Below are 99,872 nucleotides of genomic sequence, written 5' to 3'. Positions count from 1 at the left end.
TTTCCCTTTCCGGCGAGTCCGACTCTATCAGATCCTTTCGGGCCTGATTCCCAGTCAGCGGGGCTTGTCATCCCGGCTGTTGGGCCGTTCCGACGCTCAAACTCTAGCGGGTTTCCTCCGCGGCTCATAATCGAGCCTTCGAATTGAATTTCGGCATGCCGAAATTCTCCCCGGCGGGAGATCGTGCTGAGTTTGGTTGCCGCATTCGCGGCGGGATCGGCTGCCTCGGGACCGTTCCGGCTCCGTGGCAACTCGGAGAACCTTACGGATCAGGGAAGGGCGTGTCAACCCCTCCCCTGGGAGCCCGTCGGACCCATCAGTCCAGGTCGGTGAGCCGGCCGCCCGCGTCCGGCTGGGCGTGCTCCACGCGGCGCAGGAGGCGGATCAGCATCTCGCCCAGGACCCCGCGCTCGTCACCCGAGAGGTCCTGGAGAAGGTCCTCCTCGAAGTCGGTGGCCATGCGCATCGCCTCGAGCCACTTCGTACGGCCCTCGTCGGTCAGCTCGACGATGACGCGCACCCTGTTGTTCTCGTCCCTGTCCCGGGTGACCAGTCCTTCGCCGGCCATCCGGTCGATGCGGTGGGTCATCGCGGCCGGGGTGAGCCCGAGGCGCTTCGCCAGCTCGCCGGGGCCCAGCCGGTACGGTGCGCCGGCCAGGACCAGGGTCTTGAGGACCTCCCACTCGGCGTTGCTGATGCCGAGGGCGGCGACCTGCCTGCCGTAGGCGACGTTCATCCGGCGGTTCAGCCGGCCCAGCGCGGAGACGACCTGCTCGACCTGCGGGTCGAGGTCGCGGAATTCGCGCTGGTAGGCCGCGATCTGCTCGTCGAGGCTCGGCTCCTGGAGCTCGGGCTGCTCGGGGGTGTCAGACATGGCGGGCAGTATCGCACGCTCTCCATGGCCATCGAAGTCCTTCTATGTGTAGCGTTAAGGTTCTAATTTTAGTGCTAAAGTCTACGAGTCTGTGTTCTTCAAGGTTCTTCGAAGTCTGAGGTAGGTGAGTGTGACCAGGGAGATGGGTGCAGCGCTGCGGCGGATCCAGGTGGGGAGCGCGCTGAGCGCGTTCGGCCTCGGGTTCACCGTTCCGTATCTGTACGTCTACGTGGCGCAGGTCCGGGATCTTGGTGCCGGTACGGCAGGTGTCGTACTGGCTGTCTTCGCCATGGCAGCGCTGGGGGTTCTGCCGTTCACGGGGCGGGCCATCGACCGCCGCGGGCCGCTGCCCGTACTGATCGTCGCCGCCGGCCTGGCGGCCGTGGGCGCTGCCGCGCTGGGTGTGGCGGGCAATGTGACGACGGCCGTGCTGTCGGCTGCCGTCCTCGGAGCCGGTACGGCGGTCATGCAGCCTGCACTCGCCACGATGCTGGTGTGGTGCTCGAGCACGGCCACCCGTACCCGCGCCTTCGCCACACAGTTCTTCCTGCAGAACCTGGGCCTCGGTATCGGCGGGCTGGTCGGCGGGCAGATCGTCGACGTCGGCGAGCCGTCGAGCTTCACCCTGCTCTTCCTGATCGAGGCGGTCATGTTCGTCGTGCTCGCGGTGGTCGCGGCCACCGTGCGCATGCCCCGTACCCCGTCCATCTCCGGTGCCCGGCCCACCGACGGCTCCGCGCCCGGGGCCGGACTGCGGGTGCTGCTCTCCCACAAGGCCATGGTCCAGCTGTGTGTCCTCGGCTTCGTGCTCTTCTTCGCCTGCTACGGACAGTTCGAGTCCGGGCTGGCGGCCTACGGCACCGAGGCGGCCGGGATCGATCCGTCGACCCTGGGTATCGCGCTGGCCGCCAACACGGCCGTCATCGTCGTCGCACAGTTCGTCGTGCTCCGTCTCGTGGAGCGCCGGCGGCGCAGCCGGGTCATCGCGTGGGTCGGTCTGATCTGGGCGTTCGCATGGATCGTGGCCGGCTACGCGGGCCTGGGGCACGGCAGCCAGACCATGGCCACGGCCGCGATGATCTCGACGTACGCGCTGTTCGGGCTCGGTGAGTCGATGCTGTCGCCGACGGTGGCCCCGCTCGTCGCCGACCTGGCACCCGAGGCGATGGTCGGTCAGTACAACTCGGCGTTCGCCCTGGTGAAGCAGCTGGCCCTGGCGGTCGGACCGGCCGTGGGCGGGCCCATGGGGGCGACGCTGCACGGGCTGTACATCGTGACGTTCGTGCTGTTCTCGCTGGGCATCACTGTGCTGGCCCTGAGACTGGGCCGGCAGCTCACTCCCGTACAGGACAAGCCGTCGCTCGTGGCGGTGCCGTCGCGGGTGGTGGCGGTGTCACTTCCGGAGGGCGGGCCGGTGCCCGCTCCCGCCACCGTTCACTGAGGTAGCGCGAATTCGCACCAGACCGCTTTGCCGCCGCCCGGTGTGCGGCGGCTGCCCCAGGACGAGGCGATGCTCGCGACGATGGAGATGCCGCGTCCCGCCTCGTCCGCGGGTTCGGCCCTGCGGCGCCGCGGCAGGTGGTCGTCGCCGTCCGTCACCTCGATGATCAGGCGGCGGTCGGTGCGGCGCAGGCCCAGACGCATGGGCGGGGTGCCGTGCTGGAGCGAGTTCGCGACGAGTTCGCTCGCGGCGAGCACGCCCAGGTCGCAGAGTTCGACGGGGAACCGCCAGGAGGCCAGGACCCCGGTGGCGAAGGCGCGGGCCCGGGGCGCCGCTTCGATGCCGCCGAGCAGATCGAGCGAGGCGTTGTGGAACAGCTCCGCGTTCGTCCCCGTCCGGGCAGGGTGCTGCACCACCAGGACCGCCACGTCGTCGTCGTGCTCGGCGGTCACCCCCAAGGAGCGGATCAGCCGGTCGCAGACCACCTGAGGTGATCCCTTGGCACCGGACAGCGCGCGCTCCAGGGACGCGACGCCCTCGTCGATGTCCTCGCTGCGGCGCTCGACCAGGCCGTCGGTGTACAGCACGGCGGTGGAGCCGGGCGGCAGTGCGATCGTCCCGGAGGTGTGGACCCAGCCGCCGGTGCCGAGCGGCGGTCCGGTCGGGTCCTCGGCGCGATGCACCGTGCCGTCCTCGTCGCACACGAGGATCGGGAGGTGGCCGGCCGAGGCGTAGACGAGATGCCCCTCGTTGGGATCGTGGACCGCGTAGACGCACGTGGCGATCTGGCTGGCGTCGATCTCGGCCGCGATGACGTCGAGGAGCTGGAGCACCTCGTGGGGCGGCAGGTCCAGGCGGGCGTAGGCACGGACCGCGGTGCGCAGCTGGCCCATGACGGCGGCGGCGCGGACGCCGCGCCCCATCACGTCGCCGATCACGAGAGCGGTGCGGCCCGCGCCGAGGGTGATGACGTCGTACCAGTCGCCGCCGACCGCCGCGTCCGTGCCACCGGGCTGGTAGGTCGCGGCGATCCGCAGGTCGTCGGGCTGTTCCAGGTCCTGCGGGAGCAGGGAGCGCTGGAGGGTCACAGCGGTTTCGCGGTGGCGGCGTTCGCTGGCGCGGAGCCGTTCCGCCGCCTCGGCGTGGTCGGTGACATCGGTGGCGTAGACGAGTACGCCCTCCTCACCCGGGGCGCTCTTCGTGAGCTCGGGATCGCCGGCGGCCACAGGGGTGCAGGTCACGGTGTACGAGTTGCCGCCCTGGACCTTGCGGGACTTCACCGTGCGGGGCGTGCCGCTGCGCAGGACCTGGTCCATCAGGGGCAGCAGGCTGAGCTCGGTGAGTTCGGGCATGGCGTCCACGGCGCGCACGCCGTAGGGGCGGGGGCCGAACGCCGCCGTATAGGCGTCGTTGACGTACGTGATGCGGTGCTCGGGGCCGTGCAGCAGCGCTACCGGGGCGGGGAGCCTGCCGAGGATGTCCCGGGCCGAGAGGGTTTCGTGAGCGGCGCCCGGGGGCGTGGCAGCGGGCGTTTCCGGTGTGGTGTCCGGCGGCGTGGGTGCGCTCTTCGGCCGGGCGGACTCGGCGCGGGCGGCGGGTACGGAACTGTGGTCGTCCCGCGCGGCGGTTCTACGCTGCGTTCCGGGAAGGCGGGCGCTCCAGCGCGTGAAGTTCACGGAATTTCTGGCCTCGTGTGTCGGTCTGGTCCGCTCGGGCGAGCTGCTTCTTCTGCCGGTGTCTGTGCCGGATTCTGTGCCGGTTTCTGTGCCGGTTCTCCTGCCGGTGCAGGGGCGTCCGGGGCCGGACCCCCGGGAAGGCGCAGCCGGGCCTCTTCGTGCTGTCGATCGTCGCTTTCGGTCACTGTAGGTGACTGTCGGTCGGGTCACTCTGTGCAGGTGTGGGCCCACCTATGGTCACACGCCCAGTGTGACCGACCGTACTGACAGTTGTGGTTCGGCTGTCCGTCCGGTGGCTGAACTGCGGCCGTCGCACGGCAGGAGAACCGCTGTCCGCAGCGGTCGGAGGGCGCGGACCCGGGGGCCCGGAGATCAACCGGATGTCTTCGGCGGACTGTCGTCCTTCGGCGGGTTGTCCTCGGGACGTGGCCGGTGTCCCTCGCTTCCGGGGTGCCCCGGGTGGGCGTGGCCGCCCGCCGCGAGGGCGAACTCGGCGCGTGGGTGTTCGAGCGAGCCGAGGGAGACGATCTCGCGTTTGAAGAGTCCGGCCAGGGTCCATTCGGCAAGGACGCGCGCCTTCCGGTTGAACGTGGGCACCCGGCTGAGGTGGTACGTGCGGTGCATCAGCCAGGCCGGGTAGCCCTTGAGCTTGCGGCCGTAGACGTGGGCGACGCCTTTGTGCAGCCCCAGCGAGGCGACGGACCCGGCGTAGGAGTGCCGGTAGTCCTTGACCGGTTGTCCGGCGAGCGTGGCAACGATGTTCTCGGCGAGGACCTTGGCCTGCCGTACCGCGTGCTGGGCGTTCGGCGCGGTCTCCCTGTCAGGTTCGGAGGAGGTGAGGTCGGGTACGGCGGCAGCGTCACCGGCGGCCCAGGCGTGCTCGACGCCCTCGACGGAGAGTGCGGCGGTACAGCGGAGCCGGCCGCGCTCGGTGAGGGGCAGGTCCGTGGCGGCGAGGAGCGGTGCGGGCTTGACGCCTGCCGTCCACACGAGTGTGCGGGTCGGGAAGCGGGAGCCGTCGCTGAGCACCGCGATCCTGCCCTCGCAGCTGTCGAGGCGGGTGTCAAGGCGTACGTCGATGTTGCGGCCCCGCAGTTCCCGGACGGCGTACTTCCCCATCGCCTCGCCGACCTCGGGCAGGATGCGGCCGGTGGCCTCGACCAGGATCCATTTCAGGTCCGCGGGCTTGATGTTGTGGTAGTACCGCGAGGTGTAGCGGGCCATGTCCTCGAGCTCGGCGAGCGCCTCGACGCCTGCGTAGCCGCCTCCGACGAAGACGAACGTGAGGGCGGCGTCGCGGATGGCGGGGTCACGGGTGGCGGAGGCGATGTCCATCTGCTCGATGACGTGGTTGCGCAGGCCGATGGCCTCCTCGACGGTCTTGAAGCCGATACCGAAGTCGGCGAGGCCGGGGACCGGCAGGGTGCGCGAGACGGATCCGGGCGCGACGACGATCTCGTCGTACGGGATCTCGACCGCGCCCGTGCCGTCCTCACCGGTGGCGAGGGTCGTGACGGTCGCGGTGCGCTTGGCGTGGTCGATGCGCTCCGCCTCACCGATGACGATCGTGCAGTCCTTGAGGACCCTGCGGAGCGGTACGACGACGTGCCGGGGTGAGATCGAGCCGGCCGCCGCCTCGGGCAGGAACGGCTGGTACGTCATGTAGGGCTCCGGCGTGACCACCACGATTTCGGCGTCGCCGCTCTTCAGTCTCTGCCGCAGCTTCCGCTGGAGACGCAGCGCCGTGTACATCCCGACGTAGCCACCGCCTACGACGAGAATGCGCACACTTGGCCGGGTGCCGGGGATCGTCCGCCGGGAATCTGGAGCCATCACCATCCCATGACGCAACGGAGTCCGGTGTTTGTCCACAGGCCCGACAAATTGTGTGACCGGAGCTCTTCGATCACCGCGTGGCGCCCGCGCACCGCGTAATTCGACAGCTGTGCAGGTCAGGCATGGCGGGAGAGCCTGGGAAGAGGGGGCGAATCAGGGGCCAACCGGTCCTTGCTCCGATCGGGGGGCGCTCCGTGCGGAACTACCCCCTTCTGAATTGACCCGGGCTCAACTATGTTCGTACCCCGTCGGGGTGTCGGATTCGGACGATGATCCGCACACCGACTGACACGGCGGGAAGTCTCCGGGGGGAGACGTCATAACCGGGGGAAGTTATGCACATTCAGGATTTGCATGGGCAGACCGCTGTCGCCTCTTCTTCGGAGGGCCACGGGCGGCTGACTGCGGTAGGAGCGGTAGGAACGGTCGCGGCAGCGGGGAACACACCCCGCTCGGCGCCGCTCCGCGTGGACGCACAGCGCAATCTGGAACACGTCCTGCGCGCCGCGCGTGAGGTGTTCGGCGAGCTGGGTTACGGCGCGCCGATGGAGGACGTGGCGCGGCGCGCCAGGGTCGGGGTCGGCACGGTCTACCGCCGCTTCCCGAGCAAGGACGTGCTGGTACGACGGATAGCCGAGGAGGAGACCTCCCGGCTGACCGATCAGGCGCGGACGGCTCTGGGGCAGGAGGAGGAGCCATGGTCGGCTCTCTCCCGTTTCCTGCGGACCTCCGTGGCATCGGGTGCGGGCCGGCTGCTGCCTCCGCAGGTCCTGCGTGTCGGGGCCGACGCGGACGAGCCGGGCGCGGCCGAGGGCCAGGGCGAGTCGCGGGTCCCGCACCAGCGGCAGGGAGTGGGCCAGGCCGATCTCCGGGTGGTTCCACCGCGCCCGTCGGTCGACGAGGAGTTCGACGACGACTCGGGTGCGGCAGAGCTGCTCGAGGTCGTGGGCCGGCTGGTCGACCGGGCGCGTGAGTCCGGTGAGCTGCGGGGCGATGTGACGGTGGCCGATGTGCTGCTGGTGATCGCCACGGCGGCTCCGGCCCTGCCTGATCCCGCTCAGCAGGCTGCGGCTTCGGCACGGCTGCTGGACATCCTGCTGGAGGGTCTCCGCTCCCGCCCCGCGTAGGCACACGGCCGGTGTCCGTCCAGCGCTCCGTCCAGCGCCGGACGGACACCGGTAATCCCGTATCCGCACCCGAGGACCGGGGGCAGGAGCCGTCGGCTTCCCCATGGGGCGATGCCGACGGCCCTTATACAGCAAGACACCCCGGACGAGTGGTTGACGGGGCTGAAGGGTTCGCCGCGACGGCGCTCTGTGGCACGCTTGCCCGGTATTCGGGTCCGAAGTGCATACGGGGGCTTCCGCGATGAGCGGTGACGGGCAGCAGGAAGAACCGTTGGACGATATCGCTGCCGCAGGCGGTGGCACGGACACCGGTGTGCCGTCCGGTCACGTGCCGGGCCAGGCAGGCTCCGGAAACGGCGAGCACAGGGAAGAACGCGCCGAGGGCGGCACCGTCCTGCCCGGCCCCTGGCCGGCAGCGCCCGATACCGCTGCCGTCCCCGGGACAGATCCTTCGACAGGACACGGAACGGACCACGCGGCGGAACGCGAAACGGATACCGGTACGGAGACCGACGCGGCGTTCGTCGTGCCCCTGCAGCGTGAGGGCCGGGGCAGTTCCGCCGAACTCGCTCCTTCGGACGCCCAGTTGATCCTGGGCATGCGCGCCGGCGACGACCGGGCGTACGAGGAGCTGTTCCGTCGGCACTCAGGGGCCGTACGCCGCTACGCCCGCAGCTGCTGCCGCGACGCGCACACCGCCGACGACCTGACGGCCGAAGTGTTCGCACGGACACTTCAGGCGGTGCGCGGCGGGAAGGGGCCGGAGGAAGCGGTCCGGGCGTACCTCATGACCGCTGTCCGCCACGTCGCCGCCGCCTGGACGAAGAGCGCGAAGCGCGAGCATCTCGTCGACGACTTCGCGGTGTTCGCCGCGCAGGCCACGCGTTCCTCCGAGCTCTCGGATGCCGACACCCTCGACCTCGGCGCCGATGTGATGGCCATGCACGAGGCGGACCGGTCGATGGCGATGCAGGCGTTCCGCAGCCTGCCGGAGCGCTGGCAGGCCGTGCTGTGGCACACCACCGTCGAGGAGGAGTCACCGAGCGAGATCGCCCCGCTGTTCGGGCTGTCGGCCAATGCCACGGCGGTTCTGGCCGTCAGGGCACGCGAGGGACTCAAGCAGGCCTATCTGCAGGCGCACGTGAGCGAGACCCTGACGTCCGGGGGCGACTGCGCGCAGTACGCCGACCGGCTCGGCGCCCATGCCCGCGGCGGACTGCGGACCCGGGCCGAACGAGGACTGCGCAAGCATCTCGACGAGTGCGCGAAGTGCCGTGTCGCCGCCGGTGAACTGGCCCATGTGAACGCGGGGATTCCGGCACTGCTCCCGGTCGCCGTCATCGGCTGGTTCGCCGCCGGCTACGCGGTCAAGGCCGCGGGCATCGTGGCGGGCGGGGCAGCCGGTGCGGCCGGTGCCGGAGCAGCCGCGGCGGCGACGGGCGGCACGGCGTCCGGCGGCGCGGCCGGCGGTGCCGCGGCCGAAGGGCTCGGCGCGCCGGCGAAGGCCGGAATCGCGGCGGCGGTCGCCGTGGCGGCCGCGGCCGGACTGGTGTGGGCGCTCGTCGGTGACGACGGGCCCGCGCCGGAGGCCGCGCCGGTGGCGAAACCGCCGGTGGTCGCCCCGGCGGTGCCCGCGCCCGCTCCCCCGCAGAAGCCGACGCCGCCGGCCCCGGCCGCACCGGCACCCGAACCTCCGCCGGAGCCGACGCCCACACCCACTCCCACGCCCACGCCCACACCTGAGCCCACACCCACGCCTGAGCCGCCGCCCGCTCCGAAGCCGACGCCCACTCCCGAGCCCGCCCCGCCGAAGCCGCCGGCACCGGAGCCTCCCCCGGCACCGGCTCCCGAGGTCTACCAGGTCAGCCAGTTGAAGTACTCCGTCGTCGGCGACCACAGCGAGCCGGAGATCTCGCTGAGCGAGAGCCGGGGGGCGGTCTGGCAGCGTTCCGGGCTGTCGATCGGCTCCACGACGTACGCCCACGGGGTGACCGTCCACCCGCGCTCGTCGTTCACCGTCCGGCTGAACCGCGACTGCACCACGTACGAGGCGATGGCCGGGGTCGACGATCTGACCAAGTGGACCGGCGCGATGCGCTTCTCCGTGTTCAACGGGGACGGTGCGCGGCTGTGGCAGTCGCCGGTGATGCGCGGCGGTGACCCCGCCGTCGCCATGCGCGTCGGTATCGGCGGCCAGCGGACGATCCGGCTCGTCGTGGAGCCCACGGAGCCGTTCGGCGCGGCGGCACTGGCCGACTGGGCGAACTCGAGGATCAGCTGCCGCTGAGCTCCTCGGTGATGCCGGTCAGGAGGTCCACGGCCTCGTGCGGGGTCAGGGCGCTGCCCGCGGCGCGCTCCGCGTCGTACAGGAGGGGCCCCAGCTTCTCGCGGAGCTCCGCCAGTGCCTCGGCCACCTCCGCCTCCTCCAGCACCGACCGCGGGCCGCTGCCGCGCCAGGTGTCGGAGGCCGCCAGGATGCGGGCCGCCGCCCCGTACCGTCCCAGCAGCGGCAGCGTGATCCCCGCCGCCTCCGCCAGGTAGGCGGTGAACACGTCCGCGCAGCGGGCTTCGACGGCCATGCGGAGGCCGTCGGTGATGCCGCGCAGTCCGGTGGCGGGCCCGCCAGAGGGTTCGTACACGCTGATGCGCGCCGAGAGGCACAGGAGGCCTGCCGCGAACTGCGGGGGCGGGCCGTAGACCTGCGCGCCGCGCGCCGCGTCGGCGAACCGCCTCGCCGCCGGGATCTCCCCGGCCGTCAGCGCGATCGAGGCCCGCAGGTAGTTCACATAGGCGTGGGCGTCCAGCACGTGCTGCCGCTCGGCCTCGGCCTCCGCCTCGTCCAGTCCCTTCCTGGCCGCGTCCAGGTCACCGGCCCGGTAGTCGAGTTCGGCGAGGCGGCCGAGCAGGAACGGGGCCTCGGCGTGGGCACCGACCTCCCGTGCCAGCCCCAGTGCCTCCTGGTAGGCGCCTCGCGACTCGTCGTACCTCCCCCGCATCATTCCGGCCTCCGCGGCGGCGCTCGCGACCTGGGCGCGCAGGTAGCGGTCGCCGATGCGTCGGCTCAGTGTGCGCAGCTCGGCGAGGTCCTCGTCGATGCCGGTCATGCCGTGCGGTGTGTCGACGAGCATGTGGGTACGGAACATCAGGGTGACGCCGTACTCCCAGTCGCCACCGTTCTCGCGGGCGTTGGCGACGGTCGCGTCGAAGTGCCCGCGCACGTCCTGGGTGAACTCGCCGCGCATGTACGAGGTCAGCGGCCAGAACAGTCCCGGGAAGCGGGCGGCCTGCGGGCCGCCGGATCCGAAGGCCTCGGTCACACAGCTCACCAGTGCCTGGATCTCCTCGTCCCCCTGGGCGTCCGCGACAGCCCTGGTCTCCATCGTGAGGAAGAACCGCAGCATGTGCAGGTGCTTGCGGGGCCAGTAGCGGGGGTCCGCCGGATCGTCCGGGTCCTCGCCGAGGCCGGCGGCCCGGTCGGCCCAGGCCACACCCTCGTTACGGAAGTTGCGCAGCCACCAGAACCAGCCCATGCCCAGGACGAGGCGCAGCGCGTCCCGCTCGGAGGGTTCGGTGACGACCGTGCGGTGCAGGGCGGCGCGGATGTTGTCGAGGTCCGCCTCCAGCCGGCTGATCCACGGGAGCTGTTCGCCGGAACGGAGCAGGGGGTCGGCCTCCTCGGCCAGTGCGGCGAAGCAGTCGGTGTGTGCCGCCGCCGCTGCGGCCCGTACGTCAGGTGTCTCGGCGGCGCGCTCGGAGGCGTACTCGTGGATGGTCTCCAGGAGGCGGTAGCGCATCTCGCCGGCGTCGGTGGGGGTCGCCACGACGAGGGACTTGTCGACGAGCGCCCCGAGCAGGGACGCGGCGTCCGGGCTTCGGGTCACCGCCTCGGCGGCGGCCAGGTCCCAGCCGCCCGCGAAGACGGAGATCTGCCGCAGGACGGTGCGCTCGTCCTCCGAGAGGAGGTCCCACGACCAGTCCACGACCGCCCGGAGGGTCTGCTGACGGGGCAGAACGGTGCGGCTGCCGCTGGACAGCAGACGGAAGCGGTCGTCCAGGCGGTCCGCGATCTGGCGCGGCGTGAGCAACCTCAGCCGGGCGGCCGCAAGTTCGATGGCGAGCGGAAGCCCGTCGAGCCGCCGGCAGATCTCGGCAATGACCTGGGCGTCCTCGGTGTCCTTTCCTTGCGTCTCCTCGTCGGGGCGGAAGTCCGGCCGCACCGCGCGGGCACGTTCGGCGAAGAGGCGGTGGGCGGGGTGGGGCGGCAGCGGACCCACGGGGCGCACGGCCTCGCCGGGCACGCCGAGGGGCTCGCGGCTGGTGGCGAGGATGCGCAGCCGCGGGCAGTGGGTGAGGAGGGTCTCCGCGAGTGCCGCCGCCGCGTCGATGACGTGCTCGCAGTTGTCGAGCACGAGGAGGAACGGACGGTTCCGCGACCGGTGGGAGAGGTGCTCGACGAGCCGTTCGGTGGGGTCCGCGGCCGCGGCGGGACGGTCGTGGGTGCTGTCCCGCAGGAGGGTCGTCTCCCGCAGGCCGAGGGCGGAGAGTACGGCTCCGGGTACGGCGGAGGGGTCGTCCAGCGGGGCGAGTTCGGCGATCCAGGCGCCCTGGCCCGCCGCGGACTCCTCGGCCAGCCTGGTCTTCCCCGAGCCGCCGGGACCGGTGAGGGTGACGAGGCGGGCGCGGGTCAGGTCGGCGCGGATCGCCTGGAGTTCGGGCTCCCGGCCGACGAAGGAGGTGAGCCTGGGGCGGAGGTTGCCTTCCGGGGGGTGCGGGTCGGCCGGGGTTCCCGGGGCCGAGGGTCCCGCGTGGTCGAGGAGCTCTCGGTGGAGGGCGGTGAGTTCCGGTCCCGGGTCGGCGCCGAGGCCGTCCGCCAGGGCCCGGCGTGCCTCCTCGTACGCGACGAGTGCGTCGGCCTGTCTTCCTTCGGCGCGCAGGGCACGGAGCAGCTGCGCGTGCAGGGGCTCGTTGTAGGGGTGGGCGGCCGTGAGCTCCCTGAGCTCGGGTACGAGGCCCCGCGGAGCCCCGCGCCGGAGGTCGGCCTCGATGCGCTGCTGGATCGCCGCCGTCCGGTCGGCCTCGGCCCGTATCCCGTGGTCGCGCTCGCGGAGGTCGGCGAGCGCGGGCCCGCGCCACAGGGCGAGTGCGGCGCGCAGGGTGCGGGCGGCGGACTCGGGGTCGCCGGAGTCGAGTTCGGCGGCTCCCCGGCGGGCCAGCCGCTCGAAGACGTACAGATCGACGTCGTCGCGGTCGGCTTCGAGTCGATAACCGCCGGGCGTGCCGGTGACCGCCTCCCGGCCCAGGGCACGGCGCAGCCTGCCGACGAGGGCCTGGAGGGCGGCCGGCGCGTCGTTCGGGGGATCACCGGCCCATACGTCGTCGACGAGCGCGGCGACGGACACGGGGCGCCCTGCGCGCAGGGCGAGTGCGGCGAGGAGGGCGCGCAGCCGCGTACCGCCCACGGGCAGCGGGCCGCCTTGCTCGTCTCGCGCCTCGGTGGCGCCCAGGATCAGGTACTGCACCGGCCCATTGTGTCCGGTGCGGGGCCTCCTGAGCGCGGGGCTTTGTCCTGTCGCGCGGCGCCTCGGTCGTCGGCGTTACGGCTGGAGCGTCCTGCGGGCCGGGACCACGCCGCCGGCGACTGCCCGTTGGCGCGGGGCCGCCGTGCCCGTCCAGCAGGTGCCCCGGCGGGTGACCAGGCGACGGAGCCAGAGTTCCGTGGAAGCGAGGTCGGCCAGGCCGTCCAGGGGAAGCGGTTCGCCTTCGGACGCCGCGCGCAGCGCCTTCCGTACGACGCGGGCCTCGATCAGGCCCGCGTCCGCGAGCAGGGGCGCGTCGAAGAGCGCGATCAGCTCCGGGAGAGCGGCGCGCAGACCGAGCCGGCCCGCCGCGGCCGAGGTGGCCTGGGACGGGGTGCCCCAGCCGGGCGGCAGGTCGTGGATGCCCGCGCCCGCGAGGACCCGGCGCAGGATCGCGGCCCGGGCTCCCGGCTGGACGCGCAGCGATTCGGGGAGCGCCCTGGCCGCCCGTACGACCTGGTTGTCGAGGAACGGGGCGTGCAGCCGCTGGCTGCGGATCTCCGCGGCCTGTTCCAGGATCCGGTGGTCGGCCGCGTGCCGGGCCAGTGCCGCGCGGGCGCGGGCCTCTCCCGGCCGCTGCACCGACGTGGGCCGGATCGCCGCCTCCTGCAGCCGGACGGCCACTTCCGCGAGCGCCTCCCCGGTGAGCCAGCGTGCGGCCGGGCCCGGACGGGACCAGGCGAGGGAGGCGAGCGAGGCCTCTGCGGGGGTGTCGAGGTCGGGCGCGTAGCGGTTGGCGTCCGGCAGCAGGTCCGCCGCTGCCTCCAGGCCGGTGCGGTACGAGGTACGGGCGAGCCGACGGGCCGCGCGGTAGACGGCCAGCGGGACGAACAGGGAGTGCGCGGAGGTTTTCTCGGCCTTGGCGAGGGCGGCGACGGGGCGCAGCAGATGGCGTCTGCGCCGGTCCATGAGCAGGTCGGCCAGGCGGGCGGGGTGGGCATCGAGCACCTGCCGGGCGCCGTGGCCGACGAAGTGGTCGGCGCTGCCCGCGGCCAGGCGGCGGCGGTGGCGCTCGGCGACGACGAGGGAGGGGGCGGGTTCGTCGGTGAGGGGGCCGCTGTCCAGTGCCGCGTAGGGCAGGGCCTCTTCGCCGGCTGCGACGACCACGTGGTGCAGGCGGGGGTTGGCGGCGATGACGCGGGCGCGTTCCAGTTCGTCCTCGCGGCCCTTCGCGGAAAGGTCGTTGAACGTGACCGCGAGCAGGCGCTCGCCCGCCCCGGTGCCGTGGCCGAGGACGGTGCCGGGCAGCCCGGGGAGTCCGGCGGCCAGCAGGGCGAGGGTGGCGGAGGCACTGCCTCCGGAGAGGTCGGAGCCGATGCCGGGTACGGGCGCCCCGCGGGCGGCGCGGCGTTCGGCGGGGCCCATGCCGGGGACGGGCCCGGGGTCGGGCGGCAGGGTCTCCGGGGCGTGGCGCGGGGCGGTCAGCCGGGCGCGTACGGCTTCGACGAGCGCGTCCCGTACGCCCTCGACGGCTCTGACCGGGTCGACCTGGGGCGCCGCCACGGCGAGGGACGCCACCGCTTCGTAGCCCGTGATCTCCCGGGAGCCCTCCCGGAGGATGAGCGCGTGGCCCGGCGGGACCCGCTTCACCCCGGCGTACGGCGTGCCGTTGCCCAACGCCTCCGGTGTCTCCGGGCAGGCGAGCAGCGCGGCCAGGTGGCCGATGTCCAGCTGGGCCTCGATGAGGTCCGCCAGCGGAAGGGCGGCAGTGGCGTACGCGGTTCCGTTGGCCCAGGGCGTGTGGAAGACGGGGCGGGCTCCTGCGATGTCACCGGCGACGGTGATGCGGCGGCCGATCTGGACGACGGCCGTGTAGCTGCCGGGCCAGGCGGTGAGATGACGCAGCGCCCCGCCGCGGGCGGCGAGCAGTCCGACGCGGAGCTGTTCGTCGGTGGCACCGCAGCAGCCGAGGACCGCGAGACGGGTGGTGGGGGCGCCCTCCTGGGTCGCGACCTTGATGATGCGGATCTCGTCGGGGCGCCAGTCGCCGACGGCCCAGAGCGGATCCGGGTCACCCCACAGGAGTTGGGAACCCACGGGGTGGACGGTGCGTCCCTCGCCGTGGTTGCCGACCGCACCTACGGTGCCGAAGCTCGCGGCGATACTGCTCCACCCCACCAACCAACGCATCGCCGCCTCCACAGGCTGTGGACGAAGCGGCACCAGGACACGCGAACGCCGCTGCGGGACATGCTGCCACGACAAAGGCGCCCGGGAGGGGGTACGGGCAGCGCACACCGGATGTGCATGCGCCCCTGGCAAAGGCCCGGCGGAGCCCGCACCAACAGAACCGGCGCTTCCGGGAGTTGTGGTGCCGCGCTCCGGATGGGGGTGGTGCCCCGGCCGCTCCGCGGCACCGTTGGAATCCGGCCATAGCCGGACCGTTCCCCAACGTGTGAGCCGACCGGCGTTATTCAGCCAATCTCTGATCGCGATGCAACCGCGCGTTTCGCCTCCGGGGGCTTCGCGGACGGCCAGGGACCACATCGGCCGGCGCATCCCCCCGGTGCGCCGGCCGACCTGTCCCGCCCCCCACCGGCTGCCGTACAACACACAGTCCGGGAGGTGTTCGCCACCTCCCGGACCGGTTCGCCGCCCGCGGGGATTGGGGCGGCGGTCTCCCCCAGCCCGCTGAGTCCAGTGCAGCGGGCCGACCCACGCAGCACCAATGGAAGCGCTCCCGTACCGGCCGGACCAGAGCGCACGGCCGGGCGCACGGCCACACACCAGGAGCACGCGGGACACGCCCCCGGCCGCACCCCGGGCCCGCGCGGCCCGCCGCCCGCTCCCCGGGCGCACATCCGGCGCCGCACCGGACAAGGACCGCACAGTCCGCCCGCACGCACAACATTCCCGCCATACGGACGTCTGCCCCTTAACGGTAGGGATGCGGCGAACTACGCTGGGTTTACTGATGTTCTCGGCAGGGCGGCATATTCCACGGGGCTCGGCCAAATGCGTGTGCGGCCGGAGTGCCCGGGACCGTACCTGGGGAGAACACGGTACGAATGCCGCGCGCCTCACGGTGACGCGGCTGCCGTCTGTGTGTCGAGGGGTGGCGCATGTCCAGGGAGCAACGCGGGCCGAACGAGAAGCTCGGCACGGTTCTCGCCCTCGCGGGAATCAGTAACGCCGGGCTCGCCCGGCGGGTCAACGACCTCGGAGCGCAGCGCGGTCTGACTCTTCGCTACGACAAGACCTCGGTGGCCCGCTGGGTCGCCAAGGGCATGGTGCCGCAGGGTGCCGCGCCCCATCTCATCGCCGCGGCGATAGGGGCCAAACTCGGCCGCCCGGTGCCGCTGCACGAGATCGGGCTCGCGGACGCCGACCCGGCGCCGGAGGTCGGTCTGGCCTTCCCGCGCGATGTGGGCGAGGCGGTGCGGTCGGCGACGGATCTGTACCGGCTGGATCCGGCCGGGCGCAGGGGCGGCGGAATCTGGCAGTCGCTGGCGGGTTCCTTCGCCGTGAGCGCGTACGCGACGCCCGCGTCCCGTTGGCTGATAACCCCCGCCGATCCGTCGGTCGCGCGGGACCCGACGGCGGCCGAGGCCGCGATCCTCGGCGCCCCGGGCGCACCCGGGGCGCAGGGCGGCGTGCCCGTCCAGCCCGGTCCGGACGCGTCGTCCGACGTGTCGCCGCTGCGCGTCGGCCACAGTGATGTGGCCAAGCTGCGCGAGGCAGCCCAGGACGCCCGCCGCTGGGACTCCAAGTACGGCGGAGGGGACTGGCGTTCCTCCATGGTCCCGGAGTGCTTACGGGTCGACGCCGCACCTCTGCTCCTCGGTTCGTACAGCGACGAGGTGGGCCGGGCCCTCTTCGGTGCGTCCGCCGAGCTGACCCGGCTCGCCGGGTGGATGGCGTTCGACACCGGCCAGCAGGAGGCCGCGCAGCGCTACTACATCCAGGCGCTGCGGCTCGCCCGGGCCGCCGCCGACGTACCGCTGGGCGGATACGTACTGGCGTCGATGTCCCTGCAGGCCACCTACCGCGGCTTCGCCGACGAGGGCGTGGACCTGGCCCAGGCGGCGGTCGAACGCAACCGCGGTCTGGCCACCGCACGGACCATGAGCTTCTTCCGTCTCGTGGAGGCCCGCGCCCACGCGAAGGCGGGCGACGCACCGGCCGCGGGGGCCGCGCTCAAGGCTGCGGAGAGCTGGCTGGAGCGTTCCCGGGCCGGCGATGCCGACCCGTCGTGGCTCGGCTTCTACTCGTACGACAGATTCGCCGCCGACGCCGCCGAGTGCTACCGGGACCTGAAGGCCCCGCGGCAGGTGCGGCGCTTCACCGAGCAGGCCCTGTCCAAGCCGACGGAGGAGTTCGTCCGCTCCCACGGACTGCGGCTCGTCGTGTCGGCGGTCGCGGAGCTGGAGTCGGGCAACCTGGACGCGGCGTGCGCGGCCGGGACGCGTGCGGTCGAGGTGGCCGGACGCATCTCCTCGGCGCGCACCACGGAGTACGTACGCGATCTGCTGCACCGCCTCGAACCGTACGGGGACGAGCCCCGCGTGGCCGAGCTCCGGGAACGGGCCCGGCCGCTCCTGGTGGCCCCGGCGTAGGCGGAACGCCGTAACGCCCCGGTATGCCCCGACCCGGGGGACGGCTGCGGGACCACGACTCGCCACGCCCCCGCCTCCCCTGGTTTGAGCCCGTTGTCAGTGGGTCAGTGCACTATCGGGGTGGGAGGTGGCGTGATGACGCACGCGGCGTACGACTGCGATGTGCTGGTGATCGGCGGCGGGATCGTCGGTCTGTCGACCGCGTACGCGCTCACGCGCACCGCGCCAGGCACCCGGGTCACGGTGCTGGAGAAGGAGTGGGGGCCCGCGCGCCACCAGACGGGGCGCAACAGCGGGGTGATCCACAGCGGCATCTACTACCCCCCTGGCTCCCTCAAGGCGCGCTACGCCGTGCGCGGCGCCGCGGAGATGGTCGACTTCTGTGCGCGTCACGGGATCACGCACGCCGTGACCGGCAAGCTGATCGTCGCGACCGAAAGCGACGAGCTGCCCCGCCTGCACGGCCTGGTCCAGCGGGGGCGGGAGCACGGACTGCCGGTACGGGAGCTCGGCCCCGCCCAGATCGCGGAGTACGAGCCGCAGGTCCGCGGCCTCGCGGCGATCCGGGTCGGGACGACCGGGGTGTGCGACTTCGGGGCGGTGGCCGCACAGCTCGCGGCCGAGGTGAGCGGGGCGGGCGGGCAGATCCGGTTCGGCGCGGAGGTCGTCGCTGTCGACCGGCGCCCCTGGGGTGTCGCCGTGCGAACGGCCGACGGGCAGGTGGTCCGCGCCCGGGTGCTGGTCAACTGCGCGGGGCTGCACAGCGACCGGGTGGCACGGCTCGCGGGTGACGACCCAGGGGTGCGGATCGTGCCGTTCCGCGGGGAGTACTACGAGCTGGCGAGGCCGGAGCTGGTGCGCGGCCTGGTCTACCCGGTGCCGGACCCGGCGTTCCCGTTCCTCGGGGTCCATCTGACCCGGGGCGCCGACGGCACGGTCCACGTCGGTCCGAACGCGGTGCCGGCGCTGGCCCGTGAGGGATACGGCTGGCCCGTCGTCCGCCCCCGTGAGCTGGCGTCCACCCTGAGCTGGCCCGGGTCCTGGCGGATCGCCCGGCAGCACTGGCGGTACGGGGCGGGCGAGGTGCACAGATCCCTGTCGAGGAAGGCGTTCACCCGGGCCGTCCAACGGCTGCTGCCCGAGGTGACCGAGGACGATCTTCGCCCGTCCCCGGCCGGGGTCAGGGCCCAGGCGGTGCTGCGGGACGGCACGCTGGTGGACGACTTCCTGTTCCGCGAGGCCCCGCACACCGTGCACGTACTGAACGCGCCGTCGCCCGCCGCCACGGCTTCGCTGCCCATCGGGAGGGAGGTGGCGCGACGGGCCCTGCTGCGGGCACGCGCGTCGGGGTGGAAGCCACCCGCCGTAGAATCCGGTCATTGTGTCTGAGCCTGTGAACCCCACCCCCGAAACGCCCGGCACCCCCGCGGACGCGGATGCCGAGGCCCGGCGCGCAGCATCGTTCGAGCGGCAGCGCAGACTCCGCCAGGAGCCCCGCTTCCCCGGCGGACCCGCTGCCGACCCGGCAGGATCGCACCACGAGCGCCGGATCCGCAGCTTCCAGCCGCGCCGCAGCCGGGTCACCGCCGGCCAGGAGGACGCCCTCCAGCGGCTGTGGCCGAAGTGGGGCCTGGACATCGACGGCCTCCGCGTCCTCGATCTGCCCGAGCTGTTCGACGGCCTCCCGGTGGTCCTGGAGATCGGCTTCGGCATGGGCGAGGCCACCGCGCAGATGGCGGCCGACGACCCCGGCACCGGCATTCTGGCCGTCGATGTGCACACTCCGGGCCAGGGCAATCTGCTCGGTCTCGCCGACCGGGCAGGGCTGTCCAACATCCGGGTCGCCAACGGTGACGCGATCATCCTGCTGCGCGAGATGCTGGAGCCGCAGGCGCTGGACGGGCTCCGGGTGTACTTCCCCGACCCCTGGCCCAAGAAGCGGCACCACAAGCGCCGGCTGATCCAGCCCGAGTTCCTCGACCTGGTGGCGCAGCGGACGAAGCCGGGCGCGGTGATCCACTGCGCGACGGACTGGGAGCCGTACGCGGAGCAGATGCTCGAGGTGCTGACGGCGCACCCCCTGTTCGAGAACACGCAGGCGGACGGCGGCTACGCGCCGCGGCCCGCGTTCCGGCCGCTGACCCGCTTCGAGGGGCAGGGCCTGGACAAGGGGCACGTCGTGCAGGACGTTCTGTTCACCCGTCGGTGAGCCGGCGCGCGCAGGACGTGCTCCCGGCCGCCCCCGGCCGCCCCCCGGTCGGCGCCAGTCGCTGCCGGGGGTCGCTGATCAGCCACTGAACGGTGCCCGGCGCTGCGCACCATGGCCAGGTGTCAGTCCCTCTCGTTAGGGTCATCGGGTGTCCGAGGGGTACGAGCAGCACCAGCAGCCGGCCGTCCCGGTTCTCGAGGAGCAGCGGCTCGACGAGTTCCTGGGCGCCGTCCCGGAGCGCGGCCAGTGGCGTTACCGGCCGCGCCGCGTCGGCATGGTGTGGCGCAGCAAGGCGTTCCGCGCCGGTGCGGTGATCGTCGTCCTCGCTCTGTGCGGCCTGCTGATCCTGTCCATGGTCCGCGAACAGACCGGCACCGAGGGTTTCCTGGTCGGGCTGGGGCTGGCCGTCCTGCCCGTGCCGCTGCTGATGGCCGCGTTCCGCTGGCTGGACCGGGTCGAGCCGGGCCCCTGGCGCAATCTGCTGTTCGCCTTCGCCTGGGGAGCGTGCGCCGCCGCACTGGTGGCGATCATCGCGAACACGTTCGCGACCCGGTGGATCGCCACGGCCACCGCCGACCCTGCGAGCGCCGACACCCTGGGGGCCACGGTGATAGCCCCGGTCGTCGAGGAGAGCGCCAAGGCCGCCGCCGTCCTGTTGATATTCCTGTTCCGCAGACGGGAGTTCAGCGGTGTCGTGGACGGGATCGTGGTCGGCGGATTCACCGCGACCGGCTTCGCCTTCACCGAGAACATCCTCTACCTGGGCAACGCCTTCGGCGAGGACCAGGAGCTGGGCACGACGGGCCTCGCGTCGGTGACGGCGGGGACCTTCTTCGTACGGGTGGTGATGTCGCCGTTCGCGCACCCCCTGTTCACGGTGCTCACCGGCATCGGATTCGGGGTCGCGGCCGTGGCCGGGCGGCACCACCGGGTGCGCAGGATCCTGCTGCCGGTCCTCGGCCTGCTCCTGGCCATGGGCATGCACGCCCTGTGGAACGGCTCGTCGGCCTTCGGTCCGTACGGCTTCTACGCGGTGTACGGGGTGTTCATGATGCCGGCCTTCGGCCTGGTGACCTGGCTGGCCATCTGGACGCGCCAGCGCGAACTGCGCACCCTGGCCACCGAGCTGCCCGTCTACGCGGCGGCCGGCTGGCTGACTCCCGCCGAACCGCTGTCCCTCGCCTCGATGCGGGCCAGGGGCATGGCACGCGACATGGCACGGCACTGGCACGGAACCTCCGACCGGGCCCGGGGCAAGGCCGCGGCACAGGCGGTCGCGGAGTACGAGGCGTTCGCGACCTCCTTGGCGGTGCTGCGCAGGAGAGCCCGCCGCGACACCCCCGGTCCGGACTTCGCCGAGCGCGAGCAGGAGCTGCTGCACCACCTGTGGCAGCGCCGGGAGGTCGCCGGGCCCGCCCTGACGTACGCGGCCCATGCGACGGGCCGGTTCCGCGCCACGCGCGGCACGGCCCCCATGGGCCCGGCCGCGGTCCCGTCCCCCCGCAGGTTCCCGCAGCCGGCCCCGTACCCGCAGCAGCCCGCCCCGTATCCGCAGCAGCAGCTCCCCGCGCCGCACCGGCACTACGGCGGGTACAACCCGTATCTGCACGACGGTCACCAGCAGGACAGCCGCCCACCCGCCTAGCCGGGGGAGGTGTCAGGCGGACGCTTCGGTGAGGTCCGCCAGGTCCTTGTCGGTCAGCCGCAGGTCAGCCACCGCCACCAGTGCGGGCAGCTGCCCGACCGTGCGGGCGGACGCGATCGGCGCGGCGACGGTCGGCCGGGCGGCCAGCCAGGCGAGCGCGACCGTGGCGATCTCCGCGTCGTGCTCCTGGGCCACCCTGTCGAGTGCGGCGAGCACCTTGCGGCCGCGTTCCGACTCCAGGTGCCTGGCCGCGCCGTCGGCCCGTGCGCTGTCGACCGTCGTGCCGGGCCGGTACTTTCCGGTGAGGAAGCCCGAGGCCAGCGCGAAGTACGGGACGGCGGCGAGGCCCGCATCGGCCGCCGTGTCCTGGAGCTCGCCCTCGTAGGTGTCGCGCGAGACGAGGTTGTAGTGCGGCTGCAGCGCGACATAGCGGGCGAGGCCCTCGCGCTCGGAGAATTCCAGGGAGGCCCGGAGGCGCTCGGGGCTGATGTTGGAGGCGGCGATCTCGCGCACCTTGCCGTCCTTCACCAACTGGTCGAGCGCGGTGACGATCTCCTCCACGGGGACGGTCTCGTCGTCGAAGTGCGTGTAGTAGAGGTCGATGTGATCGGTGCCGAGCCGGCGCAGCGAGGCCTCGGCGGCGCCCTTGATGGTCGCGCCGGCGAGCCCCTTGAACTCGGGGTGGGCGCCGACCTTGGTGGCGACGACGATGTCGGAGCGGTTGGAGCGCGACGCCAGCCACTTGCCGACGAGCGTCTCTGACTCGCCGCCCTCGTTGCCCGGGGCCCAGGCGGAGTACGAGTCGGCCGTGTCGATGAAGTTGCCGCCGGCCGCGGCGTACGCGTCCAGGACGGCGAAGGACCCGTCCTCATCGGCCGTCCAGCCGAAGACGTTGCCGCCGAGAGCGAGCGGGAAGACCTGGAGGCTCGAGGAACCGAGTGTGCGGAGTGAAGTCATACCTGGAACAAACCAGTCCGCTCAGGCGACTATTCCGATGGAGGCGGTCCACGGGCAGACCGGCAGCCCTGACGTCGGGGGGGTGCGCCAGGGCCGCCGGAGTTCAGGGGGCGTCCGCCGGGGTTCGGATGGGCCGTCCGCCGGCGCGAACGCTCGGCTCAGGAACGGCGAAGGCTCGACGGCAGCACCGCGGAGCACCGGCGAGGGCTCGGCGGCAGTGCCGCGGAGCCCTCGGACCGGGAGACCTCAGATGGAGAGACCCTTGCTGCGCAGCCAGCTCATCGGGTCGATGCCCGAGCCGTCCGCGGTGTGGACCTCCAGGTGGAGGTGAGGGCCGGTCACATTGCCGGTGGCACCGACGCGGCCGATGGTCTCACCGGTGGTGACCCGCTGGCCGGCGGTGACGTCCATCGAGGACTGGTGGCTGTACGAGATCTCCGTACCGTCGTCGAGCTCGATGACGGTGTGGTAGCCGTACGAACCCGACCAGCCCGCCGACTTCACCGTGCCGCCGTGCACGGCCTTGATCGGGGTGCCGGTCGGCGCCGCGAAGTCGAGACCGGTGTGGTAGCCGGAGGACCACATCGAACCGGCCTGGCCGAAGGTCGAGGTGATCGTGTACGAGGACGTCGGGAGGGCGTAGCTGGCGGCGAGCTTGGCGAGGCGCTCGGCCTCGGCCTTCTTCTTCGCCGCGGCTTCCGCCGCCTTCTTCTCCGCGGCGGCCTTCGCCTCGGCCTCGCTCTGCTGCTCCGCGGCTGCGGCTGCGGCCGCCTCGGCCGCCGCCTTCTCCTCCGCTGCCTTGGCCTCGGCCTCGGCTCCGGCCTGCTGCTGCTCGGCCTGCTGGAGGATGCGGGCGCGCAGCGCCTCACCGGCGTTGCTCGTGCCCTGCTCGGCCTCGGCGGCCGTGATGCCGGCGGTGGTGAGCGGGGAGGACGCGGCGACCGTGCCGTTGTCCGCCGAGTCGTCCGACATGAACGCGCTCACGCCGGGCAGGGACTTGGCGTCGGGGAGATTGTCCGCGATGGAATCGGGAAGAGAAATAGAGACCGGCGGCTTGCTCTGCGCAGTGGCCATGCCACCCGCGCCGACGGCCGCGATGACGCCGACACCGAGGACGGTGGAGCTACGGGCGAGGCCGCGCTGCTTGGCTACACGGTGCCTGCCGCGTACGGGACGGATGGACTCCTCGGTGGGGTTCCATTCCTCCCACGTCCTGCCCTCGTCACCGAAGCTGTCGGACCTGAAGGCTGACGGGGCCTCGGGGGCAGGCTGATTGGACGCCACGTGGGCGCACTCCTTTCCTTCCTTCTCGCCTACCGGGTTAGCTGACGGGTTCGGAGCAGGAAGGTCTCCTACGGGCATCTCCGTCTCTTACGAGACACAGGTGTCCGATTCACCCCATGTAGGTGGTTCCCCGGTTTCCTTGCGGAATTCGGCGCTCGCGCACGGTGCCGCCTCTTGCGACGACTGGGACAACCGCGCTGCGTTATCGAACGTTAATAGACACCCGGGTCCGATTCCAAGCTGTTCCCGTTGATCATTCACGGCTTCGGCATGGACTTTCAGGGGATTAACGGTCCGAAACGGGCGAGTTGAGTATTCCCGGTAAGGGCACCAGTTTCTGACGTTGCGTCAAATGTTATGCGGAGCGGTGCCCTTCGACTACGCACCGTGGTAACCACTCATCCATCGCCCCGCCCCACGATCTTCACAGTCGTCCGCCGCTCCGGCTGCCCCCGGGCGGGCCGGCCGATCGCGAGGAGCGCCATGTCGTCCACGGCACGGCCCTTCGTGTGCAGCCGTACGTCGTCGGTGAGCGCCGAGAGCAGTTCGTCGGGCCCCGGGAAGATACGGCCGCGCAGCCGGGCCGCCGGGTCGTAGAAGACCCCGTCCGCGTCCCGCGCCTCGGAGAGGCCGTCCGTGAACACCAGGAGCGTCGCCCCGGCAGGCAGCTCCCACTCGTCCGACCGGTCCGGCCACGCCCCCAGGCCCATCCCGATCGGCAGCGCGGGCACGGTCGGCGCCAGCACATCGAGCGCCCCGTCCGCGTGCAGCAGGATCGGCTCGGGGTGGCCGCGGTTGACGATCCGCAACCTGCCCGACCCCGCCGGGATCTCGGCGAGCACGGCAGTGACGAACCCCTCCATGGAGTCGAGCCCGCCGCGCCGCGTCCCCTCCCGCGCCAGCGCCCGCTCCAGCCGCTGCGCCACACCCTCCAGCGACAGCTCCTGCTCGGCGGCCTCCCGGAACGCCCCGATCACCACGGCCACCGCCTCCACGGCGGCCAGCCCCTTGCCCCGTACGTCCCCGACGACCAGCCGCACCCCGTGCGGGGTGTCCGCGACGGCGAACAGGTCACCGCCGACGAACTCGTCCGCCTGCGCCGCCTCGTAACGCGCCGCGACCAGCAGCCCGCCGATCCGGTCGTCCGGCGTCGGGAGCACCGCGCGCATCGCGGTCTCCGCGATGACCCGGGCAGAGGCCAGCTGGTCGTTGCTCCGCCGGACGACACCGTTGATGACGAGGGCGAGCACGGAAACGGTGAACAGGGTGATCAGCTCGGTGACCGGGGCGACGTCCGAGATCGTGTCGTCGTACAACCGGATGGCCAGGACCGTCAGGATGGCGGCCGCAGCCGTACGGATCGTGCTCGCCAGCGAGAAGAACGGTGCGGCGATCAGCGGAGCCGCCGCGAACAGGGGGACGGCACTGACCTCGGGCGGGGTAGAGAGGTCGAAGACCAGCCCGGCCGCGATCATCAGGGCGGGCAGCAGACGTACGAACCGCCGGGTACGGGCACCTCCAGCAGCTCCGCGCCGCCGCCTCTCCCGCTTCCCCACCTGTGCACTCCTGCCCGGTCCGTCCACGGCTGCGGACGGTACCGCGCTCCACCCAGGCTGGCCGGAGCCGCGCCGTGCGGCGACTCGTCGTCGGCCAAAGGGAGGAGCGCCCGAGCGCCGCGCCCCGATGGTCAGTCGGAGAGCCTGCGCTGCGCGTAGATCGTCAGTGCATCCCGTACGAAGACGGCGGTGCCGTCCCCGTACCGATCGTAGTTCTTCCCGAAGCGGGGATCGGCGACGTACATCTCGCCGAGGCCGATCACGTGCGACCGGGTGGGCGTCGCGGTCACCGACAGCCACTCGCAGTGCCGCCGCGCGATGTCCTGCACCGGCTCGCTGCCCGGGTCCATGCCCGCGGCCCTGGCCTGCCCGTAGTCACGGGCGATGGCCTCGTGCGCGGCCTGGAAACTGTCACGCTCCGCCCGGCTCAGCGAACGCCACCACCGGTCGCCCTTCTCGTACGCGTCCCGGCCCCAGCGCTCGGTGACCTCCTGCTCGTACACCGTGTGATCGAAGCCGTCGAACACTTCCTCGGCCATGAGCTCTCTTCCCTCCTCGGTCTTGTGGAGAGTGGTCCGCACCGAGGCGATCTGCCGCCCGATGCGCTCCCGCTCCTGCTCCAGCAGTCGCAGATGGGCCCGGAGCGCCACCGACGTGTCCCGCTGCCCCTCGAGTACGTCCTTGATGGCGGGCAGCGAGAGACCCAGCTCCCGCAGCAGCAGAATGCGCTGCAGCCGGACGAGGGCGTCCTGGTCGTAGTAGCGGTAGCCGTTGGACCCGATCCGGCTCGGCGCGAGGAGACCGAGATCTCCGTAGTGCCGGAGCGTGCGGCTCGTGGTGCCGGCTCTTCTGGCGATTTCCTGGATGGACCACTCCATGCCGAGAACGCTAGATCTTTACGTTGCGTCAAGGTCAAGCACGGCAGCCGTGGCGGACGCGGGCATACGACAGAGGCCCGGATCCTCGAAAGGATCCGGGCCTCTGTCTTTCAGTAGCGGGGACAGGATTTGAACCTGCGACCTCTGGGTTATGAGCCCAGCGAGCTACCGAGCTGCTCCACCCCGCGTCGTTGTGAGTGCAACACTACGCCATCCGGGACGAGCTCCTGACCATTTACCGCCGCGACCCCCCGCCACCGGCTCCGGCACCGCCCGGACTGCCGGTGCCCGCGGCCCCCACGGAACACGCGGCCCATCGGCGGGAGGGTGCGTATGCCCCCGTGGGCACGGGCGGGCCGGAGTGCGCGGCTCCGTCAGCGGCGGGACGCTGGACCTATCAGTCCTGCGGTGTCCGCTTCCGTCAGCGACCGAGGTTGCCGGAGCGCCGGCGCACACCCGCACCGAAGGCCCGGCACAGGCGGACCGGGCGGGTACGGCACACGCTTCGGCAAGGAGACGGTCATGGACGGCACCACACTCGAAACGATGCGGACCGAACTGCGCGGCCCCGTCATCGGCCCGGACGACCCGGAGTACACACAGGCCCGCACGATCTACAACGCCATGATCGACCGGAGACCTGCGGCCGTGGTCCGGTGCCATGACACCGCCGACGTCATGGCAGCCGTCGACTTCGTGCGCACGCACGGACTCGAAGTGGCGGTGATGGGCGGCGGACACAGCGGCCCCGGTCTCTGCCTCGTCGACGACGCCGTCACGATCGACCTGTCGCCGATGCGCGGCGTGCGCGTCGACCCGGCCACCCAGACCGCGCAGGTCGACGGCGGGGCGAAGCTCGGCGACCTCGACCACGCCGCCCACGCGTTCGGCCTCGGCACCCCGGCGGGCATCATGTCCACCACGGGCGTCGGGGGCCTCACCCTCGGCGGCGGACACGGCTACCTCACCCGCAAGTACGGCCTCACGGCGGACAATCTGGTGTCCGCCGACGTAGTCCTGGCCGACGGCGGCTTCGTCACGACGAACGCCAGCGAGAACGCCGACCTGTTCTGGGCACTGCGCGGCGGCGGCGGGAACTTCGGCATCGTGACGTCGTTCGACTTCGAGCTGCACCCCGTGGACACGGTGGGTGTCGGCATCACCGTGTGGCCGCTGGACCTCCTCCCCGACGTACTGCGGTGGTACCGCGAGTTCCTTCCGCAGGCGCCCGACGACCTGTACGGCTTCTTCGCGTCGATGACCGTCCCGCCCGCGCCCCCGTTCCCGGAGGAGCTCCACGGCCAGAAGGTGTGCGGCGTCGTCTGGTCCTCGACGGCGGACCCGGACGCCCTGGACGAGACCCTCGCGGCCGTGAACGAACCGGGCAAACCCGCCTTCCACTTCACGGCGCCGATGCCCTACCCGGCGCTGCAGGCCATGTTCGACGAACTGATCCCCACGGGCCTCCAGTGGTACTGGCGCGGCGCCTTCTTCGACCGGATCACGGACGACGCCGTCGACGTACACGCCAGGTACGCGGAGGCACTCCCCACCGGTCTGTCGACCATGCACCTGTACCCCGTCGACGGGGCCGCGGGCCGGGTCGGGGCCGACGACACGGCCTGGGCCTACCGCGACGCCGTATGGTCCGGCGTCATCGCCGGCATCGACCCCGACCCGGACAACGCGGAGGCGCTGCGGCAGTGGGCCGTGGACTACTGGGACGCGCTGCACCCGCATTCCATGGGCGGCTCGTACGTGAACTTCATCGGCGCGGGCGAGTCCCCGGACCGGGTCCGGGCCACCTACCGCGGCCACTACGACAGGCTCGCGGAGGTCAAGCAGGCCTACGACCCGCACAACCTCTTCCACGCAAACCAGAACATCGAGCCCAACCCGGGTCACTGACCCTCACGCCGACCACGGCAATACAGAGGGAAAGCCGTGCTCCGAGGGTTACAGTCTGCATGCACCGCATGATGATCCGGCCGCCCCCGGAGCGGCGCGACACCGGAAGCGGCACATCGTCGTCGTACCGGTCGGGACCAGTCCGGCATCACACCATCGGCTCGGTCACGGGGCTCTCACCGCACACCTACGTACAGGACACTCCATGACCGACATGCCCGCACGCACGACGCAGCGGCACTCCAACGGCACGGCCGCGGACACGGGCGCGCAGCTCGCCGCCCCGGGCACGGCTGCTCCCCTTCCCTCTCCGCAGTACGCGGGCCTGTTCATCGAGCCCGATCTGCCGCCGCTCCTCGACGAACCCGAGTGAGCGACGGGCCGGGCGGCCCAAGGGGCCGGACGAGCGTCGGGGCCCGGTGAGCGACGGGGCCGGCTGATCGGCAGGGCCCCGTGGGCAACGGGCCCGAGTGACCGGCCGGACCGCACGGTCGTTGGAAGACCATGCGCATCCGAATCGCCGTCGTCGCCCTCGGAGCGGCCCTCCTGCTCGCCGCGTACCTCTCGAACATCCCGTCCGAGGCCGAGACCGAAGCGGCCTGTCAGCGTGCCCTCGACAACACGTCGACCGCCACCCTCCGGCCCGACATCTGCCTGGACGTGTCCGCCGACACCTACCGGACCTTCCTCCTGATGTACGCACTGCGGGCGGAAGGCCTCGACTAGGACCGGCCCACGCGCACCGCCAGGAAGTCCTCCCACGTCCGCGTGCCCGTATCGGCCCCTTCGAGGGACAGGTTCTCGCCGGCACGGTAGGCGCGGCCCGCCTTTCCGGGCATCCGGACGGTCACCGTCATCCGGCGCTTGCCCCGCGCCCGCAGATAGCCGCGGATCAGGGCGGACATGTCGTACACCGTGGGCCCCGTCAGGTCGGGCACCCGGCCGGCCGGAGCGCCGAGTGCCAGTTCTACGAGCCGGGCAGCCACGTCGCGCGGATCGACGGGCTGGAGCCTGAGCCCGCCGGGGACGGGAACCACGGGCAGCATTCCCGTCTTCCGCACGACGGTCAGGGTCAGGTCGTGGAACTGGGCGGCACGCAGCACCGTCCACGGCAGACCGGACGGCTCGTCGCGGTGCTGGACCCCGATGTCGTCCTGCGGTCCGACGGCGGAGGCGCCCAGGCCCGCCACACGGCCGTCCTCACCGGGGCGCACACCGTGGCCTCGCAGGCACTCACCTTCGGACAGCTGTCCCCGTTCGCCCGGCCCGCGCTGGTCAACGGAGCGGCAGGGGTCGTGGTCGCCGCGCACGGGAAGCCGCTGTCGGTCATGGGCTTCACCGTCACGGACGGCCGGATCGCCGCCATCGACGTACTCTCCGACCCACAAAGGCTGCGCGCCCTCGACCTGACGGTCCTGGACGACTGACGGGAACGACGGCGCCCCGCTCACCCTCGTGGCGGGGCGCCCTGCCGTGGCCGGTGGCCGGGCGTCAACTGCCCTGCTGCTGCTTCCACTCCGCCTGGGCCTCGTCGAGCCGCTCGGCCAGGGAGCCCAGGAACTCCTCGGCGCTCATCTTGCCGAGCAGCACCTTCTGGAAGTTCGGCTCGCTGTCCGCCTTGGACAGGGTGTTCCAGTCGGGCAGGTAGTACGGCAGCTGGACGATCTTCGTGTTGCCGGAGAACAGCGCCTCGGCGCCGAGCTTCGTGGTCTCGGACGTGTCGATCCAGGGGTCCTTGGCGGCTTCCTCGTTGGCGGGTATCAGGCCCGCCGACTCGCTGAACTTGGAGTTCGCCGCGTGGGAGGCGGCGTACTCGATGAACTTCCAGGCCGCCGCCTTGTTCTCGGACGACTTGAACAGGGCCAGGCCGGAGACCGGGTTGGAGACCATCACCCGGGTTCCGTCGGCCAGTTCGGGCTGCGGGATGCCGCGGAACCTGTCGGCGCCCAGCGTGCTCACATGGTCCTGGTAGGAGCCCAGGTTGTGGTTGAGCATGCCGATGTCGCCGGAGTCGAACTGGGCGACCATCTTGGTGAAGTCGTTGTTGAGGTCGGCCTCGGGAGTGGCCTTCCTGTACAGGCCGACGTACTTCTCCAGCGCCGCGACGTTCTTCGGGTCGTCGACCGTGGTCTTCTCCCCGGCCGCGTCCCAGAAGGAGTCGATGCCGGACTGCCCGTACATCGCGTCCAGCGCCTGGGCGATGGAGCCGGGGCCGCCGCGGATCGTGTACCCGAAGACGTTCTTCTTCTTGTCCGTCAGTTTCGCGGCGGCCTTGTAGAACTCGTCCCAGGTGCCGGGCTCGCCCAGGCCCGCCTTCTTGAACAGGTCGGTGCGGTAGTAGAGGACGCCGTTGGTGGCGGAGATCGGCACCGTGTACATCGCGTCCCGGCCACCTGCGGCCTTCACGTTCTCGATCATCGCCTCGTTGAGCTTGCCGCTGAGGCTGCTCTTCCCCAGCCGCTCGTCCAGCGGCTCCAGCGCGTCCTGCGCCGCGATGCCTGCGACCATCGCCGCCCCCACACCACCGACGTCCGGCAGACCGCCGCCCTGGATGGCGGTGTCGTACTTGGACTGCGCCTCGGTGGAGGCAAGGCCCACATACTCCACGTCGAGCCCCGGGTTGGCCTTCTCGAAGTCGGCGATGATCTCCTTCCAGACCGCCGTACGGACCCCTCCGTTCTCGTCCCAGAAGACGATGTGTCCGGTGCCCTTGCCTTCGCTTCCCGTCGCTCCGGTCATTCCGCTGCCGTCGTCACCGCAGGCAGTGGCGGTCAGGGCCAAGGCGGAAACCAGGGAGATCGCGGAGGCGAGGCGGCGGCTGCGGGACTTGCTCATGGGTCGGCTCTCTTCTCTGAGTGCTCACTGTCAGGGATCCCCGGGGCGAGCGGGTCCGCCGCGGGCCGAAGCCGTACGGGACGCGCTCGGGGCGCCGTCGGGGAAATCGGAGGGGCGGTCTGTCGCGGGTCTCAGATCTCCTGTATCGCGTCTCATATATGACATACGAAGAACAACGCGATGAAGGTAAGTCGGCCCGGTGCCGCCGTCAATGCACTGGACAAAAGAAGTTCCCGCAGGCCCGACGGAGGTGCGGGCTTGCGGGAACGTCGGGCGAGGCGCCGGGAAGGACGAAGCGCCCCGACCGGCCGAAGCCGATCGGGGCGCTGAGGAGCAGGCCTTGCGGGAACAGCTACTTGAGGTAGACGAGGCCGTCAGTGGTGACGGCCGGGCGACCGCTCGTGCCGACGACGACGATCTTGATCGTGTGTTTGGCGCTTGTGGTCCACGTCTTGGTCCAGATCGCGTCGCGGTACTTGGTGGTGGAGGACTTCAGGTCGACGGTGGCGGTCTTGACGCCGTCGACGTAGACGTACGCCTGGCCGGAGGTGGAGGCACGGGAGACCACCCAGGCCGCCGACTTGCCGGTGAAGGTCCAGGTCAGGCTCGCGTTCCTGGTGGAGCTGGAGTAGGACCTGCCGCCGAGGTAGCTGGTGGAGGACTTGGTGGCCCAGGTGCCGGACCTGGCTGCGGAGGACTCCTGCAGGATCACCGGGGTGCCCGTGACGGAGGCGGAGGCGGTGTTTCCGGCTCGGTCGTAGGCCGTCATCCTCCAGGCGGTGGCCGCTGCGGACTTCGCGGTGTGGGCGGCGCTGTAGGTGGTCGGGCCGTACGTCCTGGCCACGGGGGCGGTCAGCCGGACCTCCTTCAGCGCGGCGCCGTCGGTTGCCTTCCAGCTCAGGGCGAGCGGGACGGCGGTGGTACCGACGGTGCCGGTGCGCAGGGAGAGGGAGGGCTTGGCGGTGAACGTGGGGACGGTGGCATCCGCCACGACGGTCGCGGCCGCTGTCGTGGCGGTCGTGCCCGACTGGTGGACCGCGCGGACGGTGACCTTGTGGCTGCCCACGGCGAGGGTCGCCTTTGCGGAGGTCGCGGTACCGGCCGCGGTGGCCGCCACCTTGCCGTCGACGAGCAGCTCGAACTTCGAGATCAGCGAAGCCGGCGTGGTGGCCGACCAGTTCACGGTGACCGCGGCCTTGGCGTAGTACGTCGTCCCGGACAGAACCGAACCGGTGACGGACTTGATCGCCAGACCCGTGACCGGGCCGGCCGCCCAGGAGCGGATGGTGCTGAGCTGGGTGTAGAGGGCGTTGCCGGGGCACTGAGTGTTGTAGCCGTCCCGATGACCGTGGATGACCGGGAAGGCCAGCTGGTCGCCCTTGGCCCAGGACTTGCCGAAGTAGTTACGGCCGCTGTCGCCCGCGGTGAGTGTCGTCGTACCGGCGGGGTTCACGCCGTACTGGCCGAGCTTCCACGCCGCGATACGGGCCACCGAGACCATCGCGGCCTGCGGCGGAGCGGCATCGGTGTAGGTGCCGAGTACGGAGATACCGGTCGTCTCGGCGTTGAATCCGTAGGCGTGCGCGCCCATCACGGGCCTGTCGATGCCGCCCTTGCGCCCCTCGTAGATCTGGCCGCACTTGTCGACGAGGAAGTTGTATCCGAGGTCTTTCCAGCCGAGTTGCTTCACGTGGTAGGCGTAGATGCCGCGCACGACCGCCGGACCCTGCTCGCAGGTGTAGGTGTTGGACTCGGCGGTGTGGTGCACCACGACAGCCTTGACCTTCTCACCGGGCAGGTAGCCCGGGTCCTCCGGGCTGATCGACTCGTCCGCACCCCAGCCGGCACGGGAGGTGACCGGCGGCTGCGGCGCGGTGGAGGGCGGCGCGGGCGGCACCGTCACCGTCGGCGTGGGGCTCACGGTTTCGGAAGCCGGGACGGACGGCGACGGTGAGTCGCTGGGGGTTTCCGAAGCTGCCGGCGGCTCGCTCACGGAAGGTTCGGTGGGCGGCTCGCTGCTCGCCGGAGCGGAGGGCTCGGTCGTGCTCTGCGTCGGCTCACCGGAGTCCGACGGCGAGTCGGTGGGCAAGGGCTCATCGGTCTCCTCGACGGCGAACGCCGCAGGTTCCATGCCCGTGACCTTGCCGCTGCCAGGGTCGACCATGTCCAGACGCAGGCCCGCGGGGAGCTCCGAAGTCGACCCGCCCGAACGCACGCGGGCCTCGACACCGTCGGAGGGGCCCACCCATACCGGCTCGGTGCCGCCGCGTGCAGCACCGTTTTCGCCCTGACCGCTGTCGCCGTCCAGGCGCAGCCAGCGCGACCACTGCCCCGACCCGACCGACCGCGTACGCACCTCTACCGCACCAGGGACGTGCGCTGCCGGATCGGTCCACGTCACCCCCAGCATGCTGAACGGCTCCGCGTCCCGCTGCTCCAGGGTGGCGGACCGGCCGTCGCCGCTCGTCGCCAACTGCTCCGTGTTGGCCCGGGCCTTGACGGGGCCCGGTGTTCCATCCGGCTGGACACCATTGCCCGTGCTGCCGGTGACTCCTTGGAAGACAAGCACTCCGGCCAGCCCCGCAACGGCCGTAGCCGCCGTCACCCATATCCGACGCCGCTTCACGCAGCCCCACCCCCCGACTCTCCCCAGACCGCATCGATCTTCACAACCCGGCCCCTCGAGACCCGAGCCGGATGGAACCTACCGGTAGCGGACCACATCGAGCTTTAGCTATGAGTGGGACATTGATGCCATCTCGGGAGATGTAAGGAGATTCGCCCCTTGGCGAGAGGAGGTCAATTCGCCAATGATTGGCACTTTCAGGGCAATCCATTGACGAGAATATGAGCAAGATCACTCGATTGCTGCCGGGTACGGGGCGTCGATCCCGCAACCCTTGCCGCAGTCGTGGCTCCTCTCCTCCTCGTCACGTTCGCCGCAACACCGCACATGCGGTGTCTCTGTGAAGGCGTAGGAGTGGCGCTTCGGGAGGTCGCCTTCGACTTCGACAGCCGGCCGGACCTCTGGGCCACTCCGAGGCCCGCTCCGGCAGCGTGGACGAGTGGTCGAGTGGTCGAGAAACACGAGGCGCCCCGACCGGCCGAAGCCGGTCGAGGCGCTGAGCTGCAGTCCAGAGGGGGCTTCCCCTCCCTGCGTCGCGTAGGCCGTGTGGGACTCGAACCCACAACCAACGGATTAAAAGTCCGCTGCTCTGACCAATTGAGCTAACGGCCCCTGAGCGATCACCCCCCGAGCATAGCCCGCCCGGGCCCGGCAGCCGATCGGGTATCGGGTGCCGGGCCCTGTCGCGCCGGGGCCTGGGGAATCAGCCTTCCGTTTCGTCCTTGATCGTGGCCTTGTGGTCGGGATCGGGCTGTTTGAGGAACCAGTGGCGGGCCGACACCAGCCACCAGGTGGCTGCGAAGCCGAGCACCACCAGGACGGCCAGCGGGGCGTAGTTGAAGGTCTCCCAGGTGACGGGGGACACCTGGGGCAGCATGAACAGCACCGTGATCACGGCGACCCAGGCCACCGCGACGATGCCGATGGGGCGGGACCAGCGGCCAAGGTGCCAGGGGCCCCGGATGAAGTCGTCGCCGCGCAGCAGGCGGAGCAGCGTGGGGATGACGTAGGCGATGTAGAGGCCGATGACCGCGATGGACGTCACCGCGGCGTACGCGGTGACGTTGATCAGGTACGGGAGCCCTAGCGCCAGCGCGCCGAGCGCCGCCAGCCAGACCGCCGCGACGGGGGTGCGGGTACGGGGGCTGACCGTGTGCCAGACACGGGAGAAGGGCAGGGCGCCGTCGCGCGAGAACGCGTAGATCATGCGGCTGTTGGCGGTGACCGAGGCCATGCCGCAGAACAGTTGGGCGCCGATGACGACGAGCAGCAGGAGTTTTCCGGTGGTGGCGCCGAGCGCGTCCAGGAGGATCTGGGCGGGCGGGGCCCCGGTCGGGGAGCTCAGGGCGCCGTCGTACGACTGGATGGCGAAGGTGAAACCGAGCAGCAGCACGAAGCCGGCGATCCAGGAGGTCCAGATGGACTGCACGATGCCGCGCGGGCCCGCCACGGCCGCGTCGTGGGTCTCCTCCGTCATATGGGCGGAGGCGTCGTACCCGGTGAAGGTGTACTGGGCCATCAGCAGGCCGATCATCACCACGTAGAAGCCGCTGCCCCAGCCGGTGTTGTTGACGAACTCGGTGAAGACGAACGACGTCGACTGGTGCGAGTCCGGTACGAAGGTGAGAGCGCCGACGATGACGGCGACACCGACGACGTGCCACCAGACGCTGATGTTGTTCAGGACGGCGACGATCCCGACGCCGAAGGTGTTCAGCAGTCCGTGCAGGACGAGGATCGCGGCGAACAGCAGGATCGTGCGTCCGGGCGTGATCTCGAAGCCGAACTGGAGGTTCAGGTACGCCCCGAGGAAGGACGCCGCCCCGAAGTCGATCCCTGCGGTGACGGCGACCTGGCCGAGCACGTTGAACCAGCCTGCGAACCACGCCCATGCCGCCGCCGAGCGCGGTGGGGCGAGGCGGTGGGCCCAGAAGTACAGGCCCGCGGACGTCGGGTACGCCGAACAGATCTCCGCCATCGCCAGGCCGACGAACAGCGTCATCAGGCCGACGCCGACCCAGCCCCAGGTGATGACGGCCGGGCCGCCGGTGTTCATGCCGAACAGGTACAGCGTCAGGCAGCCGGAGAGCACGGAGATGATCGTGAACGAGACGGCGTAGTTGGAGAAGGCGGACATCCGGCGCGCGAGCACCTGGGTGTAGCCCAGCTGGGCCAGCCGCTCCTCGTCCGTGGTGGGGGCGGAGGGACCCGATGAGACATCGGGCGGGGGCTTCGTGACTGCTGCTTCGTCGTTTGTCATGCCCCCAGCGATGCCCTCACCGGGGGCACAGCATGCACCCCTCACCCCACCCGTTGCCCGCTAGAAGATCGCGGAGTAGGTGTTCCAGCCCGGCCCCACCTTGGCCCGCGCCGTGAACGAGCCCGTCCCCGTGCCGTTGTACCGCCAGAGCACCCCGGCCTTGTCCCTGGCGAGCAGGTCGTTCCTGCCGTCGCCCGTGATGTCACCGACGGCCGCGAGCGCGTTGTACGCCTGCCAGCCGGGGCCGATCCGCACCTTGGGCGCGACCCTGCCCGTGCCCGTTCCGGCATAGCGCCACAGCACCCCGGCGCTGTCGCGTACGAGCAGGTCGCCGAAGCCGTCACCGGTGAGATCGCCGGCTCCCACGACCGTGAGCCCCTTCCAGCCGACCCCGATCTGGGTACGGGCCTTCAGCCTGCCCTTGCCGTCGCCCGGGTACAGGAAGAGGTAGCCGGTGGACTGCTGGCGGGCCAGCAGGTCCGGGATCCGGTCGCCGTTGATGTCACCGGGGGCGAACATGTCGTACGTCTTCCAGCCGACACCGATCTGCACGGGCTCGTCGTCGACACGGTCGTCACATGCGCCGTCGGTCCGCACCAGGGTGCCGTCGTCCCTCGCGGCCAGGTAGTCGTTGCACCCGTCACCGACGAGATCGCCCATCGGAAGGACTCGGTTCCCGGCCTGGCCGTCGCTCCACCACATGCCGGTGAGCGGGCCGACCGTGCCGGGCAGCTTTCCGTCGCGGAACCCGAGCATGCCTTCGTCCTTGACGACGAATAGATCGCCGAGTCCGTCCCGGCCGTAGTCCCGCCAGGCCGCGGCGCCCTGAGTCAGGGCGATCCCACCGCTACGGACCAGCGCCGCACCGTGGCCGTCGGCCGGCTGGACGGTCAGCGTCCAGCTGTAGGGGCCGTTGACGGCGAGCGGGCCTGCATCGGTCCGGCCGTCCCACACCCCGTAGAGGTCGCCCCGCACCTCGCCGCCCGTGACGGTGCGGACGGTCTTCCCGGTCCGCCGGTCCGTGAAGACCGCTTTCCACGACGAGGCGGGCTTGGAGAGCTTCCCGTTGTACGTCCAGGGGCCCGAGAAGACGCCGGGCTGCCCCGTCCACGACTCGTTCTGGGCAGACAGTGGCTGGGTCGGCACCCCGGTCGGCACGATGTGCACCTGCTGCCCCGCATCCACGTGGGCGAGGTGCCCGCCGTACTTGTCGACCGTCCACTCCACCCGCCGCTGCGGATTCGCGGTCGCGGGCAGGTCCGCGACGACGCGGCTCCTGGCGGACCCGGCCGCCACCGAGGACACCAGATCGGTCAGCTCCAGCTTTCCGGCCGCCTTGTCGTGGCGTACGAGATAGCCGTCCCCCAGCAGCGCTTCTCCGACAGGTACGGCCAGCGACTTCCCCGTCGTACGGTCGAGGACCCCGGCGCCGCCGGAAGGTCCGCACGTCCAGTACAACCAGCGACCCAGTGCCTGGAGTTCGCTGGGTGCGCAGCCCGATCCGAGGTCGACCGTCGCCGTCGTCCGGCGCGTCGCCAGGTCGTACGAGGTCACCGTGCCCGGCTTCGTACCCGCGCTCCACAACGTGCCGGCCCACAGGGCGGACGCCACGGGGCTCCGGGTCAGGATCTTCTGACCGCCCAACCGGTAGACGATCTGCTGGTTCGACGCGGCATGCGTATAGACGGCGTAGTCGCCGTCGGTGTCCGTGAGCGTTCCACCGGACAGCCCTGTGCGGACCGAACTCCCGCGTTCCCGTATCTCGTCGCCGGCGCCCGACTCCAGCCGGATCAGTACCACCGGCTTGCCGTCGCCGGTGCCGTGGATGGCGTGACAGTCGGGATCCTCGGGTCCGCATTCGCTCACGAACGAGATGGACGACCCGGACGCGGGTCCGTAGGAGGGGGTTCCCTGGACCGCGAGCTCTCGCTCCGTGCCATTACGGAGCGTTGTCGGACGGGTCACGGCGGTCAGCCTGCCCGCCGACAGGCCGATTCCCTCCAGGTCCATCGGCAGTGCGGCAAGGTCGATCACACGGGTCGGCTCGGGCACCCCGTCCTGACCCTCGACGATGCGGTACACCCCCCACGTGGTGTCCGACGCATAGCCGGTGGCTCCGCCGACGACCACGGCGGAACCGTCCTGGGCAGCCGCGATCTCCGTCCTGGCCTTAGCGAGCAGCTGACGTGAGGGACCGCCGTCGAGCGGTGTGGCCATCAAGGAGACGCTCCCCTTGTTGTGCAGCAGCCAGTCGCCGACGACAGCGAGGTGGTAGCCGCTGCGCTCGGTGGGCGCCGGTGCGGTGAGGACCCTCGGAGTGGCACCGATGTCGGACCGGGGAACCACGCTGATCGTCGAGTCGGCGCCGTACGAGTACCAGACCACGTACCGGGGTGTCAGGAGGTAACCGGGCGCGGTCCCCTGTATGCGGGCGGAGCTGCCGGCCATGTGCGCGGTTCCGAAGTCGACCATCGCCATCTTGGCGACCCCGTCGTGCACGTAGCGCAGCAGGACGCCGCTCTCGTCGCCTGTCGCGGCTGTCTGGGCCGCCCCCGCGTATCTGGCGCCCTCGGGGAGGCCGGTGACCGTACGGTCCCGCGTCGTCCCGTCGGCCCGTATGTCGAGGAGGTGTGCCTCGGTGGCCGTCGTGCTGGTCGTCCCGTCGGCTTCCGTGGTCACCAGCTTCACGGCAACGACCGTGTGCCCGTAGACGCCGGCGAAGGTGAGCCCCTCGGGAATCGGCACGAACGTCGTGGTGCCCGCCACCATGTCGCGCAGCTCGACCTCGTCCGCCCACTGATAGGCGATCGTGTCGGTACCGGTCCCGTACACCTTCATGAGGATGCCACTGCCCGTCGGGCCCGCCGAAACGTGGGCACCGTCGGAGAAACGCGTCCAGCGGTAGCCGGAATTGGCGGACGGGCGGTTGAAGACGCCCAGTTCACCGACGGCGTCGGCCTCACGGGCACCGCCGGTGGAGACGAGGTTGAAGGACTGCACGGTGCTGCGCAGCGTGGCCGGCACCACCACGGGGTCGGCCGCTGCGGCCGTCGCGGCCGGGACGGCGTTCTGTACCGCCCGCGGCGTGGCCGCGGCCGGCGTCGGCAGGCCCGCGGTGACGGACAGTACGAGCGATGCGGCGATGACGCCGGAGCTGAGGGCACGGTGGGCCACTCGGGTTCCTCCCCTGGACTGATGAGCACGCAGGCATGGAGGAGGAAGGAAAAGCTGTCACTGGAACTGGACGGCTTCCGGGCGCACTTGGACGCTCGGGCCTGCCCCCCGGCACGTAGCCCCCCACGCGAGTGGACGGATCCTAACAGGATCTTCACAGAAATCGAGAGGATTTTCGAACCCGTTCAACACCGCAGGGCCCGTACGACACCGGAGTGTCGTACGGGCCCTGCGGATGGATCAGTCGGTCAGCGACGGTCAGCCGTTGCGCTTCCAGCGCGGCTTGTCGTCGCGGCGGCCGAAGGTACCGGTGCCGGTACCCGTGCCGGTGCCACCGCGGTGGCCGGCCGGACGGTCGCCGCCACCGGAGCGGAAGCCGCTCGAGGGACGGTCGTCGCGGCGGTCACGGTTGACCGGACGGTCGCTGCTGCCGGAGCGGAAGCCACCCGAGGGGCGGTCGTCACGACGGTCGCGGTTGAACGCCGGGCGGTCGTTGTCGCGGTTGAACGCCGGGCGGTCGTTGTCACGACGCTCGAAAGAACGGCCGCCACGGTCGTCACGACGGTCGCCGCCACCGGAGCGGAAGCCGCCCGAGGGACGCTCGTCACGACGGTCACGGTTGAACGCCGGGCGGTCGTTGTCACGACGCTCGAAGGAACGGCCGCCACGGTCGTCACGACGGTCGCCGCCACCGGAGCGGAAGCCGCCGCCCACGGGACGGTCCTCACGACGGTCGTTGCTTCCGCGGAAGGACGGACGGTCGCTGCTGCCGCGGTAGCCGTTCGCACCGGACGGACGGCCACTGCGCTCGCCGACACGGTCGTTGCTGCCGCGGTACCCACCGCGGTCGCCACCACGGTCGTCACGACGGCCGTAGTTGCCGCGGTCGTCACGACGGTCCTCGCGGGGAGCGGACTGCTCCGGCACGGCCGCGGCGGCCAGCAGAGCGGCCTCGGCCTCGGCGGCGACCTCGGCCACCGCTGCCTCGGGGTCGTCCCCGCGCTCACGGGCGGCACGGGCGACCAGGCGGTCGGCCTCCTCGCGCAGCTCGACGGCACGGCGCTGGATGCGCTCCAGCTGCTTGGTGAGGTCGGCTGCCTCGCGCTCGGCCTGCTTGGCCGCGTTGTTCGCGGAGTCGGCCTGGACCTCGGTCAGCGAACGGGCACCGGTGATCTCGGCGACCTCCGGCTCGAAGACGCCCGCGCCCTGCACGATGTGACGCGAGGCGTCGACGCCCGCGTCCTCCATGAGGCGGAAGATCTGGCGACGCTGGTGCGGCAGCGCCAGCGAGACGACGACACCGGACTTGCCGGCACGGGCGGTACGGCCCGAGCGGTGCAGGTAGTCCTTGTGGTCGCCGGCCGGGTCCACGTTCAGGACCAGGTCGATGCCGTCGACGTGGATGCCGCGGGCGGCGACGTCGGTGGCGACCAGGGCGTTGACGAGGCCCTTCTTGAAGTCCTCGAGCACACGGGTACGGGCACCCTGCGTCATACCGCCGTGCAGCGCGTCCGCCTTCACGCCGGACTCGATGAGCTGCTCGGCGATACGGTCGGCGCCCAGCTGGGTGCGGACGAAGATGATCGTGCGGCCCTTACGGGCGGCGATCGCGGAGGTGACCGGCGCCTTGTCCTTCGGCTTCACGACGAGGACGTGGTGCGACATGGTCGAGACGTTGCCCTGGGCGCTGTCGACCTCGTGGGTGACCGGGTTGCTCAGGTAGCGCTTGACGAGCGTGCCGATCTCGTTCTCCATGGTGGCGGAGAAGAGCATGCGCTGGCCGCCGCCGGGGATCTGGTCGAGCAGCTCGGTGACCTCGGGCAGGAAGCCCAGGTCCGACATCTGGTCGGCCTCGTCGAGGACGGCGACCTGGACGTTGGCGAGCGAGCAGGCGCCGCGGTTGATGATGTCGCGCAGACGGCCCGGGGTGGCGACGAGGACGTCGACACCGCGCTCCAGCGCGTAGATCTGGTTGCTCATCGACGTACCGCCGCAGACGACCTTCATCTTCAGGCCGAGGACGTCGCCGTAGGGCTGCAGTGCGTCGGCGACCTGCATCGCGAGCTCACGGGTCGGCGTGAGGATGATCGCGCGGGGCTTCTTCTTCTCGGTGTGACCGCCGGCCAGCGAGGCCAGGGTCGGCAGACCGAAGGAGAGCGTCTTGCCGGAGCCGGTACGGCCGCGGCCGAGGATGTCCTTGCCGGCCAGGGCGTCCGGGATGGTCGCCGCCTGGATCGGGAAGGGGGCGGTCACACCGTTCTGCGCGAGCTTGCGGACGATGCCGTCGGGCAGTCCGAGCGAGGCGAACGTGATGGTCGGCTCGGCGTCGGCGGCGTCCTCGACGGCCTCTGCGGCCTCGTCGGAGAGCTCGGCGTCGTCGGCCGGGGCCTGGACCTCGGCGGGAGCGTCCACGACGGCCACAGCGGCCTCGGGAGCCGCGGCCACTACGGCCTCGGCGAGCTCCACGAGCTCGTTGTTCTCGACGTTCTCGGGCATGACGGTGTGGTCAGAACTGGAAATTGACATGCGAAATGCGAAACCTTCCGGAGTCTCGGCACGCGCCCGTAACTCCGTGTTTTCGCAATTTCGACCGCCTCAATGCGGTCCAGCCACGGCAAGGGAGAGTACGCGCCACACGGCGCTCTTCTGTGTCGGCGCCGGGCAATGGGATCAAACGATCTACTACCATACGCACCCTCCCCCACATTGCGCAAACCGAGCCCCCTCACACCGGCGCGACCTGCGGTGATACCTCCGGAGTGGGCCACACCTCCACCCGGTCGCGCGCACCCGTCGCATCGTTTCGGGAGTGCGCGGCGGGCGAGGCGGAGGGCTGCTCCGGGGGCTGTGAGGGCTCCGGATCGGGAGCGGGCGGAGGGTCCTCCGGAACCACCGGCGGGGGCGGCGGTTCGCCGGGTCCCGGGGCGCTGGGCTCCGGGGTGGGCAGGTGCCCGCCCCCGGACGGCGCGGGGGTACCGGGGCCGGGTACCGGACGGGAATCCCCCGGCGTCGCCGACGGGGCTGCGCCGGAGGCACCCGGGGACGCCTTGCGGGCGGCGTCCCGCTCGGACTGCGCCCCGGCGTGGCCTCCGCCGCCGAAGCCGGCCCTGCCCGAGCCGGGCGCGGTGTCACCGCCCGGTTCGGCCGACGCCCCCTTCTGGCCTGCCGGGCGGGACGGAGCCGGCTTCCCGGCGTCCTCACCGACGCTCATACAGCCTGTGGACGCGGCGATCGTCAGCGCGGTGACGGCTGCCCAACGGACAGGGGCGGACAACTGGCGCACGGGGTGGCACCTCCGGGGCGGGAGACTGCGGAGCAGGGACAGGTCGGGGGGCGCTGTGTCCAACTCCCCCGACCCCGCCGGGGACACGCACGGACACAACACCCGCACACCGCCCCCGGGCGCTCCCGGGTCAGCCGCCGAAGCCCCCCGCGCCCGCGAAGCCCGCGGAGCCCCCGGCGAGTTCCGCCCCCAGGAACACGGCCCCGAGGCCCACCAGCAGGGACGCCACCACATTGGCCGCCGCCAGAAAGCCCCGGCCGGTCTCGGCCAGCCGCAGCGTCTCGTACGAGAACGTCGAGTACGTCGTCAGCGCCCCGCACAGCCCCGTACCCAGCAGGGCGTACGTATGTGCGGATACTGCGGCCCCCGTCAGCACCCCGAGCAGCAGGCTGCCCGCCGCGTTGACGGTGAAGGTCCCCCACGGGAACACATACGGCAGCCCCGCCCCGTGCCGGGCCTGCACCGCACGGTCCGTCAGATAGCGCAACGGCGCGCCGACGGCACCCCCGATGACGACCAGCAGCCAGTTCACGAGGCCCGCCCCCGCCCGTCCACCAGGACCCGCGTGAGCGCCGCCGCCCCCCACACCGCTCCGAGCGCCGCCACGACCGTCGACAGCGCGTACGCCATCGCCACGAGCACCTCCTGACGCACCAGCAGCTTCGACACGTCGGCGGCGTACGTCGAGAAGGTGGTGAATCCGCCGAGCACCCCGACCCCCAGGAACGGCCGCACCAGCGGATGCGTGACCGTCCCCCGTTCGGCGACCAGCACCATCAGCACCCCGATCAGGGCACAGCCCGTCACATTGACGACGAAGACCGCCCAGGGGAACGCCCCCTCGGCAGCCGGCCAGGCCAAGGACGCCGCGTACCGGGCGGTGGCGCCCAGCGCGCCTCCTGCCGCGATCACCGCGGGGACCTGCCACCGGCCGGCCCCCGCGGTCTCGTGACGCTGCGCGGGTACGGAGAGGTCGACGTCCGGGTCGATGATCGGCCGGCGACCGGGTTCCTGTGCGCTCACCCGTAGCCCAGCGCGTGCAGCCGCTCGTCGTCGATGCCGAAGTGGTGGGCGATCTCGTGGACCACCGTGATCTCCGTCTCGGCGACGACGTCCTCGCGCGACTCGCACATCCGCAGGGTCGGCCCGCGATAGATGGTGATCCGGTCCGGCAGCACCCCGGCGTACCACTCACCCCGATCGGTGAGCGGCGTCCCCTCGTAGAGCCCCAGCAGATCGGGATCCCCGGGCTCCGGTTCGTCCTCGACGAACACCGCGACGTTGTCCATCAGCCGCATCAGCTCCGGCGGGACCCGGTCAAGAGCCAGACTCACCAGCTCTTCGAACTCCTCGCGCGTCATCTCCAGCACCCCGCCATTGTCACGTACGACCGGCCGTGGCGGGCGGGCCGCACCGGACCGGACCGGGCAGCCCTCACCGGACGGACAGCCACCCGCCCGGCCCACCCCTCCCGACCGGTCCGCATGTACGGCGCCCGATCGGGGCATACGGGCCCAATGGCCCGCGACCCGTTCCGCGCCGCAGTCGTCCGCATCCGGCACCACTACCGCGCCCGCTCCACCGCCCCCGTCAGCACGCTCGCCGCCGCCCCGCACCCGTACACGCGTGTGCTCGGACTGCTCGCCGTCGTCGTGCTGGGGGCCTGGCTGGGGCTGCTGATCGTCGGCAGCGTGCGTACGCCGGTGGGCCCCATGGACACGACCATGACCCTGCGCCCCTCACTCAGCGGCGGCACCAAGATCAACGTGTCGCCGCTCGGCGCCCTGGAGCTGAACTCCCACATCGCCCCGGTCCGCCTCGACGTCGATGTCGACCAGCTGGATCCGGAGCGCTCCCAGGCCCTGGTCAAGCACCCCGAACGCCTCTCCGGCCTCCAGGACGAGGTCACCGAGGACGTCGCCACCGGCACCCGGGAGCTCGCCGTCCGCTCCTGCGTGGCCGTCGTCTCCGGAGCCACCGCGCTCGGCCTCGCCGTCTACCGCCGGCCGCGCCGCGCACTGGCCGCCGGAGGGCTCGCCCTGGCGCTCCTGGCCGCGTCGGGCGTCAGCGCGTACGCCACCTGGAATCCGAAGTCCGTCCTGGAGCCCAAGTTCTCCGGGCTGCTCTCCAGCGCCCCCTCGGTCGTCGGTGACGCCCGCTCGATCGTCACCGAATTCGACGTCTACCAGCAGGAACTGGCCCGGCTCGTCACCAACGTGACCAAGCTGTACGACGCCACGTCCACGCTCCCGGTGTACTCGCCGGACCCCGCCACCATCAGAGTCCTGCACGTCTCCGACGTGCATCTCAACCCCGCCTCCTGGCACATCATCGGCTCGCTGGTCGAGCAGTACGAGATCGACGTGATCATCGACTCGGGCGACACGATGGACCACGGCACCGCAGCCGAGAACGGCTTCCTGGACCCCATCCGCGACCTCGGCGCGCCCTACGTGTGGGTGCGGGGCAACCACGACTCCGCCGTCACCCAGGCCTATATGAAGAACCTCAAGAACGTGCACGTCCTCGACGAGGGCAGCGCCGTGGACGTCGCCGGCCTGCGGATCGCGGGCACCGGCGATCCCCAGTTCACCCCCGACCGCTCACGCCCCACCGGCGGAAGGGCGGCCGAGGAGCTGGCGGGGATGCGGCTCGCCTCCGCGCTGCGCGACCAGCAGCGGGCGGGCACCCCGGCCGACATCGCGGTGGCCCACGACCCGAACGCGGCGCGGCAGACCGACGGCACGGTTCCGCTCGTCCTGGCCGGCCATGTGCACCACCGGGTGAACGAACTGCTGAAGCTCGGTACGCGGCTGAAGGTCGAGGGCTCCACGGGCGGCGGCGGGCTGCGCGCCGTGCAGAACGAGAAGCCGGAGAAGGTGCGCGCCTCGGTGCTCTACCTGGACCGCGCCACGCGGCACCTGCAGGCCTGGGACGAGATCACCCTGGGCGGCCTGGGCCTGACGACGGCCGAGGTCAGCCGCCATCTCCCCGAGGAGAACCTGGCCGGTCCCTCGCCCTCCCCGACCGTCTCCCCCACCTCCCCGTAAACCGTTTTGGCGTTACCTCCCCGCATCCCATATGCTTCTCACGTCCCCGACGCGCTGGAAAGCGCGCAGGTGGGCCCTTAGCCCTCATCGTCTAGTGGCCCAGGACGCCGCCCTTTCAAGGCGGTAGCACGGGTTCGAATCCCGTTGGGGGCACGCTTTACTGTGTGCGAGACTTGTCTCGCACATTGCTTGGTCCTGTGGAGCAGTTTGGAGTGCTCGCCACCCTGTCAAGGTGGAGGCCGCGGGTTCAAATCCCGTCAGGACCGCTGCAGCCCGTATGAGCTGCGTGGCTGGGTAGCTCAGTTGGTACGAGCGATCGCCTGAAAAGCGATAGGTCGCCGGTTCGATCCCGGCCCCAGCCACCACCCGAAGGCCCCGTCCGATGGACGGGGCCTTCGCCGTTGTCAGGCCACTTCCTCTTCCTTCCGTCCGTTGCGCCGCCGCCACGCCTGCGCCCCGAGGAACAGCAGCGCCACCGACGCCACGGCTCCCAACGCCACTGCGTCCGGTACCCGTCGGCCGATGTTCCGGGCCCACTGCTCGACGGCGAACGAGTCGTCGACGTCCAGCAGTCCGGGCAGCGCGGTCGTCCCGTCGTACATGAGGAAGAGCGCCCCGAGCCCGATGAAGAACAGGCCGGAGAGCAGGGACGTGCTGTGCAGTTCGAAGCGGCCGGCGCGCAGGGTCCGGCCGCGCAGCCAGGCCCGGCGGCCGAGGTCGAAGCGTTCCCAGAGCAGTGCGAGCACGAACAGCGGAACGGCCATGCCCAGCGCGTAGACGGCGAGCAGCAGTCCGCCGTACACGGGGCTGCCGCTGACGGCCGCCACGGTGAGGACGCTGCCCAGGATCGGGCCCGCGCAGAAGCCGGCCAGCCCGTAGACCGCGCCGAGGGCGTAGACGGACAGCGCGGTCGTGGGACGGATCCGGCCGCTGAGGGCGGCGATCCGACGGGAGGCGAAGCCCAGGCCCACGATCTGCGCGAGGCCGAGGCCGATGATCAGCCAGCCCGCGCCGAGGACCAGGGCGTCGCGGTGCCCGTAGAAGAGCCGTCCGGCGTACGAGCCGGCGGCACCGAGCGGTACCAGGGTGGTGGCGAGGCCGGCGTAGAAGATGCCGGTGCGTGCCAGGAGCCGTGAGGCGGAGTCGAGGGAGTAGGCGAAGAAGGCGGGGAGCAGCAGGGCGCTGCACGGGCTGACCAGGGCGAGCAGCCCGCCGAGCAGGGCCGCGAAGTATCCGATGCCCGGGGTCACTTCGCGGGGTCCCCGGCGCTGCCCACGTTGGCGGCCTCGGCCGCTGCCGCTTCGATGGCCTGGGTGAAGACGGCCATCGGCTGGGCTCCGGCCACGGGGCGGCCGTTGATGAGGAAGGACGGGGTGGACGTGGCGCCGATCCCGTACGCCTGTTCCTGGTCCTTGCCGACCGCGTCCGCGGCGGCCTTGCTGTCGGTGTCGCGTACGAAGCGGTCGATGTCCTTGACCCCGGCCTGCTGGGCGAGGGCCCTGAGCCGGTCCTTGCCGAAGCCCTTCTCCTTGGCGCCCTCGGCGTACGCGGCCCGGTGGAAGGCCCAGAAACGGTCCTGCTGGCCGGCCGCCCAGGAGGCGCGTGCGGCGGCCTCCGACTCCTTGCCGAAGATCGGGAAGTTGCGCCACTCGATGCGCAGGGTGCCGTCGGCGACGTACTTCTTGATCAGTACGGGTTCCGTGTCACGGGCGAACTTTCCGCAGTAGCCGCACTTGAAGTCGGCGTACTCGATGAGGACGACGGGGGCGTCGGTGCGGCCCTGGGCCAGCTTGTCGCCCGCGTCGCGCCGGGCGAGTTCCGCCAGCTCCGCGTACATGTCGGCGTCCGGCTCCGAGGTCGTGCTGACGGCGGTGGTGCCGGAGGGGGTGCCGTCGGGGGCGGTGGCCCGGTAGGAGACGAAGCCGAGCAGCCCTGCGGCGAGGACGACGGCGGCGCCGAAGGCGAGCGGCTTCTTGGATGTCGGGCGGGTGGGCGTGGGCATGCGGCACTCCGTGCTGGTGCGTGGGGGTTCTGCGGGAGAGGAAGAAAAGGGGGAGGCGGGTCCGCCTACACCCTCAGCACGGAGAGCTCGACGGGTGTGGGTGTGGCGGGACGAGGACCGCGTACGGCGAGCCGCACCGGCAGCGGGGCCCGGGCCCGGTCGGTGGCGGCGGGCAGGCCCACTGCGGCGGGGCCGGGCGCCTGGTCGTGCGGGGCGCGGGTCCGGGCGGGGAGGACGGGGTCGGTGCCGTCGTGGTCGCCGTTCCGGTCGCAGCCCGGTATGCCCGTGTTCCCGGCGGCGGCCACGGCCTGAACGGTGCCGGTGCCCGTGCCGGCCGCCATCGCCGCGGGTGCGCAGAGCAGCCCCAGTACGACCGCGAGCACTGCCGTCAGGCAGCACCACCGCGCACGGGACATGGGACCGCCTCGGTCGAGGTACGGATGATCAGTTGCCCGAAATGGTACGTGCTGTGATCCGGCGCGCCCTCCCGGTCACCGGCGCGGTACGCGATCGTCCACCGCCGCGTGCCGGAATCCGGGTGGGAGCCCGCCCCGTGGAGCCCGCCGACCGGAGCCCAGGAGATGCGCTCGCGTGAAATGCGTTCGCCACTCTTCGCGCCCGGGTGAGATCCTGGGGTCCGTATGTCTACTTCCTTTGCCGATCTCCAGTCCCAGCTCGGGCAGCTCTCGCTCCGCGACGCGCACCGGCTCGGCCGTCGTCTCGAGGGTGCCCGCCGCATCCGTAAGCCCGAGGACCGACAGTCCGTGCTGGACGAGATCGCGGCCGAGGCCGGAAAAGCAGCCGGGCGGCTCGCAGGACGCGCCGCCCGGATGCCGGCCTTGTCGTACCCGGAACAGCTCCCGGTCAGCCAGAAAAAAGACGAGATCCTGGAGGCGATACGCGACCACCAGGTCGTGATCGTCGCGGGTGAGACCGGCTCCGGCAAGACCACGCAGATCCCCAAGATCTGCATGGAGCTGGGGCGCGGCGTCCGGGGCATGATCGGGCACACCCAGCCCCGAAGGATCGCTGCCCGCACCGTCGCCGAGCGGATCGCCGACGAGCTGAAGACCCCGCTCGGCGAGGCCGTCGGCTGGAAGGTGCGCTTCACCGACCAGGTGAACCCGGACGCGACCTTCGTGAAGCTGATGACGGACGGCATCCTGCTGGCCGAGATCCAGACGGACCGCGAGCTCCTCGCGTACGACACGATCATCATCGACGAGGCCCACGAGCGGTCGCTGAACATCGACTTCCTGCTGGGCTACCTCGCCCGGCTGCTGCCCAAGCGCCCCGATCTGAAGGTCGTCATCACCTCGGCGACCATCGACCCGGAGCGCTTCGCCAAGCACTTCGGCGCGGCGCCGATCGTGGAGGTCAGCGGGCGTACGTATCCGGTCGAGGTGCGCTACCGGCCCCTCCTGGAAGAGGACAGCGAGGACTCGGACCGCGACCAGATCACCGCGATCTGCGACGCCGTCGACGAGCTCCAGTCCGAGGCACCCGGCGACGTCCTGGTCTTCCTCTCCGGCGAGCGGGAGATCCGTGACACCGCGGACGCGCTGAACAAGAGGAATCTCAGACAGACCGAGGTGCTCCCGCTCTACGCGCGCCTGTCGCACGCCGAGCAGCACCGCGTGTTCCAGCGCCACACCGGCCGCAGGATCGTTCTGGCAACGAACGTCGCGGAGACGTCGCTGACCGTTCCCGGCATCAAGTACGTGATCGACCCGGGCAACGCCCGGATCTCCCGCTACAGCCACCGCACCAAGGTCCAGCGGCTGCCGATCGAGCGGGTCTCGCAGGCCAGCGCCAACCAGCGCAAGGGCCGCTGCGGCCGTACCTCGGACGGCATCTGCATCCGGCTGTACTCCGAGGACGACTTCCTGACCCGTCCGGAGTTCACCGATCCGGAGATCCTGCGCACCAACCTCGCCTCCGTCATCCTCCAGATGACCGCGGCCGGTCTGGGCGACATCGAGAAGTTCCCCTTCATCGACCCGCCGGACCACCGCAACATCCGGGACGGCATCCAGCTGCTCCAGGAACTGGGCGCGCTGGATCCGGAGGAGAAGGATCCGAAGAAGCGGCTCACCCCGCTGGGGCGCAAGCTCTCCCAGCTGCCGGTGGACCCGCGGCTGGCCCGGATGGTCATCGAGGCCGACACGAACGGCTGTGCCCGCGAGGTCATGGTGATCGCCGCGGCGCTCTCCATCCAGGACCCGCGCGAACGGCCCTCGGAGAAGCAGACGCAGGCCGACCAGCAGCACGCCCGCTTCAAGGACGAGACGTCGGACTTCCTGGCGTTCCTGAACCTGTGGCGCTACATCCGGGAGCAGCAGAAGGAGCGGGGCTCCTCCAGCTTCCGCCGGATGTGCAAGCAGGAGTACCTGAACTTCCTGCGCATCCGTGAGTGGCAGGACATCTACGCGCAGCTGCGTACGGTCGCCAAGCAGATGGGCGTCCAGATCAACGAGGAGGACGCGCCGGAGCAGTCGGTGCACACCTCGCTGCTGGCCGGCCTGCTGTCGCACATCGGGCTGAAGGACACCGAGAAGAACGAGTACCTCGGTGCCCGCAGCGCCAAGTTCGCGATCTTCCCGGGCTCGGCCCTCTTCAAGAAGCAGCCGCGCTTCGTGATGTCGGCGGAGCTGGTCGAGACGTCCCGGCTCTGGGCGCGGGTCAACGCGAAGGTCGAGCCGGAGTGGATCGAACCGCTCGCCCAGCACCTGCTGAAGCGCACCTACAGCGAGCCGCACTGGGAGAAGGACCAGGCGGCGGTGATGGCGTACGAGCGGGTCACGCTGTACGGAGTGCCGATCGTCGCCCAGCGCAAGGTCAATTTCGGCCGCATCGACCAGGAGGCGTCCCGCGATCTGTTCATCCGGAACGCCCTGGTCGAGGGCGACTGGCGTACGCACCACCAGTTCTTCCATGACAATCGCAAACTGCTCGGCGAGGTCGAGGAGTTGGAGCACCGCGCCCGGCGCCGCGACATTCTCGTGGACGACGAGACGCTCTTCGATTTCTACGATCAGCGGATCCCGGAGCACATCGTCTCGGGGGCGCACTTCGACTCCTGGTGGAAGCACAAGCGCCGGGACGAGCCGGACGCCCTGGACTTCGAGCGTTCGATGCTCATCAACGAGAAGGCCGGGACCGTCACCAAGGACGACTACCCGGACTCCTGGCGGCAGGGCAAGCTCAAGTTCCGGGTGACGTACCAGTTCGAGCCGGGTGCGGACGCCGACGGCGTGACCGTCCACATCCCGCTCCAGGTGCTCAACCAGGTCACCTCCGAGGGCTTCGACTGGCAGATCCCGGGGCTGCGGGAGGAAGTGGTCACCGAGCTGATCCGCTCGCTGCCCAAGCCGATCCGCCGGCACTACGTGCCCGCCCCGAACTACGCGGACGCCTTCCTGGACCGGGCCGTGCCCCTGCAGGAGCCGCTGCCGTTCACCCTGGCCCGCGAGCTCCAGCGCATGGTCGGCGTCCCGGTCACGGCCGACGACTTCGACCTGTCGCGCATCCCGGACCATCTGAAGATCACCTTCCGGATCGTCGACGAACGACGCCGCAAGGTCGCGGAGGACAAGGACCTGGAGGCGCTGAGGGTCCAGCTGCGCCCCAAGGCCCGCCAGGCCCTCTCCAAGGCCGCCGCGGCGACCGCGGGGCCCTCAGGCGAGTCCATCGAGCGTTCGGGCCTCACGGACTGGACGATCGGCACCCTGAACCGCACCTTCGAGACCCGGCGGGCCGGCCAGCCGGTCAAGGCGTACCCGGCGCTGGTCGACCAGGGCGCGACCGTCGCCGTACGCCTCTTCGACACCGAGGCCGAGCAGCAGCAGGCGATGTGGCGCGGCACCCGGCGGCTGATCCTGCTGAACATCCCGGTGAACCCCGCGAAGTTCGCCTCGGACACGCTCACCAACCAGCAGAAGCTCGCCCTGTCCCGCAATCCGCACGGCTCGATCCAGGCGCTCTTCGACGACTGCGCGACCGCTGCCGCCGACCGGCTGATCGCCGCGCACGGCGGCCCGGCCTGGGACGAGGCGTCCTTCCGGAAGCTGTACGACAAGGTGCGCGCCGACCTCGTGGACCTGACCGTGCGCACGATCAAGCAGGTGCAGCAGATCCTCGCGGCCTGGCAGGCCTGCGAGCGCCGTCTGAAGGCCACGAACAGCCTGGTCCTGATCAACAACGTCACGGACGTACGGGACCACCTCGCCCGCCTCGTACCGCCCGGGTTCGTCACCATGACCGGGCTGCGCAGGCTGCCCGACCTGATGCGCTACCTGGTCGCCGAGGACCGCCGGCTGCAGCAGATGCCGACGAACGTCCAGCGCGACACCACGCGCATGGAGAAGGTCCACGAGATGCAGGACGAGTACGCCTGGCTGCTCGAACAGCTGCCGCAGGGACGGCCCGTGCCGCAGGACGTCCTGGACATCCGCTGGATGATCGAGGAGCTGCGGGTGAGCTACTTCGCGCACGCCCTGGGCACGGCACAGCCCGTCTCGGACAAGCGGATCGTGAAGGCGATCGACGCGGCGGCACCGTGAATCCGCCCGCCTCCGTGCCGTAACGGATCCGCCACCACGGGTGAGTTCGACCTGGCCCTCGGACCTCCTGTACAGTCTGGTTTCGCAGCCAGCCGCAAGGCAGCCGCGAAAACCTGGTCCTGTGGAGCAGTTTGGAGTGCTCGCCACCCTGTCAAGGTGGAGGCCGCGGGTTCAAATCCCGTCAGGACCGCACATGACGAAAGCCCGGATCCTCTGGATCCGGGCTTTCGTGCGTCTTGACGTCGGCATCTGCCGCGGGTACCCCCATAGAACAGAGACTGCCCCTGTTTCCCTCGGCGCGGGGCAGTCCGGTCCACCGGGAGGTCGCACGCATGTCTGCGCCCGCGGCACGGCACGAGACCCGCGCGCTGCTGCGCGCCCATCTGGCGGCCGCATCCGGCTACCGGCACGTCACCCGCCACTGTCCGATCTGCCATCGTCTGCTGCGGCTCGCCATGGAGCCCGTGACGGCCCCACAGGCGCCGTACGCGGACCCGGGGCACGGCAATGCCCCCGAACCGACCGGCACGTCCGAAAACGCCGCCGAAGCCCCCGGAAGGGGCACCGGCCCGGCACCCCAGCCCCCGGACCCGGCGCCGCCCGACGAGGACGCTCCGGGGGGCCCGGCGGGGGTCCGGCGGGGGAACGAGGCCGGAAGCGATGGCGAAGGACCCCACGCAGCCTGACCGTCGGCCCCGCCCGTCCGCCTCCGGGCCGTGAAAGGCCTTTAGTTGGCCGGGCGCACGGTTGCAAGACAGGGCCGGTGTGACGGGAGTCACCGAACGAGTTTTGAGAAGTGGGGACTTTACTCCCTTCCTACAACTAGCGAATTTAATATGTGCAATTGCACTGCGCATGAGGCACATCCCGGACCGTTCCGTCCGAGCTGCCCCACGACGTCCGGGACCCACCCGAACAGGCCCGAACAGGCTCGCCCACACTCGTACGCCGGCCCCCTCGGAAACCGACTCGTCGGCCCGTTCGGACAGCCACGGGGAGTCGGGCGGACAGATGGGCACAGGAGGCGGACAGAGGGCGGACAGGCGGGCGTACGGCCGGGCACCGGGGCGCGTAGAGGCAGGCGGGGCGGGCTTCGGGGGCCTGCGGGCATAAAAAGATCGCGCTGGACCCGGCGGAGTCCAGCGCGATCGAACGACGCACCCTTATTGCGTAGGTATGACGCCCGTTGGGGCAGGCGTCCGTCGTGTGGAGCTATAGGCGGGCACTGTGGGTTGGGGGACCCGGCAGTAGCCCTGTTATGGCTGCGGCGGCAGGGGTGTATCAGGCCTCGCTGCGCTGCTGCGGAATACCCGCAAGCAGTGCGCGGACCTCTGCCTCGCGGTACCGGCGATGCCCACCGAGCGTGCGGATGGACGTGAGCTTGCCAGCCTTTGCCCACCGCGTGACCGTCTTCGGGTCCACGCGGAACATCGTGGCAACCTCAGCCGGGGTCAGCAGCGGCTCGGCATCAGGGGTGCGAGCGGTCATGAGCGGCCTCCTCGGGAGAACCGAACCATCTCGGTTCTTTCCTCTAAATTCTGCACCTTGACCCGCGTTGCCCGAAATGGCGGACGCGGGCCGAGTCGGTTATAGGACGAACGGCTTGTCCTCGGCACTACAACTACACCATCCGTCCAGCCACGTCGGCCAAACCGATGGAATTGCCCTCCCAGGTGTTCATCAGCGACGGAAGCCGATGGACCATGCCATAGCGGACAGTCACGCCCCAGTAACGATCAGTCACAGGACGATCAGGAGTCATCAGAAGTCGTCAGACCCCCCATAGCGTGCAATGCCAAGCATTCCGCCCATAGTTGGGCGAACAGAGTCCTCCCCGGACTCCTTGTCCTATTTTGGCATGAGGAGTAGGGAAGGGCGCAAGGGCCCCGTAAGTGCTATCCGTCACCCTTGAGGCAAAGGCCCGGTTCGGGACGTAGGTCCTGGGCCCTGCGGAGTGGCCTCCCGCCTCGTGTGTCACACGCGTCACACAGGCCGCGGGTTCACGGCTCGTCAGTTCCCGTCAGGGCATCCCCGTTCACCTCCGTCCGGCCTCTCGGCATCCGCCTATGCCGGACACCTCACGGGATGTCTCTTCCCTTCCGATCACACCGCTATGCGACGGTTCGTGGGATTTCACACAACTTCGGAGTCGTCAGTTGGCGGACTGCCGGTCCCGGACCGCACGCCACCGCTCGGCGAGACGCCCGTACGCGACACCCGCCGCGTCGCTGTCGCCGGCCTTCAGCGCCGCGATGCCCTCCGCCACATCCGCCGCCGACCGGTCGCCGGCGAGCTGCTCGCGGGGCAGCGCGTGCACCAGGCCGCCGTAGTCCAGTTCCACCAGGGCGCGCGGATGGAACTCCTCGAGCCAGCGGCCCACATCCACCAGGCCCTCGGTCAGCGGCCCCTCGTCGACCGTCTCGCGCAGCGTCCTGAGCGCCCGCGCCAGCCGCCGCCGCGCCTGCACCATCGGCGTCCGGTAGCGCAGCAGGGGCTGGGCCCCGTCGGCGTCCGCCTCGACGTACTCGCGCTCCTCGTCGTCGAACAGGACGAACCAGCGCACCGGGACGTGCCACACCGTGGTCCGGATCCAAGGACGGGCGTCCGGGTTCCGCTCCGCCCACCGCTCGTAGTCCGCGATCGCCTGCCCCCGCACCACCGGGGGCAGCACCGCGTCCAGCACCGTGGCCGGAAACAGCCCCCCGAGTTCCTCCAGCGCCAGCCAGCCGCGCATCCGGGTCCGCCACGGACAGACGCACACCGCCCCGTCCAGCTCCGCGACGAAGGCGTCCCCGCTCTCGTGCACGGGCACCCCCACCGGCGGGGTGGGCACCAAGTCCGCCAGCGAGCGACGCAGTTCGTCCTGCGCCGTGGGGAGGACGGAACGCTGCGCGTAGCGCGCCCAATGGCTGCGTTCGGGCTCCCGGAAGGCGGCGAGCGGCTCGTACACCCGCAGGTAGGACGTGTAAGGGACGAGCACTGAAGACACCACCGACATGCAGCAAATCGTGTCACGCCGGTACTCCGCCAGGGGGTGATCCTCGGCACTGGAACAGATCTGCGTGTCCCGAGGACTTACGCTCTTGCCCAGTCGGACCGACCGTGCCGGTCGGTCCGGGGCCCTCCCCACCTTCAGGAGGGTCTTCCGCCGCTTCGTACTTGGGAGTCACCACAGTGACCAATCTGACCGACGGCGTCCTGCACACCCTGTTCCACTCGGATCAGGGAGGCCACGAACAAGTCGTGATCTGCCAGGACCGTGACAGCGGCCTCAAGGCCGTCATCGCCCTCCACTCCACCGCCCTGGGCCCCGCCCTCGGCGGCACCCGCTTCTATCCGTACGCCTCCGAGGAGGAGGCCGTCGCGGATGCGCTGAACCTGTCGCGCGGCATGTCGTACAAGAACGCCATGGCCGGCCTGGACCACGGTGGCGGCAAGGCCGTCATCATCGGCGACCCGGACACCGTCAAGTCCGAGGAACTGCTCCTGGCCTACGGCCGTTTCGTGGCCTCGCTCGGCGGGCGCTACGTGACCGCCTGTGACGTCGGCACGTACGTCGCCGACATGGACGTCGTCGCCCGGGAGTGCCGCTGGACCACCGGCCGCTCCCCCGAGAACGGCGGCGCGGGAGACTCCTCCGTCCTCACCGCGTTCGGCGTCTTCCAGGGCATGCGCGCCTCCGCCCAGCACCTGTGGGGCGACCCCACGCTGCGCGGCCGCAAGGTGGGTGTCGCGGGCGTCGGCAAGGTGGGTCACCACCTGGTCGAGCACCTGCTCAGCGACGGTGCCGAGGTCGTCATCACCGATGTGCGCGAGGAGTCGGTACGCCGGATCACCGACCTGCACCCCGAGGTCGCCGTGGCCGCGGACACCGCCGCGCTGATCCGTACCGAGGGACTCGACATCTACGCCCCGTGCGCACTCGGCGGAGCGCTGAACGACGACACCGTGCCCGTCCTCACCGCCAAGGTGGTGTGCGGCGCGGCCAACAACCAGCTCGCGCACCCGGGTGTCGAGAAGGACCTCGCCGACCGCGCGATCCTGTACGCACCCGACTACGTGGTGAACGCCGGTGGCGTGATCCAGGTCGCCGATGAGCTCCACGGTTTCGACTTCGACCGGTGCAAGGCGAAGGCTGCAAAGATCTTCGACACCACGCTGGCCATATTCGCACGTGCGAAGGAGGACGGGATTCCGCCGGCCGCCGCGGCCGACAGGATCGCCGAGCAGCGCATGGCCGAGGCCCGTCGCCGCTGACGCTTCGCCCGATTCACCCAGCGGCCATCGGCCCGTCATCGGACTGTGCAGTGCCGGTGACGGGCCGGTGGCGGCCCGGTGCCCGGCCGGTTCAGCCGGGCAGGGAGACAAGGCTCACGCCGGTCGGCGGGTCGGCCGTCCGCAAGAGGTTAAAATCGCGGTTGACCAGCGAGGACGGGCTCCTCGGTGGTCCTGTACCGAGGCACGTGATGCGGGCGGCGTACCGTATGGCCGAGGAAGCAGGTACCGTTAAAGCCACGGGCGCGGTCTCTCAGCCGAGAGTCCGTCCTGAAACATGAACGCGTGTCAAGACTCTGGGGCCGTCGAGCCCCGTCACCGAGGGGGTCGAGCCATGGGGCGCGGCCGGGCAAAGGCCAAGCAGACTAAGGTCGCCCGTCAGCTGAAGTACAGCAGCGGCGGGACTGACCTGTCGCGTCTGGCCAATGAGCTGGGCGCATCACCTTCGAGTCAGCCACCGAACGCTGAGCCGTTCGAGGACGACGACGAGGAAGATGACCCGTACGCACAGTACGCGGATCAGTACAACGACGACGAGGACGCGGACGAGGACGAGCAGTCCGGTCCGTCGTCACAGCGCCGCGGCGCTTGACCTCGCGCTGACACATCAACCCGGTCCGGGCCTGCCCGGACCGGGTTCTGTGCTGTCCCGGTGCGGACGGGTGGAGCTGCTCCGCCTCACGCCGGTCCGGAGTGTGCCGGACCGGCGTTCGTGGCGTTCTACCGTGCGTAGCTGCCGGTCAGTTCGGCGCCCGTGGTGTGCGCACCGCGGTCCGTGATCTCACCCGCGACCCAGGAGTCGACACCCCGGTCGGCCAGGGTCGTGAGCGCGGCGTCCACCGAGTCGGCGGGAACGATCGCGATCATGCCGACACCCATGTTGAGCGTCTTCTCGAGCTCCAGCTGCTCGACCTGTCCGGCCTTGCCGACCAGGTCGAAGACGGCGCCGGGCGTCCAGGTCGAACGGTCGACCGTGGCGTGCAGCGAGTCCGGGACGACCCGGGCCAGGTTGTTGGCCAGTCCGCCGCCGGTGACGTGGCTGAAGCCGTGCACCTCGGTCGTACGGGTCAGCGCCAGACAGTCCAGGGAGTAGATCCTGGTGGGCTCCAGGAGCTCCTCGCCGAGCGTCCGGCCGAACTCCTCGATCTCCCGGTCCAGGGCCCAGCCGGCCCGGTCGAAGACCACGTGGCGCACGAGCGAGTACCCGTTGGAGTGAAGACCGGACGACGCCATGGCGATCACGGCGTCACCCTTACGGATACGGTCCGGGCCCAGCAGCCGGTCGGCCTCCACCACGCCCGTTCCCGCGCCCGCGACATCGAAGTCGTCGGGGCCGAGCAGACCCGGGTGCTCCGCCGTCTCGCCGCCGATCAGCGCGCAGCCTGCCAGGACACAGCCTTCGGCGATGCCCTTCACAATGGCCGCGACACGCTCGGGATGCACCTTGCCGACACAGATGTAGTCGGTCATGAAGAGCGGTTCGGCGCCGCAGACGACGAGGTCGTCCACGACCATGCCGACGAGGTCGTGGCCGATCGTGTCGTACACGCCCATCTGCCGGGCCAGATCGACCTTCGTGCCCACGCCGTCGGTGGCGGAGGCGAGCAGCGGGCGCTCGTAGCGCTTGAGTGCCGAGGCGTCGAAGAGGCCGGCGAATCCGCCGATGCCCCCCAGGACCTCGGGGCGCTTCGTCTTCTTCACCCACTCCTTCATCAGCTCGACGGCGCGGTCACCGGCTTCGATGTCGACGCCCGCCGCCGCGTAGGAAGCACCTGTTGTCTCAGACATTGCCTGGGATCTTTCGTGTGGGAATACGGGGCTGGTGGGGAGGGAGCCGGTCGGTCCGGATCACGGACGACGCAGCGCGTCGGCCGCCGCGGTCGCGGCGGGGCCGGCCGCCAGCTCGGTCTCCAGCAGCTGCTTGCCGAGCAGCTCCGGGTCCGGGAGCTCCATCGGGTATTCACCGTCGAAGCAGGCGCGGCACAGGTTCGGCTTGTCGATCGTCGTCGCCTCGATCATCGCGTCGAGCGAGATGTACGAGAGCGAGTCGGCACCCATCGAGGTGGCGATCTCGTCGACGGACATGCCGTTGGCAATCAGCTCGGCGCGGGTCGCGAAGTCGATGCCGAAGAAGCAGGGCCACTTCACGGGCGGGGAGGAGATCCGGATGTGGATCTCGGCGGCGCCCGCCTCGCGGAGCATCCGGACGAGAGCGCGCTGGGTGTTGCCGCGGACGATCGAGTCGTCGACGACCACCAGGCGCTTGCCCTTGATGACTTCCTTGAGCGGATTCAGCTTGAGACGGATGCCCAGCTGGCGAATGGTCTGGGACGGCTGGATGAAGGTCCGGCCGACGTAGGCGTTCTTGACCAGTCCGGCACCGAACGGAATTCCGCTCGCCTCGGCGTAGCCGATGGCCGCGGGAGTGCCCGACTCCGGCGTCGCTATGACCAGATCGGCCTCGACAGGAGCCTCGGCCGCCAGCCTCCGGCCCATCTCGACCCGGGAGAGGTAGACGTTGCGCCCGGCGATGTCGGTGTCGGGGCGGGCCAGGTACACGTACTCGAAGACACAGCCCTTGGGCTTCGCTTCTGCGAAGCGGGAGGTGCGCAGGCCGTTCTCGTCGATGGCGACGAGCTCGCCCGGCTCGATCTCGCGAACGTAGCTGGCACCGCAGATGTCGAGGGCGGCGGACTCGGAGGCCACCACCCAGCCACGCTCCAGCCGGCCGAGTACCAGAGGGCGGATGCCCTGCGGGTCACGGGCGGCGTAGAGGGTGTGCTCGTCCATGAAGACGAGCGAGAAGGCGCCCTTGACCTCGGGGAGCACCTTTGCGGCGGCCTCCTCGATGGTGAGCGGCTTGTCGTCCTCATCCGTCTGGCCGGCGAGCAGCGCCGTCACCAGGTCGGTGTCGTTGGTCGCCGCCACCTGGGTGGCACGGCCGTCCTTGCGGGGAAGGTCGGCGACCATCTCGGCGAGCTGGGCCGTATTGACCAGGTTGCCGTTGTGACCCAGGGCGATCGAGCCGTGCGCGGTGGCACGGAATGTCGGCTGCGCGTTCTCCCACACCGAGGCACCGGTGGTGGAGTAGCGGGCATGACCGACCGCGATATGGCCCTGGAGGGAACCCAGAGACGTTTCGTCGAAGACCTGCGAGACCAGTCCCATGTCCTTGAAGACCAGGATCTGGGACCCGTTGCTCACTGCGATGCCCGCGGACTCCTGTCCACGGTGCTGCAGGGCATACAGTCCGAAATAGGTGAGCTTGGCGACCTCTTCGCCCGGAGCCCAGACACCGAAGACGCCGCAAGCGTCCTGGGGGCCTTTCTCTCCGGGGAGCAGGTCGTGGTTGAGTCGTCCATCACCACGAGGCACGGCACCGAGTGTAGGCGAGATCGACCACCGGTCCGAATTGGGGAAGCGCCGTGCACGGCCTGCGGGAGCACCGCGGACGGGGCCGGGAGGGGCCTCTGCGGGCCGTTCCGGGTGACACCAAGTGATCACTCGGAGTGATGGCGACCGGTTCGCCGGAGGGCCTTTCGACGGGTGCGGGGCAGTCGGCGCCCGGAGGAGCGGCTGGTTACCGGTCGGTTCGGGCCGGCCGTCGGGTGGGCGGCGAACGGCACTCTCGTGGCACTCGGTGAGCCGGGGCACGGGGCCGGAGGGACGTAGGCCGCACACTCGTTTCGTGGTGAGCCTCACACTCGGGGGCGCGGCCCAGGGGGCCGCCGGGCGACCCGAGGACCCGCGAGCGGAGCCGGACGAGGGCCAAGGGTGACTTCCCGAGTCCACGCGGTCCACGCGGTCCACGCGGTCCACGCGGTCACGCGCTGCCCGGGCGACGGCGGGCGCGCGGCATCCCGAGGTTCACGTGGCGACCCGGGCAACGGCCGGGGGGTCGTTTCCGGAGATCCACGTGCCGGTTCGGGCGTACCAACGCCCCTGTCCGCAGTACGAGACCTGTGTCCGCAGTACGAGACCGGCGTTGACAGGCTCATGGCCCGTTGGCAGGCTCCTGCCTCATGCAGCCCTCCGGTGATCTTTCGGTCCTGCTTGTAGCGCGCCGCCACGTCGATCTGGGACGTGTCGCGAGCGCCATCTGTCGCTGCGTCTGAGCCTGCCGCGCTCGCGGGGCCTCGGAGCCCGGGTCCCGGACTTCCGGGGCGCATGAGCCGATCCCGCCCCTTTCTCCCGCTTCTCCCTTTCTGCCCGCTCATGGCCGGGTGCGTTCCCGTGCGCCCCCGCCCCTGACGGGCCCCCTCACGTTCATCCACCTCGTGCGCCCGTCCCGACCGGCGCCCGGGGCCCTCCCTGGAGACCTCATGCCCTCTCATGATTCGAATGCCAGTTCCCCTCAGCGATCCGGCTCACCGCTGAGCAGGCGCGCCTTCACCACCGCGGTGGGCGCGACCGCAGCCACCGCAGCCGTCGGGGTACAGGCCGCCTCACCGGCCGCGGCGGCTTCCGGGCCGGCTTCCGACGACGCGGTGCGGGAGCAGCCGTTCCGCGCCGCCCGCGGCAAGCACTCCAGGCGGCCCAACATCCTGTTCATCCTCGGTGACGACCTCGGCTGGGCGGACCTCTCCTCGTACGGGGCCCCGCACATCCGGACCCCCAACCTGGACAGACTCGGCCGCCAGGGCGTGCGGTTCACGGATGCGTACGCGGGGTCCGCCACCTGCTCCCCCACCCGGTTCAGCCTCTACACGGGGCGCTATCCGGGGCGTACGAAGGGCGGGCTCGCCGAACCCATCGCGGACAGGTCCGTGGGCCTCGAACCGACGCACCCGACGCTCGCCTCGCTTCTGCGCGGCGCCGGCTACTCCACCGCGCTGATCGGCAAGTGGCACTGCGGCTATCTGCCCGACTACAGCCCGACCAGGTCCGGCTGGGACGAGTTCTTCGGCAACTTCGGCGGGGCGCTCGAGTACTACTCCAAGCTGGGGCTCGGCGGTGAGTACGACCTGTACGAGGGCGACGCCGAGTACAAGGACCTGCGCTACTACACCCGGATCCTGACGGAGCGCGCGAGCGAGTACGTCCAGCGGGACCACGACGCGCCCTGGCTCCTCAACCTGAACTTCACCACTCCGCACTGGCCGTGGATCGCGGACGGCGACACCGAGGAGAGCGCCGAGATCGTCCGGCGCATCAAGGCGGGCGACGCAAGCGCGCTGTGGAACGCCGACGGCGGCTCGGTCCAGAAGTACACCGAGATGGTCGAGGACCTGGACCGCTCCGTCGGCGAGGTGCTGAAGGCCCTGAAGCGGTCCGGCCAGGAGGAGGACACCCTGGTCTTCTTCGCCAGTGACAACGGCGGCGAGCGCTTCTCCTACAACTGGCCGCTGTCCGGCAACAAGAGCTCACTCCAGGAGGGCGGCATCCGCGTCCCCGCGGTGCTGCGCTGGCCCGCCCGGATCGACGGTCACCAGGTCAGCGACCTCCCGGTGTTCTCGCCCGACTGGACCGCGACGCTCCTGGAGCTCGGCGGCGCCCGGCCGGACCCCGCCTATCCCCTGGACGGCATCAGCCTCGCCGGATACCTGCTGCGCGACGAGGAGCCGAAGGAGCGCGACCTGTTCTGGCGGGTGCGCGGGGAGCGGGCGCTGCGCCGCGGTGACTGGAAGTACTACCGGGGGAAGGCCGGCACCGACCAGCTGTTCAAGCTGGCCGACGACCAGCGGGAACAGGCGAACCGGGCGGCGGCCGAGCCGGAGCTGCTGGCCGAGCTGCGGGCGTCGTGGGAGAGGACGAACGCCGGTCTGCTCCCGTATCCGACGGGTTCCTGATCCCGCGGTTCGTTCGGGATCAGCCCTTGGCCGCCGGGGCCGACGCGCCGAGTCCCTTGCCGTTCTCCGCGGTGAGGGACAAGGAGCGGTGCCCGATCGTGTACGTCGTCTTCCCCTTGAGGACGCCGAGCAGCGCGCGCTCCAGCTCCATCTCGGGCCCCGGGCACATCTTCCGCGTCGAGGCGAGCGGGCCGAAGGTGATCGTGGAACCGGCGACCTTCGCCCTGCCGTGGAAGGAGTTGCAGCCGAGGCTGCCTTCCACGGAGCCGTCCTTGCCGAAGGTCAGGTGCGCCCTGCCCTCCGTACCCGCGGGCAGGGAGGTGGCGGTTTCCCCGGATACCAGCCCGGTGACCTTCCAGGCGGTGCCGGTCAGCGGCGCGGGGGGCTGCTCGGTGAGGGCGATGGAGTCGCCCTCGGCCGTGGTCAGGGTCAGGGCCCTGTCGGCACCCCGGCCCGTGACGGCCGCCTTGAGCTTGCCGCTGAAGGCGCGGCCCATCGCTTTCTCGAACTGCTGGAGATCCTCCTCGCAGCCCATCTCGGTGGTGGTGCCCTGCCCGACGGTGACCGTGTCGCCGTCGATGCGGACGTCCGCCGTGAAGCGGTTGCAGCCCAGATTGCCGCTCGCCCTGCCCTGGGAGTCGATCTCGACGTGGGCACCGGCCGGAGCGGCGGTCTTCTTCCCGTCGACGGTGAGGGAGGAGACGCTCCAGTGGACACCGGTGACGGGCAGTTCGGTCCGTACGGTTCCGCTGCCGTCTCCGGATCCTGCTCCGGAGCCCGACTCCGTACCGCAGGCGGCAAGGGTGAGGAGGGCCAGGACGCTGACAGCCATACGTTGTTTGTGCATGGTCATGGGACGGATCGAGTAGCCGATCCGGTTCCCCTCAGCCCATCAGCGGGAGCAGATGAGCCAGGTCGGCCCGCTCACCACTGGCGCCGACCTGCGCGTCGTCGAGCGCCCGCGCCCACTGGGTACGGCCGGTGGCGAGCCGGATCCAGGTGAGCGGATCCGTCTCCACGACATTGGGCGGGGTACCGCGGGTGTGCTTGGGGCCACCGATGCACTGCACGACCGCGAAGGGCGGGACGCGCACCTCGACGGACCCGCCGGGCGCCTTGTCGGCGAGTGTGTCGGCGAGCAGCCGCGTGCACGCGGCGAGCGCCTGACGGTCGTACGGGATGTCGAGGCCGGTCGCCCGGTGGAGGTCGTCCGTGTGCACGACGAGCTCGACGGTACGGGTGACCAGGAAGTCGCCCAGGCGCATGGTGCCCGCCCGGGTCGTCACGAGCCGGTCGCCGGCCGCGGCGGGCACGAGCTCCCCGAACCTGGTGGCGGTCACTTCGTACAGCGCGTCGAGGTCGGGCCATTCCTCGGCCAGTGCCCGGGTGGCGTCGGCGATCCCTTCGGCACGCCCGGCCGTGGAGGGCGGCCACTCCAGCAGGGTGAGTCCGGGCTTCGGTCCGCCGGCCGGTTCCGGCAGCTCCAGGCTGTCGTTGACCCGCCCGAGGGCCATCGTCATGTGCGCGGCAAGGTCCCGTACGGTCCAGTCGCCCAACCGGGCCGGCAGGGCGAGCTGTTCGGGCGTGAGGCTGCGAACGGCTTCCCGCACGTGGCCGAACTGGGCCAGGACCGCGGTCAGGGTCCTGGAGTAGTCGTACGCGCGCATGCGCTTCTTGGCCGGTGGCATAGGAGCGAGACTAACCGGCGCCTGAGACAACGCCGGCTGGTCCCCCTTCGCTCAACTCCCGGCGAAGTCGGCCTTCTCGGGGAAGGTGACGCCGGTGCAGCCACGGCGTTCGGCCGCGTCGTCGACGTATGCACGGAACAGTGCTTCCAGCCGGTCGGCGACTATTCGGTCGTACGGATAGGCCAGCCACATCACGTGCACGGCGGGCCGGCCCCCGCAGACGGAGGACGCCCACCAGATGCCGCTGGAGTCCGTTCCCGCGGTACCCGGGGCGAGCTCGGCCGGCCCGAGAGTCTCGTTGCTCAGGAGTCCCCGCGTCCCGTCGCCGACGTACGTCTCGGTCTTCACCCACCAGGGGGAGTACTTGAGCACGTCCTGAAGTCTCTGGGGGTGCTCCGCGGTCTTCGCGTAACCGGGGAAGATCCTTCGGGTCTCCTTCTCCCCGACCGCGAGCACGCAGGCGTCGTGGTCGCTGGCCCTGCCCGCAGGAGCGGCGAGCGCCCGGTCGGGGAGCTGTCCCCGGCCCTCCGTGGTCAGGAAGCGCCGGTACCAGGCGCAGGTGCCGCCCGTGCTCGCCGGGGCGCCGAGCTCCAGCTTCGGCTCGGCCAGTGTGGCGGGAAGCTCCGGGAGTTCCGCCTTGCACCCCGTCCGCCCGGCAGCCCGGTCCGCCGCCTGACGCGCCAGGCCGGCGAGCGTGCGGCGGTCCTCGGACGTGACGGGCTCGTCGTACTGGGCGACGGCGGTCGCCTCTATGGAGGAGACCGCACCCCCCTTCTCGCACAAAGCCCGGGCCGTCACCTTGTATTCGTCGTAGTCGCCCAGCCGGCCGTCTCCGAGCGGGTGGGGGAGCGCGTGGCGCACCACGACGGCCGGCTCGTCGTCCGTGTACGGGGAGCGGAAGGGACGGTCGGACTCCTGGTCGATCTCGGTCTCGTCCTCCTCGGTCTCCTCGGCGTCCGGGTCCGCCGCGTGCCGGACGAGGGCCAGCGAGAAGTGCCCGTACGTCGTCCCCGGATCGCCGACGCGGTAGACGAGACAGCCGCTGGACCGCTCGTCGGTGTCGGCCTCGTGTTCGTCGGAGAGCTCGACCCGGTTGACACCGCCGCCGTTGAGCCCGAGGACGGGGTCGGGGTCGATGAGGCCGCCGCACGCCGCTGTGATGCGTTCACGGCTCTCGGACCGGTCGCGGAGGTCGATGAGCTCCAGGGCGAAGGCCCAGACACTGAGCCCGATGCCGGCGACGGCGAGCACGCACAGCAGCTTGTTGAAGGAGTTGCCCCAGGGCCCGCGGTCGGGCCATTCCCTTGCGGTGCCGTCCTGTTGTGCAGTTCCTCGATCGTCCACCGTCGTCCCCCCGAACATCACACCGTGTAACGATCGCCAAGCTATCAGCCGCTGCTGACAGCCTCGTCGGCGACGAACGCCTCGCCGTTGGCCGGGATGCCCAGGCCCCGCCAGGTGAAGGGAACCCCACGGCCCACATCGAGGTCCGGGTGGTCCATCAGCTGGAAGTGCACATGCGGTTCGGTGGAGTTGCCCGAATTCCCGCACAGGGCCAGCCGCTGTCCCTCCCGTACGGTGTCCCCCGCCCTCACCTGGAGCGAGCCGCGCCGGAGATGGGCGTACACGGCGTACGTACCGTCGCCGAGGTCGAGCACGATGTGGTTGCCGACGATCCTGCCCGCGCCGGCCATGTCGCGCACGGACGCCTCGACCAGCATCAGGTAGGCGAGCGCCGGGCCGGAGTTCCGGCTGAGGTGGTCGCGCTGCCCGTCGCTCGCGTGCACGACGGTGCCGTCCGCCACCGCGAGCAGCGGGGCGCCGAACGCGGGGAAGTCCTCGTTGCGGCGGACGACGGGCCACAGCCACCGGAACGGCGGGCGTACGGGGACGCCGTCACCCTCCGGTTCGGCGACGATGTCGATCGCGTACGTCTGCCCGTAGCCGTGCGTGCCGTGGCTCGGCACCTTGTCCGCCGGGCTGTTGAGCGCGGTCCAGCGGCCCGTCACCGGCGGACCGACCTCCACCGGCGGCCCCGCCTTCGCCAGGTCCGTACGGCTGCGGCGGCCCACGGTGAGACCGATGACGATCGCCAGGCCCGCGGGCACGAACGTCAGCCCGTAGGGGACGAGCGGATCCGCGAGGACGCTCACGAGCACCAGGGCGATGAAGACGATCCAGCAGCAGCGGTAGAGGATCATGACGGCTTTTCGAACGGGCATGACGCTTCCCCTCATCAGGTGTGGTGCGGGTGCCGGTCAGGGCCGGGCGGCCGTGAGGACCACCAGCAGCGGCACCACCCGGGCCGCCGGCACCTCGTAGCGCCCGCGTCCCGTCGTGTGCAGCCAGCCCGCGCCGGTCAGCAGGCGCAGGTGGTGGTAGATCTGACCGGTCGTGCCTGTCTCGTCCAGCTCGGCCAGCTCGGCGGCGGTACGCCGGCCGCCGAGGATCTCCCGGAGCAGCCGCAGCCGTACCGGATGGCCGAGCGCGGCCAGCGGTTCGGCGGCTTCCGCCCAGTCGGGGCGGTCCTCGTCCGAACCCAGGAGCCCTGCGGTGAGTGCGCCGAACTGCCACTCGTACCGCTCACCGGCCGGCAGCCGTACCGCGCCCGTGAACAGCACCCCGCCGTCGGCGGCGGCGTCCCCGAGTCGGCCGAGCTGGTCCTTCAGCCCGGCCAGCGCCCAGAAGTCGCCGTCGCCCAGGCTCGGCGTCCCGCCGCTGTCCGCCGCCTGCTCCAGCGCCGCCAGTCGGCGCTCCAGCTCGGCGACACGCTCCTCAAGCTCCACAACACACACCTTACGTAATTACGTAATAATCATCAACAGGTATCGGGCGGGAACACCGAAGCCCCCGTCCGGTCGACCCGGACGGGGGCTTCGGTACAGGCGGAACTCAGGCGAACAGACCCTCCAGGGTCCCCTCGTGCGCCGTACGCAGCTCGCTCAGCGAAATGCTGAACTCGCCCTGGACCTCGATCTCCTCGCCGTCCACGACACCGATCCGGGCCACGGGCAGACCCCGCGCACCGCACATGTCGTTGAACCGGAGCTCCTCGCTGCGCGGAATCGAGACGACCGCGCGCCCCGCCGACTCCGAGAACAGGAAGGTGAACGCGTCCAGACCGTCCGGCACGACCAGCCGGGCACCCTTCCCGCCGCGCAGGCAGGACTCGGTGACCGCCTGGATCAGACCGCCGTCGGAGAGGTCGTGCGCCGCGTCGATCATGCCGTCGCGGGAGGCCGAGATCAGGATCTCGCCGAGCAGCTTCTCGCGGCCCAGGTCGACCTTGGGCGGCATGCCGCCGAGGTGCTGGTGGATGACCTCGGACCAGGCCGAGCCGCCGAACTCCTCGGCCGTGTCGCCCAGCAGGTAGAGCAGCTGGCCCTCTTCGGCGAAGGCGACCGGCGTGCGCCGGGTGACATCGTCGATCACACCGAGCACGGCCACGACCGGCGTCGGGTGGATCGCCGTCTCACCGGTCTGGTTGTACAGCGACACGTTGCCGCCGGTGACCGGGGTGCCCAGCTCCAGGCAGCCGTCCGCGAGACCACGGGTGGCCTCGGCGAACTGCCACATGACGTCCGGGTCCTCGGGGGAACCGAAGTTCAGGCAGTCCGAGATGGCGAGCGGCTTGGCACCGGACGCGGCGACGTTGCGGTACGACTCCGCCAGCGCGAGCTGTGCGCCCGTGTAGGGGTCGAGCTTCGCGTACCGGCCGTTGCCGTCGGTCGCCATGGCCACGCCCAGGTTCGACTCCTCGTCGATCCGGACCATGCCGGCGTCCTCGGGCATCGCGAGCACGGTGTTGCCCTGCACGAAGCGGTCGTACTGGTCCGTGATCCAGGACTTGGAGGCCTGGTTCGGGGAGCCGACCAGCTTGAGGACCTGCTCCCGCAGCTCCGCACCGTTCGCCGGACGGGCCAGCTTGCCGGCGTCGTCCGCCTGCAGCGCGTCCTGCCAGGAGGGGCGGGCGAACGGCCGGTGGTACGTCGGACCCTCGTGGGCCACGGACCGCGGCGGTACGTCCACGATCTGCTCGCCGTGCCAGAAGATCTCCAGCTGCGAGCCCTCGGTCACCTCACCGATGACGGTGGCGATGACGTCCCACTTCTCGCAGATCTCCATGAAGCGGTCCACGTGCTGCGGCTCGACGATCGCGCACATGCGCTCCTGCGACTCGCTCATGAGGATTTCCTCGGGCGAGAGGGAGGAGTCGCGCAGCGGCACGGTGTCCAGCTCGACGCGCATACCGCCGGAGCCCGCGGAGGCCAGCTCGCTCGTGGCGCAGGAGAGCCCGGCGCCGCCGAGGTCCTGGATGCCCGCGACGAGCTTCTCCTTGAAGATCTCCAGGGTGCACTCGATGAGGAGCTTCTCCTGGAACGGGTCGCCGACCTGGACGGCGGGCCGCTTCGTGGGCTTGGTGTCGTCGAAGGTCTCCGAAGCGAGCACGGAGACGCCGCCGATGCCGTCACCGCCGGTGCGGGCGCCGTAAAGGATCACCTTGTTACCGGGGCCGGAGGCCTGGGCCAGGTGGATGTCCTCGTGCTTCATCACGCCGATGCAGCCGGCGTTGACGAGCGGGTTGCCCTGGTAGCAGGCGTCGAAGACGACCTCGCCGCCGATGTTCGGCAGGCCGAGACAGTTCCCGTAGCCGCCGATGCCCGCGACGATGCCCGGCAGGACGCGCCGGGTGTCGGGGTGGTCGGCCGCACCGAAGCGCAGCGGGTCGACGACCGCGATCGGACGGGCGCCCATGGCGAGGATGTCGCGGACGATGCCGCCGACGCCGGTGGCCGCGCCCTGGTAGGGCTCGATGTACGAGGGGTGGTTGTGCGACTCGACCTTGAAGGTGACCGCGTAGCCCTGACCGACGTCGACCACACCGGCGTTCTCGCCGATGCCGACGAGCATCGCGTCGTTCTCGGGGACCTTCTCGCCGAACTGCTTGAGGTGCACCTTGCTGCTCTTGTAGGAGCAGTGCTCGGACCACATCACGGAGTACATGGCGAGCTCGGCGCCGGTGGGACGGCGGTCCAGGATCTCGCGGATCCGGGCGTACTCGTCCTCCTTGAGGCCGAGCTCCTTCCAGGGCTGCTCGGCGTCCGGGGTTTCGGCCGCGTGCTTGACCGTGTCCAGGCTCATGCGTTGACCAGCTTCTTGATGATCGAGGTGAAGAAACCGAGGCCGTCGGTGCCGCCGGTGCCGATCAGCGGCTCCACGGCGTGCTCCGGGTGCGGCATCAGACCGACGACATTGCCCGCGGCGTTGGTGATGCCGGCGATGTCGCGCAGCGAGCCGTTCGGGTTCAGGTCGGCGTAGCGGAACGCGACGCGGCCCTCGGCCTCCAGCTCGTCGAGCGTGTGCTCGTCGGCGGTGTACCGGCCGTCCACGTTCTTCAGGGGTACGGAGATCTCCTGGCCGACGGTGTAGTCCGATGTCCAGGCGGTCTCCGCGTTCTCCACCCGCAGCTTCTGGTCGCGGCAGATGAAGTGGAGGTGGTTGTTGCGCAGCATCGCGCCGGGCAGCAGGTGCGCCTCGGTCAGGATCTGGAAGCCGTTGCAGATACCGAGGACCGGCATGCCGGCCTTCGCCTGCTCGATGACGGTCTCCATCACCGGCGAGAAGCGCGAGATGGCTCCCGCCCGCAGATAGTCGCCGTAACTGAATCCGCCCGCCAGGATGACCGCGTCGACCTGGTGGAGGTCCTTGTCGCGGTGCCAGAGCGAAACGGGTTCGGCGCCCGCGATCCGGACGGCCCGCAGGCTGTCCCGGTCATCGAGCGTGCCGGGGAAAGTGACGACTCCGATACGAGCAGTCACTTCGGCTCCTCGGCCTTCTCGTCCGCCTCGATCTTGACGGTGAAGTCCTCGATGACGGTGTTGGCGAGGAAGGTCTCGGCCATCTCGTTAATGCGGGCGAGGGCGGCATCGTCGACCGGCCCCTCCACCTCGAGCTCGAAACGCTTTCCCTGACGTACGTCCGCGATTCCTTCGAAGCCGAGACGGGGCAGTGCGCGCTGCACAGCCTGTCCCTGCGGGTCGAGGATCTCCGGCTTGAGCATGACGTCGACTACGACGCGTGCCACTGGCACTCCCGGTGGTGTGGTGCGGCTGTGTCTCCGAGGGGTTCCCCAGATCCCCGCGGGTCCACTCAGCGTACCTGGCCAGAAATTCTACGCGGGTAGATATCGGACGGCCAGATCACGCCGAGATATCGGCCGCGACAACATGCAGGGAAAGTCCTGGGAAAAAATCTTCACCCGGATTGCACGTGGACACGCGGATGTAATTGGCTGGGCTTCACAATGCTGCTCCCACCGCTGTACAAATGATTACGGGGGAAAGCACCATTGCCCCGGAACAGTCGACACCAGTCGATCCGCATCCGCCTAGCAGCCGGAAGGCCCGGCATCAGCGCATGTCAGACGCGCCGATGCCGTAGGAAAGGACCGATATCCGTGGCTCAGCGCGTAGTGGTCACGCTCTCCGACGACATCGACGGGGGAGAAGCGGCGGAAACGGTCACCTTCGCCCTGGACGGGAAGTCGTACGAGATCGACCTCAATCCCGTCAACGCAAAAAAGCTGCGGAAGGCGCTGGCCCCGTACATGACGGCCGGCCGAAAGCAGACAAATGCCAGTAAGCACGGCAAGACCCCGGTGTCGTACCACCACACGTCCCTCGCGCCCGACCCGGCGGCCGTGCGCGCCTGGGCCCGCTCGCACCGGATGGAGGTGCCGGCCCGCGGCCGGATCCCCAAGAAGGTCTACGAGGCGTTCCAGGCCGCCAGTTGAGAGGTTCTTCCGGAACATCCCGTTCCGGAACGATCTCCCCGGCTCCCCGGCGGAACACCCCGGGGAGCCGACTTGCACAACACCCCTGCAGGTCGGCTAGAGTCTGAAGCACGCCGAAGGGCAAGGCCGAAAGGCCGGGCCTCACGCAGCGTGCGGGTGTAGTTCAGTAGTAGAACATCCCCCTTCCAGGGGGAAGGCGCAGTGTGCAATTCCTGTCACCCGCTCTTCACTGCCTTGCCGGACCACTCCTGTGGATCAGGTACAGTAGTGACCGCTCCACCGGTGAAAGCCGAGTGGTAGCAATGCGGACGTAGCTCAGTTGGTAGAGCGCAACCTTGCCAAGGTTGAGGTCGCCAGTTCGAACCTGGTCGTCCGCTCTTGTTCAAAGGCCCCGGTCGATATCGACCGGGGCCTTTGTCGTACCCCTTATCGACCCATGACGTTTGTCATGAGCAGTGATGACAGCGCGCACTGCTCACCGCCCGGATCCGGCGGAAGTCTTGGGTCATGACCAGCGACGACTTTCTCCTCCCCGGCGCGGCCGTCGAAGCGCGCGAGGTCCGGCGGTGTTACGCCGGCGGCTTCGAGGCCGTGAGCGGGATCTCCTTCTCCGTGGCGCGGGGCGAGCTGTTCGCCCTGCTCGGGACCAACGGCGCGGGCAAGACCTCCACCGTCGAGCTGCTGGAGGGACTGGCCCGCCCGGACAGCGGCACCGTGCGCGTACTCGGCCACGATCCGTACGGCGAGCGCGCGGCCGTACGGCCCCGGACCGGAGTGATGCTCCAGGAGGGTGGCTTCCCGTCCGACCTGACGGTCACCGAGACCCTGCGGATGTGGGCGGGCTGCACCAGCGGGGCCGGCTCGCCCCGCGAGGTACTGGGCACGGTGGGCCTCGGTGACCGGGCCGGCGTCCGGGTCAAGCAGCTCTCCGGCGGGGAACGCCGCCGCCTCGACCTGGCACTGGCCCTGCTCGGACGCCCGGAGGTCCTCTTCCTGGACGAGCCGACGACGGGGCTCGACGCCGAGGGCCGGCGCGACACCTGGCGGCTGGTGCGGGAGCTGCGGGACGGCGGCACGACCGTCCTGCTGACCACGCACCACCTGGAGGAGGCCGAGGCGCTCGCCGACCGGCTGGCGATCATGCACCAGGGGCGGATCGTCGCCTCGGGGACGATCGCCGAGGTGACGGCCGGGCGTCCCGCACGGATCCGCTTCGAGCTCCCCGAGGGGGTGACAGCGGCACAGCTCCCGCTGACGCTGCGGGCCGCGGCCGACGGCCGGCGCATCGACATCCGAACCCACGGCCTCCAGGAGTCCCTCCACGAACTGCTGCTCTGGGCCCGGGAGTCGGGCGTGCGGTTGCACGGGCTCGATGCCCGTTCCGCCTCGCTCGAAGAGGCGTTCCTGGATATCGCGAACACGCACGCACGGACGGAGAGGGTGGCGGCGGCATGACGGGCACCACGACGACGGGGCGGCTGGGCGCCCTCGGACGAGCCGAACTGACCCTGCTCGTACGCAACAGGACGGCGGTGTTCGTCGCCCTGCTGATGCCCCTGATGATGATCTTCGCGATGAAGTCCTCGCTGGACCGGATCGACCTCGGCGGGACCGGGCTGACCGTCGCCGGAGCGGCCCTGACCGGGGGCCTCGGCATGGTGCTGCTGCAGGTCGTCTACATGAACCTGGTCGCCACCTACGTCGCCCGTCGCGAGGAACTCGTCCTGAAGCGGCTGCGCACGGGGGAGGTCTCCGACCGCGAGATCCTCACCGGTACGGCGCTCCCGGCGGTGTCGCTGGCCCTAATCCAGTGCGTCCTGATGATCGCCGTGGGAGGGCTCGCCTTCGGCCTCGGTGCACCGCAGCGGCCCGGACTGCTGGTCCTGGGGCTGCTCCTGGGGCTGCTGCTTCTGTCGGCGCTGGCGGCGGTCACGTCCGCGACGACGCGCACGGTGCAGACCGCCCAGCTCACCACGCTGCCGGTGTTCTTCGTGTCGATACTGGGCTCCGGACTCTTCGTACCGCTGGAGGTCCTCCCGGACCGTGCCGCTTCGCTGTGCGAACTGCTTCCGATGACAGGTGTGATGACGCTCCTGCGGGCCGGCTGGCTCGGCGGCGGGGAGGGCTACGACCTGCTCGGGGCGGGGCTGACCGCACTGGCCTGGACGGTGTGCGGGGTGTTTGCTGTGCAGCGCTGGTTCCGCTGGGACCCACGACGATGAGCAGGCCGCCGGACAGCGGGACACAGGCAGCTAAACACGAGGACGGGAGCACCATGACCAGGGAGAAGGCGGGCGGGGACCCACTGTGGGCACGGCTGTTCGGACGGCGGGCGCTGCGGTCCGCCAGGACCGACACCGCGAAGGTCGAGCTCTACACGCGCTTCACGTTCCACGCGATGGCCGGCGCCGAAGCCGGTGCGCTCGCCTTTCCGCAGCTGTTCGCCGAACGGCAGCCCGCGGGTGCGTGGCTGTTCCTGCTCCTGCTCGCGCATTCGGTGGTGTGTGCCGTCCTCTCCTCCAGGGCCCTCGACTGGCGGCTGGGCCGCAGGGAGCGTCCCGTACCGCTGATGGCGGCCACCGCCGCGCTGTCCGGTGCGGGCGTCCTGGCCCTTCTCCTGCTGCTCGACACCGGGGCGATCACCAAGGAGGACGACTTCGGGCTGCTGCTGATGGGAATCCCCGCCTTCGGCGTGGCGACGCTGGTGCTCGGTCTGCGGACGACAAAAGCGCGCGTGTACACGGTGCTCGCCGCCCCGACAGCGACAGCCGTCGCCACGGCCGTGCTGGGGCTGGGCCTGCGGCAGACCTGGCTGAACTTCGTCGGGGTCGCCGCCGCCGGTTCGCTGCTCGCCCTCACGTACGTCTTCTCGGCCTGGCTCGTCGGCGTCGTCCGGGAACTGGACGCCTCGCACGAACTCCGGACCCGCCTCGCGGTCGCGGAGGAACGGCTTCGGTTCGGGCGGGACATGCACGATGTGATGGGGCGCAATCTCGCCGTGATGGCCCTGAAGAGCGAGCTGGCGGTCCAACTGGCCGAGCGCGGAAGGCCGGAGGCCGTCTCGCAGATGGCCGAGGTGCAGCGGATCGCCCAGGAGTCGCAGCGCGAGGTCCGCGACGTCGTACGCGGCTACCGGGAGGCGGACCTGCGTGTCGAACTGGAGGGGGCGCTGGGCGTGCTGAAGGCCGCGGGGATCGACTGCGTGGTCCATGGGCTCGACGACGGTCCGATGCCCCTCCCGCCGGACCTCCAGTCCGCACTGGGGTGGGTGGTACGGGAGGCGACGACGAACGTGCTGCGGCACGGCGATCCCCGGCGGTGCACGATCCGGCTCGCCACGACGGAGCCGTCCGGGGGGAGCGGGTCGCCGGGAGGCCCGCGGCCTCCTCGACAGGGAGAGGTGGTGCTGACGGTGCAGAACGACGGCGTGCCCGAGCCGGCAGGCGTCCCGGGCGAAGGTGCGGACGAGGACCGGACCGGGGCCGGTACGAGCACCGGCTCCCGACCGTTGCCGCCCCGGACCGCGGCCGGTTCGGCGGCCGGCTCCGGCCTGGTGGGCCTGCAGGAGAGGCTCGCCGCCCACGGCGGGACGCTGGAAGCGGGCCCGACCCCGGGCGACGGCTGCTTCCGGCTGACCGCGCGGGTGCCCCTGCCCGCTCCGCGTACGGACCACGACCGGGGCTCCTGTGCCCCCGCCGGCTCCTCCGGTCCGGATGAGGTGGCCGCGTGATGCCCGGACAACCACCGGCCCCCATCCGGGTCCTGCTGGCCGAGGACGAGCACCTGATCCGCGGCGCACTCGCCGCACTGCTCGCCCTCGAGGACGACATCCTCCTGGTCGCCGAGGCGGCGACCGGACCCGAGGCGCTCGCGATGGCCATGGCGCACCGGCCGGACGTCGCGGTCCTGGACCTGGAGATGCCGGGCGCGGACGGTGTGAAGGTCGCCACATCCCTGCGCACCGGACTGCCCGGCTGCCGCACCATGATCGTGACGAGCCACGGCAGACCCGGGCACCTGAAGCGGGCACTCGCGGCAGGCGTCCGCGCCTTCGTTCCGAAGACGGTCAGTGCCCGTCGGCTGGCCGAGATCATTCGTACGGTGCACGCGGGAAACCGCTATGTGGACCCCGAGTTGGCCGCCGACGCGATCTCCGCGGGGGACTCCCCGCTGACCGCGCGCGAGGCCGAGGTGCTGGAACTCGCGGCGGACGGTGCGCCGGTCGCGGAGATCGCGGAGCGGGCGTCGCTGTCCCAGGGGACCGTCCGCAACTACCTGTCCTCGGCCGCGTCCAAAGTCGGTGCCGAGAACCGTCATACGGCAGTGCGTCTCGCACGGGAGCGGGGTTGGGTATAGTTAGCAGCGCGCTTCGGCGCATGCGAACGTAGCTCAGCTGGTAGAGCGCAACCTTGCCAAGGTTGAGGTCGCGAGTTCGAACCTCGTCGTTCGCTCCATGCAAGAAGGCCCCGGTCCTCGTGACCGGGGCCTTCTGCTGTTACGACCAGCGGGTGCCGGTCAGGAGCTCGTACGCGTCCAGGTACTTCGCCCGGGTCGCGTCGACGATCGCCTGCGGCAGCGCGGGCGGCGGCTGCTCACTGTGGCGGTCCCAGCCGGAAGCCGCCGAGGTCAGCCAGTCACGCACGAACTGCTTGTCGTACGAGGGCTGCGCCTTGCCCGGCTTCCAGGTCGCGGCGGGCCAGAAGCGCGAGGAGTCCGGGGTCAGCACCTCGTCCGCGATGATCAGCTCCTCGCCGCCGTCCGCGGTGGGCGCGAAGCCGAACTCGAACTTCGTGTCGGCGAGGATGATCCCGCGCTCACGCGCGATGTCCCGTGCACGGCCGTACACGGCGAGCGTCGTCTGGCGCAGCGCGGCAGCCGTCTCGGCACCGACCTCGCCGACGACCTCCTCGTACGACACGTTCTCGTCGTGGTCCCCGACCGCGGCCTTGGTGGCGGGCGTGAAGATCGGCGCCGGGAGTTCGGAGCCGTCGACGAGGCCCTCGGGAAGCGCGAGCCCGCAGACCGTACGCGTCGCGTTGTACTCGATCAGTCCGGACCCCGTCAGATAGCCACGGGCGACGCACTCGACCGGGACCATCCGCAGCGACCTGCAGATCAGCGTGCGGCCCGCCCAGTCGGCGGGAGCTCCGGCGGGGAGCTCCGAGGACAGGACGTGGTTCGGCACGAGATCGGCGAACTGGTCGAACCACCACAGCGACAGCTGGGTGAGCACCCGCCCCTTGTCCGGGATCTCGGTGGGCAGGACCCAGTCGTACGCGGACATACGGTCGCTGGCGACCATGACGAGGTCGCCCGCCTCGTTCCGGTACAGGTCGCGCACCTTGCCGGTGTGCAGGTGGGTGAGCCCCGGCACCTGCACGGGCTCGGGCTTTTCTACGAAACCGGACACGCTGCCTCCGCGTAGGTTGATCCAGGAGTCGCTCCGATTGTCCCGCATGCGGACGGGCCACGACGCCACGGGTCCGCCTCGGTCGGTGGCGCGGGCGGGAGGCCGCTCAGTCGCGCTTGCAGATCCGGTCGAGCAGGTTGGCCGTGGCCCGCTGGATGCGGGTGTCGACATGGCCCGGGCGGTCCAGCGCCGGTGACCAGGCGAAGGTGCCCGACGCGAAGACCAGCGCGCCGGACGGGGCCCGGTACAGCGAGGTCTCCTGATGCCGCGTGGCCCCGTCGCCGTCCCGGTAGGGGGAGTGCGCGAGCAGTATGCGGTTCTCGTGCTCCGGCAGCGACGTACGCGGGAAGTAGCGGTCGGCCTCGCCGGCGACCAGCCCGTCGATCTCGTCGCCCTCGGCCGCTCCGGTGGCCTCCCAGAGCCAGTGCTCGGCGTTGCGGACGACCAGGGGGTGGGCTTCGGGGACCCGGCCCGCGTACTGGATGCCGAGCAGCTGCTGTTCAGCACGGTCGACCTCGCGCCACAGCGCGGACTTGCCCGGCCCGCTGCGCTTGCGGCAGGTCAGCAGGCGGTCGGGAACGCCCGACGGGGACGGTGAGAGGCCGACCTGCCAGTACATGGTGTTCGCGGAGAGGAAGACGAGCGAGGTGCCGGTGTCGCGGGCACGCTCCGCGGTACGGCGCATCGGCACCGACCAGTACTCGTCGTGGCCGGGGAAGACCAGGCCGCGGTAGCGGCTGGTGTCGACACGGCCGGCGTGCAGATCGCGGGCGTCGGCGTACGCGAGGTCGTAGCCGTAGCGCTCGGCCCAGCGGATGAAGTCGTAGGCATGGCCGACGTGCAGGGGCAGTCCCGCGCCCGCGTAGGGGCGGTCGAAGGAGATCGTGACGGCGGCGTCCTCCTCGCCCAGCAGCCGGCCCTGTTCGTCCCAGGCGTGATAGAGGCTGGCGCCGGTGCGGCCGTCCTCCGGGTAGAGGTTGTACGCCTGCCAGGTGATGTCCGGGAGCAGGAGCAGCAGATCCGCGGGGTGGTCGTCGCGGACCGTGAAGGGGATGTGGGAGCGGTAGCCGTCGGCGGTGGTGAGGACCGCGACGTACGCGCCGACCGACCAGTAACTGGGGATCTGCAGACGCCAGGAGAGCCACCAGTGGTGGCAGGAGACCGTACGGTCTGCGGCGAGCGGGGCGGGCTGGACGATGCCGGACAGCCGCGGGCTCGTGGTGATCTTGGCGGCGCCGTCGCCCGCGTAGTGGCCGATGCGGTAGATGTCGACGGAGAACTGCTGGGGCGGGTCCACGGTGATGTGGAAGTCGATCGCTTCGCCGGGTGCCGCGGCGCCGGGTGACACGAAGCCCTTGATCTGGCGGTGCACATCGTCGGCCGTACGCGTGCCGCCACCGGCACCGCCACGGCCCAGGTCGGGATCGGCGTACCAGGGGACGACCTGGCCGGTGTCGTCGAAGTAGTTCTCGCTGCCCCGGAGCCACGGCAGCGGGCCCTGCCCGAAGGGGTCGCTCACCGCGTGCGCGAGGGCACCTGATTCCCACCGCCGGATCTGCTCGGCCCCCATGTCGCTCCCCTCCTTCATCCCCCGGACCACACTGGTGCGCCGGATGTCAGCGCCGGTCCCCAGCACATCACATAACGCATGCACTCCGTCACCGTTCGTCGCGAATTGACGTGAACGGAACGGAATCTTCCGGATGTTGGAGACGTGGGGGACGCAGGAGACGCATGGGTGTACTGGGAGACCGAGGCGTATACAGGCGGCGCGGGTACCGCTCGGGGCAGCCGTTCACACCAGCCGTACGGGCTTGTCGGTGCGGACGCCCACGCCGGAGAGCCAGGAACGCAGAGGCTCCGCGTCGCCGTCCTCGACGAGGCTGAGAACGGGAGCTCCCAGGTCCGACCTGCGTCCGCCGTCGACCAGCAGCGCAGGCCCGTCGAGCCAGTCGAGGCCGGGCGCCGCCCCCGCCGTGTCCACGGCCGCGCAGCAGACCATCGCCACGACGTGATCGGCCAGCAGCTCCGCACCCGTGCGCGGTGGCTGGAGGGGGAACAGCGGGAGCGGCACGGGGCCCCAGAGGTCGAGGGGGTCCGGGTCCGCTCCGGCCTGCGCACCGTCCGCCGGACCGCCGCCCCGGGGCGGTGGTGCCGCCCCCGCCTCGTCGCGGGCCACGGCGGCACCGATCCCGGCGGCGAGCTCCTCGGCGTTTCCGCCGGGTGCCGCCAGGTGGTCGATGACACGGGCCAGCGTCGGCACCGCGGTGCCGGCGGGCTCGGCGGCCGGGGCGCGGTGCACGCCCGCGGACACTCCCAAGGAGTCGAGCACACGGTGGAGCCGGGCCGCCTCCGTACGCCACTTCCTGTCGACGACCTCTTCCGGATACTGCTGCCAGTCGACCGGGGACCAGTCGGGGCCGCTCTCCGCGGGGCCACCGTGGAAGAGCCGCGCGGCCAGCAGCGAAGCCGCTTCGTCGGCCACGCCCGGCTCCTCCAGAAGATCGCAGGCAGGGCGCTCCCCGAGCCGGGAGGTGAAGCCCTCCGCCAGCCGGTCGCGCCGGGAGAGCTCGGTGAGCGCGGAAACGACACCGGCGTCGAGCCGGGAGGGCCAGCGGCCCATCCGCCAGGCGGGCAGCGCGACCCGGGTCAGCAACCGGTCCCAGCCCGCGTAGGCGAGGCCGACCTGCTCCTGGGCGACGATCCGCAGTCCGTAGTCCACCCCCTGGGCGCGCACCGAGGCGGCGGCGGCGACGCAGCGTTCCATCTCGGCGGCATGACCGCGACAACCGCGCAGCAGCATCCTGGCGATCCAGCCGACGAACGCGGCCGGCACCCTGCGCACGGCCCCCTGGCCGGGTACGGAGGCATCGGCGACCGCGGCATCGAGTCCCCGTACGAAACGGCGGGCCGCGGCTATGTCCGGGTGCGCGGACGGACCGGTCCCCGCGACGACCGGAGCCAGCACCGCCCGCAGCTCGGCGACCCGCATCCACCAAAGGAAGGGCGAGCCGATCACCAGCACGGGCGCGGCGGGCACCCGTCGGCCGCGCCGGTCGCCCGACAGCCCCTTGGCCAGGTCCGTCGCCCTCTGCTGGGCGGCGGGGTGCGTACGGTCCTCGAGCCAGCTGTCGCAGTCCGGCGTCAGAGCTATGGCGGAGGGCGCCGGGACGTCGAGCCGGTCGGCCAGATCGCGGACCAGCCGGTAGAGATCGGGGGCCGCCTCCTCGGTGAGCGGCACGGTCGGACTGACCGCGGGCCGCGCCCGCGCCACCGCGGCGGCCACCGCGACGGCGAGCAGCAGCACGACGACGGCGCAGGCCGTCACCCCCCAGCGGACCGCGTCCCACGCACCGCCGCCGATGTGGCCCTGTGCGCCCGCGACGAGCAGCACGACGGCCGCAGCCGCGGGCAGGATCGCCACAGCCACGGCTCTGCTGCGGATACGCAGCAGTGCCAGGGCACGGGCACGCGCTGATAGCGCCCCCAGCTCCTCAACCGAACCGGTACCGGACACGGCCTGACGTCACCCCCTCTGCCCCCGCGACGGTGTTGGTCACTCCCCCACTGTGGCACCCACCACCGACATCGCAATGCCGGTGGGCCAAGTGCCGGAACGCTTGCGCCGCACCCTAGTTGGGGCCTCGGCGGACGTCATCCGGATGGCCCAGTCGTCACCCGATGGAATGGCTTTGGGCAAAGCTGCTGACGCGCCGGTGCACAAGGGTCCGCTGTTACGGGTGACGCTCTGCCGGGCCCCGTGCCGGTGCTTCCCGGAGGAGCCATTACCCGCCCGTACACACCCGTACCCGCACACACCGGTGCCCGCACACACTCGTGCCCGGCCACTCCGGGAAGTGGCCGGGCACGGGTGTGCGCAAGAACGGACCGGGGACCGGGACCGGGCTGAGACGGCCGGGGCCGTCGGGCCTCGGGCCTCAGGCCTCCTCGGCAGCCTTGCGGGCGATGTCCGTACGGTGCTGGGAGCCGTCGAGGCGGATCCGGCCGAGGGCCTTGTAGGCACGCTCACGGGCGGTCGAGAGGTCCGCTCCGGTCGCCGTGACGGAGAGCACGCGCCCCCCGGCGCTGACGACCGCGTCGCCGTCCTGCCGGGTACCGGCGTGCAGGACGAACGCGTGCGGGGCATCCTTCGCCGCCACATCCGCGAGACCCTCGATCGGGTCACCCGTGCGGGGTGTGCCCGGGTAGTTGTGCGAGGCGATGACCACGGTGACGGCAGCGTCGTCGCGCCAGTTCAGCGGGGGGACGAGGTCCAGGGTGCCGTTCGCGGAACCGAGCAGGACACCGGCCAGCGGGGTCTTCAGCCGGGCCAGGACGACCTGGGTCTCGGGGTCGCCGAAACGGGCGTTGAACTCGATGACCCGTACCCCGCGCGAGGTGATCGCGAGGCCTGCGTACAGCAGCCCCGAGAAGGGCGTACCGCGGCGGCGGAGCTCGTCGACGGTCGGCTGGAGGACGGTCTCCATGACCTCGTCGACCAGCTTCGGGTCGGCCCACGGAAGCGGGGAGTACGCGCCCATGCCGCCCGTGTTCGGGCCTTCGTCGCCGTCCAGGGCGCGCTTGAAGTCCTGGGCCGGCTGCAGCGGCAGCACCGTGGTGCCGTCGGTGATCGCGAAGAGGCTCACCTCGGGGCCGTCGAGGAACTCCTCGATGACCACACGGTCGCAGGCGAGCGCGTGGGCGCGTGCCTCCTCGACGTCGTCGGTGACGACGACGCCCTTACCGGCCGCGAGACCGTCGTCCTTGACGACGTACGGGGCTCCGAAGGCGTCGAGGGCCTCGTCGATCTCGGCAGCCGTCGTGCAGACGTAGCTGCGGGCGGTCGGGACGTTGGCACCGGCCATGACGTCCTTGGCGAACGCCTTGGAGCCCTCCAGCTGGGCCGCCTCGCGCGAGGGGCCGAAGCAGGGGATGCCGGCCGCGCGCACGGCGTCGGCGACCCCGGCGACAAGCGGTGCCTCCGGGCCGACGACCACCAGCTCGGCGCCCAGCTCGGTGGCGAGGCGCGCGACGGCTTCGCCGTCGAGTGCGTCGACCGGGTGCAGTTCGGCCACCTCTGCGATTCCGGCGTTGCCGGGGGCGCAGTACAGAGCGGTGACATCGGGGTCGAGGGAGAGAGAGCGGCACAGGGCGTGTTCGCGGGCGCCGCCGCCGATGACGAGGACCTTCACGGGTGCAGCCTAACCGCCGGGGGCCGGGCGCCATGACGGGCGCCGCTCCGTGGACACGGTCCGCGGAGCGGGCCCCCTACTCGTTGTTGAACTCCTCGACGACCGTCGCTCCCAACTCGCGGACGATCAGATCGTGCCCGGAGAGCGCGGAGTCGACCAGATCCGGATCGTCGGCCTCCGCGGTGTCGTCCTCGGGTGCGACCGAACGCGACGGCTCGGGAGCGGCCCTGGAGTACCCCTGGTCGGACTGCCCCGACTGCCCTGAGTGCCCGGACTGCTGTGAGTGCTGGGACGGGGGCTGCTGGGCCGGCGCCTGGGGCTGCTGTGCGGGGGCCGGGCGGGACTCGTACGACTGCGGCTGCGGGGCGGCCGGGGGCTGATAGGGAGCGGCCGGAGGGCGGCCACCGCCGCCACCGGTCTGTGGGGGCATGCCTCCGCCGCCCGAGGGGTCGACGACGGCCTCGACCCGCCACTGGGCGTTGAACCTCTCGGCAAGAGCCTGCTTCAGCACCTCTTCGCTGCCGCTGCTCGCGAAGTTGTCCCGGGCCCCCGCGCTGAGGAAGCCGATCTGCAGCGTGGTGCCGTCGAAACCGGTGACCTGGGCGTTCTGGCTGAGCAGGATCCAGGTGAACCGGCGGCGGTTCTTCACGGCCTCCAGGATGTCCGGCCACATGTTCCGTACCTGGCCGACGCCCTGCGCCATGTCCTGTCCGCCCGGCGCGGGCGCTGCGGCCGGAGCGGCGGAGACGGCCGGGGCGGGGGCGGTAGCCGGGGGGGCCGTCTGCGGAGGCGGTGTCTGACCCGGTGCGGAGGCGGTCGGCCAGCCCCCGGGACGACGCGCCGGCTCCGCTGCGGCGCCTCCGGCCGTTCCGGCACCTGCGGCGGCGGGCCACGCCCCGGGCCGCTGACCGGCGGCCGGCGCTTCTGCCGGTGGTGCTTCCGCGGGTGCCTGGTGGACCGGCGGCGCGACAGCCGGAGCCTCCGGCACGACGGGGGCGGTGGCAGGGGCTGCGGCGGGTGCTGCGAAGGGCGCGGCTGCGGGGCCGCCGTCGGGTGCCTCGCCACGTACCGCCGCACGAGCTGCGGCGGGGCCGCCGCCGGGCAGTCCGGCACCGGCCGGCGCGTGGGCCTCCGGCCCCGGGACGTACCCCATGGCGGGGCCCGCGCCGGGCGTCGCGAAGGACACGCCGCGCTCCAGCCGGTCCAGCCGGGCCTGGAGCGAACGCTCGTCGTCGAAGGCCGCGGGCAGCAGCACCCGGGCGCAGATCAGCTCCACCTGAAGCCGCGGAGAGGTCGCCCCGCGCATCTCCGTGAGCCCCTCGTTGACCAGATCGGCGGCGCGGCTCAGCTCCGCGGCACCGAAGACGGACGCCTGGGCCTGCATCCGCTCGACCACGTCGGCAGGCGCGTCGATGAGCCCCTTGTCTCCCGCGTCCGGCACGGCGGCCAGGATCACCAGGTCGCGCAGCCGCTCCAGCAGATCCGCGACGAAGCGCCGTGGGTCGTTGCCGCCCTCGATCACCCGGTCCACGACCTCGAAGGCCGCCGCCCCGTCGCCCGCGGCGAAAGCGTCCACGATGGAGTCCAGGAGGGACCCGTCCGTGTAGCCGAGCAGCGACGTCGCCATGGCGTATGTCACACCGTCATCGCCCGCGCCGGCCAGCAGCTGGTCCATGACCGACATCGAGTCACGCACGGATCCCGCACCCGCGCGCACGACGAGGGGCAGCACACCGTCCTCGACGAAGCTGTTCTCCTTGCCGCATACCTCGGCGAGATAGCCGCGCAGCGTCCCGGGCGGAACCAGCCGGAACGGGTAGTGGTGCGTACGCGACCGGATGGTGCCGATGACCTTCTCGGGCTCCGTGGTCGCAAAGATGAACTTGAGGTGCTCCGGAGGCTCCTCGACCACCTTCAGCAGGGCGTTGAACCCTGCCGGCGTGACCATGTGCGCCTCGTCGATGATGTAGATCTTGTACCGGCTCGACGCAGGCCCGAAGAATGCCTTTTCCCGCAGGTCACGGGCGTCGTCCACACCACCGTGGGACGCGGCGTCGATCTCGATGACGTCGATCGAACCCGGTCCGTTGCGCGCGAGGTCCTGGCAGGACTGGCACTCCCCGCACGGTGTCGGCGTCGGCCCCTTTTCGCAGTTCAGACAGCGGGCGAGGATGCGCGCGCTGGTCGTCTTTCCACATCCGCGCGGCCCGCTGAACAGGTACGCGTGATTGACCCGGTTGTTCCGCAGGGCCTGCTGCAAGGGGTCAGTGACATGCTCCTGACCGATGACCTCGGCGAAGGACTCGGGGCGATAGCGGCGGTAGAGCGCAAGGGACGACACACATACGAGGTTATCGGGGCGGACCGACAACCGGCCCCGCTCCGGGCACACCATCGGCGGGACACCACACCCCCGGGCACGCAAGGGCCCCCCACGCACCCGCCAGAGCCAACCTACCCTTGCTGCCTTCCGGCCCTGGGGGAGTTCAGTCAGATAGCGCCACGTGAGGGGCTGACGCCCACCTTAACCGATCCCCGCCCCCCGAAGTCCACCCACCCGGCCCCCCGGGTCCGCTCCCGGACCGCTCGGAACGATCTCCGGGGGAACGTGTTCGCGAGCACTCCCCAACGTCTTGTATTGTTTGCGGCGGAGGATTCGCCTAGTGGCCTAGGGCGCACGCTTGGAAAGCGTGTTGGGGGCAACCCCTCACGAGTTCGAATCTCGTATCCTCCGCCATTGCTCTCACCGGGCAATACGTCGAAGGGCCCCACCGCTTGCGGTGGGGCCCTTCGGCGTTCTTCCGCGCCCAGACCGGTAGCGGGCAGCCATCGCTGTGAACGACCTGCCCATGATCTGCATCACGACCCGTTCGGGGACACCGGGGATGAGCAGCACCGTTGCCGCGGTGCGCCGGGCATCGCGCAGGCGCCCGCCCCGGATGTTCGCATCGGCGAGGAGCCGCTTCCACGTGTCGTCATCCGTGCTCGGCACCAAGGGCTCGCCCACCGGAGAGGCGAAGACGAATCCCGACTCGCGCCAGTCCCTCCCCCGCGATCACCCGCTCGCGTGTCCGCGCTCCAGGTGTTCGGGCTCCAACTTGTCCGGTCGATGAGCCCCTGCGCCAGGCACGAGGTGCACCGCACGGCCACCTCGTAGCCGGCGTACGTGTTCCCTCGCACCGACGGCTCGGCAATCTCCTCCACCCAGTACGGCAGCCAGGCCTTCACGGTCCAAGTCCTTCCCCGTTTACGCACCTTGCCGCCGTTTCGCTGATTCTCCAATGCGCGAACTCTCTTGATCACCTCCCCTTCACTGACTTTGCTCATGGCGTTCCCCCGGTCCGGCCTGCACGAGCACCGCGCGGCTCACTCCGAGGCCTCGCTCGCACTTCTCGGGATTGGCGACTTGGTGTCCTGCACTCGTGGCCGGATCTCCCCTGATCATTCGCCCAGATGCGACGCGGATGCGTTGAAGCTAGTTTGAATTTGGGGGAGATGCACTCACAAACGCTGGTAAAGCGGCGATCCCGGCGGGCGCTTAGGTCCTGGTGAAACGGGAGCAACCGGCAACACGCCCGATCCGAGGCAGCTCGACCGAGGAGGGTGTGGCGCATGGCAGAGAAATTGTCGCGGGCCTGGACGGCGGACGAGGCTGCCGAACACCGGCGATCACGCGGTCCGGACCGGACGGGCGAGGCGATTCCGATGGATCGGACGACGGAGGTCTCCAGCGGTGAGGACCACCGATCCGGCGTGGAGAGCGACTACGGCGGCGACGACGGCCGCGGTGACGACCCCACGCCGCAGGAGGGATGACCGTGGGACTCTACTTCCAGAACAGCACGTCGAAGACTGTTTGGTTCGCTTACGCCTATTCGAACAGCGACTGCGCGTCGAAGGGTGACCCGTGGTCGAAAACCGGATGGTTCATGGTCACTCCGCACACAGATTTGAAGGTGCGTTCCGGCCCGGTCAACGGGGCGAAGTACTTCTTTTTCGCGGAGAATCAGGACAGAAGTCTGAGCTGGGGTGGTGAATTCTCCACCCCCATTCCGGACCCGGCATTCGACTGGTGCTGGAATACGGGGAGCAGCGACTCCCGGCTGCTCGGCATGCGAAAGATAACCGTGCCGGCGACCTCGATCAACCATACGATCAACGTCGTCGGGCCCTGACCTCGCCGGGCAATACGTCGAAGGCCCCCGCAGCCTTGCCGCGGGGGCCTTCGACGTTCCGCAAGGACGGCGTCGCCGTCGCATGGAGCCCGCTTCACACGCCGCCCTTTTGTGCCATCCGAACGGGGAGCACGCCCCGAGTGCGCGGCAAGATGGTAGCGGCAGAGAGAGTATCGCTGTCGATATTTCTCCGATCTTCGACGTCTCATGGAGACTCTTCGGATCCCTTGGCCACGCGAGTCATCGGCCGAGAGCCTCGGCCCTCTGTGCGAGGTGCTCGTTCATCGCGCGGAACTGCGGGAGCGTGTCGGACTTCAGCCGGCCTTCGAAGAAGGGGACGGCGATGCCCGTAAAGCGTTCGCTCTGCGTCAGGCGTACGCGGCCGGATCCCAGCTCCTCGATGGTGAAACGGTGTTCACCGTCCGCTATCCAGCCCGGCCCCATCTTCCCGAGCCAGCGCAGCTCCTCGTCCGGGGTGACGGTCAGGATCTCCGGGGTGAAGGTGGAGTCGCCGGTGTCGTCGTGCATGACGATGCGCATGCGTGCGCCTTCTTCGAGGCGGCCACCGGGTGATGTCACCTCCGCCGACGTCATGAACGGGTTCCACTGCGCATAGGCGGAGACGTCGGTCAGTACCCGCCAGACCTCCTCGGGTGTCGCCTCGATCTCTGTCGAGGCCTCCAGCCGCACCGGATGGACGTTGGCCCACACCGAGTATCCGGCGAGGAGAGCGGCTAAGGCCCCCAGGACTGCGGGCAGTCGGCGCCGCCGCCTCGGGGGTGTCGTGGCGGCATCGTCATCGATTCGTGCGGACCTTGACGTACTGGTCATCGTCGAGCCTCTTTCGCAGGAGTGGCGGAGAAGACGAGGTCGTCGGCCGGCGACCTGTCAGGCGGCCGAACCGCCGAGCGCGCCGGCGACCAGGCGGTCGACGTACGCCGCGTCGATGGGCCGGCCGGTGATGAGCAGCCGGTAGTAGATCGCGCCGGCGAGCTGGTCGAAGAGGACCTCCGGTTCGACGCCGGGGCCGATCTCGCCGTGCTCACGCGCCTGTTCGAGCAGCCTCAGCACCAGGGCGTTGCGGCGGACGAACATGGCGTGGACGGCCGCCCCGATGTCCGCATGACGCGCTGCGGCGGCGGCGACTTCCGCGACCAGGCCGGCGGACGTGTCCCCCGACGCCGTCGGCCGGCCGGCCTGCCCCATCCGGTGGAGACCTGCCGCGATCGCGTTGAGGTAGCGGGTGAGGTCTGCGCGTACGTCACCGCTGTACTCCACCGGCACCTCGTCCTGCATCCGCGCGACCACGGCGACGATGAGGTGGTCCTTGGTGGACCACCTGCGGTACAGCGTGGTCTTGGCGACTTCGGCCTTCGCGGCCACCTCGTCGACCGAGAAGCGGTCGTAACCCCGCTCCAGCAGCAGTTCCAGCGCCGCGTCGATGATGCGGGCATCCGCTTCCCCGCTGCGCGGCCTGCCACGCCGGGCTTTCGGATCCATGAGGCCACGCCCCCCTTTTCGCTACGGTCGTTTCGTTAAGACAGTAGAGGGCGCGCCGACAATTACGCAACAGTCGTATCGAAAACTTTTGGCGGGAGTGAGCCGGCCTTCGTCGAGGTCTCCTCCGAGCGGCCCTGCTCGAGGCGCAGGCCGTCCGGCCCTCCGGCCGTCCGGCTCAGAGGGTGAGGGACAGCCCCCTGGTCACCCGCTCCGCCGATGCGAGCAGCCTCTCCCGCACCTGGCTGGTCCGGTACATCCGGTCCGACCGGAAGGAGATGCCGAGCGAGCCGAGCTTGTCCCCGCTGTACACGGGCACCGCGATGCAGAGCGTGCCGAGGGAGTACTCCTCGCGGTCCATGACGACGGGGGCAGGCAGCGAGGATTCGAGCTCCCGCACGAGATCCTCCCGACGCGTGATCGTGCGGGGTGTGAGATCGGCAAGGTCGTGTCGGGAGAGGTAGTCGCCGCGCGCCTCGTCGTCCAGCTCACGCAGGACGCACTTGCCCAGTGCCGTGGCGTGTCCGGCGTCCTTGAATCCCACCCAGAGGTCGACTCTCGGCGCCTGCGGGCCGTCGACGATCTCCGCGACACGGATCTCGCCGTCCTCGTAGAAGGTCAGGTAGGCGGCGGCCGACACCTCGTCCCGCAGCGAGGCGAGTGTGGGCCGGACACGTGTGAGCAGCCCCTCCGCGAGGCTTCCCGTCTCGGCCTCGTACAGCTCGTCGCCCATGACGAACCCGCCGTCGTCCAGCTTCTTCAGGAAGCCGTCATGGGTGAGCGCCGGAAGCAGCTCGTGCGCGGTGGCCAACGGCAGCCCGGCCTCCCTCGCCAGCTGCTCCGCGGGAACGCCGCCTTCGTGCGCTCCCGCCGCTTCCAGCAGGCGGAGAGCCTGCTGGACAGCCGCGACTGCCGTGGGGCCTACCTGATCACCCATTCCACCAGCTTGGACCCGGTACCGCCGAGCGGCAATATGTCCCGGATCCGCCCTGGCCGGAGCGCTTGGGAGGCGCGCCTCAGTCCTCGCCCTCCAGGTTGCCTTCCGTCTCCAGGAAGACCTGGCGCAGCGCCTCGAGCACGGCCGGGTCCGGCTTGGCCCACATGCCCCGGGACTCGGCCTCCAGGAGGCGTTCCGCGATGCCGTGGAGGGCCCAGGGATTGGCCTGCTGGAGGAACTCGCGGTTCGTCGGATCCAGGACGTACGTCTCGGTGAGCTTGTCGTACATCCAGTCCGCGACCACGCCCGTCGTCGCGTCGTATCCGAACAGGTAGTCGACTGTGGCGGCCAGCTCGAAGGCGCCCTTGTAGCCGTGGCGGCGCATCGCCTCGATCCACTTCGGGTTGACCACCCGGGCGCGGAAGACCCGGGACGTCTCCTCGACCAGGGTGCGCGTGCGGACCGTCTCGGGGCGGGTCGAGTCGCCGATGTACGCCTCGGGGGCGGTGCCCTTCAGCGCGCGTACGGTCGCGACCATGCCGCCGTGGTACTGGAAGTAGTCGTCCGAGTCCGCGATGTCGTGCTCACGGGTGTCGGTGTTCTTCGCCGCGACCGCGATGCGCTTGTACGCGGTCTCCATCTCGTCCCGGGCCGGGCGCCCGTCGAGCTCACGGCCGTAGGCGTAGCCGCCCCACACGGTGTAGACCTCGGCGAGGTCGGCGTCGGTGCGCCAGTCGCGGGAGTCGATGAGCTGGAGCAGCCCGGCACCGTACGTCCCCGGCCGGGAGCCGAAGATGCGGGTGGTGGCACGCCGCTCGTCGCCGTGTTCGGCCAGGTCGGCCTGGGTGTGGGCCCGTACGAAGTTCCGCTCGGCGGGCTCGTCGAGGGAGGCCGCCAGGCGTACCGCGTCGTCCAGCAGGCCGATGGTGTGCGGGAAGGCGTCGCGGAAGAAGCCCGAGATGCGCAGCGTGACGTCGATACGGGGGCGGCCCAGCTCCTCGTACGGGATCGGCTCCAGGCCCGTGACGCGGCGCGAGGCGTCGTCCCAGACGGGGCGGACGCCGAGCAGGGCGAAGGCCTCGGCAATGTCGTCGCCCGCGGTGCGCATCGCGCTCGTGCCCCACAGGGACAGGCCGACGGAGGTGGGCCAGTCGCCGTTGTCGGCGCGGTAGCGCTCCAGGAGCGAGTCCGCGAGGGCCTGGCCGGTCTCCCAGGCGAGACGGGACGGGACGGCCTTCGGGTCGACGGAGTAGAAGTTCCGGCCGGTCGGCAGGACGTTCACCAGACCGCGGAGCGGGGAACCGGACGGGCCCGCCGGGACGAAGCCGCCGTTCAGCGCGTGGACGGTGTGGTCGAGCTCGTCGGTCGTGGCGGCGAGGCGGGGCACGACCTCCTTGGCGGCGAAGTCGAGGATGTCGGCGACGGCGGGCGGCTGTCCGGCGGCCACGCCGGCGACGGCGGCCGGATCCCAGTCCGCGTCCTCCATCGCCTGGACGAGGGTGCGGGCCTGCTCCTCGATCTCGTCGGCGGCCGTGCGGGTGGCCGCGGACTCGTCGAGGCCGAGCGCCTCGCGCAGACCGGGCAGCGAGGTCGTACCGCCCCAGATCTGGCGGGCGCGCAGGACGGCGAGGACGAGGTTGACGCGGTCCTTGCCGGCCGGGGCGCCGCCCAGGACGTGCAGCCCGTCGCGGATCTGGACGTCCTTGATCTCACAGAGCCAGCCGTCGAGATGCATGATGAACTCGTCGAAGCCCTCGTCCTCGGGCCGGTCCTGAAGCCCCAGGTCGTGGTCGAGCTTCGCGGCCTGGATCAGCGTCCAGATCTGGGCGCGGACGGCCGGGAGTTTCGCCGGGTCCATCGCGGCGATCTGCGCGTGCTCGTCCAGGAGCTGTTCGAGGCGGGCGATGTCGCCGTAGCTGTCGGCGCGCGCCATCGGCGGTACGAGATGGTCGACCAGGGTGGCGTGCACACGGCGCTTGGCCTGGGTGCCCTCGCCCGGGTCGTTCACCAGGAACGGGTAGACGAGCGGCAGATCGCCGAGCGCGGCGTCGGGGCCGCAGGCGGCGGACAGGCCAGCGTTCTTGCCGGGCAGCCACTCCAGGTTGCCGTGCTTGCCGAGGTGGATCATCGCGTCGGCGCCGAAACCGTTGTCGTCCGCGGACGCGGCGATCCAGCGGTAGGCGGCCAAGTAGTGGTGCGAGGGCGGCAGATCGGGGTCGTGGTAGATCGCGATCGGGTTCTCACCGAAACCGCGCGGCGGCTGGATGAGGATCAGCAGATTGCCGCGGCGCAGGGCGGCGAGCACGATGTCGCCCTCGGGGTTGCGGGACCGGTCGAGGAACATCTCGCCCGGGGCCGGCCCCCAGTGCCGCTCGACGGCCTCGCGGAGATCGGCGGGCAGCGTGGCGAACCAGCGGCGGTAGTCGGCGGCGGGGATCCGGACCGGGTTGCGGGCCAGCTGCTCCTCGGTGAGCCACTCCTGGTCGTGGCCGCCGGCCTCGATCAGCGCGTAGATCAGCTCGTCGCCGTCGCCGGAGACCAGCCCGGGAATCTCTTCCTCGGGCCCGAAGTCGTAGCCCTCGGCGCGGAGTCTGCGCAGCAGGGCGACGGCGCTGGCGGGGGTGTCGAGGCCGACGGCGTTGCCGATGCGGGAGTGCTTGGTCGGGTACGCGGACAGGACGAGGGCGATCCGCTTGTCGGCGGCCGGGATGTGGCGGAGCCGGGCGTGCCGTACGGCGATCCCGGCGACGCGTGCCGCACGCTCGGCGTCGGCGACGTACGCCGGCAGGCCGTCCTCGTCGATCTCCTTGAAGGAGAACGGCACCGTGATCAGGCGCCCGTCGAACTCCGGCACCGCGATCTGGGTGGCCGCGTCCAACGGGGAGACGCCCTCGTCGTTCTCCTCCCAGGCGGCGCGGGGGCTGGTGAGGCACAGCGCCTGGAGCACCGGTACGTCGAGGCCGGTGAGGGCGCCCGCGTCCCAGGACTCGTCGTCGCCGCCCGCGGACGCGGTCGCCGGCTTGGTGCCGCCCGCCGCGAGGACGGTCGTCACGATGGCGTCGGCGGCCCGGAGTTCGTCGATGAGTTCGGGCTCGGGCGTACGGAGCGAGGCGACGTACAGCGGGAGGGCGCGGGCGCCCGCGTCCTCCACGGCGGTGCAGAGCGCTTCGATGAACGCCGTGTTCCCGCTCATGTGGTGGGCGCGGTAGTAGAGCACCGCGATGGTGGGCCCGGTGACGCCCTCACGGGCCGTCCGCTCCAGCGGGCCCCAGGCGGGGGCGGGGGCGGGCGGCTCGAAACCGTGGCCGGTGAGCAGCACCGTGTCGGACAGGAAGCGGGCCAGTTGCTCCAGGTTGGCGGGGCCGCCGTGCGCGAGGTAGGCGTGCGCCTCGGCGGCGATGCCGATGGGGACGGTGGACGCGGCCATCAGCTGGGCGTCGGGGGCCTGTTCACCGGTCAGCACGACGACGGGGCGACCGGTCGCCAGCACCTGGTCGAGGCCGTCCTGCCAGGCCCGTACGCCGCCGAGGAGGCGTACGACGACGAGGTCCGTGCCGTCCAGCAGCTCCGGGAGTTCCTCGAGGGAGAGCCGGGAGGGGTTGGCGTAGCGGTAGTTGACCGGGCCCGCGGATGCGCGGGCGCTGAGCAGGTCGGTGTCGGACGTCGACAGGAGCAGGATCATGCGGCGTCAGCCCTTCCTCGGGGTGTCCACGCCCCGGGCGGTGTCGGACGGCAGGAGTTCCTGACTCGCCCGGTCGTGGACCGGGCTCACAGTGGCGGGACCGCGCCGGAATCTCACCGGGCTTCCTCCCATGTCGCCGTCTGGCGATGGCGGGCCGAACGGACCGCCGCTAGGCATAGTAGGCGGCGGGTGGCCGGGCGTGACGAGATGCCCCTGGACGGGACTTGTCCCGGCCGCCCGACGGCCGGTTCTCGCCCTGCGGCGGACGGGGCCGGGGCACTGCCCCGGACAGCGACCCGGCCCCGGACCCTGGACCGGTCGCGGTTCCGGGTCCGGCCCGATGGGTGTCCTGCAGGTCACAGTCACCGTAGGACTGTGCCGCGGTCACGGTCGGTATGCTCGCCGCCATGCCCCCATCCGCCGTCCCGCCCCGGTCTCCGGGCGGTGATGCCTGCCCCGGAACACTGCGTCTGCACCGGGCGGACGACGGTGCGCTGGCGCGGGTCCGGCTGCCCGGCGGAGTGCTGACCGTTGCGCGGGCGAACGCCCTCGGGGAGGCCGCGGCCCGGCTGGGAGACGGTGAGTTGCATCTCACCTCGCGCGGCAATGTGCAGCTGCGCGGGCTCGCCCCGGACTGCGGTGCGGAGTTGGCCGGACTGCTGGGCAGGGCAGGGCTGCTGCCCTCCGAACGCCACGAGCGGATACGCAACATCGTCGCTTCCCCCCTCGCCGGACTCGACGGCCTCGGGTTCGCGGATGTCGGACCGTGGCTGGCCGGACTGGACCGTCTGCTGTGCGGGAGCGACCGTGCGACCGCGCTCTCCGGCCGCTTCCTGTTCGCGCTCGACGACGGCCGCGGTGACGTGGACGCCCTCGGCGCCGACCTCACCCTCCTGGCCCGTGACGACGGCGACGCGATGCTGCGCATCGGGGACACCGACGGTGTCCTGCGCATGCCGGCCTCCGAAGGGCCACGCGCCGCACTCCTCGCTGCCGAAGCGTTTCTGGACGCAGCCCCGGACACCGGTGCCTGGCGGGTGAAGGACCTGCCGGGCGGCGCCGCCGCGCTGGCCGACGACGTCGTACGGCGGTTGCGGCAGTCCGGTACCACCGTGTCGGAGGACCGCCACCCCCGCCCTCACGCATCCATCCCGCCTGTTCTCGGCCCCGTGCACGGCGGCCGCCGCGATGTCGCGCTGTCCGTCGGCGTACCGCTGGGGCGCCTGGACCCGAACCAGTGGCGGCTCCTGGCCGGCGCCGGCGACCTGCGGCTCACCCCGTGGCGCGGCGTCGTCGTCACCGGCGTCGCACCGGATCACGCGGACGAGCTGCTCGCCGCCCTCTCGGAGGCCGGTCTGATCACCGGGCCCGGCTCGCCGTGGGCCGGTGTCGGAGCGTGCATCGGACGGCCCGGCTGCGCGAAGTCGCTGGCCGACGTGCGGGCCGAAGCGGGGGCCGCCGTCGGACCCGCGGGACGACTGCCTGTGTACTGGTCCGGGTGCGAACGCCGGTGCGGCCATCCGCACGGGGAGTGGATCGACGTGGTCGCCACCCCGGACGGACACCGGATCTCCCATGTGACGGGGGACCGGTCGGACGCCATGGCGACGGTCCGGGACAACCCTGGCGCGCTGGCCGCCGCGGTGGCAGCGGCCCGAGGCTCTCGCACCTGACCGCGCATCACCTGTTCACCTGTGTCTGGCCGCCGGCCACCAACCCGATGAAGAAAGCGACAGCACTGTGCACCAGTACGAGAAGGACGGACCGGCGATCTACCGCCAGTCCTTCGCCACCATCCGCGCGGAGGCGGATCTGGCAGGGCTGCCCGCCGATGTGAGCCAGGTCGCCGTCCGCATGATCCATGCCTGCGGCATGGTCGACCTCGTACGCGACCTCGCCTTCTCGCCGGATGCCGTGGCCGACGCCCGCGCGGCGCTGCGGTCCGGTGCGCCCATCCTGTGCGACGTGGCCATGGTCGCCAGCGGGGTCACCCGCAAGCGGCTGCCGGCGGACAACGACGTGCTGTGCACCCTGTCCGACCCGGCCGTTCCGGAACTGGCCGCGAAGCTCGGCACCACCCGCAGCGCCGCCGCGCTGGAACTGTGGCGCGACCGCATGGAAGGGGCTGTCGTCGCCGTCGGCAACGCCCCCACCGCCCTCTTCCGGCTCCTGGAGATGATCGAGGAGGGCGCCCCGCGCCCCGCAGCCGTCATCGGGGTCCCGGTCGGCTTCATCGGCGCCGCCGAGTCCAAGGACGCGCTGGCCGCCCACCCGTCCCGCCTCGAGCACCTGATCGTGCGCGGCCGGCGCGGCGGCAGCGCCATGGCGGCGGCGGCCATCAACGCGATCGCCAGCGAGGAAGAGTGAGCGTGAGCGAGCACAAGAAGACCGGACGGCTGTACGGAGTCGGGCTCGGGCCCGGCGACCCGTCCCTGATGACCGTGCGCGCCGTGCAGGTCATCGGTGAGGCCGATGTCGTGGCGTACCACTCCGCCCGGCACGGCCGGTCCATCGCCCGTTCCATCGCGGCGCAGCACATCCGCGCCGACCACATCGAAGAGGCGCTGGTCTACCCCGTCACGACGGAGACCACCGACCATCCCGGCGGATACCGCGGCGCGCTGGACGAGTTCTACACCGAGGCCGCGGCCCGCCTCGCGGTACATCTCGACGCGGGGCGCACCGTCGCCGTGCTCGCCGAGGGCGACCCGCTGTTCTACGGCTCGTACCAGCACATGCACAAGCGGCTCGCGGACCGTTACCCCACCGAGGTCATCCCGGGTGTCACCTCGGTCAGCGCCGCCGCCGCCCGTCTGGGCACCCCGCTCGTCGAGGGCGAGGAGGTGCTGACGATCCTGCCGGGCACGCTGCCGGAGGAGGAGCTGACGGCACGTCTGGCGGCCACCGACTCGGCGGTGGTGATGAAACTGGGCCGCACGTTTCCTGCCGTGCGCCGGGCGTTCGAGGCGTCCGGGCGGCTCGCCGAGGCGCGGTACGTCGAGCGCGCCACCATGGCCGGGGAGCGCACCGGCGACCTGGCCGACACCGACGCCGACTCGGTGCCGTACTTCGCGGTCGCGGTGCTGCCGAGCCGGATCGACGCGCCCCGCCCCGAACGCGCCGCCGGATCCGGCGAGGTCGTCGTGGTGGGCACCGGTCCGGCCGGCCCGCTGTGGCTGACGCCCGAGACCCGCGGGGCGCTGGCCGCCGCCGACGACGTCGTCGGCTACACGACGTACCTGGACCGCGTGCCCGTACGTCCCGGGCAGCAGCGGCACGGCTCCGACAACAAGGTCGAGTCGGAACGCGCGGAGTTCGCGCTGGACCTGGCGCGGCGCGGTCGGCGGGTGGCCGTCGTGTCGGGCGGTGACCCGGGGGTCTTCGCCATGGCGACGGCCGTGCTGGAAGTGGCGTCGCAGGACGCGTACACGGACATAGCGGTACGGGTGCTGCCCGGCGTGACCGCGGCCAACGCCGCCGCCGCCCGCGCGGGTGCTCCGCTGGGCCACGACTACGCCACCATCTCGCTCTCGGACCGGCTCAAGCCCTGGGAGGTCATCGCCGAGCGGCTGCGCGCGGCGGCCACGGCCGATCTGGTGATGGCGCTGTACAACCCCGGTTCACGCAGCCGTACCTGGCAGGTCGGCAAGGCCCGCGACCTGCTGCTGGAGCACCGCTCCCCGGACACTCCCGTAGTGCTCGGGCGCGATGTCGGCGGCCCTGCGGAGCGTGTGCGCACGGTGCGGCTCGCCGATCTCGATCCGGCCGAGGTCGACATGCGGACGATCCTGATCGTGGGGTCCTCGCAGACCCGGTGGGTGCGGAGGGGGGACGGCCGGCAGATCGTCTGGACGCCGCGCCGCTACCCGGAGGGCTGAAAGCGGCGGCGGGGTCCGGGGCCGCGGCGAGCGCACCGTCATCACGGCCGCCGGCCTCCGGGCCGCTGCCCGTCCGCTGTCGGACCCCCGTGCCACGATGGCGGACATGAGCGCTCCCGAACGCCCCATGCCCCCTTTGGACGCCGATGAGCGGGCCTCCCTGGAGAGCTGGCTCGACTTCTACCGCACCACACTCGCCCGGAAGTGCGACGGTCTGACGGAGGACCAGCTCCGCGAAGCGACTGCGGCACCCTCGCCGATCACCCTGCTCGGGCTCGTCCAGCACCTCGCGGAGGTCGAGCGGAACTGGTTCCGCCGGGTCCTGGCCCAGGAGGACGTGCCGCCGCTCTTCACCCCCGGAGCCCACGACGGCGGTTTCGACCTGGCCCACGGAGCGACGTACGAGCAGGCGCTGCCTCTCTGGCAGGCCGAGATCGACCGGGCCCGGGAGAACTGCGCCGCCCGCGCACTCGACGACACCAGCCCCTTCATGGGCGGGCAGGTCACCCTGCGCTGGATCTACACGCACATGGTCGGCGAGTACGCCCGCCACTGCGGGCACGCCGATCTCGTACGCGAACGGATCGACGGCCGTACGGGCGTCTGAGCCCGGCCCATCGCCCGGCTAGACGCTGCCCGGGAGCGCCTGCCCCGTCTCCAGGTGCGCCTGCCCCGCGAGCTCGCGCAGCCAGCCGACGGCTTCCCCAGGGGTCCCGGCCACCGGCACACCCCCCGGTACCGGGGGGCGGCGGACCACGACCACCGGGATGCCCGCCTCGCGGGCGGCGGTGAGTTTGGGGGCGGTCGCCTCGCCGCCGCTGTCCTTCGTGACGAGGACATCGATGCGATGGCGGCGGATCAGCTCCCGCTCCCCCTCCAGCGTGAACGGCCCCCGGTCCAGCAGCGTCTCCATCCGCGCCGGGTGCGGCGCATCGGGAGCGTCCACCGAACGCATGAGGAACCACAGGTCATCCAGAGCGGCGAAGGCGGCGAGGCCCATCCGGCCCGTCGTGAGGAAGACCCGCCTGCCGAGTCCCGGGAGAAGGCCGGCCGCCTCCGCCAGTGAGCCGGCCGCATGCCACCGGTCGCCCTCCGAGGGCACCCAGCCGGGCCGGCGCAGCGCCAGCAGGGGAACATGGACTGCGGCGGCGGCCTCGGCCGCGTTGAAACTGATCTTCCCGGCGAAAGGATGGGTGGCGTCGATGACCGCATCCACTCGGTGCGCCCGGAGCCATGCGGCCATGCCGTCGGCTCCGCCGAATCCACCGATGCGCACCTCGCCGGGCGGCAGTTTCGGGCGGCCGACGCGTCCCGCGAGCGAGCTGGTCACCCGGGCCCCGGCGGGCAGTCCGTCCGCGGCCACCAGGGACTCCGCGAGCAGGCGGGCCTCAGCCGTGCCACCGAGGACGAGTACGTGCAGGGCCATCGGATCGGTCCATCCATGAGCAGTGAGGCGCAGGGCGGGCGCACCGCCCAACTCAAGCACACCGGTCTGCGACCCGGATGGACGACCGGCGCCTGTGCGACCGCCGCGGCCACGGCCGCGTACACCGCGCTGCTGACCGGCGAGTTCCCCGATCCCGTGACGATCACCCTCCCCCGAGGGCAGACCCCGGCCTTCGCGCTCGCGGTGGAGGAGCTCGGCGACGGCAGTGCCATGGCCGGAGTGGTCAAGGACGCGGGCGACGACCCGGACGTGACGCACGGCGCGCTGGTGAGGGCCACCGTGCGGCAGCTCCCGCCGGGGTCCGGAGTGGTCTTCCGGGCCGGGCCCGGCGTGGGGACGGTGACGCTCCCGGGGCTGCCGCTCGACGTCGGGGAGCCCGCGATCAACCCCGTGCCCCGCCAGATGATGCGGGACCACATGGCGCGGGTGGCGTCCGACCACGGGGGCACCGGCGACGTCGAGATCACGGTCTCGGTGGACGACGGCGAGGAGATCGCACGTTTCACGTGGAACATTCGCCTGGGCATCCTGGGCGGCCTCTCGATCCTGGGCACGACGGGCGTCGTGGTGCCGTACTCCTGCTCGGCCTGGATCGACTCGATCCGCCGCGGGGTGGATGTCGCCCGGGCGGCCGGGCACACCCATGTGGCGGGGTGCACGGGCTCGACCTCGGAGAAGACGGTGGTGACCGAGTACGGGCTGCCGGAGATCGCACTCCTGGACATGGGGGACTTCGCGGGGGCGGTACTGAAGTACGTGCGCCGGCATCCGGTGGAGCGGCTGACGGTCTGCGGCGGGTTCGCCAAGCTGTCCAAGCTCGCCGCGGGCCATCTGGACCTGCACTCGGGCCGCTCCCAGGTCGACAAGATCTTCCTGGCCGGGCTGGCACGGCAGGGCGGCGCGAGCGAGGAGCTGGCGGCCGAGATCGAGGTCGCCAACACCGGCCTGGCCGCGCTGCAGCTGTGCGCGGCGGCCGGTGTGCCGCTGGGCGACCTGGTGGCCGTGGCCGCCCGGGACCAGGCACTGTCCGTGCTGCGGGGAGCGCCCGTGGCGGTGGACGTGATCTGTATCGACCGGGCGGGGACGGTGGTGGGGCGGAGCGAGGTGCGGTGACCGGGAGCCGTAAGCCCCCCGTACTCGCCGGACAGGGGCGGGTCAGCAGGTGTGGCGGTCCCGGGCAGGGGAGTAGAGGTGGCTGTCGCGGAACTGCTCCGCACCCAGCGTCCGGCCCACCATGATCACCGCGGTCCGGATCACTCCCGCCGCCTTGACCTGCTCCGCGATGGAGTCCAGTGAGCCGCGCAGGATGATCTCGTCCGGGCGCGAGGCCATGGCCACCACGGCGGCGGGGCAGTCGGCCCCGTAGTGCGGCAGCAGCTCGTCGACCACCCGGTCCACGTACCGCGCCGCGAGGTGCAGCACGATCAGCGCGCCGCTGCGGCCCAGCGTGGCCAGGTCCTCGCCCTCGGGCATCGCGGTCGCGCGCTGGGCGATCCGGGTGAGGATGACGGTCTGGCCGACCGTGGGCACGGTCAGCTCCCGCTTCAGCGCGGCGGCCGCCGCGGCGAAAGCGGGCACCCCGGGCACCACGTCGTACGGCACGCCCGCCTCGTCGAGCCGCCGCATCTGCTCGTTGACCGCGCTGAAGACCGAGGGGTCGCCCGAGTGCAGCCGGGCGACGTCGTGACCGTCGGCGTGCGCACGGACCAGTTCGGCGGTGATCTGGTCGATGTCCAGGTCGGCGGTGTCCACGAGCCGGGCGTCCGGCGGGCATTCGGCGAGCAGTTCGCGCGGCACCAGACTGCCCGCGTACAGGCAGACCGGACTGGCGGCGAGAATGCGCGCGCCGCGCACCGTGATCAGGTCCGCAGCGCCGGGGCCCGCGCCGATGAAGTGCACGGTCATCTGTTGTCTCCTGAGGTGTGTGAGTCGGGCGGGGCTTTGCGTACGGACCACTGCGTCACGGGCATCGCCTGGCGCCACCCGGTGAACCCGCCGACCGGCACCGCGTGGGCCACCGCGAGCCGCACCAGGTCGCCGCCGTGCAGGCGGTACCGCTCGGCGAGCAGCGCCTCCGACTCCAGCGTGACCGTGTTGGCGACCAGCCGGCCGCCCGGAGGCAGCGCGTCCCAGCAGGCGTCGAGCAGGCCGGGCACGGTGAGCCCGCCGCCGATGAACACGGCGTCGGGGACGGGCAGTCCGGCAAGGGCGTCCGGCGCCCGGCCGGTGACCACGCGCAGGGCGGGGACGCCGAGCCGGTCCGCGTTGCGGGCGATGCGCCGGGCGCGCACAGGGTCGCGCTCGACGGTCACCGCGCGGCAGGACGGATGGGTCCGCAGCCATTCGACGGCGATCGATCCGGATCCGCCGCCGATGTCCCAGAGGAGTTCACCGGGGGCGGGCGCGAGTACGCCGAGCGTGGCGGCCCGTACGTGGCGCTTCGTGAGCTGGCCGTCGTGTTCGTACGCCTCGTCGGGCAGGCCCGGCACGGCGCCGACGCGCAGGGCGTCCGGCGTGGAGCGGCACTCGACGGCGATGACGTTGAGGGGGTCGCCGGGCTCTCGCGCCCAGGTGTCCGCCGTGCCGTCCACACAGTCCTCGCGCTCGCCGCCGAGCTGTTCGAGCACCCGCATCCGGCTGGGCCCGAAGCCGTGCTCCCGCAACAGGGCGGCCACGGCGGCCGGAGTGGCCGCGTCCGCGCTGAGGACGAGCAGCCGGCGCCCGTCGTACAGGGCGGCGGCCAGCCGGGCCGTGGGACGGCCCACCAGGGTGACGACCTCGGTGTCCTCCAGCGGCCAGCCGAGGCGGGCGCAGGCGTAGGAGGTCGACGACGGGTGCGGCAGAACGTGCAGCGCCCCCGGGCCGAGCTCCTCCGTGAGTGCCCGGCCGATGCCGTAGAACATGGGGTCGCCGCTGGCCAGTACGGCGATCCGGTTCCCCTCGTGGGCGGCGAGCAGGCCGCGTACGGCGGGCCGCAGCGGCGACGGCCAGGGCACGCGCAGGCCCTCGCAGCCGGGCGGGAGCAGCCTCAACTGGCGCTCACCGCCGATCAGTACCTCGGCGTCCAGGAGTGCCGAGCGTGCCGTGTCCGGCAGGCCGGCCCACCCGTCGGCACCGATGCCCACCACGCTCACGACACGCGCGTCGGACGAGAGCTGCGGGGCGGGTGGTTCGGATGGTGCGGGGGACACGGCCGGTACCTCGGTGTTCGGGGATGACGCTGCCGAACTCTACTGGCCGGTCCGGTCCCCGGCCCGGCCAGGTCGGGTGCCCGGCCACCGGGATCCCCCGGGGCACCCGGGGGGGCAGCCCCACCCCCAACCGGCCTGGTCACCCCATGCCGTTGGGCGCGCGGATCCACGAGTGTGGAGCACGTCAGCACGGAGCATCCCCACCCGATGATGTCGAGGCCGCCATGACCACCAGCACCCTCCCGCGCACCACAGCACCCTCCACCACCGACGCGCCCGTCGCACGGCCCACGAGGACCGCGCCCCCGACGGCGTTCTGGCGCGGCCCGTTCGCCCCGGCCACGTACCGGGAGATCGGCTACGCGCTGACCTCGCTGCCGATCGCCATCGGCGGATTCGTCCTCTCCGTGTCCCTGTTCTCGCTCGGCGCCGGGCTCTCCCTCACGGTGCTCGGCCTGCCTGTCCTCGCCGCCCTGCTCGCCGCCGCACGCGGTCTCGGCGCCACCGAACGGCGACGGGCCGGCGCCCTGCTCGGCCTGGAGGCCACGGGGCCGGCAGACATCCCCGCAGCGAAGCGGACCGGCTGGTGGGCCGGCGTCCAGG

Annotated in this window: 77 protein-coding genes, 10 tRNA genes, 1 other RNA gene, 1 pseudogene and 2 riboswitches (1 of these 91 running past the window's edge); of the genes and pseudogenes, 39 read left to right on the top strand and 50 right to left on the bottom strand. The window is 71.2% G+C overall.

Translation table 11 applies throughout. The features are described 5' to 3' along the window. Positions 1 to 316: 316 nt before the first annotated feature. Complete coding sequence (locus tag ACFQ6X_RS20190; protein ID WP_383183230.1) at positions 317 to 874, bottom strand: MarR family winged helix-turn-helix transcriptional regulator; 558 nt, start codon at positions 872 to 874, stop codon at positions 317 to 319. 142 nt (positions 875 to 1,016) lie between these two features. Between ACFQ6X_RS20190 and ACFQ6X_RS20185 the strand changes: the two genes are divergently transcribed. Beyond that, positions 1,017 to 2,315, top strand: coding sequence for an MFS transporter (locus ACFQ6X_RS20185; protein WP_383183242.1), 1,299 nt, complete (start codon positions 1,017 to 1,019; stop codon positions 2,313 to 2,315). On the opposite strand, the gene ACFQ6X_RS20180 is transcribed toward ACFQ6X_RS20185, so the two are convergent. Both ACFQ6X_RS20180 and ACFQ6X_RS20175 read right to left on the bottom strand, forming a co-directional pair. Next, positions 2,309 to 3,991, bottom strand: coding sequence for a SpoIIE family protein phosphatase (locus tag ACFQ6X_RS20180; RefSeq protein ID WP_383183228.1), 1,683 nt, complete (start codon positions 3,989 to 3,991; stop codon positions 2,309 to 2,311). The genes ACFQ6X_RS20185 and ACFQ6X_RS20180 overlap by 7 nt on opposite strands. A 372-nt stretch (positions 3,992 to 4,363) precedes the next feature. After that, complete coding sequence (locus ACFQ6X_RS20175; RefSeq protein WP_383183226.1) at positions 4,364 to 5,779, bottom strand: NAD(P)/FAD-dependent oxidoreductase; 1,416 nt, start codon at positions 5,777 to 5,779, stop codon at positions 4,364 to 4,366. Between the two features lie 383 nt (positions 5,780 to 6,162). Here ACFQ6X_RS20175 and ACFQ6X_RS20170 point away from each other — a divergent pair, with 383 nt between their 5' ends. Both ACFQ6X_RS20170 and ACFQ6X_RS20165 read left to right on the top strand, forming a co-directional pair. Further along, positions 6,163 to 6,954: a TetR/AcrR family transcriptional regulator gene (locus ACFQ6X_RS20170; protein WP_383183224.1), complete on the top strand. Its 792-nt coding sequence runs from the start codon at positions 6,163 to 6,165 to the stop codon at positions 6,952 to 6,954. 241 nt (positions 6,955 to 7,195) lie between these two features. Then, entirely contained in the window at positions 7,196 to 9,241 is a 2,046-nt protein-coding gene (locus tag ACFQ6X_RS20165; RefSeq protein ID WP_383183222.1) for a sigma-70 family RNA polymerase sigma factor, read from the top strand. Here the strand turns inward: ACFQ6X_RS20165 and ACFQ6X_RS20160 are convergent. Further along, positions 9,228 to 12,473 carry an ATP-binding protein gene (locus tag ACFQ6X_RS20160; RefSeq protein ID WP_383183220.1) on the bottom strand — a complete coding sequence of 1,082 codons (3,246 nt, stop codon included), beginning with the start codon at positions 12,471 to 12,473 and terminating at the stop codon, positions 9,228 to 9,230. The two genes, ACFQ6X_RS20165 and ACFQ6X_RS20160, sit on opposite strands and share 14 nt — an antisense overlap. 75 nt (positions 12,474 to 12,548) lie before the next feature. Then, positions 12,549 to 14,660: an asparagine synthase-related protein gene (locus ACFQ6X_RS20155; protein WP_383183218.1), complete on the bottom strand. Its 2,112-nt coding sequence runs from the start codon at positions 14,658 to 14,660 to the stop codon at positions 12,549 to 12,551. 932 nt (positions 14,661 to 15,592) lie between these two features. On the opposite strand from ACFQ6X_RS20155, the gene ACFQ6X_RS20150 reads away from it, so the two are divergent. The 4 genes from ACFQ6X_RS20150 (at position 15,593) to ACFQ6X_RS20135 (ending at position 20,940) form a co-directional block, all read left to right on the top strand. Continuing rightward, positions 15,593 to 17,086 carry a sporulation protein gene (locus ACFQ6X_RS20150; RefSeq protein WP_383183216.1) on the top strand — a complete coding sequence of 498 codons (1,494 nt, stop codon included), beginning with the start codon at positions 15,593 to 15,595 and terminating at the stop codon, positions 17,084 to 17,086. A 132-nt stretch (positions 17,087 to 17,218) separates the two neighbouring features. Then, positions 17,219 to 18,475, top strand: a complete 1,257-nt coding sequence (gene lhgO, locus ACFQ6X_RS20145; protein WP_383183214.1) for an L-2-hydroxyglutarate oxidase — start codon at positions 17,219 to 17,221, stop codon at positions 18,473 to 18,475. After that, positions 18,468 to 19,295, top strand: a complete 828-nt coding sequence (gene trmB / locus ACFQ6X_RS20140) for a tRNA (guanosine(46)-N7)-methyltransferase TrmB (RefSeq protein ID WP_383183212.1) — start codon at positions 18,468 to 18,470, stop codon at positions 19,293 to 19,295. The genes lhgO and trmB overlap by 8 nt, the downstream gene beginning before the upstream one ends. A gap of 148 nt (positions 19,296 to 19,443) precedes the next feature. Further along, a complete protein-coding gene (locus tag ACFQ6X_RS20135; protein ID WP_383183210.1) occupies positions 19,444 to 20,940 on the top strand; it encodes a PrsW family intramembrane metalloprotease in 1,497 nt (498 codons plus the stop codon). A 12-nt stretch (positions 20,941 to 20,952) separates the two neighbouring features. Here ACFQ6X_RS20135 and ACFQ6X_RS20130 read toward each other — a convergent pair whose 3' ends face one another. The 5 genes from ACFQ6X_RS20130 to ACFQ6X_RS20110 form a co-directional block, all read right to left on the bottom strand. Next, positions 20,953 to 21,897: an aldo/keto reductase gene (locus tag ACFQ6X_RS20130; protein ID WP_383183208.1), complete on the bottom strand. Its 945-nt coding sequence runs from the start codon at positions 21,895 to 21,897 to the stop codon at positions 20,953 to 20,955. Between the two features lie 246 nt (positions 21,898 to 22,143). After that, positions 22,144 to 23,181, bottom strand: a complete 1,038-nt coding sequence (locus ACFQ6X_RS20125) for a M23 family metallopeptidase (RefSeq protein WP_383183207.1) — start codon at positions 23,179 to 23,181, stop codon at positions 22,144 to 22,146. An 11-nt stretch (positions 23,182 to 23,192) separates the two neighbouring features. After that, positions 23,193 to 23,345, bottom strand: a riboswitch (cyclic di-AMP (ydaO/yuaA leader). A gap of 234 nt (positions 23,346 to 23,579) precedes the next feature. Further along, entirely contained in the window at positions 23,580 to 24,737 is a 1,158-nt protein-coding gene (locus tag ACFQ6X_RS20120; protein WP_383183205.1) for a PP2C family protein-serine/threonine phosphatase, read from the bottom strand. 131 nt (positions 24,738 to 24,868) lie between these two features. After that, the gene (locus ACFQ6X_RS20115; protein ID WP_383183203.1) at positions 24,869 to 25,615 is read right to left on the bottom strand and encodes a MerR family transcriptional regulator; all 747 of its coding nucleotides are present in this window, start codon (positions 25,613 to 25,615) and stop codon (positions 24,869 to 24,871) included. Between the two features lie 114 nt (positions 25,616 to 25,729). Continuing rightward, positions 25,730 to 25,803: transfer RNA gene (locus tag ACFQ6X_RS20110), tRNA-Met, on the bottom strand. Positions 25,804 to 26,137: 334 nt separating this feature from the next. Between ACFQ6X_RS20110 and ACFQ6X_RS20105 the strand changes: the two genes are divergently transcribed. The 3 genes from ACFQ6X_RS20105 to ACFQ6X_RS20095 all read left to right on the top strand — a co-directional run bounded on the left by ACFQ6X_RS20105 (position 26,138) and on the right by ACFQ6X_RS20095 (position 28,249). After that, complete coding sequence (locus ACFQ6X_RS20105; protein WP_383183201.1) at positions 26,138 to 27,523, top strand: FAD-binding oxidoreductase; 1,386 nt, start codon at positions 26,138 to 26,140, stop codon at positions 27,521 to 27,523. A gap of 205 nt (positions 27,524 to 27,728) precedes the next feature. Then, on the top strand, positions 27,729 to 27,896 hold the full coding sequence (locus ACFQ6X_RS20100) for a hypothetical protein (protein WP_356423651.1): 168 nt from the start codon (positions 27,729 to 27,731) through the stop codon (positions 27,894 to 27,896). 131 nt (positions 27,897 to 28,027) lie between these two features. Next, the gene (locus ACFQ6X_RS20095; RefSeq protein ID WP_329208818.1) at positions 28,028 to 28,249 is read left to right on the top strand and encodes a hypothetical protein; all 222 of its coding nucleotides are present in this window, start codon (positions 28,028 to 28,030) and stop codon (positions 28,247 to 28,249) included. Here the strand turns inward: ACFQ6X_RS20095 and ACFQ6X_RS20090 are convergent. Beyond that, positions 28,246 to 28,644: pseudogene (locus ACFQ6X_RS20090) on the bottom strand (SDR family oxidoreductase); the annotation flags it as partial. The gene ACFQ6X_RS20095 and the pseudogene ACFQ6X_RS20090 sit on opposite strands and share 4 nt — an antisense overlap. A gap of 96 nt (positions 28,645 to 28,740) precedes the next feature. Between ACFQ6X_RS20090 and ACFQ6X_RS20085 the strand changes: the two are divergent. Beyond that, positions 28,741 to 28,950, top strand: a complete 210-nt coding sequence (locus ACFQ6X_RS20085) for a hypothetical protein (RefSeq protein WP_383183198.1) — start codon at positions 28,741 to 28,743, stop codon at positions 28,948 to 28,950. A gap of 64 nt (positions 28,951 to 29,014) precedes the next feature. Here ACFQ6X_RS20085 and ACFQ6X_RS20080 read toward each other — a convergent pair whose 3' ends face one another. From ACFQ6X_RS20080 to ACFQ6X_RS20035, 10 genes are all read right to left on the bottom strand, one after another. Continuing rightward, the gene (locus ACFQ6X_RS20080; protein WP_383183197.1) at positions 29,015 to 30,358 is read right to left on the bottom strand and encodes an ABC transporter substrate-binding protein; all 1,344 of its coding nucleotides are present in this window, start codon (positions 30,356 to 30,358) and stop codon (positions 29,015 to 29,017) included. Between the two features lie 352 nt (positions 30,359 to 30,710). Continuing rightward, positions 30,711 to 32,936, bottom strand: a complete 2,226-nt coding sequence (locus ACFQ6X_RS20075) for an N-acetylmuramoyl-L-alanine amidase (protein WP_383183240.1) — start codon at positions 32,934 to 32,936, stop codon at positions 30,711 to 30,713. Positions 32,937 to 33,522: 586 nt separating this feature from the next. Beyond that, positions 33,523 to 33,596, bottom strand: a tRNA-Lys gene (locus ACFQ6X_RS20070). Between the two features lie 91 nt (positions 33,597 to 33,687). Then, a complete protein-coding gene (locus tag ACFQ6X_RS20065; protein WP_383183195.1) occupies positions 33,688 to 35,244 on the bottom strand; it encodes an amino acid permease in 1,557 nt (518 codons plus the stop codon). A gap of 60 nt (positions 35,245 to 35,304) precedes the next feature. Further along, entirely contained in the window at positions 35,305 to 38,418 is a 3,114-nt protein-coding gene (locus tag ACFQ6X_RS20060; protein ID WP_383183193.1) for an FG-GAP-like repeat-containing protein, read from the bottom strand. 258 nt (positions 38,419 to 38,676) lie between these two features. After that, positions 38,677 to 40,944 (bottom strand): DEAD/DEAH box helicase, encoded by a 2,268-nt coding sequence (locus ACFQ6X_RS20055; protein WP_383183191.1) that lies wholly within the window; start codon positions 40,942 to 40,944, stop codon positions 38,677 to 38,679. 199 nt (positions 40,945 to 41,143) lie between these two features. After that, a complete protein-coding gene (locus ACFQ6X_RS20050) occupies positions 41,144 to 41,701 on the bottom strand; it encodes a hypothetical protein (protein WP_383183189.1) in 558 nt (185 codons plus the stop codon). Positions 41,702 to 41,831: 130 nt separating this feature from the next. After that, positions 41,832 to 42,233: a fluoride efflux transporter FluC gene (locus ACFQ6X_RS20045; protein ID WP_383183187.1), complete on the bottom strand. Its 402-nt coding sequence runs from the start codon at positions 42,231 to 42,233 to the stop codon at positions 41,832 to 41,834. Next, complete coding sequence (locus tag ACFQ6X_RS20040) at positions 42,230 to 42,724, bottom strand: fluoride efflux transporter FluC (RefSeq protein WP_383183185.1); 495 nt, start codon at positions 42,722 to 42,724, stop codon at positions 42,230 to 42,232. Before ACFQ6X_RS20040 ends, ACFQ6X_RS20045 begins: the two co-directional genes overlap by 4 nt. Continuing rightward, positions 42,721 to 43,071 carry a metallopeptidase family protein gene (locus ACFQ6X_RS20035; RefSeq protein ID WP_329208828.1) on the bottom strand — a complete coding sequence of 117 codons (351 nt, stop codon included), beginning with the start codon at positions 43,069 to 43,071 and terminating at the stop codon, positions 42,721 to 42,723. Before ACFQ6X_RS20035 ends, ACFQ6X_RS20040 begins: the two co-directional genes overlap by 4 nt. Positions 43,072 to 43,218: 147 nt before the next feature. Here ACFQ6X_RS20035 and ACFQ6X_RS20030 point away from each other — a divergent pair, with 147 nt between their 5' ends. From ACFQ6X_RS20030 to ACFQ6X_RS20015, 4 genes are all read left to right on the top strand, one after another. Next, positions 43,219 to 44,751 (top strand): metallophosphoesterase, encoded by a 1,533-nt coding sequence (locus ACFQ6X_RS20030; protein WP_383183183.1) that lies wholly within the window; start codon positions 43,219 to 43,221, stop codon positions 44,749 to 44,751. Positions 44,752 to 44,831: 80 nt separating this feature from the next. Continuing rightward, positions 44,832 to 44,904 (top strand) — tRNA-Glu (locus tag ACFQ6X_RS20025). Between the two features lie 38 nt (positions 44,905 to 44,942). After that, positions 44,943 to 45,017, top strand: a tRNA-Asp gene (locus ACFQ6X_RS20020). A gap of 22 nt (positions 45,018 to 45,039) precedes the next feature. Then, a tRNA-Phe gene (locus ACFQ6X_RS20015) sits at positions 45,040 to 45,116 on the top strand. Between the two features lie 39 nt (positions 45,117 to 45,155). On the opposite strand, the gene ACFQ6X_RS20010 is transcribed toward ACFQ6X_RS20015, so the two are convergent. The 3 genes from ACFQ6X_RS20010 to ACFQ6X_RS20000 form a co-directional block, all read right to left on the bottom strand. Beyond that, positions 45,156 to 46,001: a cytochrome c biogenesis CcdA family protein gene (locus tag ACFQ6X_RS20010; RefSeq protein WP_383183181.1), complete on the bottom strand. Its 846-nt coding sequence runs from the start codon at positions 45,999 to 46,001 to the stop codon at positions 45,156 to 45,158. Further along, positions 45,998 to 46,753 carry a DsbA family protein gene (locus ACFQ6X_RS20005; protein ID WP_383183179.1) on the bottom strand — a complete coding sequence of 252 codons (756 nt, stop codon included), beginning with the start codon at positions 46,751 to 46,753 and terminating at the stop codon, positions 45,998 to 46,000. The genes ACFQ6X_RS20010 and ACFQ6X_RS20005 overlap by 4 nt, the downstream gene beginning before the upstream one ends. A gap of 65 nt (positions 46,754 to 46,818) precedes the next feature. Then, positions 46,819 to 47,169: a hypothetical protein gene (locus tag ACFQ6X_RS20000; RefSeq protein ID WP_383183177.1), complete on the bottom strand. Its 351-nt coding sequence runs from the start codon at positions 47,167 to 47,169 to the stop codon at positions 46,819 to 46,821. Positions 47,170 to 47,394: 225 nt separating this feature from the next. Here ACFQ6X_RS20000 and hrpA point away from each other — a divergent pair, with 225 nt between their 5' ends. The 3 genes from hrpA (at position 47,395) to ACFQ6X_RS19985 (ending at position 52,001) form a co-directional block, all read left to right on the top strand. Continuing rightward, positions 47,395 to 51,315 (top strand): ATP-dependent RNA helicase HrpA, encoded by a 3,921-nt coding sequence (gene hrpA, locus ACFQ6X_RS19995; protein WP_383183175.1) that lies wholly within the window; start codon positions 47,395 to 47,397, stop codon positions 51,313 to 51,315. A gap of 115 nt (positions 51,316 to 51,430) precedes the next feature. After that, positions 51,431 to 51,505: transfer RNA gene (locus tag ACFQ6X_RS19990), tRNA-Asp, on the top strand. Between the two features lie 142 nt (positions 51,506 to 51,647). Further along, positions 51,648 to 52,001 carry a DUF6274 family protein gene (locus tag ACFQ6X_RS19985; RefSeq protein WP_383183173.1) on the top strand — a complete coding sequence of 118 codons (354 nt, stop codon included), beginning with the start codon at positions 51,648 to 51,650 and terminating at the stop codon, positions 51,999 to 52,001. Positions 52,002 to 52,596: 595 nt separating this feature from the next. Here ACFQ6X_RS19985 and bldC read toward each other — a convergent pair. Continuing rightward, positions 52,597 to 52,803 carry a developmental transcriptional regulator BldC gene (bldC, locus tag ACFQ6X_RS19980; RefSeq protein WP_003949541.1) on the bottom strand — a complete coding sequence of 69 codons (207 nt, stop codon included), beginning with the start codon at positions 52,801 to 52,803 and terminating at the stop codon, positions 52,597 to 52,599. A 664-nt stretch (positions 52,804 to 53,467) separates the two neighbouring features. Next, positions 53,468 to 54,313, bottom strand: coding sequence for a hypothetical protein (locus ACFQ6X_RS19975; RefSeq protein WP_383183171.1), 846 nt, complete (start codon positions 54,311 to 54,313; stop codon positions 53,468 to 53,470). 176 nt (positions 54,314 to 54,489) lie between these two features. On the opposite strand from ACFQ6X_RS19975, the gene ACFQ6X_RS19970 reads away from it, so the two are divergent. Together ACFQ6X_RS19970 and ACFQ6X_RS19965 are read left to right on the top strand one after the other, a co-directional pair. Then, entirely contained in the window at positions 54,490 to 55,572 is a 1,083-nt protein-coding gene (locus ACFQ6X_RS19970; protein WP_383183169.1) for a Leu/Phe/Val dehydrogenase, read from the top strand. A gap of 352 nt (positions 55,573 to 55,924) precedes the next feature. Then, positions 55,925 to 56,182, top strand: a complete 258-nt coding sequence (locus ACFQ6X_RS19965) for a DUF3073 domain-containing protein (protein ID WP_376372000.1) — start codon at positions 55,925 to 55,927, stop codon at positions 56,180 to 56,182. A gap of 128 nt (positions 56,183 to 56,310) precedes the next feature. Here ACFQ6X_RS19965 and purM read toward each other — a convergent pair whose 3' ends face one another. Together purM and purF are read right to left on the bottom strand one after the other, a co-directional pair. After that, entirely contained in the window at positions 56,311 to 57,378 is a 1,068-nt protein-coding gene (gene purM, locus ACFQ6X_RS19960) for a phosphoribosylformylglycinamidine cyclo-ligase (RefSeq protein WP_383183167.1), read from the bottom strand. A gap of 60 nt (positions 57,379 to 57,438) precedes the next feature. Continuing rightward, positions 57,439 to 58,965, bottom strand: a complete 1,527-nt coding sequence (gene purF / locus ACFQ6X_RS19955) for an amidophosphoribosyltransferase (RefSeq protein WP_383183165.1) — start codon at positions 58,963 to 58,965, stop codon at positions 57,439 to 57,441. 647 nt (positions 58,966 to 59,612) lie between these two features. Here purF and ACFQ6X_RS19950 point away from each other — a divergent pair. Together ACFQ6X_RS19950 and ACFQ6X_RS19945 are read left to right on the top strand one after the other, a co-directional pair. Continuing rightward, a complete protein-coding gene (locus ACFQ6X_RS19950; protein ID WP_383183163.1) occupies positions 59,613 to 59,705 on the top strand; it encodes a putative leader peptide in 93 nt (30 codons plus the stop codon). Positions 59,706 to 59,912: 207 nt separating this feature from the next. Continuing rightward, positions 59,913 to 61,379: a sulfatase gene (locus tag ACFQ6X_RS19945; RefSeq protein ID WP_383183161.1), complete on the top strand. Its 1,467-nt coding sequence runs from the start codon at positions 59,913 to 59,915 to the stop codon at positions 61,377 to 61,379. 19 nt (positions 61,380 to 61,398) lie between these two features. Here ACFQ6X_RS19945 and ACFQ6X_RS19940 read toward each other — a convergent pair whose 3' ends face one another. The 8 genes from ACFQ6X_RS19940 to purS form a co-directional block, all read right to left on the bottom strand. Next, the gene (locus tag ACFQ6X_RS19940; RefSeq protein ID WP_383183238.1) at positions 61,399 to 62,226 is read right to left on the bottom strand and encodes an META domain-containing protein; all 828 of its coding nucleotides are present in this window, start codon (positions 62,224 to 62,226) and stop codon (positions 61,399 to 61,401) included. Positions 62,227 to 62,263: 37 nt separating this feature from the next. After that, positions 62,264 to 63,067, bottom strand: a complete 804-nt coding sequence (locus ACFQ6X_RS19935) for a sterol carrier family protein (RefSeq protein ID WP_383183159.1) — start codon at positions 63,065 to 63,067, stop codon at positions 62,264 to 62,266. Between the two features lie 51 nt (positions 63,068 to 63,118). Continuing rightward, entirely contained in the window at positions 63,119 to 64,411 is a 1,293-nt protein-coding gene (locus tag ACFQ6X_RS19930) for a hypothetical protein (RefSeq protein ID WP_383183157.1), read from the bottom strand. A 44-nt stretch (positions 64,412 to 64,455) separates the two neighbouring features. After that, entirely contained in the window at positions 64,456 to 65,289 is an 834-nt protein-coding gene (locus ACFQ6X_RS19925) for a M23 family metallopeptidase (RefSeq protein WP_383183155.1), read from the bottom strand. Between the two features lie 36 nt (positions 65,290 to 65,325). Next, entirely contained in the window at positions 65,326 to 65,853 is a 528-nt protein-coding gene (locus ACFQ6X_RS19920) for an ArsR/SmtB family transcription factor (protein WP_383183153.1), read from the bottom strand. Positions 65,854 to 65,959: 106 nt separating this feature from the next. After that, complete coding sequence (purL, locus tag ACFQ6X_RS19915; RefSeq protein ID WP_383183151.1) at positions 65,960 to 68,209, bottom strand: phosphoribosylformylglycinamidine synthase subunit PurL; 2,250 nt, start codon at positions 68,207 to 68,209, stop codon at positions 65,960 to 65,962. After that, the gene (gene purQ / locus ACFQ6X_RS19910; protein WP_329208847.1) at positions 68,206 to 68,886 is read right to left on the bottom strand and encodes a phosphoribosylformylglycinamidine synthase subunit PurQ; all 681 of its coding nucleotides are present in this window, start codon (positions 68,884 to 68,886) and stop codon (positions 68,206 to 68,208) included. Before purQ ends, purL begins: the two co-directional genes overlap by 4 nt. Continuing rightward, positions 68,883 to 69,152, bottom strand: a complete 270-nt coding sequence (gene purS / locus ACFQ6X_RS19905) for a phosphoribosylformylglycinamidine synthase subunit PurS (protein ID WP_329208849.1) — start codon at positions 69,150 to 69,152, stop codon at positions 68,883 to 68,885. Before purS ends, purQ begins: the two co-directional genes overlap by 4 nt. 372 nt (positions 69,153 to 69,524) lie before the next feature. On the opposite strand from purS, the gene ACFQ6X_RS19900 reads away from it, so the two are divergent. The 8 genes from ACFQ6X_RS19900 (at position 69,525) to ACFQ6X_RS19865 (ending at position 74,314) form a co-directional block, all read left to right on the top strand. Next, positions 69,525 to 69,860 (top strand): Lsr2 family protein, encoded by a 336-nt coding sequence (locus tag ACFQ6X_RS19900; RefSeq protein ID WP_329208851.1) that lies wholly within the window; start codon positions 69,525 to 69,527, stop codon positions 69,858 to 69,860. A 152-nt stretch (positions 69,861 to 70,012) separates the two neighbouring features. Beyond that, positions 70,013 to 70,084, top strand: a tRNA-Gly gene (locus tag ACFQ6X_RS19895). 80 nt (positions 70,085 to 70,164) lie between these two features. Beyond that, positions 70,165 to 70,237 (top strand) — tRNA-Gly (locus tag ACFQ6X_RS19890). Between the two features lie 130 nt (positions 70,238 to 70,367). Next, on the top strand, positions 70,368 to 71,315 hold the full coding sequence (locus ACFQ6X_RS19885) for an ABC transporter ATP-binding protein (RefSeq protein ID WP_383183148.1): 948 nt from the start codon (positions 70,368 to 70,370) through the stop codon (positions 71,313 to 71,315). Further along, positions 71,312 to 72,082 (top strand): ABC transporter permease, encoded by a 771-nt coding sequence (locus ACFQ6X_RS19880; protein WP_383183146.1) that lies wholly within the window; start codon positions 71,312 to 71,314, stop codon positions 72,080 to 72,082. The genes ACFQ6X_RS19885 and ACFQ6X_RS19880 overlap by 4 nt, the downstream gene beginning before the upstream one ends. Positions 72,083 to 72,135: 53 nt before the next feature. Continuing rightward, on the top strand, positions 72,136 to 73,590 hold the full coding sequence (locus tag ACFQ6X_RS19875) for a sensor histidine kinase (RefSeq protein WP_383183144.1): 1,455 nt from the start codon (positions 72,136 to 72,138) through the stop codon (positions 73,588 to 73,590). Further along, positions 73,590 to 74,216, top strand: a complete 627-nt coding sequence (locus tag ACFQ6X_RS19870; RefSeq protein WP_383183142.1) for a response regulator — start codon at positions 73,590 to 73,592, stop codon at positions 74,214 to 74,216. The genes ACFQ6X_RS19875 and ACFQ6X_RS19870 overlap by 1 nt, the downstream gene beginning before the upstream one ends. Positions 74,217 to 74,238: 22 nt before the next feature. Further along, positions 74,239 to 74,314 (top strand) — tRNA-Gly (locus ACFQ6X_RS19865). Positions 74,315 to 74,355: 41 nt separating this feature from the next. On the opposite strand, the gene ACFQ6X_RS19860 is transcribed toward ACFQ6X_RS19865, so the two are convergent. The 6 genes from ACFQ6X_RS19860 to ffs form a co-directional block, all read right to left on the bottom strand. Continuing rightward, positions 74,356 to 75,270, bottom strand: a complete 915-nt coding sequence (locus tag ACFQ6X_RS19860) for a phosphoribosylaminoimidazolesuccinocarboxamide synthase (RefSeq protein WP_383183140.1) — start codon at positions 75,268 to 75,270, stop codon at positions 74,356 to 74,358. A 106-nt stretch (positions 75,271 to 75,376) separates the two neighbouring features. Continuing rightward, the gene (locus ACFQ6X_RS19855) at positions 75,377 to 76,840 is read right to left on the bottom strand and encodes a N,N-dimethylformamidase beta subunit family domain-containing protein (protein WP_383183138.1); all 1,464 of its coding nucleotides are present in this window, start codon (positions 76,838 to 76,840) and stop codon (positions 75,377 to 75,379) included. A gap of 225 nt (positions 76,841 to 77,065) precedes the next feature. Further along, positions 77,066 to 78,787 carry a hypothetical protein gene (locus ACFQ6X_RS19850; protein WP_383183136.1) on the bottom strand — a complete coding sequence of 574 codons (1,722 nt, stop codon included), beginning with the start codon at positions 78,785 to 78,787 and terminating at the stop codon, positions 77,066 to 77,068. Between the two features lie 421 nt (positions 78,788 to 79,208). Continuing rightward, on the bottom strand, positions 79,209 to 80,462 hold the full coding sequence (gene purD / locus ACFQ6X_RS19845; RefSeq protein ID WP_383183134.1) for a phosphoribosylamine--glycine ligase: 1,254 nt from the start codon (positions 80,460 to 80,462) through the stop codon (positions 79,209 to 79,211). Positions 80,463 to 80,538: 76 nt separating this feature from the next. Next, the gene (locus tag ACFQ6X_RS19840; RefSeq protein ID WP_383183132.1) at positions 80,539 to 82,803 is read right to left on the bottom strand and encodes a DNA polymerase III subunit gamma and tau; all 2,265 of its coding nucleotides are present in this window, start codon (positions 82,801 to 82,803) and stop codon (positions 80,539 to 80,541) included. Between the two features lie 79 nt (positions 82,804 to 82,882). Then, positions 82,883 to 82,979: signal recognition particle sRNA small type (ffs, locus tag ACFQ6X_RS19835), an RNA gene on the bottom strand. A gap of 132 nt (positions 82,980 to 83,111) precedes the next feature. Here ffs and ACFQ6X_RS19830 point away from each other — a divergent pair. Continuing rightward, a tRNA-Ser gene (locus tag ACFQ6X_RS19830) sits at positions 83,112 to 83,199 on the top strand. A gap of 6 nt (positions 83,200 to 83,205) precedes the next feature. Here the strand turns inward: ACFQ6X_RS19830 and ACFQ6X_RS19825 are convergent. Then, a complete protein-coding gene (locus ACFQ6X_RS19825; protein WP_383183130.1) occupies positions 83,206 to 83,454 on the bottom strand; it encodes a hypothetical protein in 249 nt (82 codons plus the stop codon). 620 nt (positions 83,455 to 84,074) lie between these two features. On the opposite strand from ACFQ6X_RS19825, the gene ACFQ6X_RS19820 reads away from it, so the two are divergent. Both ACFQ6X_RS19820 and ACFQ6X_RS19815 read left to right on the top strand, forming a co-directional pair. Beyond that, positions 84,075 to 84,278: a hypothetical protein gene (locus ACFQ6X_RS19820; protein ID WP_383183128.1), complete on the top strand. Its 204-nt coding sequence runs from the start codon at positions 84,075 to 84,077 to the stop codon at positions 84,276 to 84,278. Between the two features lie 2 nt (positions 84,279 to 84,280). After that, positions 84,281 to 84,637 carry a DUF1036 domain-containing protein gene (locus ACFQ6X_RS19815; RefSeq protein WP_383183126.1) on the top strand — a complete coding sequence of 119 codons (357 nt, stop codon included), beginning with the start codon at positions 84,281 to 84,283 and terminating at the stop codon, positions 84,635 to 84,637. A 240-nt stretch (positions 84,638 to 84,877) separates the two neighbouring features. Here the strand turns inward: ACFQ6X_RS19815 and ACFQ6X_RS19810 are convergent, their stop codons facing one another. The 4 genes from ACFQ6X_RS19810 to cobN all read right to left on the bottom strand — a co-directional run bounded on the left by ACFQ6X_RS19810 (position 84,878) and on the right by cobN (position 90,753). After that, positions 84,878 to 85,468: an SRPBCC family protein gene (locus ACFQ6X_RS19810; RefSeq protein WP_383183124.1), complete on the bottom strand. Its 591-nt coding sequence runs from the start codon at positions 85,466 to 85,468 to the stop codon at positions 84,878 to 84,880. A 57-nt stretch (positions 85,469 to 85,525) separates the two neighbouring features. Beyond that, the gene (locus tag ACFQ6X_RS19805; RefSeq protein ID WP_383183122.1) at positions 85,526 to 86,137 is read right to left on the bottom strand and encodes a TetR/AcrR family transcriptional regulator; all 612 of its coding nucleotides are present in this window, start codon (positions 86,135 to 86,137) and stop codon (positions 85,526 to 85,528) included. A 175-nt stretch (positions 86,138 to 86,312) separates the two neighbouring features. Further along, positions 86,313 to 87,071 (bottom strand): IclR family transcriptional regulator, encoded by a 759-nt coding sequence (locus tag ACFQ6X_RS19800; RefSeq protein ID WP_383183120.1) that lies wholly within the window; start codon positions 87,069 to 87,071, stop codon positions 86,313 to 86,315. A 79-nt stretch (positions 87,072 to 87,150) separates the two neighbouring features. Then, complete coding sequence (cobN, locus tag ACFQ6X_RS19795) at positions 87,151 to 90,753, bottom strand: cobaltochelatase subunit CobN (RefSeq protein WP_383183118.1); 3,603 nt, start codon at positions 90,751 to 90,753, stop codon at positions 87,151 to 87,153. 31 nt (positions 90,754 to 90,784) lie between these two features. Next, positions 90,785 to 90,936: riboswitch (cobalamin riboswitch) on the bottom strand. Between the two features lie 212 nt (positions 90,937 to 91,148). On the opposite strand from cobN, the gene cobG reads away from it, so the two are divergent. The 4 genes from cobG (at position 91,149) to ACFQ6X_RS19775 (ending at position 95,238) form a co-directional block, all read left to right on the top strand. Further along, a complete protein-coding gene (cobG, locus tag ACFQ6X_RS19790) occupies positions 91,149 to 92,426 on the top strand; it encodes a precorrin-3B synthase (protein ID WP_383183117.1) in 1,278 nt (425 codons plus the stop codon). Between the two features lie 67 nt (positions 92,427 to 92,493). Further along, entirely contained in the window at positions 92,494 to 93,120 is a 627-nt protein-coding gene (locus ACFQ6X_RS19785) for a precorrin-8X methylmutase (RefSeq protein WP_383183115.1), read from the top strand. Beyond that, positions 93,117 to 94,631, top strand: coding sequence for a precorrin-2 C(20)-methyltransferase (locus ACFQ6X_RS19780; protein WP_383183113.1), 1,515 nt, complete (start codon positions 93,117 to 93,119; stop codon positions 94,629 to 94,631). Before ACFQ6X_RS19785 ends, ACFQ6X_RS19780 begins: the two co-directional genes overlap by 4 nt. A 106-nt stretch (positions 94,632 to 94,737) precedes the next feature. Beyond that, positions 94,738 to 95,238: a DinB family protein gene (locus tag ACFQ6X_RS19775; protein WP_383183111.1), complete on the top strand. Its 501-nt coding sequence runs from the start codon at positions 94,738 to 94,740 to the stop codon at positions 95,236 to 95,238. 18 nt (positions 95,239 to 95,256) lie between these two features. Here the strand turns inward: ACFQ6X_RS19775 and ACFQ6X_RS19770 are convergent, their stop codons facing one another. Then, positions 95,257 to 96,057, bottom strand: coding sequence for a cobalt-precorrin-6A reductase (locus ACFQ6X_RS19770; RefSeq protein WP_383183109.1), 801 nt, complete (start codon positions 96,055 to 96,057; stop codon positions 95,257 to 95,259). A gap of 15 nt (positions 96,058 to 96,072) precedes the next feature. On the opposite strand from ACFQ6X_RS19770, the gene ACFQ6X_RS19765 reads away from it, so the two are divergent. Then, positions 96,073 to 97,191, top strand: coding sequence for a cobalt-precorrin-5B (C(1))-methyltransferase (locus tag ACFQ6X_RS19765; protein ID WP_383183107.1), 1,119 nt, complete (start codon positions 96,073 to 96,075; stop codon positions 97,189 to 97,191). 42 nt (positions 97,192 to 97,233) lie between these two features. On the opposite strand, the gene cobM is transcribed toward ACFQ6X_RS19765, so the two are convergent. Next, positions 97,234 to 97,983, bottom strand: coding sequence for a precorrin-4 C(11)-methyltransferase (gene cobM, locus ACFQ6X_RS19760; RefSeq protein ID WP_383183105.1), 750 nt, complete (start codon positions 97,981 to 97,983; stop codon positions 97,234 to 97,236). Continuing rightward, positions 97,980 to 99,269, bottom strand: a complete 1,290-nt coding sequence (cbiE, locus tag ACFQ6X_RS19755) for a precorrin-6y C5,15-methyltransferase (decarboxylating) subunit CbiE (RefSeq protein WP_383183103.1) — start codon at positions 99,267 to 99,269, stop codon at positions 97,980 to 97,982. The genes cobM and cbiE overlap by 4 nt, the downstream gene beginning before the upstream one ends. Before the next feature lie 224 nt (positions 99,270 to 99,493). On the opposite strand from cbiE, the gene ACFQ6X_RS19750 reads away from it, so the two are divergent. Further along, positions 99,494 to 99,872: the 5' portion of a sensor domain-containing protein gene (locus ACFQ6X_RS19750; RefSeq protein ID WP_383183101.1), read on the top strand. The gene runs 359 nt beyond the window's last position; the window shows 379 of its 738 coding nt (coding positions 1-379); its start codon is at positions 99,494 to 99,496; the stop codon falls past the right edge of the window.

Source organism: Streptomyces sp. NPDC056452, from assembly GCF_042796085.1.
Classification (GTDB): Bacteria; Actinomycetota; Actinomycetes; order Streptomycetales; family Streptomycetaceae; genus Streptomyces.
The sequence above is the reverse complement of the archived record's forward strand: the minus strand, read 5'-3'. Positions and strand labels throughout refer to the sequence as shown.

Excerpts from the sequence above, each read along its gene's own strand:
- bldC (WP_003949541.1), bottom strand. The coding sequence starts at position 52,803 with ATGACCGCTCGCACCCCTGATGCCGAGCCGCTGCTGACCCCGGCTGAG.
- ACFQ6X_RS20055 (WP_383183191.1), bottom strand. The coding sequence starts at position 40,944 with ATGTCAATTTCCAGTTCTGACCACACCGTCATGCCCGAGAACGTCGAG.
- ACFQ6X_RS19820 (WP_383183128.1), top strand. The coding sequence starts at position 84,075 with ATGGCAGAGAAATTGTCGCGGGCCTGGACGGCGGACGAGGCTGCCGAA.
- ACFQ6X_RS19940 (WP_383183238.1), bottom strand. The coding sequence starts at position 62,226 with ATGCACAAACAACGTATGGCTGTCAGCGTCCTGGCCCTCCTCACCCTT.
- ACFQ6X_RS19765 (WP_383183107.1), top strand. The coding sequence starts at position 96,073 with ATGAGCAGTGAGGCGCAGGGCGGGCGCACCGCCCAACTCAAGCACACC.
- purL (WP_383183151.1), bottom strand. The coding sequence starts at position 68,209 with ATGAGCCTGGACACGGTCAAGCACGCGGCCGAAACCCCGGACGCCGAG.
- ACFQ6X_RS20005 (WP_383183179.1), bottom strand. The coding sequence starts at position 46,753 with ATGCCCACGCCCACCCGCCCGACATCCAAGAAGCCGCTCGCCTTCGGC.
- ACFQ6X_RS20130 (WP_383183208.1), bottom strand. The coding sequence starts at position 21,897 with ATGACTTCACTCCGCACACTCGGTTCCTCGAGCCTCCAGGTCTTCCCG.
- ACFQ6X_RS19770 (WP_383183109.1), bottom strand. The coding sequence starts at position 96,057 with ATGGCCCTGCACGTACTCGTCCTCGGTGGCACGGCTGAGGCCCGCCTG.
- ACFQ6X_RS20095 (WP_329208818.1), top strand. The coding sequence starts at position 28,028 with ATGCGCATCCGAATCGCCGTCGTCGCCCTCGGAGCGGCCCTCCTGCTC.
- ACFQ6X_RS20190 (WP_383183230.1), bottom strand. The coding sequence starts at position 874 with ATGTCTGACACCCCCGAGCAGCCCGAGCTCCAGGAGCCGAGCCTCGAC.
- ACFQ6X_RS19965 (WP_376372000.1), top strand. The coding sequence starts at position 55,925 with ATGGGGCGCGGCCGGGCAAAGGCCAAGCAGACTAAGGTCGCCCGTCAG.
- ACFQ6X_RS20185 (WP_383183242.1), top strand. The coding sequence starts at position 1,017 with ATGGGTGCAGCGCTGCGGCGGATCCAGGTGGGGAGCGCGCTGAGCGCG.
- ACFQ6X_RS20030 (WP_383183183.1), top strand. The coding sequence starts at position 43,219 with ATGGCCCGCGACCCGTTCCGCGCCGCAGTCGTCCGCATCCGGCACCAC.
- ACFQ6X_RS19945 (WP_383183161.1), top strand. The coding sequence starts at position 59,913 with ATGCCCTCTCATGATTCGAATGCCAGTTCCCCTCAGCGATCCGGCTCA.
- ACFQ6X_RS20105 (WP_383183201.1), top strand. The coding sequence starts at position 26,138 with ATGGACGGCACCACACTCGAAACGATGCGGACCGAACTGCGCGGCCCC.
- ACFQ6X_RS19805 (WP_383183122.1), bottom strand. The coding sequence starts at position 86,137 with ATGGATCCGAAAGCCCGGCGTGGCAGGCCGCGCAGCGGGGAAGCGGAT.
- ACFQ6X_RS20100 (WP_356423651.1), top strand. The coding sequence starts at position 27,729 with ATGACCGACATGCCCGCACGCACGACGCAGCGGCACTCCAACGGCACG.
- ACFQ6X_RS20170 (WP_383183224.1), top strand. The coding sequence starts at position 6,163 with ATGCACATTCAGGATTTGCATGGGCAGACCGCTGTCGCCTCTTCTTCG.
- ACFQ6X_RS19810 (WP_383183124.1), bottom strand. The coding sequence starts at position 85,468 with ATGACCAGTACGTCAAGGTCCGCACGAATCGATGACGATGCCGCCACG.
- ACFQ6X_RS20150 (WP_383183216.1), top strand. The coding sequence starts at position 15,593 with ATGTCCAGGGAGCAACGCGGGCCGAACGAGAAGCTCGGCACGGTTCTC.
- ACFQ6X_RS19975 (WP_383183171.1), bottom strand. The coding sequence starts at position 54,313 with ATGTCGGTGGTGTCTTCAGTGCTCGTCCCTTACACGTCCTACCTGCGG.
- ACFQ6X_RS19800 (WP_383183120.1), bottom strand. The coding sequence starts at position 87,071 with ATGGGTGATCAGGTAGGCCCCACGGCAGTCGCGGCTGTCCAGCAGGCT.
- ACFQ6X_RS19885 (WP_383183148.1), top strand. The coding sequence starts at position 70,368 with ATGACCAGCGACGACTTTCTCCTCCCCGGCGCGGCCGTCGAAGCGCGC.
- ACFQ6X_RS19925 (WP_383183155.1), bottom strand. The coding sequence starts at position 65,289 with ATGCCCGTTCGAAAAGCCGTCATGATCCTCTACCGCTGCTGCTGGATC.
- ACFQ6X_RS19775 (WP_383183111.1), top strand. The coding sequence starts at position 94,738 with ATGAGCGCTCCCGAACGCCCCATGCCCCCTTTGGACGCCGATGAGCGG.
- ACFQ6X_RS19950 (WP_383183163.1), top strand. The coding sequence starts at position 59,613 with ATGCAGCCCTCCGGTGATCTTTCGGTCCTGCTTGTAGCGCGCCGCCAC.
- ACFQ6X_RS19985 (WP_383183173.1), top strand. The coding sequence starts at position 51,648 with ATGTCTGCGCCCGCGGCACGGCACGAGACCCGCGCGCTGCTGCGCGCC.
- ACFQ6X_RS20155 (WP_383183218.1), bottom strand. The coding sequence starts at position 14,660 with ATGCGTTGGTTGGTGGGGTGGAGCAGTATCGCCGCGAGCTTCGGCACC.
- cobM (WP_383183105.1), bottom strand. The coding sequence starts at position 97,983 with ATGACCGTGCACTTCATCGGCGCGGGCCCCGGCGCTGCGGACCTGATC.
- ACFQ6X_RS19855 (WP_383183138.1), bottom strand. The coding sequence starts at position 76,840 with ATGGGGGCCGAGCAGATCCGGCGGTGGGAATCAGGTGCCCTCGCGCAC.
- ACFQ6X_RS19870 (WP_383183142.1), top strand. The coding sequence starts at position 73,590 with ATGCCCGGACAACCACCGGCCCCCATCCGGGTCCTGCTGGCCGAGGAC.
- ACFQ6X_RS19935 (WP_383183159.1), bottom strand. The coding sequence starts at position 63,067 with ATGCCACCGGCCAAGAAGCGCATGCGCGCGTACGACTACTCCAGGACC.
- ACFQ6X_RS19875 (WP_383183144.1), top strand. The coding sequence starts at position 72,136 with ATGACCAGGGAGAAGGCGGGCGGGGACCCACTGTGGGCACGGCTGTTC.
- ACFQ6X_RS20115 (WP_383183203.1), bottom strand. The coding sequence starts at position 25,615 with ATGGAGTGGTCCATCCAGGAAATCGCCAGAAGAGCCGGCACCACGAGC.
- ACFQ6X_RS20165 (WP_383183222.1), top strand. The coding sequence starts at position 7,196 with ATGAGCGGTGACGGGCAGCAGGAAGAACCGTTGGACGATATCGCTGCC.
- hrpA (WP_383183175.1), top strand. The coding sequence starts at position 47,395 with ATGTCTACTTCCTTTGCCGATCTCCAGTCCCAGCTCGGGCAGCTCTCG.
- purM (WP_383183167.1), bottom strand. The coding sequence starts at position 57,378 with ATGTCTGAGACAACAGGTGCTTCCTACGCGGCGGCGGGCGTCGACATC.
- ACFQ6X_RS19880 (WP_383183146.1), top strand. The coding sequence starts at position 71,312 with ATGACGGGCACCACGACGACGGGGCGGCTGGGCGCCCTCGGACGAGCC.
- cobG (WP_383183117.1), top strand. The coding sequence starts at position 91,149 with ATGCTCGCCGCCATGCCCCCATCCGCCGTCCCGCCCCGGTCTCCGGGC.
- ACFQ6X_RS20080 (WP_383183197.1), bottom strand. The coding sequence starts at position 30,358 with ATGAGCAAGTCCCGCAGCCGCCGCCTCGCCTCCGCGATCTCCCTGGTT.
- cobN (WP_383183118.1), bottom strand. The coding sequence starts at position 90,753 with ATGATCCTGCTCCTGTCGACGTCCGACACCGACCTGCTCAGCGCCCGC.
- ACFQ6X_RS20000 (WP_383183177.1), bottom strand. The coding sequence starts at position 47,169 with ATGTCCCGTGCGCGGTGGTGCTGCCTGACGGCAGTGCTCGCGGTCGTA.
- ACFQ6X_RS20065 (WP_383183195.1), bottom strand. The coding sequence starts at position 35,244 with ATGACAAACGACGAAGCAGCAGTCACGAAGCCCCCGCCCGATGTCTCA.